General features: G+C 71.1%; 93 protein-coding genes and 2 pseudogenes (2 of these 95 cut by a window edge). 56 read left to right on the top strand and 39 right to left on the bottom strand.

All coding sequences use genetic code 11. The annotated features are described in order from the left end of the window. The 4 genes from ACZ4TV_RS20690 to ACZ4TV_RS20675 all read right to left on the bottom strand — a co-directional run. Positions 1–608, bottom strand: partial view of an Fpg/Nei family DNA glycosylase gene (locus tag ACZ4TV_RS20690; RefSeq protein ID WP_468136139.1) — the 5' portion only. 253 nt of this gene lie to the left of the window's left edge; 608 of the gene's 861 nt are visible here — the first part of the coding sequence; its start codon is at positions 606–608; its stop codon lies beyond the left edge, outside the window. A gap of 20 nt (positions 609–628) precedes the next feature. Then, positions 629–1,882, bottom strand: a complete 1,254-nt coding sequence (locus tag ACZ4TV_RS20685; RefSeq protein WP_468136138.1) for a hypothetical protein — start codon at positions 1,880–1,882, stop codon at positions 629–631. Positions 1,883–2,130: 248 nt separating this feature from the next. After that, the gene (locus tag ACZ4TV_RS20680; RefSeq protein ID WP_468136137.1) at positions 2,131–4,194 is read right to left on the bottom strand and encodes a SpoIIE family protein phosphatase; all 2,064 of its coding nucleotides are present in this window, start codon (positions 4,192–4,194) and stop codon (positions 2,131–2,133) included. 7 nt (positions 4,195–4,201) lie between these two features. Beyond that, a complete protein-coding gene (locus ACZ4TV_RS20675; RefSeq protein WP_468136136.1) occupies positions 4,202–5,404 on the bottom strand; it encodes a DUF6777 domain-containing protein in 1,203 nt (400 codons plus the stop codon). A gap of 163 nt (positions 5,405–5,567) precedes the next feature. Here ACZ4TV_RS20675 and ACZ4TV_RS20670 point away from each other — a divergent pair. The 3 genes and pseudogenes from ACZ4TV_RS20670 to ACZ4TV_RS20660 all read left to right on the top strand — a co-directional run. Then, positions 5,568–6,386: pseudogene (locus ACZ4TV_RS20670) on the top strand (YndJ family protein); the annotation flags it as partial. Positions 6,387–6,473: 87 nt separating this feature from the next. Next, positions 6,474–7,007: a DUF1990 family protein gene (locus tag ACZ4TV_RS20665; RefSeq protein WP_468136153.1), complete on the top strand. Its 534-nt coding sequence runs from the start codon at positions 6,474–6,476 to the stop codon at positions 7,005–7,007. Between the two features lie 20 nt (positions 7,008–7,027). Continuing rightward, positions 7,028–8,467, top strand: a complete 1,440-nt coding sequence (locus tag ACZ4TV_RS20660; protein WP_468136135.1) for a lipase maturation factor family protein — start codon at positions 7,028–7,030, stop codon at positions 8,465–8,467. On the opposite strand, the gene ACZ4TV_RS20655 is transcribed toward ACZ4TV_RS20660, so the two are convergent. Next, entirely contained in the window at positions 8,453–9,436 is a 984-nt protein-coding gene (locus tag ACZ4TV_RS20655; RefSeq protein ID WP_468136134.1) for an NAD-dependent epimerase/dehydratase family protein, read from the bottom strand. The genes ACZ4TV_RS20660 and ACZ4TV_RS20655 overlap by 15 nt on opposite strands. Positions 9,437–9,590: 154 nt before the next feature. After that, on the bottom strand, positions 9,591–9,764 hold the full coding sequence (locus ACZ4TV_RS20650; RefSeq protein WP_468136133.1) for a hypothetical protein: 174 nt from the start codon (positions 9,762–9,764) through the stop codon (positions 9,591–9,593). Positions 9,765–10,104: 340 nt separating this feature from the next. Here ACZ4TV_RS20650 and ACZ4TV_RS20645 point away from each other — a divergent pair, with 340 nt between their 5' ends. After that, positions 10,105–10,593 carry a hypothetical protein gene (locus ACZ4TV_RS20645; protein WP_468136152.1) on the top strand — a complete coding sequence of 163 codons (489 nt, stop codon included), beginning with the start codon at positions 10,105–10,107 and terminating at the stop codon, positions 10,591–10,593. 40 nt (positions 10,594–10,633) lie between these two features. Here ACZ4TV_RS20645 and ACZ4TV_RS20640 read toward each other — a convergent pair whose 3' ends face one another. Then, positions 10,634–12,109: an SDR family NAD(P)-dependent oxidoreductase gene (locus ACZ4TV_RS20640; protein ID WP_468136132.1), complete on the bottom strand. Its 1,476-nt coding sequence runs from the start codon at positions 12,107–12,109 to the stop codon at positions 10,634–10,636. A 291-nt stretch (positions 12,110–12,400) separates the two neighbouring features. On the opposite strand from ACZ4TV_RS20640, the pseudogene ACZ4TV_RS20635 reads away from it, so the two are divergent. Beyond that, positions 12,401–13,177: pseudogene (locus ACZ4TV_RS20635) on the top strand (DMT family transporter); the annotation flags it as partial. 60 nt (positions 13,178–13,237) lie between these two features. Here the strand turns inward: ACZ4TV_RS20635 and ACZ4TV_RS20630 are convergent. Further along, positions 13,238–14,557 carry a transglycosylase family protein gene (locus tag ACZ4TV_RS20630; protein ID WP_468136131.1) on the bottom strand — a complete coding sequence of 440 codons (1,320 nt, stop codon included), beginning with the start codon at positions 14,555–14,557 and terminating at the stop codon, positions 13,238–13,240. A gap of 185 nt (positions 14,558–14,742) precedes the next feature. Between ACZ4TV_RS20630 and gndA the strand changes: the two genes are divergently transcribed. Further along, positions 14,743–16,188 (top strand): NADP-dependent phosphogluconate dehydrogenase, encoded by a 1,446-nt coding sequence (gene gndA / locus ACZ4TV_RS20625; RefSeq protein WP_468136130.1) that lies wholly within the window; start codon positions 14,743–14,745, stop codon positions 16,186–16,188. Positions 16,189–16,381: 193 nt separating this feature from the next. Here the strand turns inward: gndA and ACZ4TV_RS20620 are convergent, their stop codons facing one another. The 4 genes from ACZ4TV_RS20620 to ACZ4TV_RS20605 are packed head-to-tail and all read right to left on the bottom strand — an operon-like array spanning position 16,382 to position 18,127. Next, complete coding sequence (locus ACZ4TV_RS20620; protein WP_468136129.1) at positions 16,382–17,023, bottom strand: aspartate/glutamate racemase family protein; 642 nt, start codon at positions 17,021–17,023, stop codon at positions 16,382–16,384. Next, entirely contained in the window at positions 17,020–17,451 is a 432-nt protein-coding gene (locus ACZ4TV_RS20615; protein WP_468136128.1) for a GNAT family N-acetyltransferase, read from the bottom strand. Before ACZ4TV_RS20615 ends, ACZ4TV_RS20620 begins: the two co-directional genes overlap by 4 nt. Before the next feature lie 15 nt (positions 17,452–17,466). After that, positions 17,467–17,886, bottom strand: coding sequence for an aspartate 1-decarboxylase (panD, locus tag ACZ4TV_RS20610; protein WP_327418234.1), 420 nt, complete (start codon positions 17,884–17,886; stop codon positions 17,467–17,469). A 34-nt stretch (positions 17,887–17,920) separates the two neighbouring features. Next, on the bottom strand, positions 17,921–18,127 hold the full coding sequence (locus ACZ4TV_RS20605) for a DJ-1/PfpI family protein (RefSeq protein ID WP_468136151.1): 207 nt from the start codon (positions 18,125–18,127) through the stop codon (positions 17,921–17,923). Positions 18,128–18,466: 339 nt separating this feature from the next. On the opposite strand from ACZ4TV_RS20605, the gene ACZ4TV_RS20600 reads away from it, so the two are divergent. Continuing rightward, entirely contained in the window at positions 18,467–19,285 is an 819-nt protein-coding gene (locus ACZ4TV_RS20600; RefSeq protein WP_468136127.1) for a polysaccharide deacetylase family protein, read from the top strand. A gap of 67 nt (positions 19,286–19,352) precedes the next feature. Here ACZ4TV_RS20600 and ACZ4TV_RS20595 read toward each other — a convergent pair whose 3' ends face one another. Both ACZ4TV_RS20595 and ACZ4TV_RS20590 read right to left on the bottom strand, forming a co-directional pair. After that, entirely contained in the window at positions 19,353–20,045 is a 693-nt protein-coding gene (locus ACZ4TV_RS20595; RefSeq protein WP_468136126.1) for an N-acetylmuramoyl-L-alanine amidase, read from the bottom strand. Positions 20,046–20,635: 590 nt separating this feature from the next. After that, positions 20,636–22,657, bottom strand: coding sequence for a transcriptional regulator (locus ACZ4TV_RS20590; protein WP_468136125.1), 2,022 nt, complete (start codon positions 22,655–22,657; stop codon positions 20,636–20,638). 92 nt (positions 22,658–22,749) lie between these two features. On the opposite strand from ACZ4TV_RS20590, the gene ACZ4TV_RS20585 reads away from it, so the two are divergent. Beyond that, the gene (locus ACZ4TV_RS20585) at positions 22,750–23,592 is read left to right on the top strand and encodes an alpha/beta fold hydrolase (protein ID WP_468136124.1); all 843 of its coding nucleotides are present in this window, start codon (positions 22,750–22,752) and stop codon (positions 23,590–23,592) included. A gap of 42 nt (positions 23,593–23,634) precedes the next feature. Then, on the top strand, positions 23,635–25,323 hold the full coding sequence (locus ACZ4TV_RS20580) for an SWIM zinc finger family protein (protein ID WP_468136123.1): 1,689 nt from the start codon (positions 23,635–23,637) through the stop codon (positions 25,321–25,323). A 159-nt stretch (positions 25,324–25,482) separates the two neighbouring features. On the opposite strand, the gene ACZ4TV_RS20575 is transcribed toward ACZ4TV_RS20580, so the two are convergent. The 3 genes from ACZ4TV_RS20575 to ACZ4TV_RS20565 form a co-directional block, all read right to left on the bottom strand. After that, positions 25,483–26,298, bottom strand: a complete 816-nt coding sequence (locus ACZ4TV_RS20575) for a lysyl oxidase family protein (protein ID WP_468136122.1) — start codon at positions 26,296–26,298, stop codon at positions 25,483–25,485. A gap of 153 nt (positions 26,299–26,451) precedes the next feature. After that, entirely contained in the window at positions 26,452–26,853 is a 402-nt protein-coding gene (locus tag ACZ4TV_RS20570) for a YybH family protein (RefSeq protein ID WP_468136121.1), read from the bottom strand. Beyond that, positions 26,850–28,409, bottom strand: a complete 1,560-nt coding sequence (locus ACZ4TV_RS20565; protein ID WP_468136120.1) for a purine-cytosine permease family protein — start codon at positions 28,407–28,409, stop codon at positions 26,850–26,852. Before ACZ4TV_RS20565 ends, ACZ4TV_RS20570 begins: the two co-directional genes overlap by 4 nt. A 305-nt stretch (positions 28,410–28,714) precedes the next feature. Here ACZ4TV_RS20565 and ACZ4TV_RS20560 point away from each other — a divergent pair, with 305 nt between their 5' ends. Then, the gene (locus ACZ4TV_RS20560) at positions 28,715–30,232 is read left to right on the top strand and encodes a PucR family transcriptional regulator (RefSeq protein WP_468136119.1); all 1,518 of its coding nucleotides are present in this window, start codon (positions 28,715–28,717) and stop codon (positions 30,230–30,232) included. A gap of 447 nt (positions 30,233–30,679) precedes the next feature. On the opposite strand, the gene ACZ4TV_RS20555 is transcribed toward ACZ4TV_RS20560, so the two are convergent. Continuing rightward, positions 30,680–32,200, bottom strand: coding sequence for a serine hydrolase (locus ACZ4TV_RS20555; RefSeq protein ID WP_468136118.1), 1,521 nt, complete (start codon positions 32,198–32,200; stop codon positions 30,680–30,682). 701 nt (positions 32,201–32,901) lie between these two features. Here ACZ4TV_RS20555 and ACZ4TV_RS20550 point away from each other — a divergent pair. Together ACZ4TV_RS20550 and nhaA are read left to right on the top strand one after the other, a co-directional pair. Continuing rightward, a complete protein-coding gene (locus ACZ4TV_RS20550; RefSeq protein WP_468136117.1) occupies positions 32,902–34,443 on the top strand; it encodes an alanine/glycine:cation symporter family protein in 1,542 nt (513 codons plus the stop codon). A gap of 114 nt (positions 34,444–34,557) precedes the next feature. Continuing rightward, positions 34,558–35,865, top strand: a complete 1,308-nt coding sequence (gene nhaA, locus ACZ4TV_RS20545) for a Na+/H+ antiporter NhaA (protein WP_468136116.1) — start codon at positions 34,558–34,560, stop codon at positions 35,863–35,865. Between the two features lie 223 nt (positions 35,866–36,088). On the opposite strand, the gene ACZ4TV_RS20540 is transcribed toward nhaA, so the two are convergent. Next, positions 36,089–36,745, bottom strand: coding sequence for a potassium channel family protein (locus ACZ4TV_RS20540; protein ID WP_468136115.1), 657 nt, complete (start codon positions 36,743–36,745; stop codon positions 36,089–36,091). A 58-nt stretch (positions 36,746–36,803) separates the two neighbouring features. Next, complete coding sequence (locus tag ACZ4TV_RS20535) at positions 36,804–38,177, bottom strand: TrkH family potassium uptake protein (protein WP_468136114.1); 1,374 nt, start codon at positions 38,175–38,177, stop codon at positions 36,804–36,806. 192 nt (positions 38,178–38,369) lie between these two features. Between ACZ4TV_RS20535 and ACZ4TV_RS20530 the strand changes: the two genes are divergently transcribed. Continuing rightward, entirely contained in the window at positions 38,370–41,234 is a 2,865-nt protein-coding gene (locus ACZ4TV_RS20530) for a SpoIIE family protein phosphatase (protein WP_468136113.1), read from the top strand. 121 nt (positions 41,235–41,355) lie between these two features. Further along, positions 41,356–42,504 carry an ABC transporter substrate-binding protein gene (locus tag ACZ4TV_RS20525; RefSeq protein WP_468136112.1) on the top strand — a complete coding sequence of 383 codons (1,149 nt, stop codon included), beginning with the start codon at positions 41,356–41,358 and terminating at the stop codon, positions 42,502–42,504. A gap of 55 nt (positions 42,505–42,559) precedes the next feature. Here ACZ4TV_RS20525 and ACZ4TV_RS20520 read toward each other — a convergent pair whose 3' ends face one another. After that, the gene (locus ACZ4TV_RS20520; RefSeq protein WP_468136111.1) at positions 42,560–44,623 is read right to left on the bottom strand and encodes a SpoIIE family protein phosphatase; all 2,064 of its coding nucleotides are present in this window, start codon (positions 44,621–44,623) and stop codon (positions 42,560–42,562) included. A 248-nt stretch (positions 44,624–44,871) separates the two neighbouring features. On the opposite strand from ACZ4TV_RS20520, the gene ACZ4TV_RS20515 reads away from it, so the two are divergent. Together ACZ4TV_RS20515 and ACZ4TV_RS20510 are read left to right on the top strand one after the other, a co-directional pair. Continuing rightward, on the top strand, positions 44,872–45,606 hold the full coding sequence (locus tag ACZ4TV_RS20515) for a DUF899 domain-containing protein (RefSeq protein WP_468136110.1): 735 nt from the start codon (positions 44,872–44,874) through the stop codon (positions 45,604–45,606). 127 nt (positions 45,607–45,733) lie between these two features. Continuing rightward, a complete protein-coding gene (locus ACZ4TV_RS20510) occupies positions 45,734–46,564 on the top strand; it encodes a DUF2182 domain-containing protein (RefSeq protein WP_468136109.1) in 831 nt (276 codons plus the stop codon). A 105-nt stretch (positions 46,565–46,669) separates the two neighbouring features. Here ACZ4TV_RS20510 and ACZ4TV_RS20505 read toward each other — a convergent pair whose 3' ends face one another. Continuing rightward, positions 46,670–47,293 (bottom strand): DUF1326 domain-containing protein, encoded by a 624-nt coding sequence (locus ACZ4TV_RS20505; protein WP_468136108.1) that lies wholly within the window; start codon positions 47,291–47,293, stop codon positions 46,670–46,672. Positions 47,294–47,755: 462 nt separating this feature from the next. Here ACZ4TV_RS20505 and ACZ4TV_RS20500 point away from each other — a divergent pair, with 462 nt between their 5' ends. Beyond that, the gene (locus ACZ4TV_RS20500) at positions 47,756–48,409 is read left to right on the top strand and encodes a DUF1326 domain-containing protein (protein WP_468136107.1); all 654 of its coding nucleotides are present in this window, start codon (positions 47,756–47,758) and stop codon (positions 48,407–48,409) included. An 83-nt stretch (positions 48,410–48,492) separates the two neighbouring features. Here the strand turns inward: ACZ4TV_RS20500 and ACZ4TV_RS20495 are convergent, their stop codons facing one another. Next, positions 48,493–50,076 (bottom strand): carbohydrate-binding protein, encoded by a 1,584-nt coding sequence (locus ACZ4TV_RS20495; RefSeq protein ID WP_468136106.1) that lies wholly within the window; start codon positions 50,074–50,076, stop codon positions 48,493–48,495. A 477-nt stretch (positions 50,077–50,553) separates the two neighbouring features. Here ACZ4TV_RS20495 and chvE point away from each other — a divergent pair, with 477 nt between their 5' ends. The 3 genes from chvE (at position 50,554) to mmsB (ending at position 54,528) form a co-directional block, all read left to right on the top strand. Then, complete coding sequence (chvE, locus tag ACZ4TV_RS20490) at positions 50,554–51,636, top strand: multiple monosaccharide ABC transporter substrate-binding protein (RefSeq protein WP_468136150.1); 1,083 nt, start codon at positions 50,554–50,556, stop codon at positions 51,634–51,636. 99 nt (positions 51,637–51,735) lie between these two features. Further along, positions 51,736–53,283 (top strand): multiple monosaccharide ABC transporter ATP-binding protein, encoded by a 1,548-nt coding sequence (gene mmsA / locus ACZ4TV_RS20485; RefSeq protein ID WP_468136105.1) that lies wholly within the window; start codon positions 51,736–51,738, stop codon positions 53,281–53,283. A gap of 3 nt (positions 53,284–53,286) precedes the next feature. Further along, positions 53,287–54,528 carry a multiple monosaccharide ABC transporter permease gene (mmsB, locus tag ACZ4TV_RS20480; protein WP_468136104.1) on the top strand — a complete coding sequence of 414 codons (1,242 nt, stop codon included), beginning with the start codon at positions 53,287–53,289 and terminating at the stop codon, positions 54,526–54,528. A 16-nt stretch (positions 54,529–54,544) separates the two neighbouring features. Here the strand turns inward: mmsB and ACZ4TV_RS20475 are convergent, their stop codons facing one another. From ACZ4TV_RS20475 to ACZ4TV_RS20455, 5 genes are all read right to left on the bottom strand, one after another. Further along, positions 54,545–55,993 (bottom strand): family 43 glycosylhydrolase, encoded by a 1,449-nt coding sequence (locus tag ACZ4TV_RS20475; protein WP_468136103.1) that lies wholly within the window; start codon positions 55,991–55,993, stop codon positions 54,545–54,547. A 24-nt stretch (positions 55,994–56,017) separates the two neighbouring features. Next, the gene (locus ACZ4TV_RS20470) at positions 56,018–57,523 is read right to left on the bottom strand and encodes a family 43 glycosylhydrolase (RefSeq protein WP_468136102.1); all 1,506 of its coding nucleotides are present in this window, start codon (positions 57,521–57,523) and stop codon (positions 56,018–56,020) included. A gap of 115 nt (positions 57,524–57,638) precedes the next feature. After that, positions 57,639–58,628, bottom strand: a complete 990-nt coding sequence (locus tag ACZ4TV_RS20465; protein WP_468136149.1) for a LacI family DNA-binding transcriptional regulator — start codon at positions 58,626–58,628, stop codon at positions 57,639–57,641. Positions 58,629–58,948: 320 nt separating this feature from the next. Continuing rightward, the gene (locus ACZ4TV_RS20460; protein WP_468136101.1) at positions 58,949–59,971 is read right to left on the bottom strand and encodes an SPFH domain-containing protein; all 1,023 of its coding nucleotides are present in this window, start codon (positions 59,969–59,971) and stop codon (positions 58,949–58,951) included. A 3-nt stretch (positions 59,972–59,974) separates the two neighbouring features. Then, complete coding sequence (locus ACZ4TV_RS20455; RefSeq protein ID WP_468136100.1) at positions 59,975–60,406, bottom strand: NfeD family protein; 432 nt, start codon at positions 60,404–60,406, stop codon at positions 59,975–59,977. 159 nt (positions 60,407–60,565) lie between these two features. On the opposite strand from ACZ4TV_RS20455, the gene ACZ4TV_RS20450 reads away from it, so the two are divergent. After that, positions 60,566–61,708: a site-2 protease family protein gene (locus ACZ4TV_RS20450; RefSeq protein WP_468136099.1), complete on the top strand. Its 1,143-nt coding sequence runs from the start codon at positions 60,566–60,568 to the stop codon at positions 61,706–61,708. 50 nt (positions 61,709–61,758) lie between these two features. Here ACZ4TV_RS20450 and ACZ4TV_RS20445 read toward each other — a convergent pair whose 3' ends face one another. Beyond that, a complete protein-coding gene (locus ACZ4TV_RS20445) occupies positions 61,759–62,142 on the bottom strand; it encodes a hypothetical protein (RefSeq protein WP_468136098.1) in 384 nt (127 codons plus the stop codon). 175 nt (positions 62,143–62,317) lie between these two features. Here ACZ4TV_RS20445 and ACZ4TV_RS20440 point away from each other — a divergent pair, with 175 nt between their 5' ends. Together ACZ4TV_RS20440 and ACZ4TV_RS20435 are read left to right on the top strand one after the other, a co-directional pair. Continuing rightward, positions 62,318–63,742: a lipase maturation factor family protein gene (locus ACZ4TV_RS20440; RefSeq protein ID WP_468136097.1), complete on the top strand. Its 1,425-nt coding sequence runs from the start codon at positions 62,318–62,320 to the stop codon at positions 63,740–63,742. Positions 63,743–63,746: 4 nt separating this feature from the next. Next, complete coding sequence (locus ACZ4TV_RS20435) at positions 63,747–65,597, top strand: glycoside hydrolase family 15 protein (protein ID WP_468136096.1); 1,851 nt, start codon at positions 63,747–63,749, stop codon at positions 65,595–65,597. Positions 65,598–65,622: 25 nt separating this feature from the next. On the opposite strand, the gene ACZ4TV_RS20430 is transcribed toward ACZ4TV_RS20435, so the two are convergent. Continuing rightward, the gene (locus ACZ4TV_RS20430; protein ID WP_468136095.1) at positions 65,623–68,544 is read right to left on the bottom strand and encodes a glycoside hydrolase family 48 protein; all 2,922 of its coding nucleotides are present in this window, start codon (positions 68,542–68,544) and stop codon (positions 65,623–65,625) included. A gap of 266 nt (positions 68,545–68,810) precedes the next feature. Between ACZ4TV_RS20430 and ACZ4TV_RS20425 the strand changes: the two genes are divergently transcribed. Beyond that, complete coding sequence (locus tag ACZ4TV_RS20425) at positions 68,811–70,337, top strand: cellulase family glycosylhydrolase (protein WP_468136094.1); 1,527 nt, start codon at positions 68,811–68,813, stop codon at positions 70,335–70,337. A gap of 14 nt (positions 70,338–70,351) precedes the next feature. Further along, positions 70,352–72,112 (top strand): glycoside hydrolase family 6 protein, encoded by a 1,761-nt coding sequence (locus tag ACZ4TV_RS20420; protein ID WP_468136093.1) that lies wholly within the window; start codon positions 70,352–70,354, stop codon positions 72,110–72,112. A 56-nt stretch (positions 72,113–72,168) separates the two neighbouring features. Here the strand turns inward: ACZ4TV_RS20420 and ACZ4TV_RS20415 are convergent, their stop codons facing one another. After that, positions 72,169–73,320, bottom strand: a complete 1,152-nt coding sequence (locus ACZ4TV_RS20415; RefSeq protein WP_468136092.1) for a hypothetical protein — start codon at positions 73,318–73,320, stop codon at positions 72,169–72,171. A 178-nt stretch (positions 73,321–73,498) separates the two neighbouring features. On the opposite strand from ACZ4TV_RS20415, the gene ACZ4TV_RS20410 reads away from it, so the two are divergent. The 14 genes from ACZ4TV_RS20410 to ACZ4TV_RS20345 all read left to right on the top strand — a co-directional run bounded on the left by ACZ4TV_RS20410 (position 73,499) and on the right by ACZ4TV_RS20345 (position 89,058). Continuing rightward, positions 73,499–74,323 (top strand): NAD-dependent epimerase/dehydratase family protein, encoded by an 825-nt coding sequence (locus ACZ4TV_RS20410; RefSeq protein ID WP_468136091.1) that lies wholly within the window; start codon positions 73,499–73,501, stop codon positions 74,321–74,323. 135 nt (positions 74,324–74,458) lie between these two features. Continuing rightward, positions 74,459–75,100, top strand: coding sequence for a GntR family transcriptional regulator (locus ACZ4TV_RS20405; RefSeq protein ID WP_468136090.1), 642 nt, complete (start codon positions 74,459–74,461; stop codon positions 75,098–75,100). Continuing rightward, positions 75,097–76,005 carry a dihydrodipicolinate synthase family protein gene (locus ACZ4TV_RS20400; RefSeq protein WP_468136089.1) on the top strand — a complete coding sequence of 303 codons (909 nt, stop codon included), beginning with the start codon at positions 75,097–75,099 and terminating at the stop codon, positions 76,003–76,005. The genes ACZ4TV_RS20405 and ACZ4TV_RS20400 overlap by 4 nt, the downstream gene beginning before the upstream one ends. After that, positions 76,002–77,723: an L-arabinonate dehydratase gene (araD, locus tag ACZ4TV_RS20395; RefSeq protein ID WP_468136088.1), complete on the top strand. Its 1,722-nt coding sequence runs from the start codon at positions 76,002–76,004 to the stop codon at positions 77,721–77,723. The genes ACZ4TV_RS20400 and araD overlap by 4 nt, the downstream gene beginning before the upstream one ends. Positions 77,724–77,780: 57 nt before the next feature. Beyond that, complete coding sequence (locus tag ACZ4TV_RS20390; RefSeq protein ID WP_468136087.1) at positions 77,781–78,791, top strand: carbohydrate ABC transporter permease; 1,011 nt, start codon at positions 77,781–77,783, stop codon at positions 78,789–78,791. Beyond that, complete coding sequence (locus ACZ4TV_RS20385) at positions 78,740–79,615, top strand: carbohydrate ABC transporter permease (RefSeq protein ID WP_468136148.1); 876 nt, start codon at positions 78,740–78,742, stop codon at positions 79,613–79,615. The genes ACZ4TV_RS20390 and ACZ4TV_RS20385 overlap by 52 nt, the downstream gene beginning before the upstream one ends. Beyond that, positions 79,612–80,787: a Gfo/Idh/MocA family protein gene (locus ACZ4TV_RS20380; RefSeq protein WP_468136086.1), complete on the top strand. Its 1,176-nt coding sequence runs from the start codon at positions 79,612–79,614 to the stop codon at positions 80,785–80,787. The genes ACZ4TV_RS20385 and ACZ4TV_RS20380 overlap by 4 nt, the downstream gene beginning before the upstream one ends. After that, positions 80,784–81,623 (top strand): DUF6807 domain-containing protein, encoded by an 840-nt coding sequence (locus tag ACZ4TV_RS20375; RefSeq protein ID WP_468136085.1) that lies wholly within the window; start codon positions 80,784–80,786, stop codon positions 81,621–81,623. Before ACZ4TV_RS20380 ends, ACZ4TV_RS20375 begins: the two co-directional genes overlap by 4 nt. Continuing rightward, positions 81,620–83,239, top strand: coding sequence for a glycoside hydrolase family 43 protein (locus tag ACZ4TV_RS20370; RefSeq protein ID WP_468136084.1), 1,620 nt, complete (start codon positions 81,620–81,622; stop codon positions 83,237–83,239). Before ACZ4TV_RS20375 ends, ACZ4TV_RS20370 begins: the two co-directional genes overlap by 4 nt. Beyond that, positions 83,223–84,563 carry an ABC transporter substrate-binding protein gene (locus ACZ4TV_RS20365; RefSeq protein WP_468136083.1) on the top strand — a complete coding sequence of 447 codons (1,341 nt, stop codon included), beginning with the start codon at positions 83,223–83,225 and terminating at the stop codon, positions 84,561–84,563. The genes ACZ4TV_RS20370 and ACZ4TV_RS20365 overlap by 17 nt, the downstream gene beginning before the upstream one ends. Next, positions 84,560–85,372: a rhamnogalacturonan acetylesterase gene (locus ACZ4TV_RS20360; protein ID WP_468136082.1), complete on the top strand. Its 813-nt coding sequence runs from the start codon at positions 84,560–84,562 to the stop codon at positions 85,370–85,372. The genes ACZ4TV_RS20365 and ACZ4TV_RS20360 overlap by 4 nt, the downstream gene beginning before the upstream one ends. A gap of 2 nt (positions 85,373–85,374) precedes the next feature. Continuing rightward, a complete protein-coding gene (locus ACZ4TV_RS20355; protein ID WP_468136081.1) occupies positions 85,375–86,673 on the top strand; it encodes a pectate lyase family protein in 1,299 nt (432 codons plus the stop codon). A 52-nt stretch (positions 86,674–86,725) separates the two neighbouring features. Beyond that, the gene (locus tag ACZ4TV_RS20350) at positions 86,726–87,910 is read left to right on the top strand and encodes a pectinesterase family protein (protein ID WP_468136080.1); all 1,185 of its coding nucleotides are present in this window, start codon (positions 86,726–86,728) and stop codon (positions 87,908–87,910) included. A gap of 23 nt (positions 87,911–87,933) precedes the next feature. Further along, the gene (locus ACZ4TV_RS20345) at positions 87,934–89,058 is read left to right on the top strand and encodes a right-handed parallel beta-helix repeat-containing protein (RefSeq protein ID WP_468136079.1); all 1,125 of its coding nucleotides are present in this window, start codon (positions 87,934–87,936) and stop codon (positions 89,056–89,058) included. 48 nt (positions 89,059–89,106) lie between these two features. Here the strand turns inward: ACZ4TV_RS20345 and ACZ4TV_RS20340 are convergent, their stop codons facing one another. Beyond that, on the bottom strand, positions 89,107–89,814 hold the full coding sequence (locus tag ACZ4TV_RS20340) for a DUF4232 domain-containing protein (protein WP_468136078.1): 708 nt from the start codon (positions 89,812–89,814) through the stop codon (positions 89,107–89,109). Then, complete coding sequence (locus tag ACZ4TV_RS20335; RefSeq protein ID WP_468136077.1) at positions 89,804–90,346, bottom strand: SigE family RNA polymerase sigma factor; 543 nt, start codon at positions 90,344–90,346, stop codon at positions 89,804–89,806. The genes ACZ4TV_RS20340 and ACZ4TV_RS20335 overlap by 11 nt, the downstream gene beginning before the upstream one ends. A gap of 145 nt (positions 90,347–90,491) precedes the next feature. Between ACZ4TV_RS20335 and ACZ4TV_RS20330 the strand changes: the two genes are divergently transcribed. Next, a complete protein-coding gene (locus ACZ4TV_RS20330; RefSeq protein WP_468136076.1) occupies positions 90,492–91,118 on the top strand; it encodes a DUF4232 domain-containing protein in 627 nt (208 codons plus the stop codon). Between the two features lie 78 nt (positions 91,119–91,196). On the opposite strand, the gene ACZ4TV_RS20325 is transcribed toward ACZ4TV_RS20330, so the two are convergent. Then, complete coding sequence (locus tag ACZ4TV_RS20325; RefSeq protein ID WP_468136075.1) at positions 91,197–92,264, bottom strand: LacI family DNA-binding transcriptional regulator; 1,068 nt, start codon at positions 92,262–92,264, stop codon at positions 91,197–91,199. Between the two features lie 302 nt (positions 92,265–92,566). Here ACZ4TV_RS20325 and ACZ4TV_RS20320 point away from each other — a divergent pair, with 302 nt between their 5' ends. The 4 genes from ACZ4TV_RS20320 to ACZ4TV_RS20305 all read left to right on the top strand — a co-directional run bounded on the left by ACZ4TV_RS20320 (position 92,567) and on the right by ACZ4TV_RS20305 (position 97,558). Further along, complete coding sequence (locus ACZ4TV_RS20320; RefSeq protein ID WP_468136074.1) at positions 92,567–93,907, top strand: ABC transporter substrate-binding protein; 1,341 nt, start codon at positions 92,567–92,569, stop codon at positions 93,905–93,907. A 146-nt stretch (positions 93,908–94,053) separates the two neighbouring features. Further along, complete coding sequence (locus ACZ4TV_RS20315) at positions 94,054–95,133, top strand: carbohydrate ABC transporter permease (protein WP_468136073.1); 1,080 nt, start codon at positions 94,054–94,056, stop codon at positions 95,131–95,133. Positions 95,134–95,137: 4 nt separating this feature from the next. Further along, a complete protein-coding gene (locus ACZ4TV_RS20310; RefSeq protein WP_468136072.1) occupies positions 95,138–96,034 on the top strand; it encodes a carbohydrate ABC transporter permease in 897 nt (298 codons plus the stop codon). 81 nt (positions 96,035–96,115) lie between these two features. Continuing rightward, the gene (locus ACZ4TV_RS20305) at positions 96,116–97,558 is read left to right on the top strand and encodes a GH1 family beta-glucosidase (protein ID WP_468136071.1); all 1,443 of its coding nucleotides are present in this window, start codon (positions 96,116–96,118) and stop codon (positions 97,556–97,558) included. A 9-nt stretch (positions 97,559–97,567) separates the two neighbouring features. Here ACZ4TV_RS20305 and ACZ4TV_RS20300 read toward each other — a convergent pair whose 3' ends face one another. Continuing rightward, positions 97,568–98,029: a LacI family DNA-binding transcriptional regulator gene (locus ACZ4TV_RS20300; RefSeq protein ID WP_468136147.1), complete on the bottom strand. Its 462-nt coding sequence runs from the start codon at positions 98,027–98,029 to the stop codon at positions 97,568–97,570. Between the two features lie 366 nt (positions 98,030–98,395). Here ACZ4TV_RS20300 and ACZ4TV_RS20295 point away from each other — a divergent pair, with 366 nt between their 5' ends. From ACZ4TV_RS20295 to ACZ4TV_RS20285, 3 genes are all read left to right on the top strand, one after another. Continuing rightward, the gene (locus ACZ4TV_RS20295; protein ID WP_468136070.1) at positions 98,396–98,908 is read left to right on the top strand and encodes a pyridoxamine 5'-phosphate oxidase family protein; all 513 of its coding nucleotides are present in this window, start codon (positions 98,396–98,398) and stop codon (positions 98,906–98,908) included. Positions 98,909–99,344: 436 nt separating this feature from the next. Further along, positions 99,345–99,761 carry a VOC family protein gene (locus ACZ4TV_RS20290; RefSeq protein ID WP_468136069.1) on the top strand — a complete coding sequence of 139 codons (417 nt, stop codon included), beginning with the start codon at positions 99,345–99,347 and terminating at the stop codon, positions 99,759–99,761. 179 nt (positions 99,762–99,940) lie between these two features. Continuing rightward, positions 99,941–100,399: a GNAT family N-acetyltransferase gene (locus tag ACZ4TV_RS20285; RefSeq protein WP_468136068.1), complete on the top strand. Its 459-nt coding sequence runs from the start codon at positions 99,941–99,943 to the stop codon at positions 100,397–100,399. Between the two features lie 31 nt (positions 100,400–100,430). On the opposite strand, the gene ACZ4TV_RS20280 is transcribed toward ACZ4TV_RS20285, so the two are convergent. Continuing rightward, positions 100,431–101,759, bottom strand: a complete 1,329-nt coding sequence (locus tag ACZ4TV_RS20280; RefSeq protein ID WP_468136067.1) for an FAD-dependent oxidoreductase — start codon at positions 101,757–101,759, stop codon at positions 100,431–100,433. A gap of 67 nt (positions 101,760–101,826) precedes the next feature. Further along, positions 101,827–102,249: a TOBE domain-containing protein gene (locus ACZ4TV_RS20275; protein WP_468136066.1), complete on the bottom strand. Its 423-nt coding sequence runs from the start codon at positions 102,247–102,249 to the stop codon at positions 101,827–101,829. A 136-nt stretch (positions 102,250–102,385) separates the two neighbouring features. Here ACZ4TV_RS20275 and ACZ4TV_RS20270 point away from each other — a divergent pair, with 136 nt between their 5' ends. From ACZ4TV_RS20270 to ACZ4TV_RS20260, 3 genes are all read left to right on the top strand, one after another. Then, positions 102,386–103,045 (top strand): DUF2278 family protein, encoded by a 660-nt coding sequence (locus ACZ4TV_RS20270; RefSeq protein WP_468136065.1) that lies wholly within the window; start codon positions 102,386–102,388, stop codon positions 103,043–103,045. A gap of 281 nt (positions 103,046–103,326) precedes the next feature. Beyond that, positions 103,327–103,965 carry a DUF4142 domain-containing protein gene (locus ACZ4TV_RS20265; protein ID WP_468136064.1) on the top strand — a complete coding sequence of 213 codons (639 nt, stop codon included), beginning with the start codon at positions 103,327–103,329 and terminating at the stop codon, positions 103,963–103,965. Between the two features lie 9 nt (positions 103,966–103,974). Beyond that, complete coding sequence (locus ACZ4TV_RS20260) at positions 103,975–105,363, top strand: DUF1996 domain-containing protein (protein ID WP_468136063.1); 1,389 nt, start codon at positions 103,975–103,977, stop codon at positions 105,361–105,363. A gap of 310 nt (positions 105,364–105,673) precedes the next feature. On the opposite strand, the gene ACZ4TV_RS20255 is transcribed toward ACZ4TV_RS20260, so the two are convergent. After that, positions 105,674–106,939: a PucR family transcriptional regulator gene (locus ACZ4TV_RS20255; RefSeq protein ID WP_468136062.1), complete on the bottom strand. Its 1,266-nt coding sequence runs from the start codon at positions 106,937–106,939 to the stop codon at positions 105,674–105,676. Between the two features lie 378 nt (positions 106,940–107,317). Here ACZ4TV_RS20255 and ACZ4TV_RS20250 point away from each other — a divergent pair, with 378 nt between their 5' ends. From ACZ4TV_RS20250 to rox, 6 genes are all read left to right on the top strand, one after another. After that, a complete protein-coding gene (locus ACZ4TV_RS20250) occupies positions 107,318–108,259 on the top strand; it encodes a hypothetical protein (protein WP_468136061.1) in 942 nt (313 codons plus the stop codon). Continuing rightward, complete coding sequence (locus tag ACZ4TV_RS20245; RefSeq protein WP_468136060.1) at positions 108,256–109,704, top strand: NADH-ubiquinone oxidoreductase-F iron-sulfur binding region domain-containing protein; 1,449 nt, start codon at positions 108,256–108,258, stop codon at positions 109,702–109,704. The genes ACZ4TV_RS20250 and ACZ4TV_RS20245 overlap by 4 nt, the downstream gene beginning before the upstream one ends. A 137-nt stretch (positions 109,705–109,841) precedes the next feature. Beyond that, positions 109,842–110,825: an SCO0930 family lipoprotein gene (locus ACZ4TV_RS20240; protein ID WP_468136146.1), complete on the top strand. Its 984-nt coding sequence runs from the start codon at positions 109,842–109,844 to the stop codon at positions 110,823–110,825. A 143-nt stretch (positions 110,826–110,968) separates the two neighbouring features. Continuing rightward, a complete protein-coding gene (locus ACZ4TV_RS20235) occupies positions 110,969–111,424 on the top strand; it encodes a hypothetical protein (protein WP_468136059.1) in 456 nt (151 codons plus the stop codon). A 175-nt stretch (positions 111,425–111,599) separates the two neighbouring features. Then, complete coding sequence (locus ACZ4TV_RS20230; protein ID WP_468136058.1) at positions 111,600–113,171, top strand: alpha/beta hydrolase; 1,572 nt, start codon at positions 111,600–111,602, stop codon at positions 113,169–113,171. Between the two features lie 141 nt (positions 113,172–113,312). Continuing rightward, positions 113,313–114,740 carry a rifampin monooxygenase gene (rox, locus tag ACZ4TV_RS20225; protein WP_468136057.1) on the top strand — a complete coding sequence of 476 codons (1,428 nt, stop codon included), beginning with the start codon at positions 113,313–113,315 and terminating at the stop codon, positions 114,738–114,740. Positions 114,741–114,748: 8 nt separating this feature from the next. Here the strand turns inward: rox and ACZ4TV_RS20220 are convergent, their stop codons facing one another. Next, positions 114,749–115,343: the 3' end of an MFS transporter gene (locus ACZ4TV_RS20220; protein WP_468136056.1), read on the bottom strand. It continues 704 nt past the right edge of the window; the window shows 595 of its 1,299 coding nt (coding positions 705–1,299); its start codon lies beyond the right edge, outside the window — the gene reads right to left on this strand; it ends in the stop codon at positions 114,749–114,751.

Genomic DNA, 115,343 nt, shown 5'->3' with positions numbered 1-115,343 from the left:
GTCAGCTGCTCCTCGCTGAAGGACGCGGCGAGCTTGAACGGTGAGACCTTCGCCGCGTGCAAGATCTCGTCACTGTAGGCATTGCCTATCCCCGCGATGACGCTCTGGTCGCGCAGGACGCCCTTGATCTGGCGCCGCTCCCCCGCGAGCAGCGCGACGAAACGGTCCCGGTCGAAGTCCTCGGCGAGCGGATCGGGGCCGAGGCGGGCGATACCGGGCACCTCCTGCGGGTCGCGCACCACATAGACGGCGAGGCGCTTCTGGGTCCCGGCCTCGGTGAGGTCGAAGCCGCCACCGCCCTCCAGCACCACGCGCAGCGCGAGCGGCCCCTTGCCGGGGCGCGGCGGCTGCGCGGGCATGCTGTCCTGCCAGCGCAGCCAGCCGGCCCGGGCCAGGTGGGTGACGAGGTGGAGCTCCCCGATCCGCAGGGCCAGGAACTTGCCGTACCGGGCGGTGGCACCGGCCGGCTGCCCTTCGAGGGCGGTCAGCGGCGGATCGTACGTCTTGAGCACGCTCACGGCGAGCGGGTGGACGCGCTCGACCACCCGCCCGGTGAGGTGCTCGTCGAGGTACTCCCGCAGGGCCTCGACCTCGGGAAGCTCCGGCATGGTCCCAGCCTGCCGCCGCCTCAGGCGAAGCGCGAGCTGGACACGGGGCCGGGCGAGGCGACGCGGTCGCGGGGGGCCGCGAGCCAGCCGGTGCGGACGGCGGTCACGAAGGCGCGGAACGCCTCGTCCGGGTCGGGCGGGGTCTCGCCGTCGCCCTGGTCCGGGTCGGGGGCGGCCACGGCGACGTCCCGGGCGATCTCCTCCTCGGGCCGGTCGTCGTCCTTCCACGGCGGGGAGACGTACTGACACAGCAGCGTGCTGAAGTCCGCGCTCACCGCGGGCGGGTCGGTCCAGCAGGTGGCGTGCTCGGAGAGGATCTGGCCGTCGGCGCGCGCGTGCAGCGTACGGACGAGGTCGTGGTCGAGCGCGTTCAGGTCGTACGCGACGACGAGCGTGTCCGTGCGGTGGGGCTCGTACGGTACGGCGGGCAGCCCCAGCACCCGGGCGGCGGCGAGCCCGAGGATCCGGTCGGACCGGCCGGGCAGCAGCGAGACCGTGGCGGGGCGGCGCCCGGCGGCCTCCAGGGCGAGCGAGAGGCGGGCCAGGCCGCGCCGGCACTGCTCGTGGCTGTCTCCGAGGTACGCGTACCGGCCGGTCATCCCGGCCTCCCAGCCGTACGGGGAGAGGGTGCCGAGCAGGCCGCCGGTGAGGCCGTAGTGCCAGCCGCGCAGATCGGCGCGGCCGAGCGGATCCGCGTGGCCGGCCGTGACCTGGGCCCTGCGGGACTGGCCGCTGCGCAGCACCTGGCGGGTCTGGCGCTCGCGCGCGCCCGACCACTGCGCGTCCTCGGGTGCGGGGAGGCGGGGCAACAGCCCCTCGGCGGTGTCCAGGTCCCCGGCCAGCAGGGTGTGGTGCACGAGGAGGTACGTCTCGGGCCAGGCGGGCAGCCGGTCGCCCCGGTCGGAGAGCAGCGCGGCGGCCTCGGCGTGCCGGTGCTCGTCCTCCAGGGCGGAGACCAGCTCGGCGAGCAGCGGGCGCGAGTCGGGAAGCAGTCGGAGCGCCTCGCGCAGCGGCGCGACGGCGAGGAAGGCGACGCCGCGCTCGACGCAGGCGTAGCCGAAGTCGTAGAGGGCCTGCGGTTCGCCGGCCCGCTCGGCGGCGGCCCGGGCGGCGTCGGCGAGGTCCTCGAACCCGGCGGCGTCGGCCAAGGCCCGTGTGGCCTCGGCGAGTTCGGTGATCGACGCCGTCTCGGCGTGCGGCCGCAGCGACCGTACCGCTCCGGGCAGATCGTCCTTCTCCAGCAATCGGCGTACTTCATCCATGGCGTTCGTCATCACCCCGATCCTCACGGACCCCCGCCACCCCCGCAACGGACTTTCCCAGTGCCCGGACCCAAATCCAGCCCCCGGCACAAATCCAGCCCCGCCGGGCAAATCCAGCCCCGCCGGCGTTTGAGGCGCGGGGTCCGGGGCGGAGCCCCGATCTTTCAGCCTCGCCGGCGTTTGAGGCGCGGGTCCGGGGCGGAGCCCCGGGTAGCCCGGGCGCAGCCCGGGGCCGCTTGCGCGGCGGCGCCGCACCGGCCCTACGCCATCACGAACTCGCACCACACACACTTGCCACCACCCCGCGGCTCCACGCCCCACCCGTCCGCCAGCCGATCCACCAGCATCAGGCCCCGCCCCGAGACCCCCGATTCCCCCGCCTCCCGCCGCCGCGGCAACGCGCTGGAGCGGTCCTCGACCTCCACCCGGAGCCTGCGCTCGGGACCCGTCAGGACCCGCAGGGTCACGATCGCCGGGCCGTCCGTGTGCATCAGCGCGTTCACGATCAGCTCGTCCGCGACGAGCTCGATCTCGTCGGCCCGTTCCCGCGCGCCCCACGCGCGCACCGCCGCCCCGATCATGTGGCGGGCCGCCACCAGCGCCTCGGGGTCTCCCGGTGCCACGTGCTGCTGCAGCCGGCCGCCGCCCCGGGGGGCGGCTTGCGTGCTGCGGCGCAGCAGGAGCAGCGCCATGTCGTCGTCCCCGCCCCGTTCGTCGACGACCTCGCACAGCCGGTCCGCCAGGAGCTGCAGCTCCGCCGGCCCGCCCCGGACGAGGGAGGTCAGCAGCCGGATCCCGTCGTCGAGGTCGGCGCCGGGCTCTTCCACCAGGCCGTCGGTGCACAGCAGGAGCGTTTCCTCGGGGTCCAGTTCCACCGTGGTCACCGGGTACTCGAGGCGGCCGAACTCCGCCGAGAGGCCGAGCGGCATCCCGCCCGCCACCGGGAGCCGGTGGCAGTCCCCGTCACGGGTGCGCAGCAGCGGGTCGATGTGGCCCGCCCGGACCAGCTGGAGCACCCCCGTCGAGAGGTCGGCCTCCACGTACAGGCACGTCGCGAAGCGGTCGGTGTCCAGCTCGTGCAGGAAGACGGAGGCCCTGGCCATGACCGTGCCGGGCGCGTGCCCCTCGGCGGCGTACGCGCGCAGTACGATCCGCAGCTGGCCCATGACCGCCGCCGCGTGCGTGTCGTGGCCCTGGACGTCGCCGATCACCGCGCCGACCCGGCCGCCCGGCAGCGGGATGACGTCGTACCAGTCCCCGCCGATGTCCTGGCCCATCCGGGCGGAGCGGTACCGTACGGCGATCTCCCCACCGGACACCGCCGGGATCCGCCGCGGCAGCATGGCCTGCTGCAGGCCCTCGGCCAGGTCGTGCTCCTGCTCCAGCAGCATGGCCCGCTGGAGGCTCTGCGCGATGCTGCTGCCGAGTGCGACGAGCAGGTTGCGCTCCTCCTGGGTGAAGCCGTCCTTGTCCTGGTAGAGCAGTCCGATCGCGCCGATCGGGCGGGCCTGGGCGATGAGCGGCAGATAGGCGGCTGCCGAGATCCGCATGTTCGAGATCTTCGCCCAGAGCGCGGGATAGCCCTCGGCGAACTCCTGCGCCGAGTCGAGGAAGCGCGGCTGGAGCGAGCGGACGACCTCGCTCATCGGGTACTCCTCGTCGATGCGGGTGTAGCGGGTGCCAGGGACGAAGCTGCCTTGCGGCCCCTCCGCGACGAGGTGGATCCGGCCGGCTTCCACGAGGCCCATCACCATGCCCATCGACCCGAGCCGTTCCAGGCCGTGGGCGTCGCCGAGCGCGTCGATGACGTCCTGCACGGTCCGGGCGTGCGCGAGGGCGGCGGTGGTGCTCTCGACCACCGAGGTCTGGCGGCGCCGTTCCTCGTCCAGGCCGAGGCGCTCCGCCGAGTGGCTGAGCTCCTCGGTCGCGTCCCGGACGATGCCGATGATCCGGTACGGGCGCCGGTCCGGCCCGCGCATCACGCGTCCCTGGGTGTGCGTCCAGCGCAGCCGCCCGTCGCGGCAGCGGATGCGGAAGTAGGCGCCGTAGCTGTCCACTCCGCTCTTGAGGGCGGAGGAGACGAGCGCGTCGAGCCGGGCGCCCTCGGCGGGCGGGACGCGCGGGGCGAGGGAGTCGGGCCGGCCGTCGTACTCGTCGGGGGTCGTGTCGAAGACGTCGAGGGCCGCTTCGTCCATGTGCATGAGACCGGTCACGAGGTCCCAGTCGAAACTGCCCATGCGGTTCAGCGAGAGCGACCGGTCCGGGTGTGCGGGCCAGTCGTCCGGCAGCGATACGGTGGTCGGCACCGATCCACCATGACACACGGGCCGGTCAGGCGCTCTCCAGCGAGAGGCCCTCGTCCGAGGGCTGCTGCTGCGGGTCCGGGTCGGCGAACGGGTCGGTGGAGGGGTCGGTGGACGGGACGTCCGGATCGCTCGGTTGCGCCGTCGATCCGTCGGGCTCCAGGGGCAGCGCCGGGTCACTCGGGTCCTGCGGCGCCAGGTCGGACGGGATGTCCGACGGCACGTCGCCCGGCAGGTCCGAGGGGATGTCGGACGGTGCGTCCTGTGGCTGGGCGGCCGGGTCCGACGGCACGTCGCCCGGGCTCTGCGGGCTGGACGGGTTCGACGGGCTTTGCGTGTTCGGCGGACAGTCCGCCGTACCGGGCGGGCACGGATCGGCCGGCGTGGTGCCGGGCGGGGTGAGGGGCCCCGTCGGGATGCCGTCGGCCGGGTCGTACGGGGGCACCACCTGCGGGGTCCGGTCCTGGGCGCCGTCGTCGCCCCGCTTGCGCTCGATCCAGGTGTTGTCGGCGATGTTGACGATGACCAGGTTGTTGATCACATGGGTGGTGGGTTCGATGACGATGACCTGGTTGGGCTGGTAGCCGTTCCACGGGTCGCCCTTGTGTACCGGGGAACCCTTGGCGGCGCGCGGGGAGGCCAGCGGGTTCCCGCAGCCGCAGCGGACCCGGGGCATGCCGTGTTCGTCGACGAGGACGGCCGTGCCGGCCTGGAGGACGGACTGGAAACTGTCGGCGCGGCCGTCGCGGAAGCCGTGGCTGGTGACGCGGGTGTCCGCGCGCAGCACGACGGGGGTGAGCTCGCGCAGGAAGTCGGGGATCTTCGCCTGTTCGATGTCGGAGGCCTGGGCGAAGGCGCGGGCCTTGGCGTTGTCGGCGGTCAGGAAACGGACCTGCTGTTCCACGTCGCAGCTGCCGAGCCGCTGGGTGCCGCCGTAGAGGCCGGGGGTGGCCGCGTTGACGGTGCGGATGCCCTGTCCGGTCGGATTGGGCAGCGGGGGCTGTACGGGGGCGGACTCGGCGGTGGCCGAGGATGCGGTGAAGGGGTGGGGGCCCGCGGAGGCCACGGGCTGGAGGTGGACCTCCTGGCTCTCGGATCCGGCGGTGCTCGCCGGCTCGTCCGAGCCGCCGCAGGCCGCGGCGAACAGGCCGAGGACGGCGAAGAGGGCGGCGCCGGCCGGTGCATGACGACGCGACGCCTGACGAGGTGTCGGAAGTGACGGTGCGTGCACGTGATTCTCCCTTTTCGCCCCGGTTGCTTCCTCTTGTCTGCCGCATCCGCGCGAGAGCCGCAACCGGAGAGCGCCTTGAACATGTTCAAGGAATCTCCTAGGCTCACCACCGTGAGTTGAACGCGTTCAAGGCGTTCGACCGCAGCGTTGGGGGGAGTCCAGGGTGACGGTACTGGTGAACGTGATCGTCACCCTGGGCATGCTCTACGTCGTCCCGGCGGGCCTGCGCCTGATCGACCCGGCCGGGCTCCGCCGGACGGCCCGCCTCTGGCCCCTGCTCGCGGCCCCCGGAGCGCTGTGCCTCTGGCTGCCCCGCGGGGCGCCCGCGACGGCGCTCGCCGCACTCTACGCGGCGGTCTGCCTGGCGCTCGCGGCCCGGGCCCCCCTCCGCCTGCTACGGGGCCGCCCCTCCCCGCCGGAGATCGCCGTCGCCACCGCGCTGGTCTCGCCTTCGATCGCCGGGACGGCGCTGGTGGCCGAGCGCGCCGGGTACCGGCTCTTCGGCTTCGATCTCGACATCCTGGCGCTGACCGTGCCGCACTTCCACTTCGCCGGATTCGCGGCCGCCCTGGTCGCCGGGCTGGTGTGCCGGGCCGTCCGCACCCGGTCCGCGACCGGGCTGTCGCGCGGGGCGGCGTACAGCGTCCCGGCCGGCACCCTGCTCGTGCTCCTCGGCTACTTCGTCGACGACTGGGCCGAGCTGCTGGGCGCGGTGGTCCTGACCGGCGGGATGTGGGCCGTGGCCCTGCTGACCTGGCGGGAGATCCGGCCCGCCGGGCCGGACCGGACCACACGGGCGCTGCTCGCGACCTCGGCGGCCGTCCTGGTGGCCACCATGCTGCTCGCCCTGTGGTGGGCGGCCGGCGAGGCGACCGGGATCGTGCACCCCACCGTGACCTGGATGGCCGCGACCCACGGCCTCGGGAACGCCCTCGGGTTCGCCCTGTGCTCGCTACTGGCCTGGCGCCGACTGACCGCCGACGACTGTCCACCACCCGATGTCCACCGCCCGTTGTCAACCACCCGTTGTCCACCGCCGACCGGTGACCGACCGACTGGAGACCTCGCCATGACCCGCCTCATCAGCGCCGGCCGGGACACCCTCAGCTACCCCGACAAGGGCGCGACGGCCCACCGGCCGCTGCCCGCCGGATACAACCACCTGCACCACCGCACCCGCCTCGGCCACGGCCGGGCCGTCTTCGAGGCCGCCGGCACCGCGGTGACCACCTTCCACGCGCACCGGACCTCGGGGATGCGGATACGGGCCGATGCCGGCGCCGTCCGGCCGGGCAGCCGGGTGGTCGTCGGGATCGGCCTCGGGCCGTTGCGGATCGACGCTCCGTGCCAGGTGATCTGGACCGCCTACGAGCCCGCACGCATCGGTTTCGCCTACGGGACCCTGTCCGGCCACCCCGAGTGCGGCGAGGAGTCCTTCATCGTGGACATGGACCCCGACGGGACGGTGTGGTTCACGGTGACCGCCTTCAGCCGCCCGAACAGCTGGTACACCCGCCTCGGCGGCCCACTGGTCCCCTTCCTCCAGCTGCGCTACGCACGCTGGCTGGGCCACCACCTGCGCAAGCTGGCCACGTCCGGCTGACCGGCCCGATACTGGAGGGGATGGACTGGTTCACGGCGCCCGGCTACTGGATCGCCCGGCTGGTCTTCCAGCGGGCCCTCGCCGGTGTCTACCTCGTGGCCTTCATCGGGGCCGCCCTGCAGTTCCGGGCCCTGATCGGGGCGCACGGCATGCTGCCCGTGCCGCGCTACGTGCGGTACGTGCCCTTCCGGCGCGCTCCGAGCCTGTTCCAACTGCGCTACTCGGACCGGCTCTTCGCGGGCTGCGCCTGGGCGGGGGCGGCGCTGGCCGCGGCGCTGGCCGCCGGGGCCGGGGACGAGGTGCCGCTGGGCGCTGCCATGGCGATGTGGGCCGTGCTGTGGCTGCTCTACCTCTCCATCGTGAACGTCGGGCAGACCTGGTACTCCTTCGGCTGGGAGTCGCTGCTGCTGGAGGTCGGCTTCCTCGCCGTCTTCCTCGGCAATGCGCGGATCGGGCCGCCGGTGCTGGTGCTGTGGCTGCTGCGCTGGCTGCTCTTCCGCGTGGAATTCGGCGCCGGGCTGATCAAGATGCGCGGGGACCCCTGCTGGCGCAAGCTGACCTGCCTGTACTTCCACCACGAGACGCAGCCGATGGCGGGGCCGCTGAGCTGGTTCTTCCACCATCTGCCGAAGCCGCTGCACCGGGCGGAGTGCGCAGCCAACCACGTGACCCAACTGGTCGTCCCGGTGCTGCTGTTCACTCCGCAGCCGGTGGCCTCGTACGCCGCCGGGATCATCATCGCGACGCAGCTGTGGCTGGTGCTCTCGGGCAACTTCGCCTGGCTGAACTGGCTGACGATCACGGTAGCCGTGTCGGCCGTGGACTTCACCGGGCTCGCGGGCGCTCCCCCGGCCGCCGCCTCCCGGGCGGCTCCGGTGTGGTTCGTGGTCCTGGTCTGCGCGGTGACCGCCCTGGTCCTCTTCCTCAGCCGCCATCCGGTGCTCAACATGATCTCGCGCCGGCAGGTGATGAACCGCTCCTTCGACGCGCTGCACCTGGTCAACACGTACGGGGCCTTCGGCTCGGTCGGCCGGGTCCGCATGGAGGTGGTGGTGGAGGGCACCGCAGACCGGGTGCCGCGCGCGGACGGCGCCTGGCGGGAGTACGGCTTCAAGGGCAAGCCGGGTGAAGTGCGCAGGATTCCGCGCCAGTTCGCCCCGTACCATCTGCGGCTGGACTGGCTGATGTGGTTCGCGGCGATCTCCCCCGGCTATGCGCGGGACTGGTTCGGGCCGTTCGTGGAGCGGCTGCTGGCGGGCGACCGGGACACACTGCGGCTGCTGCGCCACAATCCGTTCCCGGACGCTCCGCCCCTGTACGTCCGGGCCCTGCTGTACCGCTACCGGTTCACCACCTGGCGGGAGCTGCGCGAGACGGGAGCGTGGTGGCACCGCACACTGGTGCGCGAGTACCTTCCGCCGACCCGCCTCGCGGACGTACGGGTGTCAGAGCCCGAGTAGCGCGGCCTCGCGCTCCGGGGAGATGCCCGGGGCGGGCCGGTCGGGCCGCTGCGGCGCGACTCCGCCGAGCGTCCGGAGCCAGGCCCAGGTGTCGGCGACCGTCTCCTCCACCGGCCGGCACTTGAGGCCGGCCGCCAGCGCCTTGGAGACGTCGCCGCCGTGCATGTGGCCGTAGGGCTCGCCCTCGGGGATCCAGATCGGGAGCTCGGTCCAGGGTTCGACGCCCGCCTCCTGGAGCAGGGCCGGGTCGGTCCAGCGCAGTTCGGCGCCCCCGCCGGTGGTGGCTGCGCAGGCGTCGAGCAGGGTGCCCATCGTGGCGTGGCCGACCGGGGAGACCAGGTTGTACGCGCCGTCGCGTCCCGCCTCGGCGGCGTCCAGGGTCCAGCGCGCGAGGTCGCGTACGTCGATGTACTGGATGGGGAGTTCGCGCGGGCCGGGGGCGAGCACCGGGCCGCCGCGGGCGGTGCGGTTCAGCCACCACGGCAGTCGGCCCACGTTCTCGTAGGGGCCGACGATCAGACCGGCGCGCACCAGGAGGGCGCGGTCGCCGAAGGCGTCGAGGGCGGCGATCTCGGCGCCGCGCTTGTCCTCGGCGTAGGCGGTGGACCCGGCGTCCGGCGAGCCCTCGACGAGGGGGCCGTCCTCGTCGAGGCCGGCGGAGGCGGGGTAGGCGTACACGGAGCGGCTGGAGACGTACGCGTACCGTCCGGCCCGTTCGCGCAGCAGGCGGGCGCTGTCGCGCACCGCCGTGGGGGCGCCGCCCCAGGTGTCGACGACGAGGTCCCACTCACCCTCGGCGAGGGCGGCCAGCCCTCCGGGTGCGGTGCGGTCCCCGTGCAGGGCGGAGATCCCCGGCGGGGGCGCGTGGTGTCCGCGGTGGAAGACGGTCACCTCCCAGCCCCGGTCGAGGGCCTCCTCGGTGATCGCACGTCCGACGAATTCGGTACCACCCAGCATCAGCAGCTTCATGTGCGTCAGCCTGCCCTGGACGGGCGGGGCGGCGGAAGTCGTGATCGCCGACAGCGATGACGCTCACGGCGTAGGCGGTTCGGGAACCAACCGGGCAGGGCAGCGCCCCCGGTGCGATATCGGCACGAGGGGGCGCTTGGTACCGCTCTGCCGGTCAGTCGATGCCGGGCAGGATGTGTGATTCCGCCAGGTCGTCCTCGTACCCGGCCAGCCGGATGGGGGCGGATCGGGCCCAGACCTCAAGGCTTCCGATTTCGTCGGTTCGCGGCTTCGCCCGCGATCCCGTCCGCTCCAGCAACGTCGGTTCGGGCTGCGTCTTTTCAGTCACCGCGCACTCCTTTGCGTCGCGTAACCCGGCAAGCGGACCGCGCGCCGGGCAAGGGATAAAGGGTTTCCGGACGCGGTGGCGCCTTCGTGGAGCGCGGCCCGGATGGGGCCGTCTTGATGCCCCAGAGTACACATATGAGCGCACCTCCGCTCGATCGGAAGGCAAAACCCGCTGCGCCCTCTTATTTTCGTCCCGAGTTCAGCACGTCGTAGGTCGGCGGGTACGTGACGGATGGTCTGCTCGACGCCGGATGCGCGGGGTGGGACGGAGGGGGTCGGCGGTGGCGAGGTCCTGGGTGCCGGAGCTCGAAGTTCCGTACGTCACAAGCGTGTTGGAGCTGATGGATCTGCTGCACGGCTGCCGCGACGAGCACGGTCTGCGGACGGCGGCCCTGCTGCGCCGCTCGCACCCCTTCGACAAGGAACTCCAGATCGCAGGCCTGGTGCACGACCTCGGCCGGATGCTCCGTCCGGGTGAGGGAGCGGGTCGGCCGGAGCCGGCGGAGCTCGCGGCGGAGGCGATCCGCCCGCTGCTGGGCGAGCGGGTGGCCCGGCTGGTACGGCTGGTACGGCTGGTACGGCTGCACGCGCCGGCCCCCGGACGACGCGGCGAGGGCGACGAGGCCGGGGGCGACCAGGCCGACGCGGTGGCCAGCCTGCGCCAGGCCCACGACGCGGCCGCGGACTGCGGTCTGGACGCGGGCGTACTGGAGGACTGGCGGCCGCTGCTCGAACTGGTCGCGGCCAGGGCCTGCCGGGCGGCCGGGCCGGCCGGGAACGCGCTCGACCCCCTCGGTTCACCGAGGGGGTCGAGCGCGGGCATCTCGTAGGAGCGGGGTCCGCAGGCAGGAGGGCCGCAGGCCGCGGGGGCTACCAGTTCGCCGGGGCGTAGTCCTTCAGGAAGACGCCGAACAGGTCCTCGCCGGCCTCGCCGCGGACGATCGGGTCGTAGACCCGGGCCGCGCCGTCGACCAGGTCGAGCGGGGCGTGGAAACCCTCCTCGGCCAGGCGGACCTTGTCCGGGTGCGGGCGCTCGTCCGTGATCCAGCCGGTGTCGACGGCGGTCATCAGGATCTGGTCCTTCTGGAACATCTCCTGGGCGCTGGTGCGCGTCAGCATGTTCAGCGCGGCCTTCGCCATGTTGGTGTGCGGATGACCGGCGCCCTTGTAACCGCGGCTGAAGACGCCCTCCATCGCGGAGACGTTGACGACGTACTTGCGGCCCGCCTCGGCCGCGGCCATCGCCGGGCGGAGCTTGCTGATCAGGATGAACGGCGCGGTGGAGTTGCACAGCTGCACTTCGAGCAGCTCGATCGGGTCCACCTCGGACACCGTCTGGATCCAGCTGTTGGTGTCGTGCAGGTCCGGGACCAGGCCGCCCGCGTCGATGGCGGTGCCGGCCGCGATCCGCTCCAGGGAGGCGGAGCCGGAGACCAGCGCCAGCTCGGTGACGTCCTGGGCGCTGAGCTTCTCGCCCTTGCCGGAGGGCAGCGCGGCGACGCGGTCGACGGCGCCGCTGCCGAAGGTGCCGATGACCTCGGCGGCGGGCAGCTCGCCGGCCGGGAGCGGGGCGTTCTCGGCGGCGACGAGCTCGCTGTACGCGCCCGGGGAGCGGCGTACGGTCTGCGCGGCGTTGTTGATCAGGATGTCGAGCGGGCCCTCGGCGGCGACCGAGTCGGCGAGCGCGACGACCTGGGCCGGGTCGCGCAGGTCGATGCCGACGATCTTCAGCCGGTGCAGCCACTCGGAGCTGTCGGGCATGGCCTTGAAACGGCGGATCGCGTCGCCCGGGAAGCGGGTGGTGATGGTGGTGTGCGCGCCGTCGCGCAGCAGCCGCAGCGCGATGTACATGCCGATCTTGGCGCGGCCGCCGGTGAGCAGGGCGCGGCGGCCGGTCAGGTCGGTACGGGCGTCGCGGCGCGCGCGGTTGAAGGCGGCGCAGTCCTGGCAGAGCTGGTGGTAGAACGCGTCGACCTCGACGTAGCGGGTCTTGCAGATGTAGCAGGAGCGCGGGCGCTGGAGTATTCCGGCGATCGGGCCCTTGGCGGCGGCGGTCAGGGCGTTGCCCTGGGTCTCGTCGTCGATGCGCTCGGCGGAGCCGGTGGCGGTGGCTTCGGTGACGGCCTTGTCGTTGGCGGTCTTGGCGGCGCGGCGCTCCTGGCGGCGGCGCTGCTTGACCGTGCGGTAGAGGCCCGCGGTGGCGCGGCGTACGGTGATCGCGTCGGGGTGGTCGACGTCGAGCTTGTCCAGCTCGTCGAGCACGCTGAGGCAGAGGGCGAGCCGATCGGGGTCGATGCCCGGCCCGTAGGCGTGCCCGTAGTCCTGGCTGTCTTCGGTCACCGTCATTGCCGCTGTCGTTCCTTGATCACTCGTCCGCATCCGCCTGCTGCGGAAGTCCTCAAAAGGGAAACTGTACGGATCCCACGCGCCCGGAGCCAAACCCGTTCCGGGGAACTCACGCACCGCGTGCGGCCCGTCACCGTACGGGTCGGCCCGGTGACTCCGGGGCCCGGTAGGGGTCGCTTTCCACTCGTGGAAGGGCCACGCTCTGCGTACTCCCGTACTACGTCGGGAGTATGACTCGTGACCACCTGTGGGCGGAGGAATAGCGCAGATGGGTCGGGCATTGTGGACCTTATGAGTGCACTGGCGCTGTCGGTCCTGCTCTCCTTCGTGTCCGCCTTGGCGTACGCGGGCGGCGCGATCGTCCAGGAACGGGTCGCGGTGAGCACGCCGGACCGCCCGTACGCACCGCTGCGGCGGGGCGGCTGGTGGGTGGCGGTGGGGCTGAACGGCCTCGGTGCGCTGCTGCACGTGGTGGCCCTCGCGTACGGGCCGCTGAGCCTGGTCCAGCCGCTCGGCGCGCTCACCATCGTCTTCGCCCTGCCGATGGCGGCCGTCTTCGTACGGCGCCGGGCGGGCGCGGCCGCCTGGCGCGGGGCGCTGCTGGCCACGGTGGGCCTCGCCGGGCTGCTGGCGCTGACCGGCGGGGACCGGCGGGCGGAGCAGTCGCTGGCGGCGGACGAGCGGAGCCTGCTGCTGACGGTGACCGGGGCCGCGGTGGCGGTGCTGTTCGTGGCGGCGCACCGGATGCACCGGGCGGTGCTGCGCAGCGTGCTGCTGGCCGCGGCGGCCGGTACGGCCTTCGGCATGGCCTCGGTGTTCACCAAGTCGGTGGCCGAGAACTTCCGGCCGGGCGCGCTGGGCGGCGTGTGGCCGGATCTGGCGGCGATCGCGGTGCTGGCGGCCGGCGGGCTGCTGCTGTCGCAGGCGGCCTACCGGGGTGCCGGGCTGACCGCGCCGCTGGCCACGGTGACGGTGATCAACCCGGTGGTCGCGGCGACGGTCGGCATCTCGCTGTTCGACGAGGGTTTCCGGTACGGGGCGGCGGGCACGGCGGCGGCGCTGGTCAGCGCCGTGGTGGCGGCGGCGGGACTGCTCCTGCTCACCGCCGTGCCGTCGCACGTGCGCGGGTCAGATGCGGACTCCATGGCTCCGGAGGTACTTCAGCGGGTCGATGTCGGAGCCGTAGCCGGGCCCCGTGCGCATCTCGAAGTGCAGGTGCGGGCCGCTGCTGTTGCCGGTCGAGCCGGAGCGGCCGATCCGCTGGCCTCCGGAGACCTGCTGGCCGGCCTTCACGCCGAGGGCCGAGAGGTGGGCGTACTGGGAGTACCGGCCGTCGGTGTGCCGGATGACGACCTGGTAGCCGTAGGCGCCGGCCCAGCCGGCGGAGACGATCTGGCCGGGCCCGACTGACTTGACGGCGGTGCCGGTCGCCACGGGGAAGTCGACGCCCGTGTGGTAGCCGCTGGACCAGGAGGAGCCCGCGACGCGGTACGCGGTGCCGAGGGCGGCGTCGACGGGAGCGGAGAATCCGCCCGCAACCGGCTTCTGCTGCACTGAGGCGGGCTGTGACGCCGGCTTGTCGGCGGGCTTGTCGGCGGGCTTGTCGGCGGGCTTCGCGACCGGTTTTTCGGCGGGCTTCTCGGCTGCTTTCTCGGGTGGATTCGTTGGCGCGGGCTTCTCGGCGGGCTTGTCGGCCGCCGGCTCCACGGGTTTCACCGGTTCCGCGGTCCGCGGTGGCTTCTCGGGGTTCTGCGCGGGCGGCGCGGCGGTGATCCGCAAGATCAGCCGCTGGCCGGGGAAGATCAGGTTCGGGTTGCCGCCCACGGTGGCCCGGTTGGTCTCGTACAGCGCCTGCCAGCCGCCCTCGACGTGCTGCTCGGCGGCTATCGCGGACAGGGAGTCGCCGGGCGCGACGACGTAGGGGTTCGGTAGCACGGAGGTCCCCGTCGGACGGGGTGCGGCGCTCTGCGCCGGGGCCGCGTTCGCCCCCTGGGGCTGCGCTTGCGACGGCGCCCCGGGCTGCGAACCGGCCCGTAACGCCGCCTGTGGGGCGACGGCCGGAGCCGGCCCGCTGCGGCTGAGTCCGGCCTGCTTCCCGCAGTGCGGCCACGCCCCGGGCCCCTGGCCCTTCAGGACCTTCTCCGCGACCGCGATCTGCTGGTCCTTGGTGGCCAGGTCGGCGCGTGCGGCGTAGGCGGTGCCGCCGAAGGCCCGCCAGGTGCTCTGGCTGAACTGGAGGCCGCCGTAGTAGCCGTTGCCGGTGTTGATGCGCCAGTTGTCGGTCGACTCGCAGGCGGCGACCTTGTTCCAGGTGTCCACGGAGGCGGCGTCGGCGACCCCGGCGCCGATGAACGGGAGCGCGATCCCGGCTCCGCCGGCGGTGACGGCCAGCGACGCCCGGTTGATGCTGCTCGGCTGATACCGGCGGTGCCGGCCCCGTACACCCATGGGAGCCCCCATCGAAGACATCAGGAACCGCACAACTTAACGGGGCGATCAGAGCATGACAAGAGGCGCAACGGGGCGCACGTCAGCGGAAATTGACGGTGTCTCGACGGCCAAAAGATCCGTACGGGCCCGGGTGCCGGTAGCGTCGGTGTTCCCCGCACACCGAAGCACGCAGGAGCGCAACGATGAGCACCAGCACAGCCCAGATCGGCGTCACCGGGCTCGCGGTCATGGGCAGCAACCTCGCCCGCAACTTCGCCCGCAACGGATTCACCGTGGCCGTCCACAACCGCACCGCCGCGAAGACCACGGCACTGGTGGAGGAATTCGGGCACGAGGGCACCTTCGTGCCGGCCGGTTCGCCGAAGGAGTTCGTCGACGCGCTGGAGCGCCCCCGCCGCCTCGTCATCATGGTGAAGGCCGGCGAGCCGACCGATGCCGTGATCCGTGAGTTCGCCCCGCTCCTGGAGGAGGGCGACGTCATCATCGACGGCGGCAACGCGCACTTCGAGGACACGCGGCGCCGCGAGAGGGAACTGCGCGAGCAGGGCATCCACTTCGTGGGCGTGGGCATCTCCGGCGGCGAGGAGGGCGCGCTGCTCGGGCCGAGCATCATGCCGGGCGGCTCGAAGGAGTCGTACGACTCCCTCGGTCCGCTGCTGGAGAAGATCTCCGCGAAGGCCGCCGACGGAACGCCGTGCACCTCGCACGTGGGCCCCGACGGCGCCGGACACTTCGTCAAGATGGTGCACAACGGCATCGAGTACGCCGACATGCAGCTCATCGCCGAGGCCTACCACCTGCTGCGCGAGGTCGCGGGCTACTCCCCCGCGAAGATCGCGGAGACCTTCCGGGAGTGGAACCGGGGGCGCCTGGACTCGTACCTGATCGAGATCACGGCGGAGGTGCTCGCGCACACGGACGCCGCGACCGGCCGCCCGTACGTCGACGTCGTCGCCGACGCCGCCGAGCAGAAGGGCACCGGTCGCTGGACCGTGCAGATCGCCCTGGACCTCGGGGTGCCGGTGTCGGGGATCGCCGAGGCCGTCTTCGCCCGCGCGGTCTCCGGCCACGCGGAGCTGCGTACGGCCGCTCGCGGGCTCGCGGGCCCGGTGGCCGTCCCGCTCTCACCGGAGGCGGCGGAGGCCTTCGCCGCCCAGGTGGAGCAGGCACTGTACGCGTCGAAGATCGTCTCGTACACCCAGGGCTTCCACCAGATCCGGGCCGGCAGCGAGGAGTACGGCTGGGGCGTGGACCTGGGCGCGGTGGCCTCGCTGTGGCGCGGCGGCTGCATCATCCGGGCCGCGTTCCTGGACCGGATCCGCGCCGCGTACGACGCCCGGCCGGACCTGCCCAGCCTGCTGGCCGACGAGAGCTTCGCGGGAGAGATCGGCGCGGCGCAGGACGACTGGCGGGCCGTGCTCGTGGCGGCGGTCGGCCAGGGCATCCCGGTACCCGCCTTCGCGGCCTCCCTGGCGTACTACGACGCCCTGCGCGCGGAGCGGCTCCCGGCCGCCCTCACGCAGGGGCAGCGGGACTTCTTCGGGGCGCACACCTACCGGCGGACCGACCGCGAGGGCTCGTTCCACACCCTCTGGAGCGGCGACCGCTCCGAGGTCCGTACGGACTGAGGCCGCTCAGCTCCAGGGCCCGGGCTGCGGTATGGGCGCGGGCCCCGGCGGCGGAGGCACCGGGTCCGGCTCGGGGACCGGGCCGGGCACGGGGGGCACCGGCCGCGGGATGGGCTCGGGGACCGGCGGCTGCGTCTGCTCTACGTTTCGCACCATATGGTCCATTTTCCCACCCGGCTCCGGCTACGCCCTCCTACGGGGCCGTACGCATTCCCAGGCCCGCGGCCAGCCCCGGCGCCGGACTGGACAGCACCGGGATCCGCGTCGCGACATGATCGGCGGCCCCGGCCATGGAGGCCTGGGCCAGCACGATGACGTCCGCGTCCGCCCCGGTGACGGCGTCGGCGGCCGCGGCCACCCGGGCGAGGTAGCCGGCGGTGTCACCCGCCTCGAAGCGCTCCCAGGCCCCGGCGACCAGGTGCGTACGGATCGACACGCGCCGCTCGCCGGCCTCCTCGGCCAGCAGCCGCGCGGTCGGGGCGAGCGTCGATTCCAGGGCGGCCAGTACGGCGATCCGCGCACCGGTGCGCACCGCCGCGGCGGCCATCGGCCGGTCCACCCTCAGCACCGGGGCGCCGAGCACCGGAGCCAGGGACTCCGCGGTGGCGCCGATGGTCGAGCAGGTGACCAGCACGGGCCCCTGCCCGGCTTTGGCGAGCAGCCCCAGCAGGGCCGGAGCCACGGACTCCGGCCCTTCCGCGCGGGCCCGGTCCAGCAGCTCCGGCGCCACCAGGTGCCGCAGTACGGCCCCGGGATGGTGCCGGTCGCGCAGGGCATCGAAGACCGGGACGTGCACGGGCGAGGTGTGCAGCAGGATCAGACCGGAGCCCGTCACCACAAGGCCGAATCGGAGTCGAGCTGCGCCTTCGCCGCGGCCACGACTTCGGCGGACGCCTCGGGCGCCTGGTCGGGGTGCTTGGCGGCCCAGCTCGCCGCGTACGGGCAGAGCGGAACCACGGGCACGCCCTCGGCGGCGGCCATCCCGTAGAAGGTCCTCACCAGCCCCCCGGCGATGCCCCGGCCCTCGTGGCCCGGCTCGACGACGGTGTGCACCGCCACCAGGGCATGGGGCGCCTCGGCGAGGACGAAGTAGGCGATGAAGCCGACCACCACCCCGCCCTCGACCGCGAGCAGCCGACCGGCCTCCCGCTCGTCCTTGAACTCGATCGACGCGCTCCGGTCCCGGTCCCGGTCCCGGTCCCGGTCCCGGTCCCGGTCCCGGCCCTGGCCCTGGCTCTGGCTCTCGCCTCGGCTCTGCGGCATGGTCCCCGACTCCCCTCAGACGGCCACCGCGTGGGGGCTGCGCTCCTGATCCGTACCCGGCACCGGCGCGGAGGGATCCGCACCCAGTTCGACGATCCGATTGTCGCCGTCGACGTGCACGACCCGGGGCTTCAGCACCCTGGCCTCGGCGTCCTCGACCTGCGCGTAGCTGATGAGGATGACCAGGTCCCCGGGGTGCACCAGATGCGCGGCGGCGCCGTTGATCCCGATGACCCCGGACCCGCGCTCCCCCTCGATGACGTAGGTCTCCAACCGCGCCCCATTGGTGATGTCCACGATGTGGACCAGCTCCCCGGGCAGCAGATCCGCCGCGTCCAGCAGATCGGCGTCGATGGTCACGGATCCGACGTAGTGCAGGTCGGCCTGGGTGACGGTGGCCCGGTGGATCTTGGACTTGAACATGGTGCGAAGCATGAAATAACTCCCGATATGTCTGCTCCCTGCCTGCTCAGCGCAGGTCAAGGGCGGTCCCGGCAGCGTACAACGATTCGCATGTCCGGTCAGCTGTCGTCAGGCCGGATCGGAGGGGGGCCGTACGGCTCGAGCAGTCGGTCAACATGCTGGCGAACCGCCTGTGGGTCGTCGCCCTGCACCCTTCCAGCAACCCGGCCCGCGCCAGAACGAAGGCCCCCGTACAGATCGACGCGATGCGCACTCCACCGGATGCCGCGTCGCGCAGCAGCCGCACGACGCGCGGGTGCGGCTGCCGCTCTGCCTGATGTCTGGACGATCACCGTGTCGGAGGCCGCCCGGGTGCTCAAGCCCGGTGGCAATGCCGCGGCCCTCACGCCCCTCCGCCTCTTGAGCCATCGCAGTCGCGCTGGAGGACGGATCGACGGCGACGACGTCGAACCCCGGGCGCGGCAGGCGGAGCAACCATCAGGTTCTCCCTCTGGCTCTCCGTGCGGCCGGACGGAGGTAGAGGTTCAAGGACAGGCGTCGGTCGGCCGATGACGGCAGTGTGACTACACATGCTCCACTCGCCGCATGCCGCATGCGGTTCCGTCGCCTGTTCGTGGCGGCCGCTGGGCTGTTGGCTGTCTCGTGCACGGCGGAGCCGGGGCCGACGGCGGTGCCAGGGCCTACGGCAGCGCCGTCGAAGGCTGTCTCTGCCCACCCGGGGGCCGCAACGGATGAGGACGCCCTGCAGTCGCTGTTCGGGTCGGAGAACCGCGTGATCCAAACACGCGAGCGGGTCGTCGCGGTGACGTTCAACGCGGCGTGGAACGACGCCGGCCTGAAGACCGTCCTTGGCGAGCTTGCCCGCCGACGGACACCGGCGACGTTCTTCCTGACCGGCGACTTCGCCGTCCGGCATCCCGAGGCGGTCCGCAGGATCGCAGCCGCCGGGCACGGACTGGGGAACCACTCCCACAGCCACCCCTACTTCAAGGACCTAACCGAGGCCGGTAGAAGACAGGAGGTGCTGGCCGCGGACCAGGCGCTGCGCGCGGCCGGGGCGGGAGCAGCCCGCACCCCGTTCTTCCGGTTTCCCTACAGCGAGACCAGCCCCACACACATCGAGGAGGTCAACGCCCTCCGCTTTGCGGTCGTCGAGTTCACGACCGACACCGACGGATGGAAGGGCACCGAGGGCGGCATGACCGTGAACGACGCGGTAGACAGAGCACTGGACGCCCTACGCCCGGGCGCGATCGTGCAGATGCACGTCGGCGCTTCCGAGGGCCGCACCGAGGTGATCGATGCCCAAGCCCTGCCGCAGATCCTGGATGCGTTCAGCGACCGTGGCTACCGCGTCATCGACCTGCGAACCTTGGTGCGCAGCGGCGACCGAAAGCCCCCTGCGTCATGACGCGTACCGCCGCAGTGAACTCGTGGGTACGGAGACCGCGAGCCCGCGTGATGGGGGCGACGGGGTGTCAGGTCCTGATGCGCCGGTGTGCGGTCTCGACGAGCTTCATGTACTTGTTCCAGTTCCACACGGGCCCGGGGTCCTCGTGAGTGGACTGCGGGACCTCGCCGTGGCCCAGGATGTGGTCCCGGTCGACCGGCACGTCGTACTTCGCGCAGATCGTGGCCGTGAGCACGGCGGACGCCTCGTACATCCCGTCGGTGTAAACAGGCTGGTCGATCCAGCCTTCGTGCTCGATACCGATGCTCCGGTCGTTGTACCAGACGCTGCCGCAGTGCCAGGCGACGTCGCGCTCGCGCACGCACTGGGCGATCCGTGTGCCGGTTGCGCTGATCACGTAGTGCGCGGACACCCGCTCGGCGGGGTCGTTGAACGTGGCGAGCATCATCGGCAAAATGTCCGTTGTCACGTGAATGACGACGTATTCGATGGGATACGCCTCGGGGCGGTCGGAGGACGTGTAGTTGGACTCGGAGGCTTCGACCCAGACGGCGGGGGCGTAGTCCACCGAGTGGTCCCGACGCAGGGTCGCAGGCGGCCCGGCGGCGACGGGGGCCTTGCGCACCGGGCTCGGCAGCGCAGCCTTCACCTTCTCCTCGGGGCCCATCAGCTGGCTTAGCCCGACAGCGGCCAGAGCCGTACCCGCCGCGCCCGCAGTACCCCACAACAGCCGTCGACGGCTGAGCGGACTGTCTTCCATGGCCACTCCTCATGATGTCGAGCAGGCAGAGGACGACACGCCGCGAATCGTGACATCACGATACATAAGCGGCACATGCCGTAACCTGATCCTTCACCAGTGCCCGCACACCAGCAAGCCGATCCCCGACCAATCGGCGTACACCCTCATGCCTGGCCGGGCCCGTCCCATCGGCAGACGCCACCCCGTTCCACTGCCACAGGGTGCGCCATGCCACCGCCCCCGGCACCCCTCATCCCGGGCCCGCCGGCCGATTCCCCCTTGATCCAGCGCGTTTGCGCGAGCAGGCGCGATTGGCCCGGCTGGAGTACGCCTTGTCGCCGCGGGCCCGGTCGGGTGCGCGGACACCCGGTCCCAGTGCGGGCAACTTTCAGGGCCTGCAGGCGGATGCCTTCCAGGCCCATCTGCGCGACGCAAGGACGTCGCCCGCCGCGAGGACGCCGAGTTCAGCGCCGATCTCGGGGCGTTCCTCGCCCGCCTCGGGCCCGCCCGGCTTCCGGCTGCGCCAGCTCCCCGCCCTCTCCCGGGCCGGGATCGCCCGCTGTGACAAGGCCCGGTCGTCGCGGCTCTGACCTGCGTAGACACCCAAGTCACGTGGGCCAAGGGGAAGGAACGCGCGGATCGGGGACATAGGCACAGTAGGTTCCCGTGCGGATCGTGCGGTCAAGGTGGTCGCCAAGCGGCGGAGAGGCGTCGCGGAGGCGGCCGATGGCCTTGCGCACGGCCTGCGTCACGGCGGCCCGGGCCCGTTCGGAGGCCGCGCCGGCACGCCGGTCGCGCCCTCCGAGCCCGACGGCCCTGGCGAGTTCGTTGATCAGGAAATCGCGTTCGAGCTCAGTCTGTTCCTGCCTGGCGATGTCGTTGTCGGCACGGGCCTCCTCGATGTCGTCCTCGATCTCGGCGAGCCGCCGGCGGTACATCTCCTTGGCGCGGTCGTCAAGGAGGGGGCCGAGGTCGCCGGCGCGGGAGAGCCTGGCCGCGGACTTGGGGTCGTCGCTGTCGGCGGCGACGAGGTCGAGGACGTGGAACTCCCGGCCCGGCGCGGCGAGCAGCCGGGCGAGGTGGTGCATGCCCTTGCTGTCGCGGACGGTCACGCGCCGACCGTCGAAGACGACCCGCCAGTGATCGCCCTCCCGAACGAACGTGTTCGGCTCGGTCGTGTCCCGAGGCGGCTGGGCGGCCGCAGGCGCGCGGGCGATCCGTTCGAGCTCGGTACGCGCCGCCTCCCGCTCGAGAAGCTCGGCCCGGAGGTTTCCCAGGGCGCGCTGTGCGTCCGCGAGTCGAAGCCGGCACTCGGCCGTCTCGTAGGGGGCGCCGATCTCAGTCCAGGCACGGACGGCGTCGGCGAACAGCGCAGACGCGCCGGCCGCATCGCCCTCGGCGAGCAGGACCTCGCCCCGCGCCCGGAGTGCCGATGCGGCGAGTGCGTTGCTTTTGAAGCGGACGGCGACCCCCGCGAGCTCGCGGGCCGCGACCCGGGCCGTTTCCAGGTCGCCGCCGGCCACGGCAATCCTGACCTGCGCGTCCAGCAACGGCGCCCGCCGCAACTCGGAGGTGGGGGGCAGCTCCTTCGACGGGACCGGCAGCGGCCGCTCCAGCGCCTCGCGGAGCGCGGCGGCCGCAGTGTCGACCTCGCCGCCGGCGAGCCGGACGAGGGAGAGCCCGGGTTCGGGATCCCACCCGAGGCCATGGGCGGCGAGCAGCGCTTCTTCGGCGCCGGTCAGGTCGCCGAGCCGCAGCCGGATCCGGCCCAGCTCCGTCAGCGGCCAGCCCAGCTCGCGCCGCAGGTAGGGGCGCAGCTCGTCGCAGGCCAGCAGCGCCTGCTGCTCGGCGTTCGCGCACTGGCCCCGCAGGCGCAGGATCTCGGCCCGGTGCACCCGGCACCGGCCGTGCAGGCTGCCGATCGCGTTCGTACGCGCCCAACGCTCCATCGCCTCGGTCCACTGCTCGGCCAGGTCGTACTGGGCCAGGCCCTGCAGTGCGCACACCACCTCGCAGTAGACGACTCCGGTCGACAGTGCGTCGAGTTCGCCGGACATCACCGCCGTGCCGGCGTCGTCGAGAAGCTCCAGACCCGTTTCGACGTCGCCGTCGAGAATGACCAGCCGGGCCTGGGACACGCGTCCGATCGCCGCAGCGGCCGGATCGGTGTGCGAGCCGGTCTCGATCGCCCGCCCGGCCCAGTCCCGGGCCGCGTCGAGATCTCCGCTGAGGAGTCGCTCGAAGGTGCGCACTGCCGCAAACCAAGCGTGCGCGGGTGTCGCCGACGCAGGGTCGAGGAGGCGTTCCGCGCGGCGTAGCCATCCCCGTACCGGTGCCATGAGCGCCGTATCGAACAGCAAGTGCATGGCGACCCGCACGGCGGCCCCGGCCGCCCCGTTGTCCTCGCCGAGCGCGGCCAGCTCGCCGTGGAGTCGCTCCCAGGTCTCGATCGTCACGTCGAGATGCCCTGCGGCATACGCGACGCCGGCGAAGTCGGCAAGCTCCGCGGGGCCGAGCCGGCCCGCCTCCCGGGCCTCCAGATAGCCGGCGTAGGCGTCCGCCCACGCACCACAGGCAGCGGCGTTCCGCGCCCGCTCCAGCGCGGATCCGTCGCCGGGGGCACCGTTCATGGATGCGTCCTTCGATGCCGGGCGAGCCGGTTACGGCGGTAACCGGCTCGCTTACGCCTCCATGGTGAGACGTCACCGCAGTGGAGGACATCATGGACACCGTCACGGTCAACGACATCCAGCTGGAGCATGAGATCCGCGGAACCGGGGAGCCGGTCCTGTTCATCAGCCCGGTCCTCTCCGACGGATTTGTCCCGCTCGTAGCCGAACCGGCACTCACCGAGCGCTACAGCCTCATCACCTATCACAAGCGGGGCTGGTGCGGCAGCACCCACACCGCCGGGCCGGTCAGCGTCGCCGACCACGCCGCCGATGCCATCGCGCTGCTCGACCGCCTCGGCATCGACCGCGTCCACGTGGCCGGGCACTCGAGCGGGGCGGCGGTCGCCGCCCAGATGGCACAGGACCACCGCGACCGTGTCGTCACGGTCTGCCTGCTGGAGCTCTCCCTGCTGTCGGTGGCCGCGGGCGAGGCATTCCTCGCACAGGCGGCACCAGCGTTCGAGGCATACGCGGACGGTGAGGCAGAACGTGCCCTGGGACTGTTCCTGTCCCTCGTCAGCGGCATGGACTGGGAACGCTGTCGGACCCTGCTCGACGAGCGTGTTCCGGGCAGCGTTGCGCAGGCGGTCAAGGACGCCGACACGTTCTTCGGGATCGAGCTCCCCGCCCTGACCGAGTGGCAGTTCGGCCCCGGCAACGCCGCGGCGATCCGCCAGCCGGTGCTGTCCATGCTGGGGAGCGATACCCGCCCCCTGTGGGTCGAGGTCGCCGCGTTTCTCCGCGCCACCGTGCCCCACGTCGAGGAGTCCGTCGTCGACGGAGTGGGCCACCTCCTCCACATCGAACAGTCCCGGCCGGTGGCCGAGGCCCTGGCCGGGTTCCTGGCCCGTCACCCGACGGACGCACCATCAGGCCAGGTCGGACCATCCTGAACAGCCAGTGGTGGGAGGTTCCATTCCGGTTAAATGAATGCCGTGACACATGCTCTGGGTTTCGCCGAGAACGACCTGCGCCGGCTGGCGGGGGCGCGCTCCTTCGAGCGGGGGGTCGGCTATCTGTCCGCGGTGTCCCGGCTGGACATCGGGGTCGCGGTGATCACCGCGACCGTGGACGGCACCGACGCCTACGAAGTCGAGCTCACCGAAGACGACGACGGCGGGCTCACCGGCTGGTGCGACTGCCCGTACGGGCAGGAGGGCAACTTCTGCAAGCACTGTGTGGCGGTGGGCCTGACCGTCCTGGGGCAGGCCGAATCCGTGCCGCGGCAGCGGTCGGCCGCCGCCTCCCGTTCCCCGCTGCTGGATGCCTGGCTGGAGTCCCGCACCCGCGAGGAGCTGCTCGCCCTGGTACGGGAACAGCTCGCCGACGACCGTGACCTGCGCCGGCGCCTGGAGCTGCGCGCGGCCGCCGCCGGGGAGGACACCGGCATCGTCCGCGAGCGCATCCTGAGCATGCTCGACACCCGCCCCTTCGCCCGATACGGCTACGTCGAGTACGCCGACGCCCACGCCTACGGGCAGCAGGCCGCGGAGGCGGTCACCGCCCTGCGGGCGCTGATGGCCGGCGGCCGGTCGGCCGACGCGGTGGAGGTGGCCCGCGAGGCGCTCCGGGCTCTGGGCCGGACGTACGGGGAGATCGACGACGCGGACGGCCTGATCGGGGATGTCGCCACCGCACTGGCCGAGGCCCACCTGGAGGCCTGCCGGACTGCCCGGCCCGACCCGGTGCAGACCGCCGAGTGGCTGGTGGGCCACCTGCTGGACGACCTGAACGACCTCACTGACATAGACCTCTTCGACTACCGGGAGGTGCTGGGCGAGCCGGGCCTGACCCGGGCACGCGAGTTGGTCGTGGCCGCCTGGCGGGCCAACCCCAAGGGATGGGCGGAGAAGTTCCTCATGGAGCGCCTCCTGAAGGAGGACGGCAGCAGCGCGGACGCACTGATCGCCGTATACGCGGCAGACCTCGACCCGAACGGCCACACCCACCTGGTGATCGCCAAGGAGCTGGAGGCAGCGGGCCGCGCCGCCGAGGCCCTGGAATGGGCCGAACGCGGGCTGCGGGAGGCCGAGTCCGACCGCGGCCCGGACGACGAACTGGTCGCCTACGTCTGCGGGCGGTACGCGCGAGCGAACCGCCTCGCCGACGTGGTCGCCCTCCGCCGGGACCTGCTGCGGGCCCGCCCCTCGCTGGCCACCTATCAGCATCTGCGTACGGCGGCCCGCGCGGCCGACGCCTGGGAGGGCACCGAGCGCGACGGCGCCCGGGAGGCACTGAAGGCAGCCGACCAGCCCAACAACGGCCGCTGGTACGGCGGCTCGGCGCTCGTCGACGCGCTCATGGACGACGCCGACCTCGGGGCCGCCTGGCAGGCCGCCGCCGACGGGTACGCGGACCAGCGTCAGTGGCTCGCCCTGGCCGACCGGATCCGCGACCAGCGGCCCGCCGACGCACTGCCCGTCTACCTCCGCTGGATCGAGCCCCTGCGCGAGCAGACAGGCGACGACACATACGAACGCATCACGGAACTGCTCCTCAGCGCCCGCGCCTGCCACCGCACGCTGGGCACCGAGGGCGAGTTCGACGTCTACCTGGCCGCCCTGCGCGCCGATCAGAGACGTAAGCGGAAGCTGATGTCGACTCTCGACCGGCACGGACTCTGAGCGGTCCGCCCAGCGGGTGAGTTCCTGCCTCTGGCAGGAACTGTCCCCGGCGGCGGCACTACCGAGGCAGGCGGCTGACCAACAAGAGTTCGCCGGTGGCGCGGGGCAGCGGGAGGCGTCTCCAGCTGCCCCGCAGGCCCGGTTCCTATGGCCGCTCCGTCAGACGCCCGGACGGGGTCCGCCGACACCGACGGGTACGCCTTGGCCGATGGTCACGGTCACCGAAGTCGTCTTCGGACTGGTGCGGTTGGTCTCGTGCAGGAGGCCAAGCGGGTTCGTCGTCATTTCCAGCGTGTACTGCTGCGGCGGAAGCTGCATCAGTCCGCTGACGTCGAAGGACTGCCCGGCGAGCTCCTTGGCGTAGACGTCGGCCCAGCCGACGGAGATGCCCATCGTCAGGCTCGTGGCGTTGGCGTTGTGCGAGCAGGAGTTGTACGTGGGGTTGACGGGGGAGCCGGGGAGCGTCGAGTCGGCGATCTCCAGGTCGACCAGGCAGAAGGCGACCTTCGGCGACTCGCGGACGATCTGCCCGGCGGAGTCGATCAGCCGGTAGCGGGAGATGCCGTCCATGTGGAAGTGCTTGTGCTCGTCGTGATAGGTCATCAGACCGACCGGCACCTCGTAGGAGGTGCCGTCCGACCGGGAGATCCGCTGGTAGGCGGGCAGCACATTGTTGCCCGGAGTGGCCGCTGCCGCCTCCTCCTTGGTGCGCCGTCCGACCACGTGCAGGGCGCCGGAGCCGAGGTTCGCGGGCGCTCCGGTGAAGCGGAGCCAGGTGATCGCCGTGTCCGGCTCACGGACGAGGTCGTTGTCGGCGAGTTCCCGCTGGAGCGGTTCCAGGGCTGGCAGCCGGTCCGTGGGGGTGTCGGTGGCCGACGCCGGGCCGGGCCCGGTGATCAGCAGGGCGGCGAGCGCCATCACCGCCGCGCCGATCCAGGTTCGGGCCGGGCGTCCGGGTCGTGTGGTGCGTCTCATGGGCGTCCCTCCAGGTGGATGGTCGGATCTGCGGGAGCGTCTGCGGCAGCGCGTGTGCCGAAGACCTCCGTACGGACGGGGCCGCATGGTCCTCGTCCGGTGGCCACGGGGGCTGCCCGGGGCCTGGCCTCTCGCCCGAGGTGTGGGAGCCGGTCACGGCTCGGGCGAGAGGTGTTCGTGGATGACGAGCCAGCGCCCGTCGTGGGCCCGCCGGAACACGACGGTCTCCCGTTCGCGCAGTTCCTCGCCGTCGTCGGCACCTTTCGTGGCGAGGCGGGTGCGCACGCGATGGGTCAGCACGGCCAAGCCCTCGCCGACGACACGGACCTCGGTGTCGTGCGTACGGCAGTGCAGTACGCGGAACCCGTCCGCTTCCCAGGCCCGCCACTGCTCCTCGTACGCGGCCCGCGTGGGGAGAAGCCGCGGCTCGGTGTGGAAGAGGAAGGTGGCGTCCTCGGCGAAGGCGGCGAAGTACTGACGCGTGTCGTGGGCGCCGAAGGCGGCGACCAGGTCGGCGGCGGCCGCGCGCACCTCGGCTTCCGGGTCGGCGCTCACCCCTCCACCGCCGGCAGGCTGTCCGTAGTGGTGGCGGCGAGTCCGCCGGGCAGTGAAGGAGCTTCGGTCACCGCCGGCGAGCCGCCGGTGTGCACCCCGTGCGGCGAGGCCAGTTCGCGTTCGCTGGCGGCGACCGCCGGCTCCTCCGCCGACAGGTCCATCGCGCGGGTCAGGACGTAATACAGGACGCCCGATACGGCGAGCCCGATGACGAAGGCCACGTCGATCCCGCCGAGCGCCTTCGCGACGGGTCCGGTGAAGGGGCCCACCACCATGAACGGCACCATCAGGACCAAGCCCACCGCGTAGGCCACCAGGCCGCGCCACGCCCAGGCGCCGTAGATGCCGTCCGGACGGAACAGGTGGGTGATGGCGTAGTGTCCGCGGCGGACGAAGAAGTAGTCGACGAGGTTCACCGCGGTCCACGGGATCAGCAGGTACAGCATGAGGAGCAGGGCGTTGCCCAGTGCCGTGGAGAAGTCGGCCGAGACACTGAGGCCCACCGCACACCAGACGACGGCGAGGCCGCTGATCGTGACGACCCGGGCCCGCCGCCCCGGCCGGAACGGGCGGATCGAGTCGGCCCCGGTGAGGACCGTCAGCATGCCGCTGTATGCGTTGAGTCCCATGGTGGCGACCAGCGCCAGCACCGACAGCAGCGTCAGGACGGCGCCGAGCCCGGTCACCACCTGGTCCCCCGCGGCGCGGATCCCGGCCAGCGGATCGTTCACGCGGAGGGTGGAGGCCATCCACGCGCCGATGGGGATCAGCCACATCGGCGAACCGGCGGCGCCGGCGAACACCGAGGCGATGATGCGGGGTGTCGGGGTGGCGCGCGGCAGGTAGCGCGAATAGTCCGATACGTAGGGGGCGTACGAGATGTTGTAGCCGGCCGCGGCGGTGAACTGCACCATGAAGGCGACCATCGTGAAGCCTCCGCCGGTGCCCTCTGCTCCGGTGTCCGGTGCGCCCGCCACCTGCCCGGTCAGGATCCCCGCCGAGAGCACCAGCCAGCACGGCGCCGAGCACCAGAAGAGAACCTGGAACGCCCGATGCAACCAGTCGTGGCCGTACACGGCCAGGACGACCGCGATGACGGTGATGCCGATCCCGACCGCGGTGGCGTCCCAGCCGAAGACGGACTGAAGGCCGTTGCCGATGATGATCGTGTCGACGACGTTGAAGCCGACGAAGGTGAACAAGGTGGCGGCCAGGGGCACGATCACCCCGCGGTACCCGAACTGGCCGCGGGACTGGATCATCTGCGGCAGCCCCAGCTGCGGGCCCTGGCTGGCGTGGAAGGCCATGAAGAAGGTGCCCACCAGCAGCCCCAGCGCACTGGCCAGCACGGTCCAGCCGACGGACAGACCCAACCCTGGGCCGATGAAACCGAGCGACAGAGTGAAGGGCTGGAAATTCCCCTGGAACCAGAAGGGGCCCTGCTTCCAGAGCCTTCCGTGCCGTTCGGCGAACGGAACGTGCTGGATGGACAGGCTCTCAATGACCTCCACGCCGCTGTGGTCGGCGTGGGAGTCCCGGACAGGCTTGACCGCCATGGACCCTCCCGTTGTCGGTCGTTCCGAGGCACCCGGGCCCGGAACCGGAAGCCAGAGTGTGCGGTCGCCGCGTGGCAAGCAGCAATGGTGCGACGCTCAAACGTTGGCCTCTCCCTTTGTTCGCCGCCACAACGCGGCGCGGGGCCCCCGACGGGGAGGGCGAGGCACTATGTGTCGGCCGACCAGCCCCTTCGGTGGTTCGACGGTAGGCGGCTCGCGAACAGCGGCAACGATGTGGGCGTTGGTGCGGCATTCAAATCCGGCACCTCTTCCGTTATGGTCCGCCACCGTGCAGCATGTGCTCGATGACCGCGATGGCAGCAACCCTGCGGGTCCACGACCTGGTGCGTTCGCCCGCTCTCCAACTGCGTGTCCTCGCCGGCGAAGCGGGGCTCGAACGGCCAGTGGCCTGGGCGCACGTCAGCGAGCTGGAGGACCCGACCCCGTGGCTCCTCGGCGCCGAGCTGATCATGACGACGGGCATTGCCATCCCCCGGAGCGCCGTCCGGCAGCGCGCGTACATCGAGCGGCTCCACGCCGCAGGCGTGGCCGCGCTCGCGCTCTCCGCCCACCTGCACGTCCCTCCACTGCGCCGGGAATTCCTCGACGCCGCAGAGGAACGGGCTCTGCCAGTGATGGAGTTGCCGCTCCAAGTCCCCTTCATAGCGGTGGCGCAGGAGGTCGCGGCCGCCGCGCAGGCGGACGCCCGCAAGCGGCTGAGCGCTCAGGTGCAGGTGTACGGCGCACTGCGCTGGCTCGCCGCGGAGAACCTCACCGCCGCGGAGCTCTTCCGCCGGCTGGAGCGGCTGTCCGGATACTCCCTCTACCTCTGTACGAGGCAGGGGCACCCCCTGCTGCCCGGCGTTCCCGTACCTGGCGCCCGCCACGCGGTCTTGCTGCCCGCCTCAGCCGACCCGGCCCCGACCGTCCCCGGCGGCCACCTCCTGCCGGTGCCCGCACCGGGCGGACCCGCCGGATACCTCCTGGCCCTGGAGCGGCAGGACGACGGGCCGGGACGGGGCGTACCACCGGCGGGACTCGGCGTGGTCCAGCACATCGCGACCGTCGCGGCACTCCAGCTCTCCATGGTCCGCCACGAACGCGAAACGCTGCGCCGCCAAGGCGCGGAGCTCCTCGCCGAACTCGTGCGGGACGCCCTGGACCCGCAGACCGCGCGCCGGTATCTGACCCGGCTGGGGTTCACCGAGGAAGCACTCGTTCTCCTGGCGGTGCTCGAGGGGGAGGACGACGCTCCGCTCGACGACGCCGCGGTGGTCCAAGCCCTCGACGAAGCGGCCGTACCGTACCTGGTGCTGCGCCGGCATGAGGGCCTGTACGTGCTCCTCGCCGACTCGCCGCCGGCCCTCGACGCCCTCGCGGCCCTGGCCCGTACGAGGGCCGGTATCTCACGCCCCTTCGCCCCTGGCGGCACCTTCGGCGTGCCACGGCGCGAAGCCTGTCTGGCGCTCACCCGAGCACGGGCGTCGGGCAGACCGCTGGTCGCATGCGGCGACGACACCACCGACCGGTGGTTGCACGAGGACCCCTCCGTGCTGGACGGGCTGGTGGACCAGGTGCTCGGTGCGCCGCTGCGGTACGACGCCGAGCACGGCAGTGCGCTCGTTCTCTCCGTCCTCACCTGGCTGGAGCGTGACCGGTCCACGGAGGAAGCGGCGCGGGCCCTGCACATCCACCCCAACACCCTGCTCTACCGCCTGCGCCGTTTTGCCACGCTGAGCGGCAGAACCCTGTCCTCCACGGCGGACCTCACCGAGGTGTGGCTCGCCTTGCGGGCGGCCCGCATGGCCGGCCGGCTGCCCTGAACAGACGCCCGGATGGTGTCCCAGTCGGCGGCGAGGTGGTCGAACTGGTCACGGTGGGGGCCGCGGTCACCGGGGCCACCCTCAACGCGGGCGGCCGGCTCGTCGTCGAGGCCACCCGGGGCGGCGCCGACACCCAGCCGGCCCGGATGGCCAAGCTGGTCGAGGAGCCCAGAACAGCAAGGCCGCAGCCCAGCGACCCGCAGGTATGTCCAGATGCTATGTGTTGGACCTGCCGCGTCCGCGAGGGAGGAAGACCCGCCCGCCAGCGCAGGGAAGGGTGGCCTGCGGGGAGAGGCGGCGGGCAGGTCGTGTGCGGTGAAGGACGCTCCTTGGATGGGCGCGTCGTCGACCGGCACACGCTGCGGTGACACCAGTGTGGCCGGGCGGGGGGCGCGTTCCTTCGTGTCCGACTCCGAATTCCGGGAGGCGGGTTCGTGCGGGAGAGCCCTAGCTGCCCTTCTCGAAGGTGCCGAGGCCGTTGGCGTCCAGGTACTCCACCCGCATCCTGCCGTCGGTGAAGGTCACCCCGGTGCGGCCGATGGCGTTCTCGCCGACGGTCTCGAAGCTGAAGGTGTCCCCGTCGTAGTGGGTGAGGGGGAAGTCCATCGGCTTCGGTCCCAGGTGCAGCACCAGCCCGCCGCCCGGGCCGGCCGTGACGGTGGCCCGCCCGTAGAACGGGTTGGTGTACGTACCGGTGTACGCGCTCTCCGCGCGGGCCGGCTTCGGGTCCGCGGGCGGCTTGGCGAAGTCCGTCTTCGAGCGTCCCTCGCCGAGCTGCTGCTTGTAGGCCTCGGCCACCACGGGCAGCCAGTCCCGGCTGGGCTTGCCGAACTCGGCGGTGTCGAAGAAATTGAGGGCGACGGTGTCGGGGAGACCCGTGGGGGCGCCGTTGGTGAGTACCACGATGGCGAGCTTCTCGGCGGGGACCAGGGTGACGTTGGTGTTGGCGCCGAGTGCGAAGGCGCCGGCGTGGCTCAGACGCAGGCGGCCGTGGTCGTCGTAGCGCACGTTCCAGCCCAGGCCGTAGTAGCCGGGCTGGGTGTTCGGTTCGGCCGGCGGCTGGCTGATGCTGTGCGGGAGGTGGGTCTCGGCCAGGCCGGCGCTGTTGATGACCTGCTTGCCGTCGATCTTTCCGCCGCCCAGCTGGAGGCGTAGCCAGCGGGCCATGTCCCGGGCGTTGGAGCTGACGCCGCCGGCCGCGGTCTGCGCGTCGGCGTCGCGGACGTAGCGCGGCTTCCAGGTGCCGTCGTCGGTCTTGACGTGGGTCAGGGCGCGGTCGGCCGCCTTCTCGTAATCGCTGAAGCGGGAGCTGGTGTGCGTCATCCCGGCGGGCTTGTACAGCAGGTCTTCGGAGAGCTTGTCCCAGGGCACGCCCTTGGCCTTGGCGACGGCCTCGGCGGCCGCGGTGAAGCCGAAGTTGGTGTACGCGTAACTGGTGCGGAACGGGCTGAGGGGCTCGTAGCGCAGGTGCGACAGGATGTACGCCTGGTCGTAGCCCAGGTCCTCAAGGAGGTCGCCCGAGTGGTCCGGCAGGCCCGAGCGATGCGAGAGCAGGTCGGCCGCCGTGACGTGCGAGCTGACCCAGGGGTCCTTGAGGGTGACGCCCTTGAGCGGGTCGTCGAAGCCGTCGGCGCCGAGGGCCTGTGCCAGGACGGTGGAGGCCACCGGCTTGGAGACCGAGGCGAGCTGGAAGACGGTGTCCGGGCCGACCTTGTCGCCCGGGGCATCGGTGCTGCGGACACCGAAGCCCTTGAGGTAGACGACCTTGTCGTCGTGGACCACGGCCACGGAGACGCCGGGCACCCCGGTGCGCCGCATGCCGTCCTGCACCTGCGAGTCCAGCGTGTCCAGGGCCCTCGCCACGTCGAAGCCACCGGGGCTCGGCGACGGTGCGGCGGCAACGGTCCCGGCCGCCAGGGCGAGCCCGGCGACCACGGTCAGCCCCCTCCGCTTGCTGTTGCATCGCATACGTCCGTTGAACGCCGGTCCCGCGTCGGGCGCCCGGGGAGAGCCGGGGCACGGAAAACGGCGGCGGGGCCGCGCTCGCGGCCCCGCCGGCGTGGTGGACTGGGGCCTGATCCGGAAGACAGGCGGCGGCTGGACCGTCGCTTCCCTTTCCGGCGCCCAGGCAGGGGAAGAGGCCGACGAACAGCGCGTCGTGATCGACACCAAGGTGTTCGGTCCGTTGAGCGTGGACGAGGCGGTGGAGCAGGGGCGGTGCGCTCGTCCATGAAACCCACAACCGCCGGACGCCGGACGTACCCGCCGTGGAGCGCCGTCACCCGTGCCGTGCCGTCGACCGCGTCGGCGACGCCGGTCGCAAGGGGGGCGTATCGGACGCCTCGTTCGCTCAGAGGAACCTCAAATCCGGATAACGATCGCATCACCGCCCCTTGAAATCGCAGGGCACAGCCAGAGGCGTGTGACGCGGGTCACTAAGGATCACGTAAAGAGCGTGCTAAGAATGCGCAACTCCGCTTCCGGCCCACCCCTCGCCGGAGCACGGAGTGCCGGCACGCACCGGCTGCTGCACGGCCAGGGATGTCACGGTCCGAGTCCGCGGACCACGACGCCCAGGGTCGCCGATCGGACAACGGCGTTCGCTCAAAGCCCGCACTCACACCGTCGCACCGCACTGCGCCGGTCCTGCGCCATCGAGGTTTTGCCAGATGTCACTCGACTCCATCACCAACTCCGTCGACGAAGCCGTCAGCGGATTCTTCGAGCCCATAGCCAAGTGGCTCGGTGAGGTCGTCTTCTATTCCGTCCCCGTCGCCGGCACCCAGCTACCGCTGATCGTCGCGTGGCTCGTCGTCGCCGGTCTCGTCTTCTCCGGCTGGTTCGGCCTGGTCCAGATACGCAAGTTCCGCCTCGCGGTGGCCGTGGTGCGCGGCAAGTACGACGAGAAGGGGTCGGCCGGCGAGGTCAATCACTTCCAGGCCCTGACCGCCGCCGTCTCCGGCACGGTCGGCCTCGGCAACATCGCCGGTGTCGCCGTCGCCGTCTCCATCGGCGGCCCGGGCGCCACCTTCTGGATGATCCTCTGCGGCCTGCTGGGCATGGCGACGAAGTTCGTCGAGGTCACGCTCGGTGTGAAGTACCGCGAGGTGCACGCCGACGGCACCGTCTCCGGCGGCCCCATGCACTACCTGCCCAAGGGCCTGGCCGACCGCTTCGGCGCCAAGGGCCTGAAGCTCGGCAAGGTGCTCGGTGTCCTCGCCTCCGCGATGATCCTGTTCTTCGGCCTCTTCGGCGGCAACCTCTTCCAGGTCAACCAGTCCTACGCGCAGCTCGTATCCGTCACCGGCGGCGAGAGCGGCATGATCGGCTCCTCCGCCGGCGCGCTGTTCTTCGGCATCCTGGTCGCCGCCCTGGTCGGCATCGTGCTCCTCGGCGGCATCCGCTCCATCGCCTCCGTCACCAGCAAGCTCGTCCCCGCGATGGCCGGCATCTACATCGCCGCCTGCCTGGTCGTCATCCTCGTGAACGTCTCGGCCGTCCCGGCCGCCATCTCCACGATCTTCGAGGGTGCCTTCAACCCGCAGGGCGTCGCCGGCGGTGTCCTCGGCGCGCTGATCATCGGTTTCAAGCGGGCCGCGTTCTCCAACGAGGCCGGTCTCGGCTCCGCCCCGATCGCGCACTCCGCGGTCAAGACCAAGCACCCCGCCAGCGAGGGTCTGGTCGCGCTGCTGGAGCCGTTCATCGACACGGTCGTCATCTGCACCATGACCGCCCTGACGATCGTCATCGCCAACCCGGCCAGCTGGGCCGAGGCCCGCAAGGGCGAAGGCCCCGGCGGCGTGACCATCACCTCGGACGCCTTCGGCACGGTCCTGCCCTGGTTCCCGTACATCCTCACCATCGCGGTGATGCTGTTCGCCATCTCCACCGTGCTGACCTGGGGCTACTACGGCCTCAAGGCCTGGTCGCACCTCTTCGGCCGCAGCAAGGCCAGCGAGCTGACGTACAACGTGCTCTACACCCTGTTCGCGGTCGCCGGTTCGCTGCTCACCCTGCAGACCCTGATCGACATGGCCGACGCGGTGCTCTTCATGCTCGCCGTCATCAACATCATCGGCCTGTACCTGCTGGCCCCCGTGGTCAAGCGGGAGCTGAACTCCTTCCTCGACTTCGTCCGCCGCCGCGACGCCGGCCAGGACACGGAAGCCGATGAGGACGAAGACCTGGAGCCGGTGAAGACCACCGTCTGACCGCCCCCGCGGCCGGCTCCCGAGCAGGGTCCGTGCACACCTGCGCCTTGGTGTGCACGGACCCCGCTCTCTTGTCATTCAGCAGGTGAGAAGCACTCCGGAAGGCCACCCCGTATGACCACCACACGCCCGCGCGCCCTGTTCGGCCTCCTGCCCTGGCCCGAACGTCAGGCCATCGCCTCGGCCCTGCGCACGGAGACCGTCGGCGGCCTGGTCCTGCTCGCGGCCGCCGTGGTGGCACTGGTCTGGGCGAACAGCCCTTTCAGTGGCGTGTACGAGCAGATACGGGACTTCCACCTCGGGATACCCGCCCTCGGCCTGGAGCTGTCGGTCGGCCACTGGACCGCCGACGGGCTCCTCGCCGTCTTCTTCCTCGTCGCGGGCATCGAGCTCAAGCGCGAACTGGTCGTGGGTGAACTCCGTACCCCCGCCACCGCCGCGCTGCCGGTCATCGCCGCCTTCTGCGGCATGGCCGTGCCCGCCGCGCTCTACGCCGCGACCGCCTGGGCGGGGGAAGGCAGCCCGGACGGCTGGGCCGTGCCGATGGCCACCGACATCGCCTTCGCACTCGCCGTCCTCGCCGTCATCTCCACCCACCTGCCCGACGCCCTGCGCGCGTTCCTGCTCACGCTCGCGGTGGTCGACGACCTCGGCGGCATCCTCGTCATCGCGATCTTCTTCACCGCCGACCTGAACTTCTGGGCGCTCGGCGGATCCTTCGCCGGACTTGCCGTCTTCTACCTCCTCCAGCGCTTCCGGGTCCGCGGCTGGTGGTGGTACGTACCGCTCGGCATCGCCATCTGGGCGCTGATGTACAACGGCGGCGTCCACGCCACGGTCGCCGGCGTCGCCATGGGCCTCATCCTGCGCACCACCCGCGACAAGGGCGAAGACACCTCACCCGCCGGCCAGGTCGCCCACCGGCTGCACCCCTTCTCGGCAGGCGTCGCGGTCCCGCTCTTCGCGCTCTTCGCCGCCGGGGTCAGCGTCTCCGGCCCCGCGATCGCCGAGGTGTTCACCAGCCCCGAAGCCCTCGGCGTGGTGATCGGCCTGGTCGCCGGCAAGGTCCTGGGCGTCTTCCTCGGCACCTACCTCGCCGCCCGCTTCACGAAGGCACGACTCAATCCCGACCTCGCCTGGGCCGACGTCCTCGGCCTGTCCGTCCTAGCCGGGATCGGCTTCACCGTCGCCCTCCTCATCGGCGAACTGGCCTTCCCCGGCCAGGCGGCCGGCGAGCACGTCAAGGCGGCCGTCCTCATCGCCTCCCTGACCGCCGCCGCACTCGCCGCACTCCTGCTCCGGCGCCGCAACACCGTCTACAAGCGCCTGTACGAGGAGGAGACCCTCGACGCCGACGCCGACGGCATCCCCGACGTCTACCAGCACACCCCCGCCCTGTCCGCCGCCCCGCACAAGGACTGACGAGCGCCGCCGTCACGCTCCGCGCGTACGGGACTGCCGGCGTCCCAGGGAAGCGGTGTCCAGTGCGATGACGCGCCAGGCACCGGGGCGGAATGATTCCGCGACGGTACGGCCCTCCAGTACCATCCGGCCTGCTGTGTCGGGAAGTTGGTCCTGCACGCGATTCTGCACGGCCCCAGGATGCGTGCTCATGGCGACGTCCGCGCGTACGGGTCCGAGACCCTCAGCCGAGTTCGGCGAACGCCTCCACCGCGGGGGTCTTGCCCGTGACGATGATGACGTCGCCCTTCTCGACCACGGTCTCCGCGGTGGCGTAGGTGAAGTCCTGGCCGGGGCGCTTGATACCGACGACGGTGATGCCGTAGCGGGACCGTACCGCGCTCTGGCCGAGGGGCACTCCCGTGATCGAGTTCGGGGTGACGGTCTTGACCAGGGCGTAGTCGTCATCGAACTCGATGAAGTCGAGCATGCGGCCGGTGACGAGATGGGCGACGCGTTCGCCCATCTGGTGTTCGGGCAGGACGACGTGGTGGACGCCGAGACGTTCGAGGATCTGGCCGTGTTGGCGGCTGATGGCCTTGGCCCAGATGTTGGGGACCTCCTCGTCGAGGAGGTTGGTGGCGATGAGGATGCTGGCCTCGATGTCGGTGCCGATCGCCACGACCACACTGGGAAACTCTCCTACTCCGAGCTGGCGCAGCACCTCGGGGTCGGTGCAGTCGGCCACGGCGGAGTGGGTGAGGACGTCGCTGTGCTTCTGCACGAGCGCGGGATCGGTGTCGATGCCCAGTACGTCCCAGTCGCGGCGGGTCAGCTCGTTCGCCAGCGAACTGCCGAACCGGCCGAGCCCGATGACGGCCACGCGCTGGTCCCTTGCCATGCGGCCCCCGTGACCCGGGGTCCGCTTGCGGCGACGACGGCGCAGGGGGTTCAGGTGGTTACCCAATGACGGGTCGCTCCTCGGGTAGCTGGTATCGGCGGGTCCGCTCGCGCAGGGCGAGGGAGGAGACGAGGGTGATCGGCCCGAGGCGGCCGACGAACATGAGCAGGACCAGGATCAACTGGCCGGAGACCGGAACGTCGGCCGTGATGCCGGTGGTCAGTCCGACGGTGGCGAAGGCGGAGACGGCTTCGAACAGTACGGCCTCCGCCGGGGCCTTGGTGACGGTCAGCAGGGCGAGGGTGGCGGCGACGACCAGGCCGATGCCGAGCAGCGCCACGGTCAGTGCCTGGCGCAGGGCGTGCGGGGCGAGACGGCGGCCCATGACGGTGGAGTTGGGCTCACCGCGCACCTCGGCCAGCATCGCGGCGGCCAGGACGGCGAACGTGGTGACCTTGATGCCGCCGGCGGTGCCCGCGCTGCCGCCGCCGATGAACATCAGCGTGCAGGTGAACAGGACGGTCGAGGCGTTCAGGGCGCCCATGTCGATGGCGTTGAAACCGGCGGTGCGGCTCATCGCGGAGTGGAAGAACCCGTTGAGGATCTTCTGGTCCCAGTCGAACGAGCCGAGCGTCCCGGCGTTGGTCCACTCCAGCAGGCAGGTCAGGACGGTGCCCACCACCAGCAGGACGGCGGAGGTGACCAGGGTGAGCCTGGTGTGCAGCGACCAGTTGCGGCGGCCGGTGGTGCGCCGCCGGGTGCGGTGGCGCAGGATCTCCAGCAGGACGGGGAAGCCGAGGCCTCCGAGGATCACGGCCACTGCGATCGGGAGCGTGACCCACGGGTCCCGGGCGTAGGGGACGAGGTTGTCGCCGTGCAGGCCGAATCCGGCGTTGTTGAACGCCGAGACCGCGTGGAAGAACCCGGAGTACGCGGCCTCGCCGGGCGAGCGGTCGTAACCGAAGCGCAGCCGCAGGGCGAGGAACGCGCCCACGGCGAGCTCGACGGTCAACGTGCACGCGGCGACTCCGAGCAGGACACGCCGTACGTCGCCCAGGCCCAGGCTCCTGGTCTCCGCCGCCGCGGTCAGCTGCATCCGCAGCCGGAGTTTTCCGGAGACCAGAAGGGCCAGCAAAGAGGCCATCGTCATGATGCCGAAGCCGCCGACCTGGATGAGGGCCAGGATGACGCCTTCGCCGAAACCGCTCCAGTGGGTGGCGGTGTCCACGATCACCAGCCCGGTCACGCACACGGCGGAGGTGGACGTGAACAGCGCGGTGACGGGGCTGGTGACGGAACCGTCCGTCGAGGCGGCCGGCAGCATCAGCAGGCCCGTGCCGACGGCGATGGCCAGCGTGAACGCCGACACCACCGTGCGCGCGGGATGGGCGGTGAACACCGCGTGCCACACCCGTGCCGTACGACCCGTCACGTGGCGTCCTTCCCTCCGACCGGCACCGCCTACCTCGTGGGCAGCATGCCGTCCGGAGCAGTGACAACCGAGGAGGCGGGCACGGCCGCATGAGCGTGTCGCAGCGCCGGCCCCCCGTTCCTCCGGATCGCTACGGCTCGGCGGCCGTCGCTCCCCGCTGCCGATGACCCCTGGAGGTTAGAAAATTGGAGTATGACCGACCTCCTTGGACATTTCCGGCGTCGGCTGCCCGGCTCGACCACGAGCTCTTCCTCTCCCCCTCGGCGTCCCCGCTCAGGGGACCACCAGGACCATCAGGACCACCACGACCATCAGGAGCATCAGGAGGACGCCCAGCCTCCCAACGGAGGCGCGCGGCGGCCGCAGCGCCTGTCCTCCCTGTTCAGCGCGCGCAGCGTCGCCGGCGAGGTGTTCCTCCTGCAGCTGGCCGTCGTGGTGCTTCTCGTCGCCGCCGCGGTGGTGGCGCTCGTGGTGCAGGCCCGGAGCGCCGGCATGCTGGACGCCCGGCACCGTACGCTCGCCGCCGCCGGAACGTTCGCGGAATCTCCGGGAATCGTCCCGGCCCTGCGCAGCCCCCAGCCGAGCACCGTGCTGCAGCCGAGGGCCGAGGCGGCCCGCAAGATCGCCGGGGTCGACGGCATCAACGTGTACACGCTCGACGGGGTCACCCTCACCCACCGCGATCCGGAACAGATCGGGAAACACGTCGTCGGCCCCTTCGCCGCGGCGGCGGCCGGCAGGTCCTTCACCGAGACGTTCGAAGGGTCCCTGGGGCGTTCCGTGGTCTCGGTGGTCCCCGTCAAGGACTCCGACGGCTCCGTGATCGCCGTCGTCTCCTCCCCGGTCACGGTCCAGAACGTCCAGGGCATGGTGAACCGGCAGCTGCCGGTCGTCCTCGGCAGCGCGGCCGGGGTGCTCGCCCTGTCCGCGGGCGGGACGGCTCTGGTGAGCCGTCGGCTGCTGCGCCGGACCCACGGCCTGGGACCGGCCGAGATGACGAGGATGTACGAGCACCACGACGCGGTGCTGCACGCGGTGCGAGAAGGCGTACTGATCGTCGGCGGTGACGGACGGCTGCTGCTGGCCAATGACGAGGCGCGGCGGCTGCTGGACCTGCCGGCGGACGCGGAAGGGCGACCCGTCACGGACCTGGGCCTGGAGGAGGGGATCGCCGATCCGATCGCATCGGGCCGTTCCGCGACCGACGAGCTGCACATGGCAGCCGATCGGCTGCTGGCGGTGAACATCCGGCCCACCGACCCCTACGGGAAGGCCGGGACCGTCGTCACGCTGCGGGACACCACCGAGCTGCGGGCACTCGCCGGCAGGGCCGAGGTGGCCCGCGAGCGGCTGAAACTGCTCTACGACGCGGGGGTGCGGGTCGGCACGACGCTGAACGTGGAGCGCACCGCGGAGGAACTGGCGCAGGCGGCGGTCCCGCGCTTCGCCGACGTGGTCACCGTCGACCTGCTGGACCCGGTGCTGCGCGGCGAGGAGCCGCCCGAAGCGAGCACGGAGATGCGCCGCACCGCCGTCGTCGGCCTTCAGGGCGACCACCCGCTCTCCCCCGTCGGCGAGCTGATCCGGTTCGCTCCCACGGGTCCCATGGCCGCCGCGCTGGCCGGCGGCCATGCGGTCCTGGAGGCGGACCTGCGCGCCACGCACCGCTGGCGGGCCCAGGACCAGGCCAACGCCCAGCAGATCCTGGACCGCGGCATCCGCTCGCTGATCGTCGTGCCCCTGCGGGCCCGGGGCGTGGTGCTGGGGCTGACCGGCTACTGGCGGGGGCAGGACTCCCCGCCGTTCGACGAGGAGGAAGTGTCCTTCGCCGAGGAGCTGACCGCCCGGGCGGCACTGTCCATCGACAATGCCCGCCGTTACACCCGCGAGCACAACATGGCCGTCACGCTGCAGCGCAGCCTGCTGCCCCGGGGCGTACCGGAGCAGTCCGCCGTCGAGGTCGCGCACCGCTATCTCGCCGCTCAGGCCGGGGTGGGCGGTGACTGGTTCGATGTCATCCCGCTGCCCGGCGCCCGAGTGGCCCTGGTGGTCGGCGACGTCGTCGGCCACGGTCTCCACGCCGCCGCCACCATGGGGCGCCTGCGCACCGCCGTATACAACTTCTCCACCCTCGACCTGCCCCCGGACGAACTCCTGAGCCACCTGGACGAACTGGTCACCCACATCGACACCGACGAGCAGGGGTGGCAGGGGATCACCGGAGCCACCTGCCTGTGCGCCATCTACGATCCCGTCTCGGGTCAGGTGACGGCCGCCACCGCCGGGCATCCGGGCCCCGCTCTGGTCCGCCCCGACGGAACCGTGTCCTTCCCCGAGGTGCCGGTCTCCCCGCCGCTGGGCCTGGGCGAGGGCCTGCCCATGGAGAGCATGACGCTCACCCTGCCCGAAGGCTCCCGCCTGGCACTCTTCACCGACGGGCTGATCGAGAGCCGCGACCGCGATCCGGACGCGGGCCTGGCGGCGCTGCGCGCCGCCCTGGCCGGGCCCGCCCGCACCCCGGAGGAAACCTGCACCGTGGTGATCGACGCGATGCTGCCCAGCAGGCCCGTCGACGACGTCGCGCTGCTGGTGGCCCGCACCCGCCGACTGGACCCCGCGCGGATCGCCGAGTGGGACGTGCCCCCCGACCCCGCGGCGGTGTCCCGGGTGCGGGGCGCCTGCGCGCGCCGGCTGGCGGACTGGGGCCTGGAGGACATCGCCTTCACCACGGAACTCATCCTCAGCGAGCTGCTCACCAACGCCATCCGCTACGGCACCGAGCCCATCGGGGTGAGGCTGCTGTACGACCGCAGCCTGATCTGCGAGGTCGCCGACGGGTCCAGTACCTCCCCGCACCCGCGCCGGGCCGAGGCCACCGACGAGGGCGGCCGCGGCCTGTTCCTCGTCGCGCAGTTCGCCGAGCGCTGGGGCACCCGCTACACCGCCCGCGGCAAGATCATCTGGAGTGAGCAGGCCCTCCACGACGGGGCCGCACCGCCCGCGATGGATCTCGGGGAGTCGCTCCTGGCCGCGTGGGGGGACGACGAGGGGTTCTGACACGCGCCGGTACGGCAGCCGCAGGGCGGAGAGCGGACACCACCCTCCGGGACTGCGCTGCCGAGGCCTGCGAACGTACGCTGGCCTCGATCAGTACGCGACCGCCCGTTATGGAGCCTTCGTGCCCGTATCCCGTCTCCGGACAGCCTCCGTCGCCGTCTGCCTGGCCCTTGCGGCGGCGCCCCTCGGCGCCTGCGGGGACAAACCCACCCCCGCGCCCAGAGCGCCCGCGGTCGCCACCTCCGCCGCGGACGCCGGCGGCATGGCGGCACTGACCGCAGCGGCGAAGAAGGAGGGCTCGCTCAACACGATCGCCCTCCCGGGCGACTGGGCCAACTACGGCGCCCTGATCCACGGCTTCGAGAAGAAGTACGGGATCAAGGTCATGGTGGAGAACCCGGAAGGTACCAGCCAGGACGAGATCGACGCCCTGAAGGAGCACAGGGGCGGGGGCCGCGCCCCCGACGTGATCGACGTGGGGGGCTCGTTCGCGCAGTCCGCGGCCCGGCAGGGCCTGCTCGCTCCGTACGAGGTCGCCGCGTACGACCGGATCCCCAAGGAACAGAAGGACCCGCGGGCCCGCTGGTACAACAACTACGGCGGGTACATCTCGATCGGCTGTGACGCCAAGCGCGTCAGGACCTGCCCCTCGACCTTCGCCGATCTGCGCAAGCCCGAGTACAAGGGCCAGGTCGCGCTCAACGGCGACCCCACCAAGTCCGGCTCGGCCTTCGCCGGCGTCTATGCGGCGGCCCTGGCGAACGGGGGCTCCTTCGACGACATCCAGCCCGGCATCGACTTCTTCGCCGAGCTCAGAAAGAACGGCAACTTCATCCCGGTCGAATCCACCCCGGCCACGATCGCGAAGGGCCAGACCCCCATCAGCATCGACTGGGATTACCTCAACCTCGGATACGCCGACGAATTCCGCGCGAAGGGCACGGACGTCGACTGGCGGACCGCCATCCCCTTCGACGGCAGCTTCGCCGAGTACTACGCGAACGGGGTGAACAAGGACGCCCCGCACCCCGCGGCGGCACGTCTGTGGCAGGAGTACGTCTTCAGTCCGGAAGGCCAGAACATGCGGCTCGGCGCCTATGCGCGCCCCGTGCTCATGGACGCCATGGAGAAGGACGGCACCCTCGACAAGGCCGCCGCGGAGAAACTGCCGACGGTGGAGGGCACGCCGGCGTTTCCGACGGAGGCACAGACGGAGAAGGCGAGAGCGACCGTCAGCCGCGGCTGGGCCGGGGCCGTCGCCCCGAGCTGAGGACCGGGGCGCGGCGCCCGGTTCCGCCCTTCGGACGCACACGCGACACACCTCCTCAAGGGGCGCGGCGGACGCGGGCGAGGACGAGAACCGTGTCGTCGGCCGGCGGGGTGGGGAGCAGGCTCGTGAGAACGCGGTCGGCCATTGCTTCCAGCCCTCCCGGGGCTCTGCCCAGTTCGGCGCGCAGTGCCTTCAGGCCGACGTCGAGGTCACCGCCACGGGTCTCGATCAGGCCGTCGGTGTAGAGGGCGAGAACCGCGTTTCCGGGGAGTTCTATCTCGATCGACCGGAACGGCCGGCCGCCGACGCCGAGCGGGACTCCCAGAACGTCGTCGAGGGTCTCCACCGTGCCGTCCGGCCGCAGGACCAGGGGCGGGGGGTGGCCGGCGCTGGCGATGCGGGCGCGTCCGCTCTTCGGGTCGTAGACGATGTACAGGCACGTCGCCAGCTCGATGCCGGCCTCCTGGGCACAAGCGTCGAGCTCGGTGAGCAGGTCGTCGGGCTCGCTGTGGTGCCGGGCCAGAGCCTTGGTGGTGATACGAAGGCGGCCCATGGCCGCGGCGGCCGACACCCCGTGCCCCATCACGTCGCCCACCACGAGGGCGACCCGGCCGTCGGGCAGGTCGATCACGTCGTACCAGTCACCGCCGACCTCGGTGATCCGGCTGCCGGGCACGTACCGGTGGGCCACCTCCACGTACGGGCTGGTCGCCAGCGCGGTCGGCAGCAGCGCCCGCTGCAGGGTGAGGGCGATGTCCTGGACGCGGCTGTAGAGGCGGGCGTTGTCCAGGCAGATCGCGGCGCGCGAGGCGAGCTCCCCGGCCAGGCTGACATCCTCCCGGGTGAAGGCCGGCCGGCCCGCGGACCGGCCGAACATGGCGATTCCCTGGACCGTGCCCCTGGCGATGAGCGGGGCGACGAGAACGCAGGCCACACCGCTCTCGACCATGAGTCGTGCGCGTGACTCGGTGAGGACGGTCCGGGCCACGAACTCCTCGTCCACCGCGGCGGAGATGGCGCGACCGGTCCTCAGCATGTCGTGGATGACGGAGCCGGGCGGATACCGCACCGACTCCACTCCGCTCACGAGCTCGGTGGCCGGAGGGGGCAGGATCGTTCCGGAGGCGATCCGGCGGGTGAAGAGCGGCCGCGCCGGGTCAAAGTCCTCCGTCTCGTCCATCCACTCCACGACTTCGACCACGGCGCCGTCGCAGAAGTCCGGCATCGACGCGTCGACCAGCTCCTGGGCGGTGACGTTCACGTCCAGGGTGGTCCCGATCCGCGTGGAGGCCCCGTCCAGCAGAGCCAGCCGCCGACGGTTGGCGGTGGCTTCCAGGATGGCCTGCTCCCGGTCGGTCACGTCGAGCATCAGCCCGCCCACTCCGGGGCGCGAGCCGACCGCCTGGCTGAGGGGGAAGAAACTCACCGACCGCACCTGGTCACGGTCCGGATGCCCCCGCGTGCGCATGCCCACCAGCGCCCCCACGACCGGCGCTCCGCCCAGCGCGACGGCGCGGAGCAGGCGCTCGTACTCGCCGCCGTCGGACATGATCATGACTTCGTCCATGCGCCGCCCGAGGTGCGCCTCGATCGGGAGGCCGTCCATATCGGCGAGCGCCTGGTTGAGGTGAACGTACCGGAGGTCCGGGTCGAGCATGACCAGGCCGATGGGGCAGGTCTCGAAGAGGGCGTCGAGGAAGGCGAGGTTGGTCTTGACCCGATCGAGCTCGTCACTACGGCTCGCCAGGACCATCACCATCGAAGGTCCACCGGTTCCGGTCATGGAGAAGGCCCGGAAGCCGCAGTCGAAGACGGTGCCGTCACGATGCCGGGCCGGCAGCCGACCCCTCCAGTACCCCTGGGTCCGGCCTCGCTCCGTCAGCGAGGCGCACGGATCGGACGCGCCCGGGGGCGCGTCGGCGAAGAGGAGAGCGCCCGGCTTCGACAGGATCGCGGCGGAGTCGTACCCGAAGAGGTCCGTCGCGCCCGGCCCCCAGTAACAGACGAGATCGCCGTCATCGATACCGAAGACGGCTACGGGCACATGCTGGAGCAGCACCCCCGGCTCGGACCAGAACGGGCCGTGAGCCTTCTCGCCCCCCGGCCGCGCCGATGGCACGAGACGTCCCCTTCCACTCGCCGCTCCATCCATTATCCGGACACCGCGGGCGTTCTGCGGTGCGAAATGCGCCGTGGAGAGGAACGGACCGGACGGCTCGGCCCGTGCCTCGCCGAGTCGGTGTGCGGCACCACGGGGGTTCTGTGCATGGTGGACGTAGGGCCGGGACGGGGGCCGGGACGGGTACGCCGGTGCGGGCACGGCTGACAGCGATGCGGTGTTCTGCTCCCACACAGGAGGGAAAGGCCATGCCCGAGCACAGGGTCGGCACGCAGGAGGAATTCGAGGCTGCCCGGGACGAGCTGCTCGTGGAGGAGAAGAAACTCACCCGACGCGGCGACGAGCTCGCGCGCAGGCGGCGGGAGCTTCCCTGGGTGCCGGTGGTGAAGGACTACAGCTTCGAGACCGAGGCCGGGACCAAGTCGCTCGCGGACCTTTTCGACGGGCGCTCGCAGCTGCTCGTCTACCACTTCATGTTCGGCCCGCCGTACGAGGCCGGATGTACGGTCTGCTCCTCGATCGCGGACACCCTCGACCCCAACGTGGTCCACCTCAAGGCCCGCGACGTCACCCTCGTCTGCTCCTCGCGGGCGCCGCTCGACAAGCTCCTCGCCTACAGGAAGCGGATGGGCTGGAGCTTCGACTGGGTCTCCACCGTCGGCAGCGACTTCCACCGCGACCTCGGCTTCCTGTACACCGAGGAGGAGCTGAGGCCGTTCCTCGACGGCGAGATCCCGCCGACCGTGAGCCGGATGGCGGCGGCGTCCGGCACGGACGTGCTCGGGTACGTCACCGAGGGGCCCGGGCTGAGCTCCTACGCGCTGTCGGAGGGCACCGTCTACCGGACGTACGTCACCACCGCGCGCGGCCTCGAACTGGCCATGCCCTACTACGGCCTCCTCGACCGCACGCCGATGGGCCGCCACGAGGACGGCGAGGAGATGTTCTGGCTGCGCCGCCACGACGAGTACGGGAAGACCTGAGCCGGCCCTGCTCCCGGCCGGCCCCCAGGTTTTGGGCCTCCCCGTTCTGTGATCTGCTGGAGGTGTCGTCCGACCCGTCTCAGCCCCGCCAGGACGGCTCACGTCTCACGTCCTTGGGAGGCGTTCCATGCCGCACCTGCGCCCGGCGCCGCCGGCGCCCACGCGACCGGGAGTTCTCCTGCCGGCGCGCGATCTGGGCGTCGCGTGGGTCCTGATGGTGCTGATCGCGGCCCTGGCGTGGGTGCTCACCGTCGGCCAGTCCCGTCACATGGGGATGGAGCCCGGCACCATGGGTCTGGCGCTCCCCCTCTTCCTGCTGCTCTGGGTGGTCATGATGGCGGCCATGATGCTGCCCTCGGTGGCGCCGGTGGCCATCACGTGGGTGCGGGGGATCAACCGCCGCTCGGCGGGATCCGCCCGCGTGCTCCGGATCGCCGAGTTCGTGGGCGGCTATCTCCTCGCGTGGACCGCGTTCGGCCTGCTCGCCTACGGCGCCCTGGCCGCGGCCGGGCACCTGGCGGACCGCGATCCGGGGACGGCCCGCTGGATCGGCGCCGGCGTGTTCCTCCTCGCGGCGGTTCAGCAGTTCGGGCCGCTGAAACGCGTCTGCCTGCGGCACTGCCGTAACCCGATGTTCCAGCTTCTCCAGTACTCACGCTTCCGGCCCTGGGCCAAGGACCTGCGGGTGGGCATGCACCACGGGCTCTACTGCGTCGGCTGCTGCTGGGGACTGATGATCGTCCTGATCCCGCTCGGGGTCATGAACGTGGCCGTGATGGCAGGGCTGGCGGCCGTGATCTTCCTGGAGAAACTCTGGCGGCAGGGGCCCTGGCTCGCCTGGGCCGTGGGCCTCGTGTTCCTCGTCCTGGCCGTGCTCGCCCCCTTCCAGGACTGGCTGCTGCCCGGCCTGGAGATGTCCGACTCGCACATGGACGAGATGTCCGGCTGGACGCGATGAGCGATCACCGTGCGCCCGCGCGGGATCGCCGTGCGCCTGCGCGGGAGGCGGCCCGCACGGCCCTCCTCCCGCGCCAGCCACGAAATCGATCGTTGCCCGGTTGACTCAACCCCGTCCGGTGGGCGCCCCCTCAGGCGCTTCGCTGGAGAAGGCGTAGTCGGACGTCTCGCCGTACGCGGCGTCGAACGACAGCCCGAAGGCGTTCGAGTTACCGGTGGTGCGGCCCAGCGTGAATTCCGGAGCGAAGCCGAACATCGCGTTCTTCATCGTCGTGGGCCCACCGTCCGGCCCCCTGAGCGGTTCGAACGACAGCTCGGTCTTCCCGGCGACGCTGAGTCGCGGCGTCTCACCGTCCGACAGCGAGATGCTCGCCCGCTCCACGCCCAGGATTTCGCCGTAGAACTGCGAAAGTTCGCCGAACGCACCGCCTTCGCGTCCGGACACGATGCGTTCCAGAGCATCGGCTTGTTCGTCGGTGGCCCCGTCGTTGATGACGAACGCGACCTTCCAGTTGCCGGAGGTGAGGTTGGAGGGGAAGTGGTTGTAGAGGACGAAGTCCACCCCGGACAGGTCCACATCGTCCAGGCGCCCTTCTTCCACATGGAAGGCGGCGCAGCCGAGGCATTCCTCACGCCCCTGCGGGTCGCGTGGCGTCGCGTCGACGGCGCAGCCGCACACGACCGCGCATGAGCAACCCGCCAGGTAGTTGCCGGAAATACTCCACGTCATGACTGCTCCCGATGGCCTTGACGGTTGCCGTCGTCCGATGGCGCGGACGACGCTGGGCGTCGAGAGCGGCGGGTGGGGAACGAGCGGCCGGCGGAGCGAACACACCGGGGGACACGAAGGTGCACCGGCCCCGGGCAACGGCGTCGCAGGACGCCCCGCTGCCCCTTGGCGCGGTGCGAGCCTCCATGATCGACCTGCTCCACGGGTAGTTGTCCGCCCCCGGGAGTCCTCCTCCTTCAAGGCTAGAGGTGTCCCCGGAGGGTGTACAGATCACGCCTTGCCTCGTCCGGAGGCGCACGCGCGTGCCGCGCCCGGAGCCGCCGCCCGGGCTTTCGCCCCCATGGCGGCGGGAGGAGAATTGAGTGACTCACACAACGCCTGTTGACGTCCGGCTCGGCGCGGCGATCGCCGACGTGATCCCCGCCTGCGCGGGACACGAGGAGGCGACGAGGAGGCGACGAGATGTCCGAGACGACCACGACCGTTCCGAGATGGCACGCGGCCGGAGACTGGTTCGACACGTGCAGGTGCAATGTCCCTTGCCCTTGCTCCTTTGCCCAGCTGCCCACCTACGGTGAATGCGATGGCGTCCTGGCCTGGCACATACGCGAGGGTAACTACGGTGATGTGCCGCTGGACGGCCTCAACGTGGTGATGCTCGGCTCCTTCGTCGGCAATGTGTGGGCCGAGCACACCGACTCCTACGCGGCGGTGTTCCTCGACGAGCGCGCCGACGACGCACAGCGTGAAGCCCTGCAGATGATCTTCGGTGGCCAGGCCGGCAGCTGGCCCGCCGAAATGGTGGGCATGATGGCCGCCGAGATGCGGGGCATGGACTTCGCCCCCATCCAGATCGAGGTCGACGAGGACCTCGGCGGCTGGCGGGCCACGATCCCCGGCCGGGTCGAGGCGAACGGCGTGGCACTCACCGGACCGACCACTCCGGAGGGCGCGCGGGTCCAGTCGACCAACCTGCCGGGCTCGGAGACCGGGCCGGGACAGGTCGCGACCTGGGGCCGCTCCACGGCGGACCGCGCCGATGCCTTCGGCTTCTACTGGAGCCGGGAGGGCAAGTCCAGCAAGCACATCACCTTCGACTGGGCGGGCCCCGACTGAGGCGGGCGTTCGCGGAGGCCGGCCGGCCGGTCCATCCGGACCGAACCGGACGGACCTGCCCGGGACGGCGATGCGACGACTGGCTACGGAGATACCGACCGGCCGCCGAACGTGACGGCGAGGCGGCCATCAGCAGCGAAGGACCAGTTCAGGGCGCCGGCATAGGAGGAGCACCGGGACCCGTTGGCACCGGACCAGAACTGGTTCGAGCTGTCGGCGTCGCCGATGGTCCTGTCGTTCGTGCCGCTGCCGCTGCGGCACGAGACGTTGTTGCGGAACACCGAGGTGCCGTCGTCGAACGAATAGTTGCGCTGGGCGTTGTCGATGCTGATGTTGTCCGACACCGACATGGTGCCGGGGTTGCTGTTGTAGGTGAACCCGTGCTTGCCGTTGCGGTAGGCGATGCTGCGCCGGATGACGTGGTCAACCTTGATGTCCTCGCCGCCGAGCTTGTAGCCGTTGCGGTCACCGTTGGAGTTCACGGTGCCGTCGGAGAGGGTGCCGTTGCCGTAGGCGAGGGAGTCCTCGATGGTGACCGGACCGATGGGGCCGGTGTCGGTCTTGGTGTAGAGGTCCCAGCCGTCGTCGATGTTGTGGTGGGCCACGGCGTAGCGGAAGACGTTGCCGGGACCGACAGTGAGCTTCGCCGCGAAACCGTCGGCATCCTCGCCGTCGGAGTCGGCGTTGTCGTGCGACTCCGCGCTCAGGACGAGGTTGTTGGAGGGCCACTGGTCGCGCGGGGTGGTGGAGGCCATCCGCGAGAGTTGCAGCCCGGTGTCCCGGTTGAAGCGCGTCACCGTGCGCTCGAAGACGTTGTTGCTGCCGCCGACGAAGATCCCGTTGTCACCGGCGCGCTCGACGACGATGCCCTTGACGTGCCAGTACGACCCGTTCACGGCAAGCCCGCGGTTCGCCGGATCTTCACTCATGGCCGAGAAGTTCAGCACCGGCTGCTCACCGGGGTAGGCGGACAGCTGTGTGCGGGCACTCGAAGTTCCGTTCTTGCCCTGCGGGATGGTGACCGTTTGGGAGTAGCGGTACGTCCCGCCGCGCAGATAGATCGTCCCGCCGGCAGGGACGCGACTGATCGCCGAGGTGAGCGTCGTCGGGGCCGCCTGCGTGCCTGCCGCGCTGTCGCTGCCGTTGGGCGCCACGTACAGCGCCGTACCCGCCGGTGGCGGGGTGGTGCCGTCCGCCTCGACGTCAAGGGAGTCGATGTTGGGGAGGCCGGCGGAGGTGGTGGGGCTGAGCCGGATGGTGTTGCTGCCCGACCTGACGGGCACCGAGAGCGTCTTCGTCGCCCACGTCGCCCACGTGCTGGTGCTCTCGAACGACGACGACGTGGCCGCCGAGCCGTTCACCGTGACGGCCGCGGGCCTCGCGGTGGCGGTCCCGTTGGCGAAGCGGACCTTCAGTGTCGCGGTGCCCGAGGTGGGGGCGTTGACGGTGAACTGTGCGTAGGCGCCGACCGCGTTGCCGCCGTTGCAGAATCCGCTGCCGGAGTAGCCGGCCCAGTCGGAGTCGATGGTGCCGGTACAGACTGCCGGCGAGCTCTCGGCCTCGTAGCGGACGGCGGCAGCTGCGGCCGTGCCACCGGGCAGCGCCACGAACGCGCCGACCGCGAGGGCGGCGCATACGAGTAAGGACGGGGTGGATCTCGGTTTCATGGGGGGCCTCGTTCTTTCTCCGTGGTCGCCTGCATGCAGGCATGACAGTGCGGCTCTCGACCAAGAAATGAAAGCGCTTGCTACGCGGGCAGCGGCCATGGGCGTGAATGAAGGTGTCACATCCAGGCCGTTCAGGCGCCCTTGCGCCTTTCGGCCGTCCCTTCGCAGGAACGGCATGCGGCTCTCTCGACGAGATTCAGAAAGCGCTTACTACCCTAGAGCGGGGCCATGAGCACGTCAATGAGCGCGGCGCGGCCGGCCTCGGGACAGCCGCCCATGTACCGTCGCGCGGAAATGTTAACGCTCACAATACTAGCGCTCACCGCTCCAGGCCCGCGTCGCACCTACCAGGCGGAAGTCTCCTCCCAAGGCCCTTGACGCCGTTTGTGTGAGCGTTAACACTCAGGTCACGCCAGGCCAGACCCGAGGTCCCGCCGATCGCGGCATACCACTGGAGGAATTGTGCGCAAGGTTTCGATGGGCTTCGCTGCTGCGGGCCTCACGCTGACACTGGCGGCCTGCGGCCAGAGCGCCAACGGCGTCGGCGACGGCGCGAGCGGCGGTGACACCAAGGGCGGTCTCATCGGCATCGCGATGCCCACCAAGTCGTCGGAGCGCTGGATCAACGACGGCAGCAACATGGTCGAGCAGTTCCAGGCCAAGGGCTACAAGACCGACCTCCAGTACGGCGACAACGTCGTCGAGAACCAGGTCTCGCAAATCGAGAACATGATCACCAAGGGCGCCAGACTGCTGGTCGTCGCCGCCATCGACGGCTCCTCGCTCACCGACGTCCTCCAGAAGGCCGCCGATGCCAAGATCCCCGTGATCTCGTACGACCGCCTGATCCGCGGCACCGAGAACGTCGACTACTACGCGACCTTCGACAACTTCAAAGTCGGCGTCCTCCAGGGCACGTACATCGTCGACAAGCTGGACCTCAAGGGCGGCAAGGGCCCGTTCAACGTCGAGCTGTTCGCGGGCTCGCCGGACGACAACAACGCCACCTTCTTCTTCCAGGGCGCGATGAGCGTGCTCCAGCCATACGTGGACGAGAAGAAGCTGGTCGTCCAGAGCGGGCAGACCGGCTTCAACCAGGTCGCCACGCTGCGCTGGGACGGCGGCCTCGCCCAGTCCCGGATGGACAACCTGCTGAGCAAGTCGTACACCTCCGCCCGGGTGGACGCGGTGCTCTCGCCCTACGACGGCATCTCGATCGGCATCCTGTCCTCGCTCAAGGGCGTCGGCTACGGCGGGGCGGGCAAGCCGCTGCCGATCGTCACCGGGCAGGACGCCGAACTGGCCTCGGTGAAGTCCATCCTCGCGGGCGAGCAGACCCAGACCGTCTACAAGGACACCCGCGAGCTGGCCAAGGTCGCGGTGCAGATGGGCGACGCGCTGCTCACCGGCGGCAAGCCCGAGGTGAACGACACGAAGCAGTACGAGAACGGCGCCAAGGTGGTCCCGGCCTACCTGCTGCAGCCGGTCAGCGTGGACAAGGAGAACGTCCGGAAGGTGCTGGTGGACGGCGGGCAGTACACCGCCGACCAGCTCAAGTAGCAGGCGAACCCCCGGGCCACATCGAGTCGGCGGCGCCGGCGGCGGACCGTCCAGAAGAGTCCGCCGCCGGCCCGCCCCCAGAGATACGGATGCACCGCCATGGCCGGACCCGTCCTCGAGATGCGTTCGATCAGCAAGTCCTTCCCCGGCGTCAAGGCGCTCTCGGACGTCAATCTGAGCGTCGCCCCCGGCGAGGTCCACGCCGTCTGCGGCGAGAACGGCGCCGGCAAGTCCACCCTGATGAAGGTGCTGAGCGGGGTCCATCCGCACGGCTCCTACGAGGGCGAGATCGTGTTCCAGGGCGAGCACTGCGCCTTCAAGGACATCCGGTCCAGCGAACGGCGCGGCATCGTGATCATCCACCAGGAGCTCGCCCTGGTGCCCTACCTGTCCATCGCCGAGAACATCTTCCTCGGCAACGAGCACGCCTCCCGCGGCATCATCAGCTGGAACAAGACCCTCACCCACGCCAGGGCCCTGTTGCAGCGCGTCGGCCTGCACGAGAGCCCGCACACCCGGGTCGCGGACATCGGCGTGGGCAAGCAGCAGCTGGTCGAGATCGCCAAGGCGCTCGCCAAGGAGGTCAAGCTGCTGATCCTGGACGAGCCCACGGCCGCCCTGAACGACGAGGACAGCCGCAAGCTGCTCGACCTCATCCTGGAGCTCAGGGCCCAGGGCATCTCCTGCATCATCATCTCGCACAAGCTGGGCGAGATCGCCCGGGTCGCCGACTCCGTCACCATCCTGCGCGACGGCCGGACCATCGAGACCATCGCCGTCGGCACGGAGGGCATTTCCGAGGACCGGATCATCCGGGGCATGGTCGGCCGCGACCTCGAACACCGCTACCCCGAGCGCACCGCGGAGATCGGCGAGGTCGCCTTCGCCGTGGAGGACTGGACCGTCCACCACCCGATCGACCAGCAGCGCAAGGTGGTCGACGGCGTCTCGGTGAACGTACGGCGCGGCGAGATCGTCGGCATCGCGGGCCTGATGGGCGCGGGCCGCACCGAGCTGGCCATGAGCGTCTTCGGCCGCTCGTACGGACGCTACGCGGGCGGCCGGGTCGTGCTGGACGGCAGGGAGATCCGCACCCGCACCGTCCCCGAGGCGATCGGCCACGGGATCGCGTACGTCACCGAGGACCGCAAACACCTCGGGCTCCACCTGATGGACGACATCAGCCGCAACATCTCGCTGAGCGCACTCGGCAAGGTCTCCCGGCGCGGCTGGGTCAACGAGCACGAGGAGACGCGGGTGGCGGAGTCCTTCCGCAGGACCATGGGCATCAAGGCCCCCTCGGTCTTCGCGGAGACCGGAAAGCTGAGCGGCGGCAACCAGCAGAAGGTCGTCCTCAGCAAGTGGATCTTCTCCGAGCCGCAGGTGCTGATCCTCGACGAACCCACGCGGGGAATCGACGTCGGCGCCAAGGCCGAGATCTACGCGGTGATCGCCGAACTCGCCTCCCAGGGCAAGGCGGTGCTGTTCATCTCCTCCGAGCTGCCCGAGCTGCTCGGCATGTGCGACCGCATCTACACGATGGCCGAGGGGCGGCTCACCGGCGAGGTGGACCGCGCGGACGCGACCCAGGAATCACTCATGCGACTCATGACCGTGAGCGCGGCACTCGACGACGAGCAGGTGTAGGGCATGGCCCGGACAGAGACCAAGGACATCTCGCAGACCAGGGCGGCCGCGCCCGCGGGGCCGGAGCGCGGTGGCGCCGCCGCCCTGCTGGTGCGGACCCTGCGCGGCAACGTCCGCCAGTACGGCATGCTGGTCGCGCTGGCGCTCATCGTCGTGCTGTTCCAGATCTGGACCGACGGCACGCTGCTGAAGCCGCTCAACGTCACCAATCTGATTCAGCAGAACGGTTACATCCTGATCCTCGCGATCGGCATGATGATCGTCATCATCGCCGGTCATATCGACCTCTCGGTCGGTTCACTGGCCGCCTTCGTCGGCGCGGCCGCGGCCGTGATGATGGTCAGGCACGACATGCCGTGGCCGGTGGCCCTCACCGCCGGGTTGCTGATCGGGGCGGCGGCCGGGGCCTGGCAGGGCTTCTGGATCTCCTACGTCGGCATCCCCTCCTTCATCGTCACCCTGGCGGGCATGCTGCTGTTCCGCGGCGGCACCCAGATCATGCTGCAGGGCCAGTCGGTGGCGCCGTTCCCCAAGGGCTTCCAGAAGATCAGCAGCGGTTTCCTCCCGGAGGTCGGGCCGAGCACCAACTACCACAACCTGACCCTGCTGCTCGGGCTGGTCGTCCTCGCGCTGGCCGTCCTCCAGGAGATCCGGGGCCGACGGCAGGCCGCCCGCTACGGTCTCCACCTGCTCCCGATGGGCTTCTTCCTGGCGAAACTCGCGGCCATCACCGCCGCGGTGCTGGTGTTCACCCTGCTGCTGGCCAGCTACCACGGCTTCCCGATCGTGCTGCTGATCCTGGGCGTGCTGCTCTTCGCCTTCGGCTATCTGATGCGCAACTCCATCCTCGGACGCCACACTTACGCGATCGGTGGGAACGAGGCCGCGGCGAGGCTGTCGGGCGTCAAGAGCAAGCGCGTCGTCTTCCTGGCCTTCGTGAACATGGGCGTACTGGCCGCGCTCGCCGGCATGGTCTTCGCGGCGCGACTCAACGCCGGTACGCCGCAGGCAGGCATCAACTTCGAACTGGAGGCCATCGCCGCCGCGTTCATCGGCGGCGCCTCCGCCAGCGGCGGCGTCGGCACCGTACTCGGCGCCATCATCGGCGGCCTGGTGCTCGGCGTCCTCAACAACGGCATGTCCCTGGTGGGCATCGGCACCGACTACCAGCAGGTCATCAAGGGCCTGGTCCTGCTGGCCGCCGTCGGCTTCGATGTCTACAACAAGCGCAAGGTCGGCTCCTGACCCGGCCGTACGGCTGTCACTGCTGGTGGAAGGTGGCGTCGGCCCTGGCGAGCGTGGTGGTGACGGGCTGGACGTGGAGCAGGAAGTCGAAGTGCCTCAGGTAGTGGCCCGCCGCGCTGTACGACTCGTAGGAGACGCCCGCCGCGTCGGCGAGGCCCGCGCGCTGGTGGAAGCTGGCGCTGTCCTTGAAGGCGGTGGTGCCGTCGCTCTTCTCGACCCATACCTCACCGTTCTTGCCGCGCAGGTAGTGGCCGGGGAAGTTGGCCGACTCCAGCGAGACCGTGCCGCTGCCGGAGAGCCCGGGCACGGTGCGGAACTGGGAGTCCGCCAGGTTGGTGACGTTCGGCTCCAGCTTCGCCCGGAAGCCGAAGTGGCGGATGTAGTGGTCCGGGTAGTTGGAGGAGGACAGCCGCTTGGGCGTGGCTCCGTCCGCGACCGGGATGCCGAAGTTCGGAGTGCCGTCGGCGTTCCAGTAGAGCTTCTGGACACGGGTGCGGCGGTTGGGGTCGTCGAGGGGGTCGCCGGTGATGTCCCGGTAGTTGCGGTCGTGGTAGACGAGGATGTCGCTCTTGCCGTCCTCGGACGTGGTGAACTGATTGTGGCCCGGCCCGTACTGGCCGGTCGCGACGTTGCTCGTGAAGACGGGGGTCGGGCTCTTCCTCCAGGAGGCCACGTCGAGCAGGTTGCCGGACGCCGGGGCGGAGAGCAGGCCGAGGCAGTAGCTGCTGTCGGTCGCGGAGGCGGAGTAGCTCAGGAAGACCTTGTCGCCGCGCTGGATGAACGCCGGGCCCTCGTTGACCTTATAGCCGACGGTCTCCCAGCCGTAGGTGGGCACCGTCAGCCGGGTCGGTGTGCCGGCGAGGGTCCACGGGTTCGACAGCTTGGCGATGTAGACGTTGGAGTTGGTGGCGATCGCCGGGTCCTTCTGGGCCCAGCTGAGGTAGCGGGTGCCGCCCACGACGAAGGTGGTGGCGTCCAGCGCGAAGCTGTCCATCGGGGTGGAGATCTGGCCCTTCTCGGTCCAGCTGCCGGTCAGCGGGTCGGCGCCGGAGCTCTCCAGGACGTACATCCGGATCTTCCAGGCGTCTTCGGAGCTGCCGGCGGCGAAGTAGACGTACCACTTGCCGTCGATGAAGTGGATCTCCGGCGCCCAGATGTGGTTCGCCATCGCGCCGGTGGCGTGCTTGGTCCAGATCACCGTCTCGGGGGCGGTGGACAGGCCCTGGATGGTCTTCGCGCGCCGCAGGACGATGCGGTCGTACTCGGGGACCGTGGCGGTGAAGTAGTAGGAGCCGTCTGTGTGCTTGTAGATCTGGGCGTCGGCTCGCTGCTTAACCAGGGGGTTGGTGTGCGAGACGGCGGGCGATGCGGGAACGGCGGCCTGGACGGGTGCGGGCAGCGCCAGTCCGGCCAACAGGGCCGCGGCGGCGGTGAGGGCGCCGGAGATCAGGCGGGTGCGGGTCACGGTGGTGTCTCCTCCTGTGCGAGGTCAGTTGGCCTTGAGCTGCCACTGCTGGCAGGCGTTGTTCAGCCAGGTCCACTGGCGGACGTGGGTGCCGTCGGCGGTACCGCAGTCGCTGACGTCGGCGACCTTGCCGGTGGCGGCGTTTACCAGGCGGACCCAGCCGGTGTCGGTGACGACCATGCGGAACCTCTGACAGGTGTTGTTCAGCCACGACCACTGCCGGATGTCGGCGCCGTTGGAGCCGGAGCAGTCCGCGACGTCCAGGACCTTGCCGCTCGCCACGTTGACCAGGCGGCTGGTGTCGTCGCCCTGGTCCTCGATCCGCCACTTCTGCGCGTCGGCGCCGTTGCAGCTCCACTGCCGGACGTTCGCCCCTTCGGCCGGTGAACCGTTCTCCAGATCGAGGCACTTGCCGCTGTTGCGGTTCACCAGCGTGTACGAGGTCGGGGTCGCCGCCGTCTCACCCGACGGCCCGGCCAGTGCGGTGCCGGTCGCGACGGGAGCCCCGAACTTCGGCGTGCCGTCCGCGTTCCAGGTGAACTTCTGTGCCCGCGTGGTGCGGTTGTTGTCGCAGCCTCCGCTCGCCGAGTCGTTGGCGTGGTAGACGATCCAGTTCTCCGTGCCGTCCGGCGAGGTGAAGAACCCGTTGTGGCCCGGCCCGTGGACACCCGCGGTGTCGTCGCGCTGGAAGACCGGCGTCGCCTTCTTGGTCCACGAGGACGCCGACAACGGGTTGGTGCCGGTCAGTTCGAGCTGGCCGAGCTTGTAGTCGGCGGTGGTGCAGTAGCTCGCCGAGAAGACGATGAACGTCCTGCCGTCGTGGTACAGCGGCTCCGGGCCCTCGTTGACGGAGGCACCCGACTTCTCCCAGGAGTAGGTCGGCGTCGAGATCACGCTGAGCGCGCCGCTCATGGTGTACGGGTTGCTCATCGGCGCGATGACGAGGTTCTGCGTGCCGTTGCCGAACGCGCTGCCGAGCAGGTAGAGCGCGCCGTTCACCCGCAGCACGCTGCCATCGATCAGCCAGGTGTCGTCACCGGGCGCGCCCAGGTCGTTCTTGAACGTGTACGGGCCCATCGGGTCGGTGCCGGCGCTCTCGGCCACGTGCAGGCGCTGGGTAGAGTTGTAGTCGGTGATGCCCTGGCCGGCGACGTAGTACAGGTACCAGTGGCCGTTGAAGAAGTGGATCTCAGGCGCCCAGATGTTGCAACAGCGCGCGGCCGCGGTGTCCTTCCAGATCTGCACGCTGGGAGCCGTCGCCAGTCCCGCCAGGGTCGGCGACTTGCGCATGGTGATCTCGGAGGACCAGGAGGTCGTCACCAGGTAGTAGTTGCCGTTGTAGTACTCCAGCCAGGGGTCGGCGCCCTTCTGGGTCTTCACCGGGTTGGTGTACGTCCGTCCGGCGGCCGCCGTCGCCGGCGGAGCCTGGGTGGTGCAGAGAAGCGCGAACAGCGCGATCGCCAGGGCGATCCGTCTGTGGGTACGGCTACGGGTCACTTCGGTCCCTTGTGGAGCCAGGTCTCGTCCCATCCGGCGAGTGTTAGCGTTAACAATCGAGCGGACAAGGGGGCGGCTTCGCCGTTACCCAAACGTGACCTGTCCACCTCGCCTGTTGAACTCAACGGGCGTAAGGGCGAGTTGCCGCCTACCGGCGGGCCGCCGGGCCCGCACTGCGGCGCAGCACCATCTCCGGCGGGACCAACACGTGGGTGCGGGCATGGCCGACGCCGGCGAGCTCCTCCACCAGCAGTTCGACGGCGCGACGTCCCAGCTCCCCGAAGTCCTGGCGGACGGTGGTCAGCGGCGGAATGAAGTACGCGGCCTCGGGGATGTCGTCGAAGCCCACCACGCTGATGTCGCCCGGGATCGCCCGGCCCGCCTCGTGCAGCGCGCGGAGCAGGCCGAGCGCCATGTGGTCGTTCGCGCAGAACACCGCGGTGACCAGCGGGTCCGTGGCGATCCTCAGTCCTGCCTCGTAGCCCGAGGGAGCGCTCCAGTCCCCGCTCTGGACCTTCGGCACCGGGGCACCCGCGGCCTCCAGCGCCTTGCGCCAGCCGTCCTGCCTGGTCATGGTCTCCAGCCAGCCGGACGGGCCTGCCACATGGTGCACGGTGGCGTGTCCGAGGTCGAGCAGGTGACGGGTGGCAGCCAGAGCGCCGGCCTCGTTGTCCACCGCGACCATCGGCACCCGGGACCGGCTTCCGGACCCCACAGCCACCACCGGTACCGCGCTCGAGAGCTTCGCCAGCGCGCTCACCGCCGAGATCTGCGGCGCGATGACCGCGATGCCCTCGACGCCCTGGTCACGGAGCCGGTCCACGGCCTCCTGGACGGAGCGGCTGTCCAGCGAGCGCAGGCTCGCCACGCTGACGAAGTACCCGGCGCTGCGCGCGGCCTTCTCGATGCCGTCCAGCATCGAGGCCGGGCCGTAGAGCGCGCTGCCGAAGCTGACGACGCCGAGGGTCTGCGAACGCCGGGTGACCAGGGCACGGGCCGCGGAGTTGGGCCGGTAGTCGAGCTCCCTGATGGCGGCGAGCACCCGGTCCCGGGTATCCGGCCGGACGTGCGGGGCACCGTTCAGGACGCGCGACACCGTCTGGTGGGACACGCCGGCCACCCGTGCCACGTCGGCCATCACGGGCTGGCGCGGCTCAGGCTCGGTGTTCGCGCTTCCCACTCGGGGTCCCCTCGTCGGTCTGGTCGCTGGTCGATGCCCGGCGCCGCAGCTCGGCTCCCGGGGTCGGCGCCCCGCTCCGTGACACAGCGCCGGCCAGGCCCTACGACTGTCTCACGCGTGCTCAGGAGTGTATTTGTTCACGATCGACGAGGGGCGGCCCTCCCGTGGTCCGACGGGAAGCGCGGGCCCGTAAGACCCGGGAAGCGGGCAGGGCGACCAGGCGACGGCCCCCGGCGGTGGAATCCCGGGGCGTGGGGCTGTGGACACCAGGACCCCGCTTACGGCAGGGGCCCCGGCCCGGGCTCGGCCTCGGCCGCGTCCGCGAGGGCCTGCGCCGCGGCTTCCGCGGCCTGGGCCGCGTCGTCCGCGGCCTGGGCCGCCCTGTCCTCCGAGGAGGACCGCGCGCGCGTGGCGGGCGACTGCGGGAGCACCTCGCCGAAGGCGCGGGAGATGGCCTGGAGCGCGGAGGTGACCTCGCCGGGGATCACCCAGAACGTGCTGCCCGGGCCTTGGGCGAGCTGGGGCAGCACCTGAAGGTACTGGTAGGCGAGCAGCTTGGGGTCCGGATCATTGCGGTGCACGGCCTGGAACACTTCGTCGATGGCGCGGGACTGGCCTTCCGCCTTGAGGATCTCGGCCGTTCGGGCACCCTCCGCGCGCAGTACGGCGGACTGCTTGTCCCCTTCGGCGGTGAGTATCTGCGACTGCCGTTGTCCTTCGGCCGCCAGGATCGCGGCCCGCTTGTCCCGCTCCGCCCGCATCTGCTTCTGCATCGCGTCCTTGATCGACTGCGGCGGGTCGATGGCTTTGATCTCCACTCGGTTGACCCTCAGCCCCCACTTGCCCGTGGCCTCGTCCAGGACGCCGCGGAGCTGGCTGTTGATGGTGTCGCGCGACGTGAGGGTCCTCTCCAGGTCCATGGAGCCGACGACGTTGCGCAGGGTGGTGACCGTGAGCTGCTCGACCGCCTGCAGGAAGTTCGCGATCTCGTAGGCGGCGGCCCGCGGGTCGGTGACCTGGAAGTACAGGACGGTGTCGATCTCGACGACGAGGTTGTCCTCGGTGATGACCGGTTGCGGTTTGAAGGAGACGACCTGTTCCCGCAGGTCGATCATGGGATGGACGCGGTCGATGTAGGGGATGACGACGTTGAGACCGGGTTTCAGCGTGCGGAGGTAGCGACCGAGCCGTTCGACGTTGCGGGCGCGCGCCTGGGGGACGATGCGCACCGCCCGCACCACGGTGAAGACGGCGAAGATCGCGGCGATGAGGCCGACGACGAAGAGCGCCGAAGCTTCCATGGTTCACTCCCGGGGGTATACGAGTGCGGTGCTGCCGCTGATCTCCATGACGTCGACGGTCGTGCCGGGAGGGATCACCAGCGTGTCATCGTAGGCGCGGGCGGTCCACTCCTCGCCGTCGATGCGCACCCTGCCGCCCCGCGCCGAGACCTCGGTGACGACGTAGGCGGCCTTGCCGACCAATGCGTCCACGCCGAACCGTGCCTCCTGGAGCGGGAGCAGGTGGCGCAGCGCGACGGGGCGTACGAAGAGCAGGCTGAGCGTCGCGACCAGGGTGAACGCCAAGAGCTGCAACGGCAGCGGGAGGCCGAGGGCGGCGAAAACGGCGGTGACCGACGCGGCGGCCGCCAGCAGGCCCAGCGCGGCGGTGAGGGTGAAGACCTCCGCGACGGCCAGCACCGCTGCGGCGATCAGCCACATCGACCACGGTTCCATGCCTGCCCCTCCTCACTTAGGGGGCGGACCGATCAACCAGACTTTTACAGCAATTTACCCATTTGTACCGGAGGGAATCCGGTTGCTGTGGAGACAAACGGTCATGTGCAGATCGGCGCCCGGTCCGGGTAGGTGACGGTCAGGGAAGGGAGGCGGGCGGTGAACGAGACGTTCAAGCTGGGGCGGATTGCCGGCGTACGCGTATCGGTCAACTGGAGTGTCATCGTCATTTTCGCCCTGGTGGCGATCTCCCTGGCCGAGGGACGGCTGCCGTACGCGTATCCAGGGCGTCACGCGGCCGTCTACTGGGCCCTGGGACTGGTGGCGGCCATCGTGTTCTTCGCGTCGGTGCTGGCGCACGAGGTCGCCCACGCGGTGGTGGCCAAGCGCCATGGTGTCGAGGTGGAGGGCATGACCTTGTGGATGCTCGGCGGCGTCGCACGGCTGAAGGGAGAGGCACCCACTCCGAAGGCGGAGGTGCGCATCGCCGGCGTGGGGCCGCTGACCAGCGCCGTACTCGGCATCCTGTTCGTGCTCCTGGCCGCCGGGGTCGCTGTGCTCACGGGCCCGAGTCCGCTGGTCGAGGTCCTCGCCTGGCTGGCCGGGATCAACATCATGCTCGCGCTGTTCAACAGCATCCCCGCCGCGCCCCTGGACGGCGGCAGGCTGCTGAGGGCCTTCGTGTGGAAACGTACGGGGGATCCGGTGCGGGCCTCCGTGGTGGCGGCGGGCGCGGGCCGCGCCTTCGGCTGGCTGCTCGTCCTCTACGGCTTCCTGTCCATGCTGGTCACCGGCACCCTGACAGGGCTGTGGATGGCACTGATCGGCGGATTCATGATCGCTGCCGCCACCGCTGAGGGGCAACAGGCACAACTGCGTGCCACTCTCGCGGGAGTGTCCGTGGGCCGCATCATGACCCCGGGTCCGGTCACCGTGCCCGCCGGGACCACGATCGACGAGTTCCTCGCGGCCGCTCCCTTCGGACGTCACCGCCACACGGCATTTCCCGTGGTGGCCGAGGAGGGGAGACCGGTGGGCCTGGTGACGGCCGCCAGAATCGACCGGATCCCGTGGCAGCAGCGGGATCAGGTCACGCTCGGTGACGTGATGTGCCCGCTCGACGAGGTGGCCACCGCCTCTCCCGACGAGTCCGTCAGCGAGGTGCTGCCGCGACTGCAGGACGCCGCCGAGCGCCGGGTCCTGGTCCTCGATCCCGCCACACGGGCCCTGGTCGGCATCGTCTCCGAGAGCGACATCAACCGCGCCGTCACCTGGCTCTCCACCACGCGCCCCCGACCTTGATCACTGGAGACCCGCCTCTCTCGTTTCCGCACGCACGCGTGAGCCATGTGTCACCCGCGCAGGCGGCGCAGGAACCGGCGCAGTCGTCGGAGCAATTGCCGGGCCACGCGGCGAAGCGTCCTCCGGGGGCGCCACCCTCCGCTCTCGCGCGTCGTCAGGGGCACCTCGGGCATGAGGAAGCGGCGGTAGCGGGCGTCGGGGGTCACCAGGGAGCAGAAGGGCGTGTCACCCATGTCCTCGACGAGGATGGTGAGCGGCTGCGGCGGAGCTGTGGGGAGCTCCGCGTGCAGGACCGTGCCGTGCCTCTCGGGCTTGCGGCGGTAGGCCACGACCTTCCCGTCGACCAGGACCTCGATCTCGTGCCCGGGCCATTCCAGGAGAACCGTGACGGAGTGCCCCTCCAGATCCACGTGGAAGCGATGTGTGCGGGCCATCGTCGGCCTCCCGAAGAGCGAAACCCGTCCCTTTCCATGAACCGCCCGGCCCCGGCGTTCCACAAGCCGCCGGCCCTGACGAAGTGCGGGAGGGCGCACCGGAATGACGGGGCGCGCACCGGAATGGCCCGGACGATTCGCGGGCAAGCGCCATGACGAAGGCGGGAGGGCTGCTGTGGAGTGGTTCACCGACGACCATTACTGGCTGGGGAGACTGATCTTCCAGCGGGGCCTGGCCGCGTTGTATTTCGTCGCCTTCCTGAGCTCCGCCAACCAGTTCCGGGCGCTCATCGGGGAACGTGGCATGCAGCCGGTGCCGAATTTCGTGGCGGCCGTGCCCTTTCGCCGGTCGCCGAGCATCTTCCACCTCCACTACTCGGACCGGTTCTTCGCGGTCGTCGCGTGGACGGGGGTGGCGCTCTCCGCCGCGCTGGTGGCCGGGGCGGCCGACCGTGTGCCGTTGTGGGCTTGCATGCTGATGTGGGCCCTCCTGTGGGCGCTGTACCTGTCTATCGTCAATGTCGGGCAGACCTGGTACGCCTTCATGTGGGAATCGCTGCTGCTGGAAGCGGGCTTTCTGGCGATCTTCCTGGGCAACGAGCACACGGCGTCCCCGGTCCTGGTGCTGTGGATGCTGCGCTGGCTGCTGTTCCGTCTGGAGTTCGGCGCCGGGCTGATCAAGGTGCGCGGCGACCCGTGCTGGCGCGATCTGACCTGCCTGTACTACCACCACGAGACCCAGCCGATGCCCGGCCCGCTCAGCCGGCTCTTCCACCGCCTGCCCAGACCGCTGCACCGGGTCGAGACCGCAGCGAACCACCTGGCCCAGCTCGTCGTCCCGGTGGCTCTGTTCGCCCCGCAACCGGTCGCGAGCCTGGCCGCCGGCTTCATCGTCGTCACGCAGCTGTGGCTCGTCGCCTCCGGCAACTTCGCCTGGCTCAACTGGCTGGCCATGCTGCTCGCGTTCACCGCGGTCGACGGGGTCCTGGCCGCCGAAGTCCTGCCGCTGCCCGCGCCACCCGCCCTGGCCGCCCCGCCGGCGTGGTACCAGGGCATCGTGCTCGCGGTCACCGTCGTGGTCGCCCTGCTGAGTTACTGGCCCGTCCGGAACCTGCTGTCGCGCCACCAGGTGATGAACACGTCCTTCAATCCGCTCCACCTGGTCAACACCTACGGCGCTTTCGGCAGCATCGGCCGGGTCCGGCACGAGGTGGTGATCGAAGGCACCGACGAGCAGGAGATCACCGACGCAACGGTGTGGAAGGAGTACGGCTTCAAGGCCAAACCCGGGGACCCGCGCCGGCTGCCGCCGCAGGTGGCCCCGTACCACCTGCGGCTCGACTGGCTGATGTGGTTCGCGGCGATCTCCCCCGCCTACGCGCGGCCCTGGTTCGGGGCGTTCGTCGGACGCCTCCTCGACAACGATCCGGCCACCCTCAAGCTGTTGCGGAACAATCCCTTCCGCGACGCTCCACCCGCCTGCATCCGCGCACGCCTCTACCGCTACGCGTTCACCGACCGGCGCGAGCTGCGCCGGACCCGGGCCCGCTGGCACCGCACGCTCGTGGGCGACTTCCTCCCTCCGGTCACGAAGGCATGACGACATGGACGCGTGGCGGCCGCTGTCCTACCGGGAGGGGTACCCGCCGATCGAGGACCACAGCCTCATCGGCGACGGGTCCACCTGTGCCCTGGTGGCGCGCGACGGCTCGGTCGGCTTCCTGTGTCTGCCGCGGTTCGACTCGCCGCCGCTGGTGTGCGCCCTGCTCGACCGTGACCGGGGCGGGCAGATGGTCCTGGCGCCGGAAGACCTCCGGGAGGCCAGGCAGTACTACGTTCCGGACACGGGCGTGCTGGTGACCGAGATGCGGTCGGCCGAGGGCACGATGAAGGTGACCGACGGCTTCCTCCTCCACCCGGGGGCCGCCTTGGAGGTCGACGCCCCGGCGGGAACGGGCACGTTCCTGCGCCAGGTCGAGGTGGTGCAGGGGAAGATCGCACTGAGGGCCGTCGTCCGGCCGCGCGGTGGGGCCACCGTCCGCACGTGCGGCGATCCCCTGTGCCAGCAGCTCACGTGCCCGGTCCAGGGCGTGACCGTGACGCTGCGGTCCTCGCTGCCGCTGCCCGGGCCGGCCGGCACGCTGACGCTGTCCGAAGGCGAAACGTTCCGGCTCGCGCTCCAATGGAGCGACACCACCGCGACCGGGGCCCTGCCCGAGGGGGGCGACCCCTTCCTGGAGACGGTGGGCGCGTGGCGTCGATGGACGCGGCAGTTGCTCGACGACGTCCCGCAGAGGGCGCTCGTCCGGCGATCGGCCATCACCCTGAAGATGCTGGACAACGTGGCGAACGGGGCGATCGTCGCGGCCGCGACCTCCTCACTGCCCGAGCGGATCGGCGGAGACCGGAACTGGGACTACCGATACGCCTGGATACGCGACGCGGCCTACGCCGTCTTCGCGCTGCGCCGGATCGGACTGCCGGTGGAAGCCGGCGGCTTCGTCACATGGGTCCTGGATGCCGTGCACTCCTCGGGCGGGCCCCGAGTCGTCTACGACATCGACGGCCGGCCCCCTCCGGCGGAGACCACGGATCCTCTCCTGGAGGGCTATCGCCGTTCGGCGCCGGTCCGATGGGGCAATGCCGCCTCCGAACAGGTCCAGCACGACGCCTACGGCGAGATCCTGGACTGCGCCTTCCAGTGGGCGGCCACCGGTGGGACCCTTTCGCCCGCCCTGTGGGAGCGGCTGTGCGGCCTGACCGAGCGGGCCCGCTCGGCGTGGGCCCGCCCGGACCACGGGATCTGGGAAGTGCGGTCGGCGCCCCGGCCGTTCACCTACTCGGCGGCCATGTGCCAGGTGGCCCTCCACCGTGCGGCCCGGTTGTCCCGCCGCCTCGACCTGCCCGGCAACCCGGACGCCTGGGAACGCCAGGCCCAGCACATCACCAGCCGCATCCTGAGCGACGCCTGGGACCCCGGGCAGGAAGCGCTGACGGAGCACCTGGGCCCGGGCGGCGGCCTCGACGCCTCTCTGCTCGCCCTGCCTCTGCGCCGTGTCCTGCCCGCCGACCATCCGATGATGGTCGCGACCTGCGACGCCATCGCCGAACGGCTGGACGCCGGCGGCGGCCTGCTCCACCGGTATCTGCCCGAGGTCTCTCCCGACGGCGTCGGTGGTCCCGAGGGCGCCTTCTTGCTGTGCAGCTTCTGGCTGGTGGACAACCTTGCCGGCCAAGGGCGTGTCGAAGAGGCACACCTGCTCTTCGAGCGACTGTGCTCCTACGCGGGACCCACCGGCCTGCTGCCCGAGCAGATCCAACCGGACGATCACACCTTTCTCGGCAACTTCCCCCAAGGCCTCAGCCACGTCGGCCTGATCTCGTCCGCCGTCGTCCTGGCGCGCATCGAGCGAGGGATACGCCCGGAGCTCTCGACGCACGCGTGGTTCGGCTGAGAGCTGTATCCGGGCGGGCGGACGGCTATTCGAGCAGCTCCGCGTACGAACCCATGGCCAGGGCGATGTCCGCCTGGGCCCAGAACCGGTGGTACGTGAAGACGGGCGCGGCGCCGCCCGCGAGATAGGCCTCGATCTTCGGCCAGGCCGGGTCGTCCTGGTAGAAGGTGCGGATCGAGGCGAAGGTGGACGAGGAGTTCACCGGGTCGGCGTTGGGCATGGTGCCGGTCCAGCCGCTCGGCACGTACACCGGGTCGTCGAAGCGGTTGTAGTCGGTCCGGGTCTCCTGGACGGCGATGCCCAGCGGGTCCTGGTGGTGGGCCCACATGCCGTCGAGCAGGGCCTTGGCCACCCGCTTGGCCTCGGCGTGCCCGGACTTCGCCGCGTAGTAGGTCAGGGTCTTGGCGTAGGCGGCGGCCACGCCCACGTCGTCGGTGTAGTCGGCGACGGTGACGTGCAGACCCGCGTTGGCGCCGGGACCTGACGGGTTCCAGGTGTCGGGGGCGCCCGACCACTGGAGGGTGGAGGGGATGCGGTAGGTGCCGTCGGGGTTGATCGTGGTCTTCGACAGGGCCCAGCCGACCCACTTGTCGAGCACGGTCTTGGCGGCCGCGTCGCCCGTCTGCCGGTAGTACTCGGCGACGCGCTCCATCGACCATGCCTGGAAGCCGAACCACTGGTTGGACGCCGGGTCGTGGTAGACCGGCTTCTCGTCGTAGAAGAGCCCGTGGAAGGTGGGGGTCCCGGCGGGTGGCTGTGCGTACCGTCCCTGCCAGCTGTTGGTGGCGCCGCCCGCGATGGCGCCCTCGGCGGACTGGAGCCAGCGGTAGAACTCCAGCTGCCGGTCCAGGCTGGTCGCCCAGTCCGCCGCGCCGGTCGGCGACTTGGGCTTCAGCGGGGCGTACTCGCTGAGCGCGTAGGCGGCGAGCGGGTTCTGGTAGCCGCCGTGGACGTGGCTGGAGCCGATCCGCCAGGACCAGCCGGCCGACGTGTCGGCGGCGCCGCCCCAGGCGTAGTACCAGGACATGAGGTAGTGCGCGCTGTCCTTGCCGGTGCCGGCGGGGCAGGCGGTCGGCCCGACGCAGTTCCCGGACTTCTTGAAGTACTTGTCGAACATGGCGTAGCGAAGGTAGTCGCCCATTCTGGCCGCCTTCGAGACGGTCGCGGTGACCTGCGTTCCCTTGCCCTGTTCCTTGGCCCAGACGTCGGCCCAGTAGGCGGCCTGGACGGCGCGCGCGTCGGCGTCCGGGGCGTTGGTGAACTTCCACTGCTTGGCGTGGGAGGAGTCCCCGGTGAAGAGGTCGAGGTAGCCGTTCCTGCCACCGAAGGTGAAGTTGTCGCAGGTGGGGTGCGGGACGGTCTCCCAGACGGACTCCTGGGGGCCGCGCTGGAAGGTGTTGATGTACGAGGGTCCGGTCGCGGTCGGTCCGGCGGAGCACTTTCCGGGCCCGTTGCCGAAGCCGTAGACGTTGTCGACGTCCTGGAGCCAGTGCATGCCGTAGATGTCGTCCGTGCCGTACGCGCTCTTCAGCTCGCCGGCGATCGGGTCGGCGCCGGCGGTGACTCCCCCGTCGAGCCTGGCCGGGTACTGCGACGGAAGGTCGTGCTCGGGGGCGTAGGTGGCGGGCTTGGAGGCGTTGTACGAGCCGGTCGTGGGCTGGTCGGCATGGGTGGGGATCATGAACTTCTCCATGGTGTCCCACGCGCCGTTGAACTTGGACCAGTCCCCGGTGACCTTCCCGTACATCGCCTGGAGCCAGATCAGATAGCTGTACGCCTCCGAGGTCGTCTCGTGCCCGTGGTCCGGGGCCTCGACGATCAGCGTCTCGACGGAGTGGTACGGGATGCCCTCCGGCGAGAAGTAGCCGTGGGCGGGGTTGGTGATCTTCCCGTGGAGGTCGAGGAAGCGGGCGTCGTACGTGGAGTCGGCGGCCAGCTGGGCGACGGTGACCTCGGCTTCGGCATGGCCGGGGGCGCTCGCGGTGAAGACGGCGGAACCGCTGCCGTTGGCCCCGGCCGCGACGGTCACCCGCTGGGCGGTGTTCCAGTTCGCCGGGGTGAACGTGAGCGTGGCGGGGGTCGCGGCGAGGTCGGTGTTGCCCGAGGTGCGGGCGACGCTCACCGTGACGTTCGCGGCCGGGCGGGTGGAGAGCTTCAGATCGAAGGTGCCCGTCTCGCCCCGGCGTACGGAGAGCTGCGCGGGAGCGGCGACGAGTGCCGGGCCGGCGGCGACGGTGATGCCGACGGGGGCCGACTCGGCGGAGGCGCCGAGGCTGTCGTAGGCCTTGGCGTAGAGGGAGTGGGCGCCGGCGGCGAGGCCGGTGGCGCCCAGGGTGAAGGGCGCCGTGGTGTCCGTACCCAGGAGTGTGGTGTCGCTGTAGAACTCGACCTTGCCGACGGTGGCGCCGTCGGCGGCCGCGGCGGTGGCGGCGAGCGGGACGGGGTCACCCTCGGTGTAGACGGCGCCCGCGGCCGGGCTGGTCAGGACGGCGACCGGGGGCTGGTGGGCTCCGGTGCACGGGGCGCCGTTGACCGCGAAGGAGGTGGGGGCGGCGTTGGCCCCGCTGTAGGTGAACTGGGCGCCGGCGGTGACGGCCGCGCCCGCGGCGACGGTCCTGTTCCAGGCCGCGCCCGTGACGCTGACGGTTCTGCCCGACTGGGTCCAGGTGCCGTTCCAGCCGTTGGTCAGCTTCTGGTCGCCCGCGTAGGCGTAGCTGAGGGTCCAGCCGTCCAGCGGGGTGGCGGACCGGTTGGTGAGGGTGAGCTCGGCGGTGAAGCCCGAACCCCAGTCGTTGGTCCGGTAGTCGACGCTGCACTGCACCACGACGGCTGCGGCGGGGGTGGTGGCTCCGACGGCCATGAGGCCCAGGGGGAGGGAGAGGGCCGTGGCCGACGCGGTCAGCAGCCGGCGTCGTCCGCGTCGTCCGCGTAAGAGGTGTGCTGGCATGCGGATGGTTCTCCTCGCGGCTGGGGGGAGGTGGGGGATGCGAAGAGCGTGAGCACAAGCTCTGAACCAGTGGGAGCGCTCCCACTGTGCAGACGGGACGCAACGGCGTCAAGACGCGTGAAGAGTCGAAGGCATTTCCGGCGGCAATTTGTTCAACTCCTCTTTTGCTTGGCGTCGGTTGCCGCTACGGTCTGGCTCCAACCAGTGGGAGCGATTCCGTCAGTCGGCGCGCCGTCAGGGCGCGCCCTCGCTGCGAGGAGTCGCTCATGCGACACCCCCCACGCCCGTTCGCGCTGCTCATAGGGGCAGCGCTCGCGATGGCGAGCTGTGCGTTCGCTGTCATGGGTACGGCCTCAGGAGCCGCGGCCGCACCCTCGTGCACGGTGAAGTACTCGGTGGCCGGCCAGTGGGCCGGCGGGTTCCAGGGTGCGGTCACCGTCACCAACAACAGTTCGGCGCTGAACGGCTGGAGCCTCGGCTTCGGCTTCCCGGCAGGTCAGAGCCTCAGCCAGGGCTGGGGCGCCCGGTGGTCCCAGACCGGGGCGGCCGTCACGGCCGTGAACGAGAGCTGGAACGCCGCGCTCGGCACCGGCGGGAGCGTGACGGCCGGCTTCATCGCCTCGTGGTCGGGCGCCAACACGGCGCCCAGTACGTTCACGCTCAACGGAACGCCCTGCACCACCGGCCCGGGACCGGATCCCACACCCACACCCACACCCACGCCCACACCCACGCCCACACCGACACCCACACCCACACCGACACCCACCGGCCCCGCCCCCGGGGCGCCCGAACTGAGCGTCACCGGCAACCGCCTCACCGACCAGAACGGCGCCACCCGCCGCCTCCTCGGCGTCAACCGCTCCGGGGCGGAGTTCATGTGCGTGCAGGGCCACGGCATCTTCGACGGTCCCGTCGACGACGCCTCGGTGCGCGCCATCGCCGACTGGAAGGCCAACACCGTCCGCATCCCCCTCAATGAGGAGTGCTGGCTCGGCCTCGACAACATCAAGCCCGAATACCGGGGCACGAACTACGTCGACGCCGTCAAGGGCCTGGTCGGCCGGGTCCTCGCCCAGGGCATGACCCCCATCGTCGAACTGCACTGGACGTACGGCCAGTACACCGGCAACTCCTCGGGGTGCGCCGACGTCCACGCCTCCTGCCAGAAGCCGATGCCGAACGCCCAGTACACCCCGGCGTTCTGGACCTCGGTGGCGAACACCTTCAAGAACGACCGGCGGGTCGTCTTCGACCTGTTCAACGAGCCCTACCCGGACCGGGCGACCTCCACCACCGCGCAGGCGTGGGCCTGCTGGCGCGACGGGGGCACGTGCCCGGGCATCGGCTACGAGGTCGCCGGCATGCAGGACCTGGTGGACACCGTCCGCGCGACCGGTGCCCGCAATCTCGTCCTCGTCCCCGGCATCGCGTACTCCAACGACCTGAGCCAGTGGCTCACCCACGCTCCCACCGACCCGACCGGAAATCTGGCCGCGGCCTGGCACGTCTACAACTTCAACAGCTGTGCCGGCGAGGCATGTTGGGACTCCACTCTCGCCCCGGTCGCCGCCCGGGTCCCCTTGGTGGCGGGCGAGATCGGTGAGAACACCTGCGGACACGCGTTCATCGACCGCGTCATGGCGTGGTTCGACGCCCGCGCCCTCTCGTATCTGGGCTGGACCTGGAACACCTGGAACTGCAACTCCGGTCCGGCTCTGATCACCTCCTACGACGGCACCCCCACCCCGTTCGGCATCGGGCTGCGCGACCGCCTGCGCGCCCTGAACTGAAAGGCATCCACGCGATGAGCCGCACAACTCCCCGCACGACCAGCCGCACCGCCCTGCTGGCGGCCCTCAGCCTCGTCACGGCCGCCGGCGCCACCGCCACCGTGTTCGGCACCTCCGCCGGTGCCGCCGCCGCCGGCTGCAAGGTCGAGTACCAGATCACCAGCCAGTGGAACACCGGCTTCGGTGCGAACGTGACCGTCACCAACACCGGTGATCCGGTTGCCGCGTGGACCCTGGAGTGGTCCTACGGGGGCGACCAGAAGGTGACCCAGAGCTGGAACGCCACCGTCACCCAGTCCGGTACGGCCGTGACCGCCAGGAACGTCTCCTACAACGGGTCGCTGGCCACGGGTGGTTCGACGTCCTTCGGCTTCAACGGCTCGTACAGCGGCACGAACGCCGTCCCCGCGGCCTTCAAGCTCAACGGCGTTACCTGCAACGGTGCCACCGAGCCGACCACCCCGCCGACCACTCCCCCGACGACCCCGCCCACCACGCCCCCGACGACCCCGCCGCCGTCCGGCAGCAAGGCCGACAACCCGTACGCCGGCGCCAAGGTGTACGTGAACCCCGAATGGTCCGCCAAGGCCGCCGCCGAGCCGGGCGGCACCAAGGTGGCGAACCAGCCCACCGGCGTCTGGCTGGACCGCACCGCCGCCATCGCGGGCGGGAACGGCGCGATGGGTCTGCGCGCCCACCTCGACGCGGCCCTCGTCCAGAAGGGCAGCGGCGAGCTCGTCGTCCAGCTGGTGATCTACAACCTGCCGGGACGGGACTGCGCCGCCCTCGCCTCCAACGGCGAACTCGGCCCGACCGAGATCGGCCGCTACAAGACCGAGTACATCGACCCCATCGCCGCGATCCTCGCCGACCCCAAGTACGCCGGACTCAGGATCGTCACCACCGTCGAGATCGACTCGCTCCCCAACCTGGTCACCAACGTCTCCGGCCGGCCCACGGCCACCGCCAACTGCGACGTGATGAAGGCGAACGGCAACTACATCACGGGCGTCGGCTACGCACTGAACAAGCTCGGCTCGATCGCCAACGTCTACAACTACGTGGACGCGGGCCACCACGGCTGGCTCGGCTGGGACGACAACTTCGGCGCCTCCGCCGAGCTGTTCAAGCAGGCCGCCACCGCCGAGGGCTCCACGGTCTCCAAGGTCCACGGCTTCATCGTCAACACCGCCAACTACAGCGCGCTCAAGGAGGACCACTTCAAGATCGAGGACTCCGTCAACGGCACCTCCGTACGCCAGTCGAAGTGGGTCGACTGGAACCGGTACACGGACGAGCTGTCGTACGCCCAGGCCATGCGGGCCAAGCTGGTCTCCCTGGGCTTCGACGCGAACCTCGGCATGCTGGTCGACACCTCCCGCAACGGCTGGGGCGGCGCGGCCAGGCCGACCGGACCCGGCGCGCTGACCAACGTCGACACGTACGTCAACGGCGGGCGCTACGACCGGCGCATCCACCTCGGCAACTGGTGCAACCAGTCCGGCGCCGGTCTCGGCGAGCGCCCCCAGGCCGCTCCGGCGGCGGGCATCGACGCCTACGTGTGGATGAAGCCGCCGGGCGAGTCCGACGGCTCCAGCAGGGAGATCCCGAACAACGAGGGCAAGGGATTCGACCGGATGTGCGACCCGACCTACACCGGCAATGCCCGTAACGGCAACAGCATGTCGGGCTCCCTGCCGAACGCGCCCCTGTCGGGCCAGTGGTTCTCGGCCCAGTTCCAGGAGCTCTTGAAGAACGCCCACCCGGCTCTGTGACTCGCCGCCGCCCATGAGGAGGCGGAGCCGTACGGAACCTCCGGGTTCCGTACGGCTCACGCGCTCCGCAGGGCGGTGACGAGGTCCCGCAGGCGGTCGAGGCCCGCACGCGGGACCAGGCCGAGGTGGTAGAGGTGTGCCTCGCCGAGGCCCGCGGCCACGTGGCGGGCGGCCAGCGCGCCGAGGCCCTCCTCGTCCGTCGGCAGGGTCTCGGGACGGAAGTAGCCGCCGACGGCGGTGGCGGGTGGCGCCAGCTCGCGGAGGGCGGCGACCGGACCCGCGCCGGGCCCTCCCCAGCAGTTGGCGACCACCGCGTCGACGCCCTCGGTCACGGTCCGTCCGAGGGGGGCGAAGGCCCCGGTGGCCCAGGGGGACGCGGAGCCGTGCACGGTGACGCGGATCCCGGGCGCGGCGGTACGTGCGGAGGCGACCAGGCGGGTGTGCAGAGCGGAAGCGGACGCGTCGGCGCACTCGCGCAGCACGGCGGCCGTCTGCGCCCCGAGGGCGTCCTCGGGGCTCTTCGGCGGCTGCGCCGGCCCGAGGGCCGCCCGGACCTGGGCCGCGACGCGTTCGGGGTCCAGGCCCCCGGCCCGCTGGACGCGTCGGCAGGAGGCGCAGAAGCACAGCGAGAGCAGTTCCCGCTGGACGGGGGTCCACTGCGCGAACTCGGTCTTGTCGTGGTGCCCGCCGTGATCCACTCCCAGTGGGCCGGCGGCTTCCAGGATCAGGCCGTCGGCCTCGCCGAGCAGGGCGATCTCGTGCACGAGGGTCGCGCAGTAGTCGGCGACCTCGGGTGCCCGCGGGCACAGGGCGTAGGGGTACGGCTCGTCGAAGGCGTTGCGCCGTACGAGGTCCGGGTTCTCGCGCCCCAGGACGCTGTTGTGGGTGAGGACGGTCCATGCGGCGACCCGTAGTCCGGCCGCGGCGAGAGCCGTCCTGGCCACGGCGAAGGAGTCGGGGACGGTCCAGCTCGGAACGCGCGGCACCAGGCGCATGCCCTGCCAGGCGGCGGGGCGGACCGGGAGGTAGCAGGCGGCGTGTTCGGCGTCGACCAGTCGGTGTCGCGGGTGGAGCGGGGTGGCGGCGCGGGTGCTGTGGTAGCTGGCCGCGACGGCCACGGTCTCCACGCCCGCCTCGCGCGCCCGGTCGGGGGCTGCCGGATCACCGGCGAAGTCCCAGGGATACGCGTATCCGGTCGCCGTCACCATCGGAAGCTCACCGCCCGTGCGTGGATTCGAGAACGTTCAGACCTGTGAACTCCGGCCAGGGGCCCGAGCGTTGCGAACAGTAGGCAGCCGCACGTGACCTCGTCAAGCAGCCGACCGGCCGTTGCCGATCTTTCGAAACGCTCCTCCGTGCGTTCACGTATGTGACTACGGTCTCCGCATGGAGACCTCACACACGCGCAAGCCCCACACCGTCCTGCTCACCGGCGCGGCCGGGGGTGTCGGCACCCTCATGCGGGAGCTGTTGCCCGGCTTCGGATACCGGCTCCGGCTGCTCGACCTGGTGCCGGTCGCCGGCGCACCGGACGCGATCGTCGCCGATCTCGCCGACCGCCAGGCGCTGCGGGAGGCCGTCCGGGGCGTCGACGCGGTCGTTCATCTCGCCGGGATATCCCTGGAGTCCACCTTCGAGAAGGTGCTGGCCGCCAACGTCACCGGACTGCACCACCTCTACGAGGCCGCCCGCGAGGAGGGCGTGCGCCGCATCGTCTTCGCCTCCAGCAACCATGCCGTCGGCTTCACCCCGCGGCCGCGCGGGGACGACCCGCTGGTCCCCGTCGACACCCCGCGCCGGCCCGACAGCTTCTACGGCTTGTCCAAGTGCTTCGGCGAGGACCTGGCCCAGCTCTACTGGGACCTCCACCAGGTCGAGACCGTATCGGTGCGGGTCGGCTCCTGCTTCCCCGAGCCGACGTCCGTCCGCATGCTGTCGATGTGGCTGAGCCCCGCCGACTGCGCACGGCTCCTGCACGCGGCGCTCACGGCCGAGAACGTCGGGCACACGGTCGTGTACGGCTCCTCCGCCAACACCCGGCTGTGGTGGGACCTCTCCTCGGCGCGGGCCCTCGGCTACGAGCCGCGGGACGATTCCGAGCGGTTCGCGGAGCGGCTCATCACCCAGCAGGGGATCCCGGGCGAGGGCGACCCGGACGACCTGTACCTGGGCGGCCGCTTCTGCACCGACCCGCCGCGCTGGCCGCACTGACGACCACCGCGCAGTAAGCGCTTTCCACGACTCGTGCGCGAAGCATTGACGAAACACCAACTGCCGCTTAGCTTCTCGTCATTGCACTTCGTACATCATATATGAGACGCGATACACGAGATCTGAGAGTGCGTCATGGCCTTCGCCCCGAGCCCCATCCCGTCCCGCACCCAGTACGTTCTGGAGGCGATCAAGCACGACATCCTCACCGGGGTCCTGAGCCCCGGTCAGGCTCTGGTCGAAACCGAACTCGCCGCTCACTTCGGGGTGTCCAAGACCCCGGTCCGCGAGGCGCTCAAGACCCTCGCCGGCAGCGGGCTCGTGGTGGTGAGCCAATACAAAGGCGTCACCGTGCGCATGGTGGACGCCGACATGGCCCGCGCGGTGTACGACGTACGGCTGCTCCTGGAGCCCGAGGCGGTCCGCCGCACGGTAGCCGCGCGGGCCCCGCTCGACGCGGCGCGCGAGGCGCTGCGGCGCGCCGCCGGAGCCGAGGACCCCGCCGAACGCTCCTTGGCCAACCGGGAGTTCCACCGCGCCCTCTACCTGCCCTGCGGCAATCCCCTGCTCGGCCGGATGCTCGACGAGGTCCGCGACCAGGCGGCCCTCGTCTCCACCGTCGCCTGGGCCGCCATCCCCTCCTGGGAGCAGGAGGCAGCCGAACACGAGGAGATCCTGCGGCTCGCGGCCGCCGGCGACGCGGAGCGGGCCGGCCGGGCCCTGCACGACCACATCGCCTCCTTCGTCCAGCGCGCCTTCCCCCAGGACGGCGAGTGACCATGACGTTCGAGACCCTGAAGACCGCACTCGCCGATGTCGTGGCCATCCCCGTCACGCCCTTCACCGCGGCGGGAGATCTGGACACCGAGGCGCACCGCGCCCTGCTCCGGCGACTGATCGACGGCGGCGTGCGCACGCTCACCCCGAACGGGAACACCGGCGAGTTCTATGCCCTCACACCCGAAGAGCGCACCCTGGTCACGGAGTTGACCGTCAAGGAGGCGGCCGGCCGCGCCACGGTCCTGGTCGGCGTGGGCCACGACGTGCCGACCGCGGTCGCCGCCGCCCGGCACGCACGCGCCTGCGGAGCGCAGATGCTGATGGTGCACCAGCCCGTCCACCCGTACGTCTCCGAGGGCGGCTGGGTCGACTACCACCGGGCCATCGCCGGGGCCGTGCCCGAACTCGGCATCGTCCCCTACGTCCGCAACCCGCAACTGAGCGGAGTACGGCTCGCGGAGCTGGGCGACGCCTGCCCCAACGTGATCGGTGTGAAGTACGCCGTCCCGGACGCGGCCCGGTTCGCCGGCTTCGCCCGTGACGCGGGGCTCGACCGCTTCGTCTGGGTGGCGGGGCTCGCCGAACCGTACGCCCCTTCCTACTTCGCGGGAGGTGCCACGGGCTTCACCTCCGGCCTCGTCAACGTCTGCCCCCCGCTCTCCCTGGAGATGCTGTCCGCTCTGCGGGCCGGCGACTACCCGGCCGCCATGACGGTGTGGGAGCGGATCCGCCGCTTCGAGGAGCTGCGGGCCGCCAACGCCAGCGCCGACAACGTCACCGTCGTCAAGGAGGCCCTCGCCTCGCTCGGTCTGTGCCGGCGCGACATCCGCCCGCCCAGCCGCGAGCTGCCGGTGTCCGCGCGCGCCGAGGTCGCCGCGATAGCCGCCGGGTGGCGGGCATGAGCGGGCGGCCCGACCAGCTGCGCAGCCACCAGTGGTACGGCACGGACGGACTGCGCTCCTTCAGCCACCGCGCCCGCACCCGCCAGCTCGGCTACCTCCCCGAGGAGCACATGGGCAAGCCGGTGGTGGCGATCCTCAACACCTGGTCGGACATCAATCCCTGCCACGTTCATCTCCGGGACCGCGCGCAGGCCGTCAAGCGGGGCGTGTGGCAAGCCGGTGGCTTCCCGCTCGAATTCCCGGTCTCCACCCTCTCCGAGACCTTCCAGAAGCCGACGCCGATGCTCTACCGCAACCTGCTCGCGATGGAGACGGAGGAGCTGCTGCGCTCCTACCCGGTCGACGGCGCGGTGCTCCTCGGCGGCTGCGACAAGTCGACCCCGGCGCTGCTGATGGGCGCGGCCTCGGTGGATCTGCCGGCCGTCTTCGTGCCGGCCGGTCCGATGCTGCCGGGTCACTGGCGGGGCGAGACCCTCGGGTCCGGCACCGACATGTGGAAGTACTGGGACGACAAGCGGGCGGGCCTGATCGGGGACTGCGAAATGGCCGAGCTGGAGAGCGGACTGGCCCGCTCCCCCGGCCACTGCATGACGATGGGCACGGCCTCCACGCTCACCGCCGCCGCCGAGACCCTCGGCGTCACCGTGCCGGGCGCCTCCTCGATCCCGGCGGTCGACTCGGGCCACGACCGGATGGCGGCCGCCTCCGGGATGCGGATCGTGGAGCTCGTACGGCAGGACCTGCGGCTGTCCCGGATCCTGAGCCGGGAGGCGTACGAGGACGCGGTCGCCGCCGTCCTGGCGCTCGGCGGGTCGACGAACGCGGTCATCCATCTGATCGCCATGGCCGGCCGTTCGGGGGTGGAGCTCACCCTGGACGACTTCGACCGCATCGCGCGGACCGTGCCGGTGCTGGCCGATCTCCGCCCCGGTGGGCGGTTCCTCATGGAGGACTTCCACTTCGCCGGCGGCATGCCCGGATTCCTCTCCCGGCTCACCGACGTGCTGCATCTCGACCGCCCGACCGTCTCCCACGACACGTTGCGGGAGCAGCTCGACGGTGCTCGCGTGCACGACGACGAGGTGATCCGGGAGCGCGAACGGCCACTCGCACCCGAGGGCGGGGTCGCGGTGCTGCGCGGGAACCTGTGCCCGGACGGCGCGGTCATCAAGCACATCGCCGCCGAGCCGCACCTGCTGAAGCACACCGGTCCGGCGGTGGTCTTCGACGACTACCGCACGATGCAACGCACCATCGACGACCCGGAGCTCGGGATCACCGCGAACCATGTGCTCGTGCTGCGCGGCGCCGGGCCGAAGGGCGGCCCGGGGATGCCGGAGTACGGGATGCTGCCGATCCCCAAGCAGCTGCTGGAGCAGGGCGTACGGGACATGGTCCGGATCTCCGACGCCCGGATGAGCGGCACGAGTTACGGCACGTGCGTGCTCCACGTCGCGCCCGAGTCGTACGTCGGCGGGCCGCTCGCCCTCGTCCGCACGGGCGACACGATCACCCTCGACGTCGAGGCACGCGCCCTTCATCTGCACGTGCCCGAGGACGAGCTGGCGCGTCGGCGGGAGGCGTGGTCCCCGCCGCCGGTCCGCTACGAGCGCGGTTACGGGGCCCTCTACACCGAGCAGATCACCCAGGCCGACACGGGATGCGACTTCGAGTTCCTGGCCCGGCCGGGGGCGACTCCCGATCCCTACGCGGGCTGATCGCCTCTGCGCGGCCGGCGCGTCCGCCCGTCCGAAACCGAGAACGGAGCCACCGTCATGGCCTCAGCTGTGACCCAACCCCCTCAGGCCCCGAAGGCCCCGAAGTCCTCGAAGTCCCCGAAGTCCCCCCGGGTCAGCCGGGGCAGCCGGGTCAGCCGGGCGCCCCGGGCACACGGTCGCCGCCGCACGGGAGCCGACCCCCGCCGGCTGCCGTACCTGCTGATCGCCCCCGCCGGGCTGCTGATGCTGGGCTTCATCGCCTATCCCGTGCTCAGCGTCTTCTACTACAGCCTTCAGGACCACAACCCCACCAAGCCCTGGCGGAACGGGTTCGCCGGCTTCGACAACTTCGTGCGGATCTTCACCGAGGACCCGCACTTCTGGGGGACCCTGACCTTCAGCGTGAAGTGGGTCGCCGTCGAGGTGAGCCTGCAACTCCTGTTCGGCCTGGCCCTCGCGCTGATCGTCAACCAGACGTTCGCGGGCCGCGCCCTGGGCCGGGCGCTGGTGTTCTCCCCGTGGGCGGTCTCCGGCGTCCTGACGTCGGCCATCTGGGTGCTGCTCTACAACTCACAGACGGGCATCACCCGTTACCTCGCCGACATGGGAATCGCCGAGTACGGCACGTCCTGGCTGTCCGACACGTCCACGGTCTTCTCCGCGGTGGTCGTCGCCGATCTGTGGCGCGGTGTCCCCTTCTTCGCGATCCTCATCCTCGCCGACCTCCAGTCCGTACCGAAGGACCTGTACGAGGCGGCCGAGGTCGACGGGGCCGGCCGGCTGCGGCAGTTCCTCCACATCACGCTGCCGCACCTCAGGGACGCGATCGTCCTGTCCACCCTGCTGCGGGCGGTGTGGGAGTTCAACAACGTGGATCTCCTCTACACCCTCACCGGCGGCGGCCCCGCGGGCGAGACGACCACGCTGCCCCTCTACATCGCCAACACCAGTGTGGACGCACACGACTTCGGATACGCCTCCGCGCTCACGACGGTGGCGTTCGTGATCCTTCTCTTCTGCTCGATGGTCTATCTGCGGCTGAGCAAGTTCGGAGGCGAGAGCAAGTGAACCGGCGGCGCGCCTGGGACGAGGTCCCCCGGTGGCAGATCTACCTGCCGCTCGGCATCTATCTCCTCTTCACCCTGATCCCCTTCTACTGGATCCTGCTCTTCGCCTTCCGGCCGGCGGGCTCCACCTCACTGGTGCCGTGGCCCATGACCACCGAGCACTTCGAGAAGGTGTGGACCGAGCGAAGCTTCGCCGTCTTCTTCCAGAACAGTCTGCTCATCGGCCTCGCGACCCTGGTGATGACCACGGTGATCGCGCTCACCGGCGGCTACGCGCTGGCCCGCTTCGACTTCCGGATCAAGAAGGGCTTCATGCTGGCCCTGCTGTGCTCCCAGTTCGTCCCGGGCGCGCTGCTGCTCGTGCCGCTGTTCCAGACCTTCGCCAGTCTGCGGATGATCAACTCTCTGGGCAGCGTCATCATCGCGGAGACGGTCTTCCAGCTCCCCCTGTCCATGATCCTCATCAGCGGCTTCATCAAGAACGTGCCGTACTCCCTGGAGGAGGCCGCCTGGGTGGACGGCTGCAACCGCTTCGGCGCGTTCCGTATCGTCGTCCTGCCGCTCCTGCGGCCCGGTCTGGTCGCCGTCGGCTCCTTCGCCTTCGTCCACGCCTGGAACCATTTCCTCTTCGCGCTGATGTTCCTCAGCAGCCAGGAGAAGCAGACCATCCCGGTCGGCCTCAACACCCTGATGGGCGCGGACAGCGTGGACCTGGGTGCGCTCGCCGCGGGTGGCGTGATCGCGGCGCTGCCGGTCGTGATCGTCTTCGCCTTCATCCAGAAGTGGCTGGTCACCGGCTTCAGCGCAGGGGCGGTGAAGGGATGAGCAACGCCCCCGGCACCCTGTCCACCCCCCTGCCCCTGGTCCTGGCGGGCGCACGCGGCCACGGCCGTTGGCACCTGCGGGGCATCCGCCGGCTCGAACGCCTCGGCCTGGTCCGCCTCGTCGGGGTCTGTGACCTGCGGCCGCTCGACGCCGACGAGCTGGACGGGTTCGCCGCCCCGGAGCAGTCCCCGGACTTCGACAAGCTGATGGCCTCCACCGGGGCCCGGATCGCCGTGGTCTGTACGCCGATCCAGACCCACACCGAGCTGGCCCTGACCGCCGCCCGGCACGGCGCGCACATCCTCCTGGAGAAGCCCCCGGCACCGTCGTACGCGGAGTTCCGCCGGATGGCGGACGGCGTGGCGGCGGCCGGTGTGGCCTGCCAGATCGGCTTCCAGTCGCTCGGCTCTCATGCCGTTCCCGCGATCAGGCGGCTCATCGAGGAGGGCGAGATCGGCGAACTCCTGGGCGTCGGCGCGGCCGGTGCGTGGGTCCGCGACGAGGCGTACTTCCGGCGCGCGCCCTGGGCCGGCCGCCGGCGCCTGGACGGTGTCGACGTCGTCGACGGGGCCCTGACCAACCCGCTGGCCCACGCCGTCGCCACCACGCTGGCCCTCGCCGGCAGCACGCGGGCCGAGGACGTCGCGTCCATAGAGGCCGAGCTGATGCGCGCCGGCGCCATCGAGTCGGACGACACCTCCTGCGTCCGGATCGTGACCACGGCGGGCAGCCGGCTCACCGTCGCGGCGACCCTGTGCGCCGAGACGGACTCCGAGCCGTACGTGGTGGTCCACGGCAGCCGGGGGCGCATCACCTTCTGGTACCGGCAGGACCGGGTGCTGCTCCAGCGGGCCGGCTACGGCCCGGAGGAGACCGTCCACGGCCGGACCGATCTCCTGGAGAACCTCGTCGGCCACGTGACCGGCGGCGAGATCCTGCGCGTACCGCCCGAGGAGAGCGGCGCGTTCATGCGGGTCGTGGAGGCGATCCGGCTGGCACCCGACCCCGTGGCGCTGCCGGAGGCGTACTGGCACACCGAGCCGGGACCGAGCACGCCGCGCCGGGTCGTCGACGGGATCGACGCGCTCGTCCACACGAGTGCCTACACGCTCAGCCTCTTCTCCGAACTGGGCGCCCCGTGGACGCCGGCGACCAGCGTGGAGGCCCGATGAGCGCGGCGCTCGTCCTGCGGTGCGCCGGCCGCCCGGTGGCCCGCTACACGCCCGGCCCGGACCTGGCCCGGGACCACTCGCCCCGGCCCTACCTGCATCCCGTCACCACGCTGGAAGGCGTCCGTGTCACCGAGCTGATGCCGGAGGACCACCCGCACCACCTCGGCGTGGGCGTGGCCGTGCCCGATGTGGCGGGCCACAACTTCTGGGGCGGGCGCACCTTCGTCCGCGGCCGGGGTCCGACCGCGCTCGACAACCACGGCGTGCAGCGGCACGACGGCTTCACCCTCCGCGCCCCGGACGGGTTCGTGGAGGAACTGAGCTGGACCGCCGGGGGCCGGCTGCTCCTGCGCGAACGCCGGACGGTATCGACGGCGGTACTGAGCGGCTCGGCCTGGGCCCTGGACTTCGCCTTCTCGCTCACCGAGGTGTCGGGGCGGGCCCTGTCCATCGGCAGCCCGGCCACCAACGGACGACCGGGCGCGGCCTACGGCGGCTTCTTCTGGCGCGCCCCCAGGGAGGCGGCGGCGCCGCTCGTCTTCAGTGCGGACGCTGACGGCGAGGAGGCCGTGCACGGCTCCCGTGCCGACTGGGTCGCGCTGGCCGGCCGGGGCTGGACCCTGGTCTTCGCCGGCGCGACCGCGGAAACCAGGCGCGATCCGTGGTTCCTGCGCGCCGCCGACTATCCGGGCGTGGGTTCCTCCCTCGCCCCTGACCGGCGGCTGGCCGTCGCGGCCGGAGCGAGCGTCGTGCGACGGGTGGTCACCGTGGTGGCCGACGGACGGCTGGGGCGGGCAGAGGCCGCGGCGCTGGTGCGCAAGGCGGTCGCGGCATGAGCCGCACCGCGGCGCACCCGTCGCCCACCGGGGACCTCGGCGACGGGAGGTACCGCAATCCCGTCCTGGCCGCCGACTGGTCCGATCCCGACGTGCTGCGGGTCGGCGAGGACTACTACCTCACCGCGTCCAGTTTCGGCCGTGCGCCGGGACTTCCCCTGCTGCACTCCCGCGACCTCGTCAACTGGACGATCACCGGGCACGCGCTGGACCGGCTGCGCCCGGAGGCCGCGTACGCCTCGCCCCGGCCCGACGGGGGCGTGTGGGCGCCCTCCCTGCGGCATCACGACGGCCGGTTCTGGCTCTTCTGGGGTGACCCCGACCACGGCATCTGGCAGGTCAACTCGCCGTACGCGCATGGTCTGTGGAGCACTCCGCACCTGGTGAAGGCGGGGCTGGGCCTCATCGACCCCTGCCCGCTGTGGGACGGGGAGACGGGCGAGGCCTACCTCGTGCACGCCTGGGCGAAGTCCCGCTCGGGTGTCAACAACAGGCTGACCGGCTACCGGATGAGCCCGGACGGCGAGGAGCTCCTCGACGGGGGAACGGTGATCGTCGACGCCGACCGGATCCCCGGCTGGTTCACCCTGGAGGGGCCCAAGCTCTACCGCCACGACGGGTGGTTCTGGATCCTCGCCCCGGCCGGCGGCGTCGCCACCGGCTGGCAGGGCGCCTTCCGGTCGCGTTCCTTCTTCGGCCCGTACGAGGAACGGGTCGTCCTCCAGCAGGGGGACACGGACGTCAACGGCCCGCACCAGGGCGGCTGGGTCCGTACCCAGAACGGCGAGGACTGGTTCCTGCACTTCCAGCAGCGCGGGGCACACGGGCGGGTCGTGCACCTCCAGCCGATGCGGTGGGGCGCCGACGGGTGGCCGGTGCTCGGCAGGGCGGGCGCTCCTGTCGGCGTACACGCCAAGCCCGCGCTGCCGCGGCAGCGGCCGTCGTCCCCGGCCCATGACGACGCCTTCCCCAGTGGGCGGTTCGGAGACCAGTGGCAGTGGACCGCGAACCCCGTGGACGGCTGGACCACCCGTCACTCCGGTGACGGGCTGTGGCTGAACTGCGTCCGCAGCGAGCGGATCGAGGACCTGCGGGCGCTGCCGCACCTGCTCACCCAGCGGATGCCGGCCCGCGCCTGCACCGTCGAGGTCGATCTGCGGCTCGACAGCCGGGCGCCCGGCGCCCGGGCGGGGCTCGTGGTGCTCGGCGAGGCGTACGGCTGGATCGGGCTGGAGCGCGACCCGGACGGCACGAACGCCACGGACGGCGCGCAGGGCGCGGTCCGGCTGACGCACCGGTTCGCGACGGCCGACGCCGAGCGGGAGCGGGACGCGGCATGCTCGCGGCCGGCGCCCGAGGGCCGGGCGCGGCTGCGGATCGAGCTCACCGCGGACGCGCGCTGCCGGTTCTCCTCCGACACGGGCAGCGGCTTCATCCCCTCCGGCGAGGTCTTCGCCGCCACCCCCTGGAAGTGGGTGGGTGCGCTGCTCGGCCTGTTCGCCGCCGCTGCGCCGGGCGCGGGCCCGGGCGGGACGGCCTCGTTCACCCACTTCCGCATCACCTCTGAACACACTCCCCACCGAGAGAAGAGAGCCGACGATGACCAGCTTCCGTGAGAGGCGGCGCAGAGCCGTCCGTGTCCTCGCCCTGACGACCGTGCTCGCCCTGACCGCCACCGCCTGCGGAGACGACGGCAGCGGCGCGGCGGGCGACAAGGGCGGCGAGGGGTCGGGCAAGGGAGAGATCACCTTCTGGGACAACAACGGCGGTGTCCGCACCGACGTCTGGAAGGCGATCATCGCGGACTTCGAGAAGCAGAACACCGAGATCAAGGTGAAGTACGTCGGGATCGCCTCGACCGAGGTGCAGTCCAAGTACGACACGGCCATCCAGGGCGGCGGGCTGCCGGACGTCGGCGGCCTCGGGGCGGCGATGCTCGCCGGGATCGCCGCGCAGAACGCCCTCGAACCGCTCGACGCCCGGGTCGAGGGCAGCGCGCTCAAGGGAAAGCTCAACGCGGGGATGGTCGAGAGCGTGAAGTCCGCGGGGGGCAGGGGCACGCTCTTCACCGTTCCCACCTCCGCCAGCAACGGTGTCCTCTACTACCGCACCGACCTGTTCGCGGCGGCCGGACTGCAGGCGCCCGAGACCTGGTCCGCGTTCTACGCGGCGGCCGACAAGCTGACCCGGAAGGACGCGAACAAGTTCGGCTACACGATCCGCGGCGGCGCGGGCTCCATCGCCCAGGCACTGGACGCCATGTACGGCCAGAGCGGCGTCACCAGCTTCTGGAACGGCGACAAGACGACGGTCAACGACCCCAGGAACGTCGCCGCGTTGGAGAAGTACGTGGGGCTGTTCAAGAACAACACCCCCGCGGCCGACGTCAACAACGACTTCACCAAAATGGTCGCCCAGTGGGACAGCGGCGAGATCGGCATGCTGAGCCACAACCTGGGCTCCTACAAGGACCATGTGAAGGCGCTCGGCACGGAGAAGTTCCGTGGCATCCCGCACCCCACCACCGACGACGGCACCCGGGTGCAGGTCTCCAACCCGGTCGACGGTCTCGCCCTGTTCTCGTCGAGCAAGAACAAGGCGGCGGCCTGGAAGTTCATCGAGTTCGCCGCCTCGCACGCCTCCAACAGCAAGTGGAACGAGTCGGCGGGCGCCATCCCGGCCAACACGGACGCAGCGCAGGACCCCTGGATCCAGAAGGCCGAGCCGACCAAGCTCGCCGCCGAGGTCCTCTTCAGCGGCAAGGCCACGATCGTGCAGCTGCCGTACTACCTGCCCGACTGGAACACCATCTCCAAGGCCGACAACGAGCCCGCCTTCCAGAAGGTCCTGCTCGGCAAGTCCACGTCGAAGGAGTTCCTGGACAGCCTCGCCGAGCAGCTCAACACGGCGCAGGCCGAGTGGAAGACGCAGACAAAATGACCCTCACCCGCCGCCGGGCGGTCACGGCCGGGACGGGGCTCGCGCTCGTCCTGGCGGCCACGGCCACAGCCCCCGCAGCGGCCGCCCCCCGAGGAAACAGGCGCATGCGCACCCTCTACATCGCCGGCGACTCCACGGCCGCCCAGAAGTACTCCGACGCCGCCCCGGAGACCGGGTGGGGCATGGCCCTGCCCTTCTTCCTGCACGAGGACGTGACGGTCGCCAACCACGCGGTCAACGGCCGCAGCACCAAGAGCTTCATCGACGAGGGCCGGCTGACCGCGATCCTGGACGTGATCCGGCCGGGAGACCTCCTGCTGATCCAGTTCGGCCACAACGACCAGAAGGCAACGGACCCCACGCGCTACACCGAGCCCTGGACCACTTATCAGGACAACCTGAGCCGGTACGTGGACGGCGCGCGCGAGCGCGGGGCCCTGCCGGTCCTCGCCACCTCCGTCGAGCGCCGCAGGTTCGACGCGGGCGGCACCGCTCTGCGCACCCACGGGGAGTACCCGGCCGCGATGCGGCAGGTGGCCCGGGAGGAGGGCGTCGGCCTCCTCGACGTCCAGGAGCTGTCCCTGGCGCTCTGGCAGGAGCTCGGCCCGCAGGCCACGAAGACGTACTTCAACTGGACGGCGACCGAGCAGGACAACACCCACTTCAACCCGCCGGGCGCGATCGCCGTGGCCCGGCTGGTCGCCGCCGGGCTCCTCCACACCCGCGCCCTCGCACCGGGCGACACCCGCCGCATCGACGAGGAAGTGCCCGCGCGATGGATCACCTGGCCCGATTCCGAGGAGAGCTGAGCATGCGACACACACGGGTATGGGCGGTGGGCGCCGCCGCCCTCGTCCTGGGCGTCACCGGTCCCACGTCCGCCGCGCACGCCGGGCCGGCCGCGCCGACCGGGCCCGACCCCGCGCGTCAGGTCCTGCCGGCCGGTGACGGCTGGGCGTCGGACGGTACGGGCACCAGCGGCGGCGCCGCGGCCGACGCCCCCCGCGTCTTCACCGTCACCACCTGGGAGCAGTTCCGTGCGGCGCTCGCCGTCGCCGGCACCGAGCCGCGCATCGTCAAGGTCGTCGGAACGCTGAACGCCACGGCCGCGGGCTGCGCGGCCTTCGAGGCCCCCGGGTACGACTTCGAGGCGTACCTCGCCGCCTACGACCCCGCGGTCTGGGGGTACGAGACCGAGGTCAGCGGGGAGCAGGAGGACCTGCGCGCCGCCTCCGCCAAGGCGCAGGGGAAGGCCGTCAAGGCGTACGTCCCCGCCAACACGACGATCGTCGGCGTCGGCGGGAACGCCGGCATCATCGGCGGCAGCCTTCAGATCCAGGGCGTCGACAACGTCGTCGTCCGCAACCTGACCGTGGAGAGCCCGCTCGACTGCTTCCCGCAGTGGGACCCGACGGACGGGGCGACGGGCGCGTGGAACTCCGAGTACGACAGCGTGGTCGTGTACGGCTCCACGCATGTGTGGATCGACCACAACACCTTCACCGACGGCGCCCACCCGGACAGTTCCCTGCCGTCGTACTACGGTGAGCTCTACCAGCGACACGACGGCGAGCTGGACGTCGTGCGCGGCGCCGACCTGGTCACCGTCTCCTGGAACGTCTTCGCCGACCACGACAAGACCCTGATGATCGGCAACAGTGACGGCGCGGGCGCCACCGATCGCGGCAGACTGCGGGTCACCCTCCACCACAATCTCTTCGACAACGTCGTCGAGCGGGCGCCGCGGGTCCGCTTCGGCAAGGTCGACGCCTACAACAACCACTTCGTGGTGCCCGGTTCGGGCTACTCCTACAGCTTCGGCATCGGCATCGAGTCGCAGCTCGTCGCGGAGAAGAACGCCTTCACGCTCGCCGGGGGCGTCCGGGCCGGAACGATCCTCAAGAAGTGGAAGGACGCCCCGGTCACCACCGCGGGCAACCTCGTCAACGGTGCGCGGGTCGACCTCCTCGCGGTCCACAACGCCCAGTTCCCCGGGGAGGTCCTGCGCGCCGACGCGGGCTGGACGCCGTCCCTGCGCACGCGGGTCGACGCGCCGCAGGCCGTGCCCGCCCTCGTCGGCCATCGCGCGGGCGCGGGCCGGCTGCGCTGACCCTCTGGCCACCGCCCTCTGCACCCCTTTTCCGTAGCGAAGGAGCTCCCCCATGCCCTCGCACCACCCACGGGCCGTCCTCGGCCGCCGTTCCCTGCTCACCGCCGGCGCCGGAGCGGCGTTCGCGCTCGCCCTGGCCGCCGGTCCCGCCGCCGCCCTCACCGGCACCACCGGGGCCACCGGGGCCACCGGAACCACCGGGACCGCCGGGACCACCGGGGCCGGCCCGTTCGGCCGGTTCGGTTCGCCCGCCGCCCGGCTCACCGAGCGCACCCTGTACGTCCACCCGGGCGGCCTCGGCGACCACACCACCGTCCAGGCCGCGGTGAACGCGGCGGCCGGCCCCGGCTGGACGCTGGTCCTCGCGCCGGGCACGTACCGGGAGACCGTCGCCGTCGGCCCGGCCCGCACCGCCATGACCTGGATCGGCGCGAACGAGGACCCGCGTGACGTCGTCGTCGTGTACGACAACGCGGCCGGCACGGCCCGGCCCGACGGCGGCACGTACGGCACGACCGGTTCGGCGACCACCACCGTCCAGGCAGACGGATTCACCGCGCAGTGGATCACCTTCGCGAACGACTTCCTGCGCACCGACCTTCCCGGGAATCCCGGCACGCAGGCAGTCGCGATCAAGGTCCAGGGCGACCGGTCCGCCTTCTTCCACTGCCGGTTCCTCGGGCATCAGGACACCCTCTACACCGACTCGATGGCCTTGACCACCGTCGCCCGCCAGTACTTCGCGCACTGTTACGTCGAAGGCGACGTCGACTTCGTCTTCGGCAGGGCCCGCGCGGTGTTCGAACACTGCCACTTCCGTACCCTGCTCCGCACCGATCTGGCGGGCGCCCCGTACGGCTTCGTCTTCGCCCCCTCCACCTCCCGCGTGAACCCGTACGGCCTCCTGGCCGTCCGCTGCCGGGTGACCAGCGAGGCACCGGACGGCTTCTACAAGCTGGCCCGGCCCTGGGTTCCCGGCTCGGACCCGACCGCCTGGCCGTCCCTCGTCGTGCGCGACAGCGTGCTGGGCCCGGGCATCGACGCCACCGCGCCCTACGCGAACATGCGGGACGCCCATCCGTGGCAGGCCCAGCGCTTCGCGGAGTACCGCAACACCGGTCCGGGCGCGAAGACCGACATCCCGCAGAACCGGCCTCAACTCACCGCCGCGGACGCCGAGTCGGCCACTCGGGATCGCTACCTCGCCGACTGGCGTCCACGGCCCGCCCGTCCCTGACCCCACGAGAGGACCCGCACGTCATGTCTCGCAACGCACCTTCGCGCAGCGCCCTCGTCACCCTGTCCCTCCTCGCCACCACCGCCGGCCTCGGCGCGGTGGCCTCCCCCGCCCATGCCGCGACCGTCGTCGTCGCCACCTCGACCGACCTGGCGGCCGCGGTCAAGAACGCCACACCCGGTACGATCATCCAGGTCCGCGGCGGCACCTACTACCCGACCGCCACCCTTCAGTCCACCGCCAACGGCACCGCGAGCAGCCGCATCCGGCTCCAGCCCTACGGCTCCGAGACGGTGAAGATAGACGGTTCGAACCTGCCGGCCGGGTCCTGGATCTTCAAACTGACCGCCGACTACTGGACCGTCTCCGGCATCACGTTCCAGAACTCCCCCGACAGCGCCGTCGTCTGCACCTCCTGCACCGGAACCGAGTGGTCCGGCATCAGGACGATCAACGGCGGCGACTCCGGCTTCACCCTCACCGGCGACGGCACGAACAACAACACCGTCAGGAACCTCGACTCGTACGGCCATTACGATGCGGCCAACCACGGTGAGAACGCCGACGGAATCGCCGTCAAGTTCGGTTCGGGCACCGGCAACCTGATCACCGGGGCACGGCTCTTCAACAACTCCGACGACGGCATCGACCTGTGGTCCTGGTCCAGCCCCGTGACGATCGAACACACCTGGGCGTTCGGAAACGGCAAGAACCGCTGGTCGGACTCCGCCTTCGCGGGAGACGGCAACGGCTACAAGCTGGGTGGCGACGGCGAGGTCGTCGCCCATGTCGTCAACAACTCGGCGGCCTGGGACAACGCGGGCAACGGATTCACCGAGAACAGCAACAAGGGCGCCATCGTCATCAACCGTACGACCGCCTACGCCAACGGGAAGTGGGGCTACTACTTCGCCACCGGGGCGGCCCGGCTGGCCCGGAACCTGGCCGTGAGCAACGGCTCGGGGCTCGCCAAGCGGGGCTCCTCGGTCGTCTCGGCGGCCAACAACTGGGACTCGGGGATCGCGACCCCGCCCTTCCTCAGCACGAACGCCACCAGTGCGTACGGCGCCAGGAAGTCCGACGGTTCGCTCCCGGCGACGACGTTCCTGACGACCGGTTCGACGACGATCGGCTCGACGATGAACTGACCGCCGCCCCGGCCGGCCCCTACCCGCCCTGCAGGAGTACACGGTCCGTCAGGACGACATGATGAAGCGCAGGGCGAGGCCGGAGGCCGTCGTCCAGTAGGTGACGCGGGCTCCGTCGTCGAACGGCACCCGGCCGGGCAGGTCGACGTTGATCGGCTTGCTCACCTTGCTGCCGAGGTCGGGGCCCTGGAGGGTGAGGGGGATGGTGTTCGTGTCGTACGTGTCCATGCGGCCGCCGCTGGTGAGCAGAGCCGCGTACGCCTTCTCACCCGGTGCGAGGGTGGCGGGCGCGTCCTGGCTGTCCTTGATCACGGCGATCGGGGACCTGGCATCGGCGAACTTCAGGTAGGGGTAGTGGTAGACGTTGCACCTCTTGTTCCCGGTGTTGGTGACGGTGAGGAGGAGGTGCCTGACGGCCTTGCCCTCCTCGTCCTCCTTCGTGGCGGAGAACGCGAGGTCGCCTTCGGCGCACGCCGCAAGGGCGGTGGGCGCAGTGGGGGACGGCGCTGTGGGGGAGGGAGCTGTGGAGGAGGCCGCAGGCGGGGCCGGGCGCCGATGGGACTCCGGGCCGCCGAGGGCCGTGGCCAGGCCGAACACGAGGGCTGTCGCCACCACGGCGGTGCCGCCCGCGAGGGCGGCGTGTCGGCGGCGCCGACGGGAGGCGGCCCGGCGGCGGACCTCCGCGCCCGTCGTGGGGGCGGGCCTGCCGGCGCTGTCGGCCAGCTCGCGCAGGGCGGAGGAGAGGTCATCGGCCACGGTCATCCTCCTTCTCGCCACTCTCGCCACTCTCGCCACTCTCGGCCGCTACGCCGACCTCGCTCGCCGGCAGCAGCTTGGCGAGGGCTGCCCGGCCGCGCGAAAGGCGGGCCTTGACCGTACCGGCCGGAGCGCCGGTCTCGGAGGCTACCTGCTCCACGCTGAGGTCACACAGGTGGTGCAGCACGATCGCCAGGCGCTGGGGCTCCGGGAGCTGTCGCAGCGCCGCGACAAGGGCGACGTGATCCGGGTCGGGCCCCGGGGCGTGACCGGGCAGCGGGGTGCGGCGTACCAGTTCCAGCCACCGCCGTGCCCGCCGCCAGTGACTGACCGCGAGACGCATCGCGACGGTGCGGATCCAGGCTTCCGGGGACTCGGTGGCGAGGAAGTCACGCCGCCGGTCCCAGGCACGTACGAAGGCCTCCTGGACAACGTCCTGGGCCTGGCCGTGGTCACCGGTGAAGGAGTACACCTGGCCGACGACCCGCGGGAACGCCGACGCGTAGAACGCGTCGAACTCGTCCTCCGTCATGCCGCCCCCATCGGTCCCAGAACTTTTTTCGTTCCGCATGCAACCTGGTGACTGCTGGCATGCGTACAGGTCGTGTACATCGCAGCACACCACATAGGGGGCTCTGTTGACCAGGGGAAACAAGGTAATCGGGAAGGCGGCCGTCGTGGCCGCTCTCGGCGCGCTGCTGCTCACGTCCACAGCATGCGGGCCGAGCGGGGCCGATGGATCGGACGACTCCAAGCCCTCGGACCGGCCGAGCGCGACGAGCTCGCCGAAGGCGGGTGCCACCGCTTCGGCGAAGCCGGGCGGCGGTTCGGCCAACACCGGCGGCGGGACAAGTACCGGCGGCAGCGCCGCCCTTGCGGCGTGCGCCGAAGGCGACCTCGCGTTCTCCGCCACGAAGGAGGACGAGGAGGGCAAGGCCGTCAGGCACCTCCTCCTCACCGTCACCAACACCGGGAACAAGAGGTGCAACGTCTACCACTACCCCTACCTGAAGTTCGCCGATGCCAGGTCCCCGATCGCCGTGATCAAGGACAGCCAGGACGCGCCCGCCACCCTCGCACCGGGTGAGAAGGCGTACGCGGCTCTGCTCACCAGCGGCGGCCGCATGGACACGTACGACACGAACACCATCCCCCTCACCCTCCAGGGCCCGGACCTCGGCAGCAAGGTGAGCAAGCCGATCAACGTCGACCTGCCCGGCCGGGTGCCGTTCGACGACGGTGCCCGCGTCACCTACTGGACGACGGCCTCCGGCCTCGCCCTGCGCTTCATCATGTCGTCCTGACGGACCTGGCCCAGGACCAATGCGCCGGGAGCCGTACGGAGCCCTCCGGGCCCGTACGGCTCCCGGCCGCGACGCCCCTCAGGAGGACTCCCGCACGATCAGCTCCGTCGGAAGGACCCGGCGCGTCTCCTGCTCCCCCGCGGAACCGGCCCCGGACGTGTCCGCGATCTTCTGGAGCAGCAGACGGGTCATCGTGCGGCCCATCTCCTCGATCGGCTGGCGCACGCTCGTCAGGGGCGGATCCATCAGACGGGCCACCGCCGAGTCGTCGACGCCGACGAGGGCGACGTCCTCGGGGACCCGTCGCCCGGCCTCGCGCAACACACCGCGCGCGCCGGCCGCCATCACGTCGGAGGCGGCGAAGACCGCGTCCAGGCCGGGGCTACGCTCCAGCAGCTCACGCATCGCCAGTCTGCCGCCGTCCTCGGTGAAGTCGCCGGTCGCCACGAGCGACTCGTCGGGCTCGAGCCCGGCCTCGGCGAGGCCCGCGCGGTAGCCGCCCAGGCGCGCGCGGGCCACGTACATGTCGAGCGGCCCGCTGATGGTCGCGATCCGGCCCCGGCCGCGCCCCACGAGGTGGGCGACTGCGGCCCGTCCCGCGCCGATGTTGTCGGAGTCCACGTAGGCGACGGGTTCGGCCTCCGAGCGCCGCCCGTTCATGACGACCGGCAGGCCCAGTTCCCGTATCCGGTCGGGCAGCGGGTCGTCTCCGTGGACGGACGCCAGCAGTACGCCGTCGACCCGCTGGGTCGCCAGGTACTGCTCGAACCGCTGGCGCTCCCGCTCGGTCCGGACCAGGGTGAGCAGCAACTGCTTGTCCGCTTCGGCGAGCTCGGCGCTCACCCCGCGGATGAGGTCCAGGAAGTACGGCTCCGCGAACAGCCGGGCCTCGGTCTCCGGGATGACGAGAGCGACCGCGTCGGTCCGGCTGCCGGCCAGCGCTCTGGCCGCCTGGTTGGGTACGTAGCCGAGCTCGGCGACAGCGCGGGCGACGGCGTCCCTGGCCTGCTCACTCACCCGCGGCGAGCCGTTGATCACCCGGGAGACCGTGCCCCGGCCGACGCCGGCCAGGGCCGCCACCTCTTCCAGGGTGGGCCTGCCGTTCTGCCGTCCGCTCACGACTCTCGAACTCCCCTCGTGCGACATCCGCTCCGCGCCAGTCCGCCGCGGCTGATCGGTGGACAGGTGACCCGCTCCCCGTCCCAGCGGACCACGTTACGCCGATCCGGGGAATGGGAGCGCTCCCACACTACCTCCGACCAGCCCTCGACCGCCATGGTCGCATTCAGAAGCTGACCGGACTTCGCGCCAAGCCGGGCCGAATGTCGGCCGCACACCGTCCCGTAATGAATCCGCGTTCATCTCTTGACACTCGCACCCGCCAGGCAGCAACCTTCCGGCAACGACGTGGGAGCGCTCCCACATCGCCTTGGGACGAGGAGAGTGGAATGCGCACTTCCAGCAGCAGACGCGGACGCCGCACCGCGATCGCCGCAGTCGCCGTCGTCGCGACGGGTACGGCCTTGCTCACCGGCTGCGGCGGCGACGGTGACGGCGACGGCGGCGCGGCCGGCGACGAGAAGATCACGCTGCGGATCGGAACCTTCGGTTCCTTCGGCTACGACAACACGACCGGGGCCAAGCTCTACGCCGAGTACGAGAAGGCCCACCCCAACATCAAGATCGAAGAGTCGAACGTCGCCGATGGGCAGAAGTACTGGGACACGCTCAAGCTGCGCCTCTCCCGCGACAGCGGCCTCGCGGACATCCAGGCCCTGGAGGTGGGCTACATCGCGGAGGCGACCGGCCCGGCCATGGCGGGCAAGTGGGTCGACCTCGGCAAGACGGGCGGTGCGGACCTCGGCGCGTTCCTCGACTGGAAGGTCAAGCAGGCCACCACCGCCGACGGGAAGGTCATCGGCCTCGGGACGGACATCGGCCCGATGGCCATCTGCTACAACAGGGACCTGTTCGCCGCGGCCAAGCTGCCGACCGACCGCGCCGAAGTCGCCAAGCTGTGGGCGGGCGACTGGGCGAAGTTCATAGAGGCCGGCGAGACGTACAAGAAGAACGCCCCGGCCGGGGCCGCCTTCCACGACTCCGCGAGCGGTCTGTTCAATGCCGTGGTCTCCAGCGAGCCGGTGCAGTACGCCGACGCCACAGGGACGCTGGACTACGAGAACAGCCCCGGTGTGAAGAAGGCGTGGGACACCGCCGTGGCGGCAGTGAAGGGTGAACTGACCGCGAAGCTGCGCCAGTTCGACGAGAAGGGCACCTGGAACGCGGCCTTCAAGAATTCGGCGTTCGCCACGGTCGCCTGCCCGAGCTGGATGACGGGCATCATCAAGGACCAGGCGGGCGCCGAGAACCAGGGGAAGTGGGACATCACCGCTCCGCCCGTGGCCGGGAACTGGGGCGGCGCGTTCCTCGCCGTGCCGAAGTCCGGCAAGCACGCCAAGGAGGCGGCCGAGCTCGCGGCCTGGCTGACGGCGCCGGCGCAGCACGCCAAGGTCTTCGGCGTGAACGGCAACATCCCTTCCTCCAAGGACACGCTCGGCTCCCCGGCGGTCCAGGACGCCAAGCTGCCGTTCTTCGGTGACACCCCGGTCGGCAGGATCTACTCCGAGGCCGCGGCCGGCATCACGCCCGCCCCGATCAGCCGCTGGGACGGCCAGGTGAAGACCTTCCTCACCGACAACGGCATCCTCGACATCGAGCAGCGCGGCACCGACCCGGCGAAGGCCTGGGAGAACGTCAAGAAGCTGGTCGACGACAAGATCGACCAGTAGGGGGAGTCGCGCGCGGTCCGTCGCCGCCTGCGGGCGGCGGGCCGCGCGCCGTTCGCCGTTCGCCGTCCGCCGTCAGCCGTCAGCCGTCAGCCGTCAGCCGTCAGCCGTCCGCACCACCGCATGCTTCGACCTGGAAGGACGCCCCCGTGGCCACCTCCGTACGGGCGACGAGTGGCGGCCCCCCGCCGTCCACCGCACCGCCCTCCACCCCCAGCGCCGGCAAGCACCCTTCCGGCCGCCCCGGCGGCGGCCGGCGCAGCACGCTCTACCGCCTGGACCTGAAGGCGGTCCCGTACCTCTTCATCGCTCCCTTCTTCCTCACCTTCGCGGCCTTCGGCCTCTTCCCGCTGATCTACACGGGCTGGCTCTCGCTCCACCGGGTCGAGCTCGGCGGCAGCGCGCGGTGGAAGGGGCTGGAGAACTACGGCTCCCTGGCGACCAGCGAGTTCTTCTGGAACGCCCTCGCCAACACCTTCACCATCGGTGTGATCTCCACCGTTCCCCAGCTGATGATGGCCCTCGGCCTGGCGCATCTGCTCAACTACAAACTCCGCGGCCGGGGGTTCTTCCGGGTCGCGGTCCTCGCCCCGTACGCCACCTCGATCGCGGCGGCGACCCTCGTCTTCGCCCAGCTGTTCAACACCGACTACGGGCTGATCAACACGGCCCTGGGCTGGACCGGCTTCGAGCCGGTCGCCTGGGAGTCCTCCAAGTGGCCCGCGCAGATCGCCATTTCGACGATCGTGACGTGGCGCTGGACGGGCTACAACGCGCTCATCTACCTGGCCGCGATGCAGGCCGTACCGCGGGACCTCTACGAGGCCGCGGCGCTGGACGGGGCATCGCGCTGGCGCCAGTTCCTCAGCGTCACCATCCCCTCCATCCGGCCGACGATCCTCTTCACGATCATCGTCTCCACCATCGGTGCCACCCAGCTCTTCGGCGAGCCGATGCTCTTCGGCGGCAGCGTCGGCATCAGCGGTGGCAGCGGCAACCAGTTCCAGACGCTGAGCCTGCTCATGTACGAGAAGGGCTGGGTCACCGGCGCGCTGGGCCAGGCCTCCGCCATCGCCTGGGTCATGCTGCTGCTCCTCCTGCTCATCGGCGCCGTCCATACGACGATCTCCCGCGCGAACCGCGCGAAGCGCAAGCACCACAGGCACCGCACGTACCGCACGTACCGCACGTACCGCACGTACCGCCAGCGCCAGAAGCCGGGGAGCTGACCTCATGGCCCGCACACTCGACACGACCACCCCTACGGCGCCGTCGGGCGCGCGGCGGCTGCGCCCGTCGGCAGGCCGTCAGCACCACGCGGGACCGCTCACCTACGTCCTGCTGGGCCTGGCCGCGCTGGTCTCCCTCTTCCCGCTCTACTGGAACCTCGTCGCCGCCTCCCACTCGGGCGAGCGCGTGGTCGAGGCCCCGGCCCCGCTGCTGCCCGGGCCCCGGCTCTTCGACAACCTCTCCTTCGCGTGGAACCAGGTCGACATGGGTGAGGCGCTGGTCAACACCACGGTCGTGGCCGGGCTCGTGGCCCTGTCCACCGTGCTGTTCTCCACCCTGGCCGGCTTCGCCTTCGCCAAGCTGCCCTTCAGGGGCCGGGGCGCCCTGCTGGCTCTGGTGGTGGCGACCATGACGATCCCGCCGCAGCTCAGCGTGATCCCGCTCTACCAGATCATCACCGGGCTCGGCTGGGTCGACCAGCTCCAGTCGGTCGTCCTGCCCTCGCTGGTCGCGGCCTTCGGCGTGTTCTTCATGCGCCAGTTCCTCATCGAGGCGCTGCCGGTGGAGTTGGTGGAGGCGGCCCGGATGGATGGCGCGCACAGTCTGCGCATCATCTGGCACGTGGTGTTCCCGGTGGCCCGGCCGGCGATGGCGGTCCTCGGGATGCTCGTCTTCGTCCAGGCCTGGAACGACTTCTTCTGGCCGTTCATCGCGCTGACCCCCGACGGGAACCCGACCCTCCAGGTCGCCCTGGCCGGCCTCGGCGCGGGCAATCACACCGTCGACCAGGCCGTCGTGCTGACCGGCGCCCTCCTATCCACGCTGCCGCTGCTGCTGGTCTTCGCCGTGCTCGGCAAGCACATCGTGGGCGGCATCACCGCCGGCGCCGTCAAGAACTGACCGGCTCGTCCCCCTGTCCGCACACCGCACCCCGCACCCCGCACCCCGCACCATCCGTACTCGCGTTGGGAGCCCTCTTCTATGACCGCGTCCGAGACCCGGCCGCTCACCGCCGTCCGTTCCTTCCCCTCCGGTTTCCTGTGGGGCACGGCCACGGCCGCGTACCAGATCGAGGGCGCCGCCCGTGAGGGCGGCCGGACGCCGTCCATCTGGGACACCTTCTCGCACACCCCGGGCAAGGTCTTCGAGGGCCACACCGGTGACGTGGCGGTGGACCACTACCACCGGTTCCGCGACGACGTCCGGCTGATGTCCGAACTGGGCCTGGGCGCCTACCGGTTCTCCGTGTCCTGGTCCCGGGTCCAGCCGACCGGCCGGGGCCCTGCCGTCCAGCAGGGCCTGGACTTCTACCGCCGGCTCGTCGACGAGCTGCTCGCCGCCGGCATCGAGCCCGCCCTCACCCTCTACCACTGGGACCTGCCCCAGGAACTGGAGGACGCGGGTGGCTGGCCGGAGCGCTCGACCGCCGAGCGGTTCGCCGAGTACGCGGGACTCGTCGCGGACGCCCTGGGAGACCGGGTGAAGCGCTGGATCACGCTCAACGAGCCCTGGTGCAGTGCGTTCCTCGGCTACGGCTCCGGGGTCCATGCCCCGGGCCGCACCGACCCGGTCGCCGCCCTGCGCGCCGCCCATCACCTCAACCTCGGTCACGGCCTCGCCGTCCAGGCCCTGCGGGCCGCGCTGCCCGCGGACGGTCAGCTCGCGGTGTCCCTCAACCTCCACGAGGTGCGCCCGTTGACGCCTTCGCCCGAGGACCGGGAAGCGGCCCGCCGCATCGACGCCGTCGGCAACCGGGTCTGGCTCGGCCCGATGCTGGAGGGCGCCTACCCCGGGGACCTGTTCGCGGACACCGCGCACCTGACCGACTGGTCCTTCGTCCGGGACGGCGACAGCGCCACCGTCCACCAGCCCCTGGACCTGCTGGCCGTCAACTACTACACCCCGACGGTCGTCTCGCACGTCGCGAAGGGCGCGCGGAAGCCGCAGGACGACGGCCACGGCGACAGCGCGCACTCGCCCTGGCCCGGCGCGGACGACGTCGCCTTCCACCGGGCGCCGGGCGCCCGCACGGCGATGGGCTGGCCGGTCGACCCGAGCGCGCTGTACGACCTGCTGACCCGGCTCGCCGCCCGGTATCCCGGCCTGCCGCTGGTCATCAGCGAGAACGGCGCGGCGTACGAGGACCGGATCGGCCCGGACGGCACGGTCCACGACCCGGAACGCGCCGCCTACGTCCACGCGCACCTGGACGCCGTGCACCGGGCGATCGCCGCCGGCGTGGACGTGCGCGGCTACTTCCTCTGGTCGCTGCTCGACAACTTCGAGTGGGCGTACGGCTACGCCAAGCGGTTCGGCGCGGTGCACGTCGACTACGACACCCTTGAGCGCACGCCCAAGTCGAGCGCGCACTGGTACGCGCGGGTGGCGCGGACGGGCGAGCTGCACGCTCCGGGCGACGCGTGACCCTTGGGGCTACGCGGATTCGCGGCGGACGAGTTCCGTGGGCAGGATGACCGCGGCCGGTTCCTCCCCCGCTATGCGGGCGAGGAGCATCCGCACCATCTCGGTGCTGATCCGGTCCCAGGGCTGACGGATCGTCGTGAGCGCGGGCCGCGAGGAGAGCGCCGCCGGGGAGTCGTCGAAGCCTCCCACGGCGATGTCCTCGGGAACGCGGCGGCCCGCCCGGGCCAGGGTGTCGAGGACACCCTGGGCCATCAGGTCCGAGGCCACGAAGACGGCGTCGAGGTCCGGGGAGCGTTCCAGGAGCAGGCGCGCCGCCTCCTCGCCGCTGGCGCGGCTGTAGTCGCCGGTGACGATCAGCGCCTCGTGGACGGGCAGGCCGTACTCGGTGGTGGCGGTCGAGTAGTAGACGGTGGCCGTGTTGGACGTGGCGGCGCGGGCGGTGCTCGCCGGGAGGGCGGGAAGCAGGGTCACCAGAAGTCCGGTGAGCAGGGCGAGTACCAGGGTCAGAGGGCCATGCCCTTTCGGGCGCGGGACACGTTTCACACGAGGCTCCACGAATGAGGCCGCGGGGCGCGGCCGTGTGGGGGCGTACTCGGGCGTGCTCGGGCGTGCTCGGGCGTGCTCAGCCGTACTCCTCGGGCGCCACGAAGAGTTGAGACAGGCCTTGCTGGAAGCTGCTGCAAGATTTGCCGCACATTACCTAGGCATGACAAGGACGTAGAGACGTCTCGCACCGCGCGGTGACACGGGCCGCTCCCCCTTGTCAGCCCACCGGAGTGGCCGGGCCGGGCATCGGGGCACAGGCTGGTGGGTGACGTCGTCTTGAGGAGAGCCCCCGTGCCCGACAAGGAACCCCTCGCCGAGCTGGACGAGCGCTACAGCGACGAGCAGGCGACCGCCGTGCCGTGGTCGAAGGCCGTCACCCGGCTGGCCGAGGCGGAGCTGTACTGGCTGACGACCGTACGCCCGGACGCGCGGCCGCACGTCACCCCGCTGATCGGCGTCTGGGCGGACGGCGCGTTCCACTTCTGCACCGGCCCGGAGGAGCGCAAGGCCAAGAACCTCCGCGGCAACCCGCACGTCGCCCTCACCACCGGCCGCAACACCCTGCACGAGGGCTTCGACCTCGTCGTCGAGGGCGAAGCGGCCCGCGTGACCGACTCCGACCGGCTGCGCGACCTCGCCGCCGCGTGGGAGGCGAAGTACGGGCCCGAATGGCACTTCGACGTGGGCGACGGCGTCTTCGTCAATCCCGGGGCGGGCGAGGCCCTGGTCTTCGCGGTACCCCCGCGCACGGCCTTCGGCTTCGGCAAGGGCGGGTACAGCCAGACGCGCTGGCGCTTCTCCTGACGGGACGGCCGGACGGTCGCGAGTGGCAGGGAGCCCCTCCCCCGGCCCGCGGCTGACCGCCGCGTGCGGTCCCGTCGGCCCTGTTCGTGACGGGCCCTGCTGCCGTACGCGGCGTTCTACGGGGCGGCCCGGCCCTGCTCGGCGAACCCGCCGGTACCGAGGAGCCGGCCCGGCCGGTTTCCGGGCAGCCGGTTCGCCACGCCCCACGCGAGTTGACCCCTGCCACGGGGGTGCGGGCGGGCACCCGAGCCGGCCGCCTGCCAGGCCGGCCCGCGTGAACGCGGTCTTGCCGATCCCGCCCCGCCGCCCGCGGCGGCGAGCGCACGGCGCAGCAGCGCCGGGTCCCGCTGACGCCCCACCAGTGTCGCTCCGGTCGCCCTGCCGCACATCGCCTAGTCTGGCAAAAAATGACACACCATCATGAAAGGGAGATATCGTGACTTCCCGTCTCAACCCGTACATCAGCTTCGACGGTGACGCCCGGCAGGCCATGGAGTTCTACAAGGAGGTCTTCGGCGGCACCCTGAGGTTGAACACCTACGGTGACTTCGGCCAGAAGGAGGCCGGAGAGGCCTCTGACAAGATCATGCACAGCATGCTCGAGACCACCGGCGGCTTCACGCTCATGGGGGCCGACAACCCGCCGAGGGCGGAGTACAAGCCCGGGAACAACATCTCGGTGAGCGTGAGCGGCGAGGACGCCGACGAGCTGCGCGGCTACTGGGACAAGCTCTCCGGCGGCGGCACGGTCGCGGTCCCGCTGGAGAAGCAGATGTGGGGCGACGTCTTCGGCATGTGCACGGACCGCTTCGGCATCACCTGGATGGTCAACATCAGCGAGCCGCGGACCTGAACGCAGGGGCCGTCACGGTACGTGCACCGGCGGCGGTCCCGGGCCACCCTCCACGGCGGCGCTGCGGCAGGGCGGGTTTGGACACCGCGGCACCTACCGCCCCCGCCGGACTCCCGGATGATCGATTCCCTGCATCCTTTGCATCCTTTGCATCCTTTCGATCACGGGAGTTCAGCCGTATGTCCGACATCAACGTGCGTGCCGCGCAGGCCGAGGACTTCGCACAGTGGCGCGCGCTCTACCGCGGCTACGCCGACTTCTACGGGGTCGAGCAGACCGAGGAGGCGGCCGCCACGGTGTGGTCGTGGGTGACCGACCCCGGCCACGAGGTGAGCGCCCTGGTCGCCGAAGACGCCCACGGCCGGCTCCTCGGCCTGGCCCACTACCGCCCCTTCGCCCGGCCGCTCTCCGCGACGGTCGGCTGCTTCCTCGACGACCTGTTCGTGGCGCCGGAGCACCGCGGCTCGGGCGCCGCCGACCTGCTGCTCGGCGCGCTGCGCGAGCTCGCGGCCGAGCGCGGCTGGAGCGTGGTCCGCTGGATCACCGCCGACGACAACCACCGGGCGAGGTCGAAGTACGACCAGGTGGCCTCGCGGACCATGTGGGTCACCTACGACATGGCCCCGGCCGCCCACTGAACCACACCAGCGCGTCGGTCCGCCCGCGCGGTCACCGTGCGGAGCGGAGCACCCGTAGGAGGAAGGGCGGAGTGAGGAGCCACTCGGGGCGGCGGACCAGACCCGCGACCTCACTGAAGCGGATGTTGACGTCCTCGTCGTGCTGGGCGGCGCGGATGACGCGGTCCATGTACCGGTTGAGCAGGTCGGTTCCCGTCGGCTTCTTGCCCCTGGTGCCCGCGTACGCGAAGTCTCCGCCGACGGTGATGGACCACGGGGCGTCGACCGTGCGGGCGACGGCGCCGAAGCAGCGGCGGGCGAAGGCGTGGCCGAGCGCACCCGTGTGGTCGAGGCATTCACCGAGCGCCGCCGCCTGCTGGGCCGCGGACGTCATGCCCTGTCCGTAGACGGGGTTGAAGCTGGCGACCGCGTCACCGAGCATCACCCAGCCCAGCGGGAATCGGCGCAGCCGCTCCAGGTGACGGCGCTGGTTCGACGGGAAGCGGTGGGACACCGGTTCGGTGAGCGGTTCCGAGGCGGCCATGAGGTCCGCGACTACGGGCGAGTCGAGGCTACGGGCGAAGGCCAGCCGCCCCTCGTCGTCGGTCGGCGGCACCTCGCCGTTGATGCCCACGAGCGCGATGATCCATCGGCCGTGCTCCAGCGGCAGGGCCATCGCGAGCCGCCGGGTGGCGGGGTCCCCGATCACCGCTGCCGCCTTCCAGTCCCGTGCGGTCGCCTCGTCGCGCCGGTGGATCCGGCTCGAGTAGTGCGTGTCAACGGTGACCACCGACAGGGGCGGCGGCCCGTACCCGAGTTCCTTGAGCCAGCCGAGGCTCCGTGCCGGGCGCCCCGTCGCATCGACGACCAGATCGCACGGGAGCGCCGCGTGCCCGGCCGGACGGACACCGGCGATCCGCGTCCCCGTGGGGTCGGTGACCAGCCCTTCCACCGGGGTCCGATCGCGCAGGGTGACGTGGGGCAGGCGGGCCAGGCGCCCTCGTACCGCCGCCTCGAGGAAGGGGCGCGACATCGCCGGGCCGCGGAGACCGGATTCCGGGCGGGTCAGGGCACCACCGCTCTGGTGCCAGTAGAAGTCGCGGCAGATGTCGAACTCGATCGCTCCGCCGTCGTACAGCTCCTTGACGATGCCGGGGAACCAGCCCTCCAGGAGCTGCGCGCCCGCGTACAGCAGGAGGTGGGGCTGGCGGCCCTGCGGCACCTGCGCGCGCCATCGGGCCTCGTCCGGCAGGACGTCGCGGTCGAGCACGACGACCTGGTCGAAACGGTCCGCCAGAACGCGCGCCGCGCACAGTCCGGCCATGCTCGCGCCGACCACGACCGCCGTATGCGCCACGCGGCGAGGTACACCACGGGTCATGCGCACTCCTACCGAGCGGCCCCCTCCGCCCCTGCCGATTCTCCCACCGCAGGGGCGGACCTTCTCGTCAGGCGGTGGCGAGGGAGATCTCGGTCGACTTGATCAGCGCCACGACGGACGAGCCGGCGGCCAGCCCCAGCGCCTCGACCGCGTCGGCGGTGACGGCCGCGGTCAGGCCGCCGCCACCGTCAACGTCCACCTTCACGGCGGCCATGGCCGGGCCCGTGGCGATGTCGGTCACCGTGCCGGTGAGCTGGTTGCGGATGGAGATGTTCTCGACGGGGCCGGTGGCGACGGCCACCTCGGTGGCCTTGACCAGCGCCGTGACCGCGGAGCCCCTGGTGATGCCGAGGTCCTTGACGGCGTCGGCGGTGATGGCCGCGGTGATGTCCTGGCCCCCCTCCAAGCGGACCTTGACCGTCGCCATGGCCTCGCCGACGGTGACGGCGGTGACGGTGCCCGCGAACTGGTTGCGGATGCTGAGACTCATGAAGGACCGACCTCTGCCTCGACGTTTCACACGGCCCGGGGGGAACCGCACGCGATCGACGGTAGGCACCGCCGGGCGGATGCGCATGGCCGCGCTCTGATGGCCGGCCGCCCCGACCGGTGATTCACTCGGGAACATGCCCTTGGACCACTACGGCGTTCTGGCCGGAACCCTGCACAAGCACTTCCGCGACACTCCTGACACGGCAGGCGCATGGTTCCACGTCAACCTCCGGGTCGACGCTCCGGACGGGCGGTACAAGTGCGCCATCGACGTGGACAGCCACGCCTCGGACACCGGTGTGCAGTGGAAGGCCTTCACCCTGGACGCCTCGGCGCTCGGCCCGGTGGCGGCTCTGGCACCCGGGTACCACGAACTCGCCCATGAGGCGGCGTCCGGGGCCCTCGACTACATCCGTCATCCGGCACTGCGCAGCCGCGGCCCGGCCTGGCCCGCGTGGCTGCCCCACCGGCTGCGGGAGCTCCTCGACCGGTTGGCGAGGCCGTCCCGGCCCTGGACGTCGGGGTCCAATCTGGACGCCGCCCGAGCCCTTGAGCCGATTCTAGTCGTCGGACGGCCGATCCTGGTCTTCGGCGAACCGTTCGAGGCCGGTCTGGGCATGCACAACATCCACCAGAACCAGGGTGACCCGTTCGGCAGCCAGTGGTGGCCCGAGAACGGCATCTGGCAGGACGGCGCGACCCTGACCCGCCGCCCCGACGGCCGCTACGACGTGTTCCTGAACAAGTTCACCACCCAGAAGGACCACACGGACGCCGACGGGCATCCGGTCTAGTCGCACCAGCTCAGCTTCTGAGCTCCTGAGCTCCTGAGCTCAGGAGCTCCTGGCGGGCGCGGCAAGATATCAGCCTTTCGGGGGCTCGTCAGGACGTTTATCCGATGGTGATGTCCTCCCGCATGGGCCCCACGCCGGGCACTAGCGTCCCGTGACACCCCGGGAATGCGGGTGTGCACCGCACGGCACGTGCGGACCCTCCTGCCCCGCCACTCTCCCGGCCCCTGGAGCGAGGAGGCACAGTGCTGCATTTGCGGCGGAGGTCCATCAGCAGCTTGTCGGTGGCCACCAGGTACACGATCGGAAGCGGCGTCGTCATCACCGCTCTCGCCCTCACCTTGATCGCGCTGCTGATACCCGTGGAGAGTTTCGGCGGCCGGGCCTCGGCCGCGGCCGCGGGTCCGGCGGGGGAGGACGACGGCCGCGGCACGATGAGCACGGCGTACGGGCCGCTGACCCCGGCGGACCGGGACTTCGTACGGAAGGTACGGCTCGCCGGGCTGTGGGAACTGCCCGCGGGGCGGCAGGCCCAGCAGCGCGGGACGCGCGCCTCGGTGCGTACCGCCGGGGAGCACCTCGTCGAGGGCCACGCCGACCTGGACCGGCAGGTCATCCAGGTCGGTCAGGCCCTCGGCGTCGACCTGCCCAACCAGCCCTCCGCGCAGCAGCAGGACTGGCTGGGCCAGCTGACCGGCGCCCGAGGAGACGATTACGAACGGCTGTTCGTCCAGCTGCTGCGAAGGGCGCACGGAAAGGTGTTCGCCCTGCTGGCCGGGATACGGGCGCAGACCCGCAACTCCATGATCAGAGCCCTCGCCACGTCCGCCAACGCCACGGTTCTGGACCACATCACGGTCCTCGAAGACACCGGGCTGGTCGACTTCGACGGGCTCTCCGACAATGTCCGACCGACGAAGTGAAGTGATCGCATGAGTCAAAAGGGCCACAAACGCCCCCGGTTGTCGAACAAGCTCCTGGCCGTGATCGCCGCGCTCGTGCTGGGCGGTGGCGGGGTCGCCATCGTCGCCGGCAACGCCTCCGCGGGCCAGGACGGCGAGGGCGAGCGTACGGCGCAGCTGACGGCCACCATCGACTGTCCCGACGTGGGAGAGCGGCTCACCGCCGTGCCCGAGCAGGCCAAGGCCGAGGTCGACAAGAGCCTGGCCGAGCTGGACGACCAGGTGGCCGACGCCTACCGGCGGCTCGCCGCGGGCGAGGCGCAGGGGGACGCCCTCCTCGGTGAGCTCCGGAACCAGCGGGACAAGACCATCGCCGGCATGACCGACGCGATAGGCCGCTCCGCCGAACGTCCCGAAGAACTAGGCTCGTTGAGCGGATGCGCGATGAAGAAGGCGTCCGTCGAGGACGACGCCGCGCTGGGCGTCGCGGCCGGCGGACCGGACGAGCGCAGCGCCGCCCTGAGCACCGGACAGAAGGGCGGTCCGGCGCGGAGCGACTTCGCCGACATCACCAAGGTCCGGCCGAACGTACGCACTCCCGCGCGATCGGCGGGCGCCTCCTCGGGGTCCTTCAGCTCGCAGTGCGGCCGCAACGAGAACGGCCACTTCAACCCCGACAACGTCATCGTCGCACCCGGCGTCTCCAACGGCGCCCACCACATGCACGACTACGTGGGCAACGAGTCCACCGACGCCTTCTCCACCAACGACAGCCTCGCCGCGGCCGGCACCACCTGCGGCAACGGCGACCAGTCCAGCTACTACTGGCCCGTGCTGCGGTTGCGCGACGGCAGGGCGGAGCGGGACGCCAAGGCGCCCGGTGGCGGCCAGGACGGCAATGTCGGCACCATCCTGCGGCCGAAGCAGGTGACGATCACCTTCAAGGGCAGTCCCGTCGGCAAGGTCACGGCCATGCCCCGCTTCCTGCGCATCATCACTGGTGACGCCAAGGCCTTCGCCAACGGCACGGCCAACGCCAACGCCTCGTGGAGCTGCACCGGATTCGAGAACCGCCAGCTGAAGGACAAGTACCCGATCTGCCCGAAGGGCAGCGACGTGGTGCGCACCTTCACCTTCCAGAGCTGTTGGGACGGCCGGAACACCGACAGCGCCAACCACCGGACCCATGTGGCCTTCCCGGACCGCAACGGACGCTGCCAGAAGGGCTTCACCGCCATTCCGCAGCTGGTGCAGCGCATCACGTACGGGGTGGCGCCGGGTGCCCGTATCGCCGTGGACAGCTTCCCCGAGCAGCTGCACAAACCGGTGACCGACCACGACGACTTCATCAACGTGATGTCGAACGGCCTGATGGCCAAGGCCGTGTCCTGCATCAACGACGGGCGCACCTGCCGCTGACCGAAGCGGTACGGATCCCCCTCCAGCTCCCGGGGCGGGCGCGCCCCTCCCCCACCACCGCGCCCGCCCCGGGAAAGGTGTTGGCCCGGAGCCGACTTCGGGCCAACACCGCAGACGTGTGCACGACCGCCGGCCCGGCCCCGTGGTGACGGGGCCGGGCCGGGCGGTTGGGGTTCACGAGCCGTTGCGGTTCACGGGCCCGTCGAGGTTCACAGTCCGTCGAGGTTCAGAACCCGTAGAGGTTCACAACCCGTTGAGGTTCACAACCCGTAGAGGTTCACAACCCGTTGACGTTCACAGGCCGTTGAGGTTACAGCCCGTTGACGCGGGCGATCCGCCCGACGCCGAGGGGCGTGAAGTCCGCCTGGATCACGCGCGCCGCCCTGCGGCCGACCCGCGAGTGCTGACGCCGCACCTGGGCCATCAGCCGGCGGCTGCGCAGGGCCATCTCCAGCTCGAACCGGGTGCGGGGGTCGCGCAGGCCGGTTCCGAAGAGCTTCTCCAGCTGGCGCATGCGGTACCGCACGGTCTGCGGGTGCACGCTCAGGGCCTTCGCGGCCTCGGGGGCTCCGCCGCCCTCCAGCCAGGCCAGCAGGGTGACTTCCAGTCGCTCGCTCTGGCGGGGGGTCAGATCCGCCAGGGGGCGCAGCCAGCGGGCGGCCAGTGCGTGGGCGAGGGGTTCGTCCTGAAGCAGCAGCAGGGTCGAGAGGTGGTCGTCGACGTAGACGGGCCGGGCGTCCAGGCCCGGGCGGGCGGGGGTCAGGGCGAACAGGCGCAGCGCCCAGCGCAGCGAGGAGGCCGTGTCCCGGAGGGGGACGGCGTGGCCCACGGCCGCGAACCGGCCGCGCAGCAGGTGTTCCAGGGGGGCTCGGGTGTCCGGGTCGGGACTCGGGACCAGCAGGCACGGCCGGCCCGCGAACATGCCGGCGAGGGCGTCGTCCAGGACCGCGGCGAGCTGGAGCGTCTCGCCGGGCGTGGCCGGCACGACGGCCCGTACGGCCGGCGGGAGGGGCCAGCCGGCCGCCTCGGCGAGCTCGCTGAGGGAACTCTCCGTTGCGGCCCTGTCATCGGTGAGGGTCCTGAAGAGCTCCTGACGCGCCCGATCGCCCTCCCGGTCGCCCTCCCGGTCGCCGTCGCGCCGGCCCTCGTGCGTGACCTCGCACGCGTCCCGGTCCTTGTCCCGGCCGTCGCCCGGGCCCCGGCCCTCGTCCCTCCCTTCGTGCGTGACCTCGCACTCGTCCGTGCTTTCGACCTCGTTTCCCACCGCGCCGTCGGCCGCGGTCTCTCCCTCGATTTCACCCTCGCTCTCGGACGGGTCCTCGCCCTCGTCCTCGTCCGGTGCTCGTTCCCGGGATTGCTCCTGATAGCCGAGGGCGGTGAGAAGAGCCTCCTCCACCCGCTGCCTGAGCAACTCGTCATCGATGGCATCGTTGTCATCGATAAGTGCGGAAAATTCCGGAATTCCATGCAGAAGCTCCTCCACTATCTCCGCGGCCAGCGCGGGGAGTTCCCTGCGCAGGACACGGGTCCACTCGCCACGCGGGCGGGACCAGATGCGGTTCAGAAGTTCGCACATCGTTACCTCGTTCGTGCCGGGGTGAGGCTTGTCCGGGGAAGAGCGACAAGCCCGCCGAGGTTGCCTCTCGCACCAATACCCTTACCTGGTACGGGAGTTGAGACCCTCGCACTCCCTCCTGGAGAGGCCTGTCGCAACCTCCGCTGGAGGGGAATCTTCCGGTGTTGTTCGATGCGCCGGAGACGCGGTGCGAGAAATTATCACGTTTCGATAAATCCTGTGGAGCTGCTGTGCAGCTCCACGATGCTTCTGCACTCCGGCCCCAAGTTCCCTCGGCCGGCGCGGAGTTTCACAGCGCTGCCGGGCACAGACGACAACGACCCCCGGGTGCCGAGCGCCAGGTGGAGTGCTCGGAGCCCAGGCGCACAGGAGAACTGGATGCCCCTGCCCCAGCCGCACATGCCACGCTCACACAGATCCCGCCGCAGAAGCCGTCACGCGGCATCGGCTCCGGCCGCCGGACGGCGCGCCGTCCGGCGGCCCTCCCTCCTTCCCACCGCCGGAAGACTGAGCCCCGGCGCGCTCTGCGCCGCCGGCGCGGCACTCGTCTCCGTCATCGTGGCCGCCCGCGCGGGCGCTCTGACCCGCGTCTGGGACTTCCTCGACTACGGGGCGGGCGTGATCTCGCTCGTCTCGCTCACCGCCACCGTCCTGTGGGGGCTGATGGCCACAGACCGGCTGCTCCTGGGCTCGGGCCACCGGCTGCTCGCCCAGGGTGTGCACCGCGGCCTCGCGGTGGCGGGGCTGGGCTTCCTGGCCCTCCACATCTGGGTGAAGATCGCGGAGCAGCGGACGACGGCGGCCTCGGCGGTCCTGCCGTTCACGGATGACGGCCGGCCCGTCCTGATAGGACTCGGCACGCTCGCCGGATACCTCTTCCTGGCGGTGGCGGTCTCCGGCGCGGTGCGCAGCGTGTTCGCCACCAAGAGCCGCTCCCTGTGGTGGCGGGCCCTGCACCTCGGCGCCTATCCGGCGTGGGGCGCGTCGCTCGTGCACGGGCTGAAGGCGGGCCGCTCCGCCGACGCCTGGGTCACGGCGGCCTACGCACTGTGCCTGGTCGGTGTCGCGTGCGTCCTCGCCCTCCGCATCAAGTCCCGGATGCGAGAGGTCACTTCGCGCCCGATCGCCCCACCGGCCGCCGCGCCGGGGCCCGCCTCGGCCGCCGTACCCCGACCCAGGCGGGCAACGCGGCCGGCCGCGTTCCCCCGGCCGGCCGCGCCGCCCAGGCCCGACCACCCACCGCGTACCGCCGTGTACGCGCCGGGCCTGGCCGGCGGCGCGGGCGAGGAACAGCTCGCCACCCGAGAGCGGTGGACATGACCGGCGACCCGCGGCCCGGCCTCGGCTGTGTGGGCGTCCCCAGGCTGCTGGCCGGCCTCGACCGGGCCCCCCGGCTCGACCGCGTCGCCCATCTGACCGCACACGGCTCGCTGCCCCCGTACCGGCCGGACGAGCTCGTCGACCTCGCCGACAACATCGACCTGCGGGGGCGCGGCGGGGCGGGCTTCCCCTTCGCCCGGAAACTGCGCGCCGTCATGCGGGCGGCCCGGGGACGGGACGGGCTGACCGCCGTCGTCGTCAACGGCAGCGAAGGCGAGCCGAGTTGCCTCAAGGACACCGCGCTGCTGCTGCACGCCCCGCACCTGGTGCTCGATGGGGCCTTACTGGCCGCCGCGGCGCTCTCCGCCGAGGACGTCGTGGTGGCCGTCACCCGTGCGGACGTGGAGCAGTCGGTACGGGCCGCCGTCGCGGAACGCGGCCCGGCCGGCCGCCGGGTGCGGGTGGCGCGGCTGCCCGAGCGCTTCGTGACCGGGGAGGGAACCGCCCTCATCAGCGGCCTGAACGGCGGGGCGGCGCTGCCGTCCGGGCAGAAGGTGCGGACCAGTGAGCGGGGCCTGGGCGGCGTGCCCACCCTGCTGTCGAACACCGAGACCTACGCCCAACTCGCCGTCGCCGCCCGGCTCGGCGCGCTGGACTACCGTACGACCGGACTGCCCGCCGAGCCGGGCACCGTCCTGCTGACCGTCGCCGGCTCCACGGTCGTCGAGACGCCGACCGGGACCTCGCTGGCGTACGTCCTGGAGCTGTGCGGCACCGATCCCGGCCAGGGCGTCCTGGTCGGTGGCTACCACGGCAGATGGCTGGACCCGGGGGCCGCCCGCGCCGCGGAGGTGTCGCGGCAGTCCCTCGCCGCCTTCGACGCGGTGCTGGGGGCCGGCGCGGTCCTGCCCCTGCCCGAGGACACCTGTCCGGCCGGGGAGGTGGCCCGGGTGACCCGCTGGATGGCGAAGGAGTCCGCGGGCCAGTGCGGCCCCTGTGTACGGGGGCTGCCCGCACTGGCCGACGTACTGGAGGACGCCGTGCGGGGAGGGGGCAGAGCCGCCCTCGAAACGGTGGAGGCGCGGCTGCGAGTGGTCCGGGGCCGGGGCGCGTGCAGCCATCCCGACGGCACTTCGCACTTCGTGGCCTCGGCGCTCAGCGCTTTCCCGGACGAGTTCCGGGACCACGCACTCGGCAGTGGCTGCGGCCGACGGGTGTTGGGGGCGCTGCCGCTGCCGCGGGACGAGAGCCCGGAGCGGCTGGTCGTGGACTGGACCCTGTGCAAGGGGCACGGGCTGTGCGTGGACGTCCTGCCCGATGTCGTACGGCTCGACGCGGACGGCTATCCGGCCCAGGCGTCCATGCCGGTGCCGGGGCGGCTGCGGCCCAAGGCGCTGCGCGCGGTGCGGCGTTGCCCGGCCCTCGCGCTGCGCATCCAGGACTGAACCAATGGGCCCGAGTTCAATCTTGGCGCGATCTGACAAATTCCCAGGGATATTCACTTCCGCCGCCCTGAGCCCCGTATCAATGACCGGGGACACGAAAACGCGGGACCGAACCTGAAGGAGAGATCGTGAAGAGAATGCGTCGTGAGATATTCGCCGGGTCGGCGGTCGCGGTACTGCTGATGACCGCCGGGTGCGGCAGCGCCGACAATGCCACGGGAAAGGGGAACTCGGTCCAGCCGGTGGGTGACAGCAAACAGGTCGGGTCCGCCTACGACGACGCGTACGGAAGCGGCTCCGGCACCGACCCGGCGGCCGGGGCCGGGGCCGGAGCCGGCAAGAACGGCCCGGCCGGGCAGCTGGCCGTGAAGGAGGTCCCGGGGCTGGGCGCGGCGGTCACCGACAGCGAGGGCTTCACGCTCTACCGGTTCGACAAGGACACGGCCAAGCCCCCCAAGTCCACCTGCGAGGGGGACTGCGCCACCGCCTGGCCCGTCGTGGCCGCGGACGACGTCTCGGCCGGTGAGGGCATCGACGCGGCGCTCCTCGGTTCGGTCGCGCGAGCCGACGGCACCCGGCAGCTGACGCTCGCGGGATGGCCGGTGTACCGCTACGCGAAGGACACCAAGCCGGGCGACACGCTCGGTGAGGGCGTCGGGGGAACCTGGCACGTGCTGGGGCCCGACGGCAAGCCGGCCGCTCCCGGCAAGAGCGGAGCGGCGCACGGGGCGGACAAGGCGAAGCAGGCGAATCAGGGCGCGGAACTCACCGTCGACCAGAACGCCGAACTCGGTCCCATCATCGCGGATGCGGAGGGCCGGACCCTCTACCGTTTCGACAAGGACAGTGCCTGGCCCATGAAAATCGGCTGCGTCGGCGCCTGCCTGGACACCTGGAAGCCCGCCAAGCCCGTCGACAAGGGAAAGGTGACGGGAATTCCCGCCGAATTGGTGGGCTCGGTGAAACGGCCCGACGGCAGCGAGCAATTGACGATCGACTGCTGGCCGGTCTATTCCTTCACCGGCGACAAGGAACCCGGGGACATCAGCGGGCACAACAAGCAGGGCCTCTGGTTCGCCGTGACCGACAAGGGAAAGAAGGCGAAGGCCGCCGCCGGCTAGCTCCGGACCGGCCGCGCCGACCCACCCACCCAGACACCCAGACACGTGGTGCCCGGGCCCCTCCCCGCCCGGGCACCACGACCGCACCACGACCGCACCACTGCCGCACCGCGACGACTCCCCGATCAGCCAGTGAGGTTGCCATGCCGTCCACCGACCGCCGTACGCGGCGGATCCGCCCGTCCCTTCCGGCCGTCACCGCGGTCTTCACCGCCGTGCTGCTGTGCGGCGGCTGCGCCGGCGGGGCGGGCCGGGCGGCCGGGTCCGGCGAGGCGGCGGCGCACCGTACCTCGCTCGAAGAGATCGCCACGGCCATCGGATGTACCGCAGAAGTGAGCGTGGAGGCCGAGGAGTTGCGGCAAGGGGGATGCGAGACCGGGCAGGGTCCGTACCGCATGGTCACCTTCGCGGCCGATGAGGGACTGCGCTCCTGGCTGACCGAATCCCGGATGTACGGCGGCACTTATCTGGTCGGGGACCGGTGGGTCGTCACCGCCCAGTCGGCGCAGGCCCTGACCGCGGTGCGCGGCCGGCTCGGCGGCTCCCTGGAGACCGGCTCCACGCACGCCGGGCCCACCGAGCACTCCGCCCACCCCTGAACTTCCGGGCTGCCCATGGTGCACAGCGTCAGCGCCGACTGCGGCGTGTCGGCCAGTTGTCCTGATATCAGCTCGTTCGTGAGGAGCACGAGGCACGACCCTCCGGGATGATTCGGCGGCGCCCCTCATGCAACAGGGTGGACGAGTAAGCGACTTCGCCGAAAGGAACCGCTCTGTGCGCCTGAAACGCTTCGCACCGCTGCTCGCAGCCGCCGGACTCACCGCGTCCACCGTGCCCCTGCTGACCGCGACGCAGGTCTCCGCCGCCCCGGCAGCGGACTACCAGCCGCAGAAACCCGCTTGGCAGCGCTGCAGTCCCGAGCAGCCGGCCTCGTACGAGTGCGCCACGCTCAAGGTCCCGCTCGACTACCGGCGTCCCGACGGGCGCACCATCGACCTCGCCATATCCCGGATGAAGAGCGAGAACCCCGCCAAGCGGCACGGTGCCATGCTGCTGAACCCCGGCGGCCCGGGCGGTTCCGGGCTCGACCTGCCGCTGCTGATGAACGAGGCGATGCCCAAGGACGTACGGGAGCAGTACGACCTCATCGGCTTCGACCCGCGCGGGGTCGGCGCCAGCAGCCCGATCACCTGCGGACTGAGCGACGCCGAGCAGAACTTCGACCGGCCGTACCGTGCGGAGAGCTTCCCCTCCGACGTGGCGTGGGCGCGCACCGTCGCCGAGAAGTGCCGCGAGAAGGCCGGTTCGGTGCTGCCGTACATCACCACCCGCAACACGGCGCGCGACATGGACGCGATCCGTGCGGCGCTGGGCGAGCGGAAGATCTCGTACGTGGGCTACTCGTACGGGACCTACCTCGGCGCGGTGTACTCGCAGATGTTCCCGCAGCGCACGGACCGCTTCGTGCTCGACAGCGGTGTGGACCCGCAGCGGATCTGGCGCGGCATGATCCAGGTGTGGGCCACGGAGGCCGAGCCCGCCTTCGCGCGATGGACGCAGTGGGCAGCGGAACGGTCGGCCGAATACCAGCTCGGCGACTCCCCGAAGGCGGTGTCGGACACGTTCTGGCAGCTGGTGGCACGCGCCGACCGCGAGCCGATCGACTTCGAGGGGCAGAAGATCACCGGGGACATCATCCGGTCCGCGCGCGGGGTGTTCTTCTACCCGGCGCAGGCCACCCCCCTCATGGTGGCCCTCAAGGCCTCGGCCGAGGGCAAGCCGCTGCCCGCGGGCACGGACGTGGCGAAGCTGAAGCGGCTGCTCTTGGGCGACCGGCCAGAGCCCGCCTCGGACAACGGCACGGCTGTCTTCTGGACCGTGGTGTGCGGGGACACCGGCAACTGGCCCCGCTACACCGAGCAGTACGAGCGGGACGCGGCGAAGGACAAGGTCAGGTACCCGCTGTACGGGGACTTCGCGTCCAACATCAAGCCGTGCGCCTTCTGGGACCGGCCGGTCGAATCGGCCACGCCGATGCACAAGAAGGCGAACGTGCTGACGGTGCAGAACGAGTGGGACTCGCAGACCCCCCTCGTCAGCGGCCAGGGCCTGCACCGCGCGCTCAAGGGCTCGCGGATGGTGCTGGCGGCCGGGGGTGAGGGCCACGGCGTGTACCTCTTCGACCCCGCCTCCTGCGCCAACGCGCCGGTCAACGCCTACTTGACCACGGGCCGGCTGCCCGCCGAGGACGTGACCTGCCAGAGCTCGCCGGCCGCTGCCGAGCGGCGCGAATCCGCACCGCCGTCGAAGCCGCTGCCGTTCCCGTCCGGCCCCGGACGGTTCTGACGTCCCGTGGCCCCGTGACCTCCGGCTCATGAGGGACGCCTCCGCGGCAGCGGGGGCGTCCCCCCTAAGCACTGTCCGGGCGATCTTCGGGGCATAATCGCCAGTCGAAGCCAGGACCTGCACAGATACACGGGGGTTGTGATGGTCGACGTACTCATTGCCGGTGGTGGACCGACCGGTTTGATGCTCGCCGGCGAGCTGCGGCTGCACGGTGTGCACGTGGTCGTACTGGAGAAGCTGACGGAGCCGACGGGGCAGTCCCGCGGGCGCGGCGTGCACGCGCGCACTGTCGAGATCATGGACCAGCGCGGCCTGCTCGACCGGTTCCTCGCCGTCAGCGAGAAGTTCCAAGTCGGCGGCTTCTTCGCCGGCATCATCAAGCCCTGGCCCGACGGGGTGGATACCGCGCACCCGTACGGCATCACCGTCTCCCAGCCGGAGACCGAGCGGCTGCTGACCGAGCGCGCCGTCGAACTCGGGGCCGAGATCCGGCGGGGCTGCGAGCTGGTCGGGCTGAGCCAGGACGAGCGCGGCGTGAGCGCCGAACTGGCCGACGGCACGCGGCTGCGGGCCCGCTACCTGGTCGGCTGCGACGGTGGCCGCAGTCTGGTGCGCAAGCTGCTGGGTGTCGGCTTCCCCGGTGAACCCGCCAAGGTCGAGACGTTGTTGGCCGATGTGGAGGTGACGGAGGAGCCGGCGAAGCTGGCCGCCGTCACGGCCGAGATCCGCAAGACCCACATACGGTTCGGAACCGTGCCCATGGGTGAGGGGGTGTACCGCATCATCGTGCCCGCCGAAGGACTGGCGGAGGACCGTGCGACCATGCCGACGTTCGAGGAGTTCAAGCAGCGCCTGCGGGAGTGTGCCGGCACCGACTTCGGCGTGCACTCACCGCGCTGGGTGTCCCGGGTCGGCGACGCCAGCCGGCAGGCCGACCGTTACCGGGTCGGACGGGTGCTGCTGGCCGGCGACGCGGCGCACATCCACCCGCCGACCGCAGGGCAGGGACTCAGCCTCGGCATTCAGGACGCCTTCAACCTCGGCTGGAAGCTGGCCGCCGAGGTGCGCGGTTGGGCGCCGGAAGGCCTGCTGGACAGCTACCACGCCGAACGGCACCCGGAGGGCGCCCGCGTACTGGCCGAAACCCGCGCGCAGGGCTTGCTGCTGGAGGCGGATTCCGGGGCGAAGGCGCTGCGGGATCTGTTCTCGAAGCTGTTGGACTTCGAGGAGGTGAACCGGTACGTGACCGAGATGATCACCGCGGTCGGGGTCCGCTACGACCTCGGCGCCGGCCATGACCTGGTCGGCCGGCGCCTGCGGGACCTCGCGCTGAAGCAGGGGCGCCTCTACGAACTGATGCACGACGGCCGGGGGCTCCTGCTCGACCAGACCGGCCGCCTGTCGGTGGAAGGCTGGGCCGACCGGGTCGACCACGTCGTCGATGTCAGCGAGGAACTCGACGCACCCGCAGTGCTGCTGCGGCCGGACGGGCACGTCGCATGGGTCGGCGACCAACAGCACGATCTGCTCGGCCACCTGCCCAAGTGGTTCGGCGCCGCCACCGGCTGAGCGCGCCGTCACGGGCAGTGTCGCGCCGGGGGCTCGGCCGTGCGGTCAGGGGCCGGGTCCGGTGCGGTGGCCGCGCCGACCCGGCTGCCGCGCAGCGGGGTCAGCAGTCCGCCGCCGAGTACGAGCAGGCACAGCGCCCCGGCGGCCAGGCTGACCGCCGGGACCCCGTGGCGGGCGGCCAGCACCGTGAGCACGGCCGCGCCCACCGGGCCCGAGGCGTTGTGCACGGTCCAGAAGGCCGAGGTGACCCGGCCGAGCAGGTGGTCCGGGGTCACCTCCTGACGCAGGGTCATGCTGCAGATCCCGCCCAGGGTGATCCCGAACATGAAGACGGCGGCCAGGGCGGCGATCACCGGCACGCTGCGGCTGACGCCCGTCACCGCCACCCCGACGCCGATCATCGCGACCGAGGTCAGCCAGCACGTGCCGAAGCCGAGGATCCGGCGCAGCCTCCCGGCGGTCAGCGCCGCGGCGACGGCGCCGGCCCCGCTCGCGGCGATCACGTAGCCGAGCGTGGCGGCGTCCCGGCCGAGGTCGTGCTGGACCCGGTAGATCAGCAGGTCGGTGGCGCCCATGGTGACGAAGGTCAGCAGGGTGAGCTGG

It is taken from the genome of Streptomyces sp. NPDC028910 (assembly GCF_055564955.1).
The sequence above is the reverse complement of the archived record's forward strand: the minus strand, read 5'-3'. Positions and strand labels throughout refer to the sequence as shown.

Bases quoted from the DNA above. Each gene is read 5' to 3' on its own strand.
- ACZ4TV_RS20685 (WP_468136138.1), bottom strand. From the start codon at position 1,882: ATGACGAACGCCATGGATGAAGTACGCCGATTGCTGGAGAAGGACGAT.
- ACZ4TV_RS20665 (WP_468136153.1), top strand. From the start codon at position 6,474: ATGACCCGCCTCATCAGCGCCGGCCGGGACACCCTCAGCTACCCCGAC.
- ACZ4TV_RS20660 (WP_468136135.1), top strand. From the start codon at position 7,028: ATGGACTGGTTCACGGCGCCCGGCTACTGGATCGCCCGGCTGGTCTTC.
- ACZ4TV_RS20655 (WP_468136134.1), bottom strand. From the start codon at position 9,436: ATGAAGCTGCTGATGCTGGGTGGTACCGAATTCGTCGGACGTGCGATC.
- ACZ4TV_RS20645 (WP_468136152.1), top strand. From the start codon at position 10,105: ATGGATCTGCTGCACGGCTGCCGCGACGAGCACGGTCTGCGGACGGCG.
- ACZ4TV_RS20640 (WP_468136132.1), bottom strand. From the start codon at position 12,109: ATGACGGTGACCGAAGACAGCCAGGACTACGGGCACGCCTACGGGCCG.
- ACZ4TV_RS20630 (WP_468136131.1), bottom strand. From the start codon at position 14,557: ATGGGTGTACGGGGCCGGCACCGCCGGTATCAGCCGAGCAGCATCAAC.
- gndA (WP_468136130.1), top strand. From the start codon at position 14,743: ATGAGCACCAGCACAGCCCAGATCGGCGTCACCGGGCTCGCGGTCATG.
- ACZ4TV_RS20615 (WP_468136128.1), bottom strand. From the start codon at position 17,451: ATGCCGCAGAGCCGAGGCGAGAGCCAGAGCCAGGGCCAGGGCCGGGAC.
- panD (WP_327418234.1), bottom strand. From the start codon at position 17,886: ATGCTTCGCACCATGTTCAAGTCCAAGATCCACCGGGCCACCGTCACC.
- ACZ4TV_RS20600 (WP_468136127.1), top strand. From the start codon at position 18,467: ATGCGGTTCCGTCGCCTGTTCGTGGCGGCCGCTGGGCTGTTGGCTGTC.
- ACZ4TV_RS20595 (WP_468136126.1), bottom strand. From the start codon at position 20,045: ATGGAAGACAGTCCGCTCAGCCGTCGACGGCTGTTGTGGGGTACTGCG.
- ACZ4TV_RS20590 (WP_468136125.1), bottom strand. From the start codon at position 22,657: ATGAACGGTGCCCCCGGCGACGGATCCGCGCTGGAGCGGGCGCGGAAC.
- ACZ4TV_RS20585 (WP_468136124.1), top strand. From the start codon at position 22,750: ATGGACACCGTCACGGTCAACGACATCCAGCTGGAGCATGAGATCCGC.
- ACZ4TV_RS20575 (WP_468136122.1), bottom strand. From the start codon at position 26,298: ATGAGACGCACCACACGACCCGGACGCCCGGCCCGAACCTGGATCGGC.
- ACZ4TV_RS20565 (WP_468136120.1), bottom strand. From the start codon at position 28,409: ATGGCGGTCAAGCCTGTCCGGGACTCCCACGCCGACCACAGCGGCGTG.
- ACZ4TV_RS20560 (WP_468136119.1), top strand. From the start codon at position 28,715: ATGACCGCGATGGCAGCAACCCTGCGGGTCCACGACCTGGTGCGTTCG.
- ACZ4TV_RS20555 (WP_468136118.1), bottom strand. From the start codon at position 32,200: ATGCGATGCAACAGCAAGCGGAGGGGGCTGACCGTGGTCGCCGGGCTC.
- ACZ4TV_RS20550 (WP_468136117.1), top strand. From the start codon at position 32,902: ATGTCACTCGACTCCATCACCAACTCCGTCGACGAAGCCGTCAGCGGA.
- nhaA (WP_468136116.1), top strand. From the start codon at position 34,558: ATGACCACCACACGCCCGCGCGCCCTGTTCGGCCTCCTGCCCTGGCCC.
- ACZ4TV_RS20540 (WP_468136115.1), bottom strand. From the start codon at position 36,745: ATGGCAAGGGACCAGCGCGTGGCCGTCATCGGGCTCGGCCGGTTCGGC.
- ACZ4TV_RS20530 (WP_468136113.1), top strand. From the start codon at position 38,370: ATGACCGACCTCCTTGGACATTTCCGGCGTCGGCTGCCCGGCTCGACC.
- ACZ4TV_RS20515 (WP_468136110.1), top strand. From the start codon at position 44,872: ATGCCCGAGCACAGGGTCGGCACGCAGGAGGAATTCGAGGCTGCCCGG.
- ACZ4TV_RS20510 (WP_468136109.1), top strand. From the start codon at position 45,734: ATGCCGCACCTGCGCCCGGCGCCGCCGGCGCCCACGCGACCGGGAGTT.
- ACZ4TV_RS20505 (WP_468136108.1), bottom strand. From the start codon at position 47,293: ATGACGTGGAGTATTTCCGGCAACTACCTGGCGGGTTGCTCATGCGCG.
- ACZ4TV_RS20500 (WP_468136107.1), top strand. From the start codon at position 47,756: ATGTCCGAGACGACCACGACCGTTCCGAGATGGCACGCGGCCGGAGAC.
- ACZ4TV_RS20495 (WP_468136106.1), bottom strand. From the start codon at position 50,076: ATGAAACCGAGATCCACCCCGTCCTTACTCGTATGCGCCGCCCTCGCG.
- chvE (WP_468136150.1), top strand. From the start codon at position 50,554: ATGGGCTTCGCTGCTGCGGGCCTCACGCTGACACTGGCGGCCTGCGGC.
- mmsA (WP_468136105.1), top strand. From the start codon at position 51,736: ATGGCCGGACCCGTCCTCGAGATGCGTTCGATCAGCAAGTCCTTCCCC.
- mmsB (WP_468136104.1), top strand. From the start codon at position 53,287: ATGGCCCGGACAGAGACCAAGGACATCTCGCAGACCAGGGCGGCCGCG.
- ACZ4TV_RS20470 (WP_468136102.1), bottom strand. From the start codon at position 57,523: ATGGGACGAGACCTGGCTCCACAAGGGACCGAAGTGACCCGTAGCCGT.
- ACZ4TV_RS20465 (WP_468136149.1), bottom strand. From the start codon at position 58,628: ATGGCCGACGTGGCACGGGTGGCCGGCGTGTCCCACCAGACGGTGTCG.
- ACZ4TV_RS20460 (WP_468136101.1), bottom strand. From the start codon at position 59,971: ATGGAAGCTTCGGCGCTCTTCGTCGTCGGCCTCATCGCCGCGATCTTC.
- ACZ4TV_RS20455 (WP_468136100.1), bottom strand. From the start codon at position 60,406: ATGGAACCGTGGTCGATGTGGCTGATCGCCGCAGCGGTGCTGGCCGTC.
- ACZ4TV_RS20445 (WP_468136098.1), bottom strand. From the start codon at position 62,142: ATGGCCCGCACACATCGCTTCCACGTGGATCTGGAGGGGCACTCCGTC.
- ACZ4TV_RS20435 (WP_468136096.1), top strand. From the start codon at position 63,747: ATGGACGCGTGGCGGCCGCTGTCCTACCGGGAGGGGTACCCGCCGATC.
- ACZ4TV_RS20430 (WP_468136095.1), bottom strand. From the start codon at position 68,544: ATGCCAGCACACCTCTTACGCGGACGACGCGGACGACGCCGGCTGCTG.
- ACZ4TV_RS20425 (WP_468136094.1), top strand. From the start codon at position 68,811: ATGCGACACCCCCCACGCCCGTTCGCGCTGCTCATAGGGGCAGCGCTC.
- ACZ4TV_RS20420 (WP_468136093.1), top strand. From the start codon at position 70,352: ATGAGCCGCACAACTCCCCGCACGACCAGCCGCACCGCCCTGCTGGCG.
- ACZ4TV_RS20415 (WP_468136092.1), bottom strand. From the start codon at position 73,320: ATGGTGACGGCGACCGGATACGCGTATCCCTGGGACTTCGCCGGTGAT.
- ACZ4TV_RS20410 (WP_468136091.1), top strand. From the start codon at position 73,499: ATGGAGACCTCACACACGCGCAAGCCCCACACCGTCCTGCTCACCGGC.
- ACZ4TV_RS20405 (WP_468136090.1), top strand. From the start codon at position 74,459: ATGGCCTTCGCCCCGAGCCCCATCCCGTCCCGCACCCAGTACGTTCTG.
- araD (WP_468136088.1), top strand. From the start codon at position 76,002: ATGAGCGGGCGGCCCGACCAGCTGCGCAGCCACCAGTGGTACGGCACG.
- ACZ4TV_RS20390 (WP_468136087.1), top strand. From the start codon at position 77,781: ATGGCCTCAGCTGTGACCCAACCCCCTCAGGCCCCGAAGGCCCCGAAG.
- ACZ4TV_RS20380 (WP_468136086.1), top strand. From the start codon at position 79,612: ATGAGCAACGCCCCCGGCACCCTGTCCACCCCCCTGCCCCTGGTCCTG.
- ACZ4TV_RS20375 (WP_468136085.1), top strand. From the start codon at position 80,784: ATGAGCGCGGCGCTCGTCCTGCGGTGCGCCGGCCGCCCGGTGGCCCGC.
- ACZ4TV_RS20370 (WP_468136084.1), top strand. From the start codon at position 81,620: ATGAGCCGCACCGCGGCGCACCCGTCGCCCACCGGGGACCTCGGCGAC.
- ACZ4TV_RS20365 (WP_468136083.1), top strand. From the start codon at position 83,223: ATGACCAGCTTCCGTGAGAGGCGGCGCAGAGCCGTCCGTGTCCTCGCC.
- ACZ4TV_RS20360 (WP_468136082.1), top strand. From the start codon at position 84,560: ATGACCCTCACCCGCCGCCGGGCGGTCACGGCCGGGACGGGGCTCGCG.
- ACZ4TV_RS20355 (WP_468136081.1), top strand. From the start codon at position 85,375: ATGCGACACACACGGGTATGGGCGGTGGGCGCCGCCGCCCTCGTCCTG.
- ACZ4TV_RS20350 (WP_468136080.1), top strand. From the start codon at position 86,726: ATGCCCTCGCACCACCCACGGGCCGTCCTCGGCCGCCGTTCCCTGCTC.
- ACZ4TV_RS20345 (WP_468136079.1), top strand. From the start codon at position 87,934: ATGTCTCGCAACGCACCTTCGCGCAGCGCCCTCGTCACCCTGTCCCTC.
- ACZ4TV_RS20335 (WP_468136077.1), bottom strand. From the start codon at position 90,346: ATGACGGAGGACGAGTTCGACGCGTTCTACGCGTCGGCGTTCCCGCGG.
- ACZ4TV_RS20325 (WP_468136075.1), bottom strand. From the start codon at position 92,264: ATGTCGCACGAGGGGAGTTCGAGAGTCGTGAGCGGACGGCAGAACGGC.
- ACZ4TV_RS20320 (WP_468136074.1), top strand. From the start codon at position 92,567: ATGCGCACTTCCAGCAGCAGACGCGGACGCCGCACCGCGATCGCCGCA.
- ACZ4TV_RS20310 (WP_468136072.1), top strand. From the start codon at position 95,138: ATGGCCCGCACACTCGACACGACCACCCCTACGGCGCCGTCGGGCGCG.
- ACZ4TV_RS20305 (WP_468136071.1), top strand. From the start codon at position 96,116: ATGACCGCGTCCGAGACCCGGCCGCTCACCGCCGTCCGTTCCTTCCCC.
- ACZ4TV_RS20285 (WP_468136068.1), top strand. From the start codon at position 99,941: ATGTCCGACATCAACGTGCGTGCCGCGCAGGCCGAGGACTTCGCACAG.
- ACZ4TV_RS20280 (WP_468136067.1), bottom strand. From the start codon at position 101,759: ATGACCCGTGGTGTACCTCGCCGCGTGGCGCATACGGCGGTCGTGGTC.
- ACZ4TV_RS20275 (WP_468136066.1), bottom strand. From the start codon at position 102,249: ATGAGTCTCAGCATCCGCAACCAGTTCGCGGGCACCGTCACCGCCGTC.
- ACZ4TV_RS20270 (WP_468136065.1), top strand. From the start codon at position 102,386: ATGCCCTTGGACCACTACGGCGTTCTGGCCGGAACCCTGCACAAGCAC.
- ACZ4TV_RS20260 (WP_468136063.1), top strand. From the start codon at position 103,975: ATGAGTCAAAAGGGCCACAAACGCCCCCGGTTGTCGAACAAGCTCCTG.
- ACZ4TV_RS20255 (WP_468136062.1), bottom strand. From the start codon at position 106,939: ATGTGCGAACTTCTGAACCGCATCTGGTCCCGCCCGCGTGGCGAGTGG.
- ACZ4TV_RS20250 (WP_468136061.1), top strand. From the start codon at position 107,318: ATGCCCCTGCCCCAGCCGCACATGCCACGCTCACACAGATCCCGCCGC.
- ACZ4TV_RS20245 (WP_468136060.1), top strand. From the start codon at position 108,256: ATGACCGGCGACCCGCGGCCCGGCCTCGGCTGTGTGGGCGTCCCCAGG.
- ACZ4TV_RS20240 (WP_468136146.1), top strand. From the start codon at position 109,842: ATGCGTCGTGAGATATTCGCCGGGTCGGCGGTCGCGGTACTGCTGATG.
- ACZ4TV_RS20235 (WP_468136059.1), top strand. From the start codon at position 110,969: ATGCCGTCCACCGACCGCCGTACGCGGCGGATCCGCCCGTCCCTTCCG.
- rox (WP_468136057.1), top strand. From the start codon at position 113,313: ATGGTCGACGTACTCATTGCCGGTGGTGGACCGACCGGTTTGATGCTC.